This is a genomic window from Acinetobacter sp. 2JN-4, from assembly GCF_003687745.1.
Lineage (GTDB): Bacteria > Pseudomonadota > Gammaproteobacteria > Pseudomonadales > Moraxellaceae > Acinetobacter > Acinetobacter halotolerans.
In genome coordinates, this window is sequence record NZ_RDNY01000006.1 from 1 (window position 1) to 115,343 (window position 115,343).

A 115,343-nucleotide genomic window follows, 5' to 3' on the forward strand; every position below is an offset into this window, starting at 1 on the left:
ACTTTCTAAACGTTCTAAGTAAGCTTTTAATTGAGTTTTAATATTTTGATCTAACATCGATGTCTCCAAATTCTCAACAATTCAAGTCGGCTAAATTCATTCAATGAGGCTATAGTACGCAAAAGCACTAAATAGGTAAAACAGTATGTTTTTATGGGTTTGATCGGATAAATCGAACATGGTTTTACTACACATCAAGTTTATGCGTAATTCGATCACGTCGATTTTTCAAGTGTTTAGCAAGCGTATATAAGATTCCACTTAAACCAAGTACAAGTGCAATCATTCCCCACAAGATGACATTTACGATTCTTGAGAACTGTTGCGCCTGTTGAGCACGTGTATCTAATGCTTGTGTCGTCGCTGTAACGCTTCTACCATAAAGTTGCTGTTGCATCACCCATAATTGCTCTGGCTGAAAGTCATATTGATTAAATTGAATTGGATTATTTTTTTCAGCTTCAACGAGCTGATTGACATAGACATTTGCTGTCTTTCGATCTACAGATGGATGTAACAACGCCACCTGAGCCAACACGTATGCTTTTTCTGTTGGAGAGGTATTGGTTCGCTGTAAATCTTGAGCGATTTGACTCTCAATAATATTGGTTCGATAGCTCATCCATTGTTGATATGCTTGTTCAGTGTCATCACTCCAGTCATATTGCAGATAACTTAGACCTGACCAAATTAAAATAAATGCGATCAACCACGCGACAAAACGTTGCGTCCATGATTGAAAACGGCGTTGAAAAAACTTCAGTTTCTTTGCCCAATATACAAGCAAAAAAGCACCAATCAACGCGCCAAAGACTTTAATAAATAACCATCCCACCCATGACAACAGATTAAAAAAATAATCGATAGGCTCTTTAAAAGGGATTAAATCTTGTACGTGATAAGGTAAGTCTAGAACTTGAACATGTGTAGAAAGATCAAAGACCCGATAGATCATCTCTTTTTGAAAAAATAAGGAGACCCCGATGGCTATCGCCAAGGTCATACTGAGAAAAAACCATATCATGAGATGACTTTGGCGTTTTGCTAAAGTCTCTAAACGTTGCTCTATCGGTTGAACACTAAAGTCATCTATGGGTGACAATGATTTTTCCTCTTATGACATCAAGACTTTGGCGAATTTTGCCCACTATTTTCCAGTACCAAATGATTTAGATTGTCCTGCAATGCTCGTAACCGGGTGGTTGCCTCAGCACGTTTTTGCATACCTTCTTTCTGGATTTGAATCACATCATTCACTGTATTAATGAGGGTGTTTTGTACATGTTCAAGTGTTTCAACATCAATCACCGAACGTTGATTCGCTTTAGCAGTATCTACTGAGTTTTGATGCAATAATTCAGCATTTTTGCGCAATAATTCATTGGTTGTATCATCAATCGCCTTAGCGAGTTGCACACTATTTTTTTGTTCTTGCAATGAAATTGCTAAGCTAATCTGATTCTTCCATGCGGGTAAAGTGATATTTTTGATCGCATAAAACTTGTCCACCAACATTAGATTATTCGATTGAATAATACGAATCATCGGCAAGGTTTGCATGGCTGAGTGTTGCAACACCTGTAAATCACTGACTCTTTTTTCAAGATTATTCGCCAAATGATTTAAATCATAGACTTTTTGCGTTGTTTGTTGATCTTGCTCTTGTACGGTTAAGGTTGAGATATGCTGTTGGATGTCATGCTGTTTAAGCTGACCTGCTGCAATATAAACACCAAGTTGTTTATATTCTTCTTGTACTGCATCAAACATTTTATCCAGTGTGCCCACACGTGCTTTCAAGCCCGATTGAGAACTTTCGATCTCTTTGACCAACGCATCGATCTGTTCTTTTGTGGTATTAAAATGCTGATCAAAGCTTTGTTTAGCATTCTTGAACTTACTCAGTATTCCACCAAAAAAACCTGAACTTTTTGATTTATTTAAAATACTCGAAGTATTGAGTTGTTGGGCAACCTGCACGACCTCATTTAACTTTTGCCCAGTTGCGTCCAAATCTTTATTTTGTACAAGGCTCAACAACTCATCTGTATAGGTCGAGGTCTTACTGGCTATATTCTTTCCATATTCCGATACAACAGTGGTGTTGATATCAGCAAGCTCTTTATGCGCACTCATCACTTCAGCAAAATCTTGTGGTTGTAGACCCAACTCTTTTAAATTGAGTTGTTCAAATCGTTGCTCTTGGTTCATAACCAACTCGTTTGATGATGGTATTAACTCTGAATTTGACATAACGTTCCCCTCTTATTTCTTTAATGATTTCTTCAGATTTTGGATTAAATTTTCTCTACTCTTGTCCAGCTGTTCAAGCACAGCCGAAGAACTTGACTCACGACTTTGCTTTAAATGATATTGCCAAGCAGGAATTAAAACTTGCTGTGCTTCTTTGAAACGGTCTAATAGACTAAAAGACAAATGCTGAGACAATTGCATCTGTTTCATTGCAATATCATTGCTCGCCTGTAAGGTTTGTAAAGTATTAATTTTTTTTGACAGTCGCTCTACAAAATGATCAAGTGTTTGCTGCTTACTAAACGCTGGATATTCGCTTAAAAACTGTTCTGCAGCCACAATATATGCAGCCATCTGTTCTCTTAGACCCAGCGCTTGTTGCAATCGAGATTCTGATTTTTGAATTTCAATCTGTAATCTTTGGCTTAAATGATTGGCTTGCTGAATAAGTTGATCTAAATCTTTGACATATTTGACTTGACCAGCATCATATTCAATATCAATGCCGAGCCACTTCTGTAAAGCATTAAATTTTCGGCCACCTAAATATTTTTTTGATCGAGACAATTGCTGAATAATTTGATTAATCACTTCGCTGAGTTGTTGGTTGAGTTTGGGATCAACCCCATTCAACAAAACACTTTGTGCTTGAACCAGATGATCTGCGTAATAATTCAAACGATGAGGATCGTTGAACAAAGGCAATAAATCATTACGTTTAATCGCTAAAATATGTTCTTGATTTGATTCAATTTGCGATAAAGGAGTAAGGTCAAGCGGTATAGTCATATCTGTAGAAAATAGTCAGAACAAATAAGTTTAAGCATCCTTAGTTGTAGCATGTTCTGACCCTTTCGCATACTGAAATGTTGTTATGATTTGCAGTATTTGTCGTTGTTATTTTTAAAATTATTCCAAACTCTCCCACCACTGCGAAAATTCGTTTTTCTGCCCTTCGATCCAAATCGGTTGCCCAATTTTAGGGGTCATCAAAGTCAAAGGCGCATTTTTACTGGCTTGGCTGATCCGTTTAAAAGGTTCATCCCAAGCATGAGGTGAAAGAGAAAAACGCCCAATGTGCATTGGCATCATGGCTTTGGCTTTTAAATCTATCGCAGCCTGAACAGCTTCTTCAGGTGTCATGTGAATGAGAGGCCAACGAGGATCATATTGTCCGCTATCCAGCATGACCAGATCAAAGCCACCTAACTCGGATGAAATCTGCTGAAAATGTGGGCCATAACCACTATCACCACCAAAATATATTTTATGGGTCGGAGTTTCTAGCGCATAGCTTGCCCATAAAGTTTTATTACGGGTAAAGGTTCGCCCTGAGTAATGACGAGCAGGTAAAGTATGAATGTTTAGCCCAGTATCAGTTCTTAGAACATCAAACCAATCATTTTCATGGATCTTTGATAAAGGGTAGCCCCAATATTCAAAATGCGAACCGATGCCAAGCGGTACAACCACATTTTTAACCTGATTCCTGAGCTGGATCACCGTCGCATAGTCGAGATGGTCATAGTGATCGTGGGAAATCAATAAGTAGTCAATCTCAGGAATATCTTTAGCCTGATAAAGTGTTGTTCCATCAAAGGCTTTGATTAAAAAAGAAAAAGGTGCAGCATGATCACTTAGGACAGGATCAATCAAAATCCGTTTACCTGCGAGCTGCATATAATAAGCTGAATGCCCCAGCCAAATCACGACATCCTGTTGGGGATTTAGAGCGAGTAAATCGGTCTTGACACTGGGAATAGCCTGCTTAGGTACAGTCTGCTGTTTCTCTACCCAGAAATTATTCCAGAGTATTTTTAGGGTACTTTCTCCATCACGTAGCATCGGTGTTGCAATTGGATAAGCAAACTCATCATTGATATAGTGAGGAGATTGTTTGATGCGTTCAAGACGTGCCTGTTCGGGTAATTTGCCAAATTGTGGCCCCCTCAAAGTCGTACAGGCAGTAAATAATATGCCCATTCCTAATACCAGCAGAAGGAAGGTGACTTTATATTTTTTTTTCATCATGTTTGGACAATAACCTGAATTTCTAATTAAAAAAAAGCCAAGTTGACTTGAGTCCATTCAACTTGGCTAAACTAAGGATTACTTCAAGTTTTTAGTAAAGAAATCAGTTAATTTATCGAAAGGGATTAAATCAACACGGTCATAAAGATCAACGTGCCCAGCACCCTTGACGTAATACAATTCTTTACGTTCACCAGCACGTTTATAAGCATCTTCACTGAACTCTTTGGAATGTGCCTGATCACCTGTTATAAATAGCATTGGACGTGGTGAAATAGTTTCTATGTCATTAAATGGATAGAAATTCATGAACTTGACATTACTGGTTAAGGTTGGCTGAGTTGTAGCTTGTGGATTAGCGCCTTTAGGGGTGAACTCACCACGTGGAGTACGGTAAAAGTCATAAAATTCACGCTGGATGGGATCTGTATCAGCCGTCAATTGCTTGGTTGTGCCGCCTGTATATTCAATTTTTCCACCCGTAAATTCTGAATAACGTTGTTGAGCTGCATCAGCAATAATCTGTTTTCTTTGTACGAGGGTTAGTGAATGATTCAGTGCATTACGATTTGCTGCTCCCATATCGTACATACTGACAGTCGCAATAGCTTTCATACGCGGGTCGATTTTGGCAGCACTGATGACGAAGCTACCACTACCACAGACCCCTAAAGCACCAATACGGTTACGATCAATAAAATCACGGGTTCCAAGATAGTCTACAGCAGCACTAAATGCTTCAGCATAGATATCAGGAGCGACCACGTTGCGAAGCTGACCATCGCTTTCACCCCAGAATGACTGGTCGATCGCAAGTGTCACAAAACCTTGTTCCGCCAACTTTTGGGCATACAGCATGGAACTTTGTTCCTTGACCGCTCCCATAGGATGCCCAACAACAATCGCTGGAGCCTTGCTATTTTTCTTAAGATTTTTTGGAATAACTAGATTACCCACAATGTTCATATTGTATTGGTTTTTAAACGTCACCTTTTGGATGGTAATCTGACTGCTTTGATAAAAGTTGTTTGCACCATTTGACATATCTGCGGCTATTGTTGAAGTTGTAGAGAATAAACCTACTGTAGCTGCCAGAGCCGCAGTTAAGGCAATATAGCGAAATTTTTTCATAGGTGTTTGCATAATCTCAGCTCCCGATAAGGCATATAAGCTATGTGGCTTTAGGTATGGGAAAAGTTTACATTCTTTGGATGCTCAGGATTAGTCTAAAAAAACAGCATAGACTTATGAGAAAGATTCATAAATAGAATAGATATGCTTGCAAGCCTAAAACAGACCATAATATTTTTTAAGTTTTTCCACTTTGAAAAATCATAATTGTGTTGATTGATGAAATATATTCATAACTCTATTCGGTAATGCACCCTTATTCTTAGTCCGTCATATTTTTATAATTATTCAACTATACATTTTGTCGTGAGAAGTTGAATGACAACCGCTAACCAAGACATTGCATTAAACAATCAAACCGCCCATTGGGGTGGTGTGTTTGCAATGAGCTTATGCGTTTTTGCATTGATTGCTTCTGAATTTATGCCAGTGAGCTTACTTACCCCAATTGCTGTTGATCTCAAAATTACTGAGGGAATGGCTGGGCAAGGAATTGCCATTTCTGGGGCATTTGCAGTCATGACAAGTTTAACAATCTCCCGTTTGGCAGGAAGCATTAACCGGAAAACCTTGTTATTGGTTTTAACCGCCATCATGGCAGTGTCAGGGGCAATTGTTGCACTTGCACAAAACTATACGATTTACATGATTGGTCGGGCACTGCTTGGTATGGTGATTGGTGGGTTCTGGTCAATGTCGGCAGCGATGGCGATGCGTTTAGTGCCAAGTGCGCAAGTTCCTCGTGCATTGGCGATCTTTAATAGTGGTAATGCCTTGGCTATGGTTATTGCCGCACCGTTGGGTAGTTATCTAGGATCAATCATTGGCTGGCGTGGTGCATTTTTTAGTTTGGTTCCTGTTGCCATACTGGCACTGATTTGGCAGTGGATTAGCCTACCATCAATGCAGGTTACATCTGAATCAACAGAAAAACGTCCATCAATTGTAGGATTATTACGTAATCCTATGGTGATGATTGGCATGCTGGCAGTGAGCCTGTTCTTTATGGGACAGTTCTCACTGTATACCTATGTCAGACCATTTTTGGAAACCATTACTCAGGTTGAAATTTCGACCTTATCTTTGATTCTACTTGGAATTGGAGTCATGGGCTTTATTGGCACGAGTATCATTAATATCTTCCTTAAACGTGGTTTTTATACAACATTGATCACGATCCCAATCATGATGTCGGCCATTGCAATCAGCCTAATCTTTTTTGGTACATGGCCCATGGTGGTCGCTGTATTGCTAGGCATATGGGGCTTGCTTGGAACAGCCGCACCTGTGGGATGGTGGAGCTGGTTAGCTCACACCTTGCCTAACGATGCTGAAGCTGGGGGCGGTTTAATGGTCGCTGTAGTACAGCTTGCGATTGCGCTAGGTTCAACATTGGGCGGTATTTTATTTGACCAAAGCGGTTATCAGATGACTTTTATCATGAGTGCGGTATTGCTGATTATATCGGCAATTTTGACATCACGGTTGACCACCAAATAACAATTTTAATAAGGAGTTGTAAAAATGAATTGGAATCATCAGATCAGAGCGATGATCGTACTCTCCGCCATGTTTGGACTGAGCGCATGTGGAGGAGATCATACGTCCTCCAATGCACCGATCGTCACTGAACGTCCAAACAATACAGATGGTACGGGAAATAATGCAGAACAACCCAATATTGAGGGCGAGCAAATGAATATATGGATGACCGTGAATGGACACCGTTTTGGGGTGAGCTTTGAAGACAATGCAACAGCTCGTGCTTTTGCTGCACAGTTGCCATTGTCCTTAAATATGGAGGAATTGAACGGCAACGAAAAGCATACCCAATTGCCGAACGCCTTACCCACTGATGCTAGTCGTCTAGGCATTATCAACAATGGTGACTTGATGCTTTATGGTTCATCCACGTTGGTTGTATTTTATAAAACTTTTCCATCTACCTACTCTTATACTCGTATTGGTAAGGTGAACCAATCTGATGAGTTAGCTGACATCCTTGGGCGCGGAAATGTACGCATTGAATTTACTCGTGATTAAGCCACAGTCGAATGATAAGTACAGGAGTATAAAGTCATGAATATTCACTATTTACCAAACCTTGCCAAATTTACGATGATTATTGCATCGATTTTTTTGACCTTGCTACCCACATCTCCAACGTTTGCACATCATGGTTGGGCCGCATTCGAAACTGATCGTCTGGTTTATATTGCTGGAACGGTCTCATCGCGAGGTGTTTGGGGTAATCCACATTCACAATTTGATGTGACTCTGGATCGTAATCTACCTGCCAAAACGCTCAAGCTAGCGATTCCAGAAGAGTTGCAAGACCCTCAGGATAGTGTCCGAGTCAATGCTGCTCCCTCATACAAAGGTTCTCACAAAAAATTAGAAGTTATCATTGCTCCACCAGCTTGGTCAGGGAGATGGGGGTTGGGGCGTGCGCTGAAAATTGGGGAACGCTTTCAAGCAGTTGGCTACATCAATCGCAGAGATAAAAATTTGTTCCGTCCAGTTGTATTTTGGTATGGAGCGAATGCCGTGCCAGTAAACCAAGTGCTTGGCAACACACTTCCAGTTCGTGCACCATTGCCGACTGCTGGACAGAATTGAGGTGCTATGATGCCTGAGTTGCTCAATACATGGCTGATGTTATTACAGGACTCTACATTGGGTGAAACGGTACGGAATATCCAGTATCTCTATCCCGTGCTTGAATCCATTCACATCCTCGGGATAGCACTCCTTGTTGGTCCAGCTTTCATTTTTGATCTCAGACTATTGGGGGCTGGACAACGTGCTGTGCCTGTGACCACAGCAGCGCACTGTTTGCTGCCCATTTCCCACATCGGTCTAATGATTGTTGCAATCACGGGTATCGCATTGCTCAGTGCACAGGCAACCATCGTTGCCACTGCTGGAGCTGCTCCATGGAAACTTGGACTCATCGTTGTTGCTGGTATCAATGTTCTCGTATTTCATAAAGGTGTCTACCGAACAGTGGCAGATTGGGATGTACAAACCCCTGTGCCGCTTCTGGCAAAAGTTTCAGCATTGATTTCGGTTTTTGCGTGGACGGGAGTTATTATCGCAGGACGATTTTTAGCATATTGAAATATAAATATTTTATCTAAGATGATTGACTTAAATACCAAGAAATAGACTACATATATGTTCTGTAAAAACAAGAGTTTTTGTAATTATATGGGGCATAAAAGATGACATTAAGGACTTAAAAATGAAATAGAGTTATGAACAAAACTAATCAATAAGCCTTATACTGAGATTTAAAACAAGTTTTAAATGGAAATCCATAAATGGCAATGACGAAAGAGAATTATAACGACCTCTATGCTTTCCTAATGGTGACACGAGAGGGCAGTTTTACCAAAGCCGCAGGAAAATTAGGCGTATCTCAATCGGCACTCAGTCATAGTATTCGTGGATTAGAAGAACGTTTGGGCATGTTATTACTGACCCGAACCACACGTAGTGTATCTGTGACCGAAGCAGGAGAACGTTTACGACAGACCATTAGTTCCAGTTTTGATCACATTGACAATGAACTTTCCCTATTAAGCAAACTCAGGGATACCCCCGCAGGAACAGTGAGAATCAATGCCAGCAGTCATGCCATACGACAGATTTTATTACCGAAACTACAGAAGCTGACCCAGCTATATCCAGACATCAATATCGAATTGACTGCGAATAGTGGCATGGTGGATATCGTGGCGGAACGCTTTGATGCTGGAGTTCGTTTTGGCAGTCGGGTTGCAGAAGGCATGATTGCGGTACGTATTGGCAATGATGTCAAAATGGCGGTGGTGGCAACACCTGAATATTTTGCAAAACATGGTACACCACAAACCCCACAAGACTTATATAACCATCAATGTATTGGCTTTCGTTTGACTACCCAAGGCGGTATTTATACGTGGGAATTTAAGCAAGATAGCTTGGATGTTAAAATCAAAATCCAAGGACAATGGGTATTTAATGAGTCTTACCACAGTGTCGATGCCGTACGTTTAGGATTGGGAGTGGCTTATATCCCTGAAGATATGATTGAGGATGATTTAGCACAGAGGCATTTACTCAAAGTGTTAGACGAATATAGTATCCAGTTTCAAGGCTATCATCTTTATTATCCCCATCGCAGACAGCAATCTCCTGCCCTTAAACTCGTGATTGAACATTTACGTTTGTATCTACCTGAACCCATATAATTCAAGATTTTTGTGGCATCGCATAGGTTCCTATAACATGAGCCACAGCTTCTTCCTCATCTCCAGAATATAACCAAACTTCACCCGTCACTAAAGTTTTGCCCACTTTAATCAATTTACAAACTGCTCGTATATTCTGACCCGCTTTCGGCTTACGAAAAAAGTTGATGGTCATATTGGTTGTGACTGCCATGGCAACCAACCCTAAATGTCCCATGATCGCAACATACAATACAAAATCAGCCACCAACATTAAGGTCGGACCTGATACTGTCTGACCAGGACGCAAATCCTCCTGATCAACTTGATATAACAACTCTGCACCTTTAGGTGTTATCGCTTCAATACTACATTTTCTTAGTGCTTGTGGAAATTCTTGAGCAAGAAAGTCAATAATTTCATGTTTCGTAATTGTCATTTGCGACCTAATATCGATTTTCAAAAGTTTTAATTGTGTCAGTGAGGTCTTATCTGTCTTTTATATATACGCATAGCGTAGAGCATACAGACCTCACCTATTCTTAGAGCTTAAAGCAATTTCAATCTACACGATTGGAAAGTTCATTTAGCACTTGCCAATAGGTTGGCGGTTCAGAAACATGTCCACGCTCACGTAACATTTGGTGCATTTTTGGCAGTTTAAAATAAGGAACTGTCGCCATCAAATGATGTTCTTTATGAAAATTGACATGAATCGGTGCAACCAAAGCACGTGCGATAAAACCTGCTTGTGTGGTACGGGTATTGGTTAAAGCGCTGTTACTCGTTGGCATACCCGCATGTTCTGCCATAGAGCGAACACGTAAAAATAATGGAAATGGGGTTAAATAAGCCAAAATCCAAAGGACATAGAGTTTAGGATGACCTGCCGCCCATAATGCAGAAAACATAGCGGCGTTGGTTGCAATCGCCCCTGCGCTGTTTTTTAAAAATGTCTTTGGATAATCAGACCAATGTCGCCCTTCCTGAGAAATCCAGCGACGATCATTCGAAACCGTCCATTCCATTTTTTCTATATCCATCAACACTCGCCCAACCGCAAATTTAAAACCTGTCACGCCAGATAGATCACGGATAAATTTTCGCATCAATGATTTTTTCGAGGTTGGAAAACCTGCAACGAGCGACACATCAGGATCATCGACTGTTGAGGTTTTACTATGATGACGCATGTGATGCGCGCGGTACTTATGTAGATCATTCCAAATTGGGCGTGCACATAACCAATCTGTCGCGGTGTCATTCAGCCATTTAGTTTTAAATAAGCTTTGATGTGAAGCATCATGCATTAAGATTGCCAATGCCAATTGTCGACCCGCCAAAACCACCAACGCAGCGACACACATTAACAATTTCCCCCAAACAGGCAAATATTCCCAAGAGGTCGCGACAGCGGCAAACGTTCCACCAATAACTGCCCAAGTGGACAATACCACCCAGCCACCATGTAAATCTGATTTGCTTGTTAACGCGGTGATTTCTTCCCTACTGAATAAATCACTCATTGCGACACGTGTATTCATATCCCTATCCTGCCTATTATTCTACTTTTCAAAATACATATTTTATAATTTTATTTTAAATCATGTAATATTTCTGTCAATAAATTTAAAGGATATGTTTTGTAATATTAAAGTCGATACTTATACCGTACTTTCCTCATAAAACTTGGCCCATAGTGCTAACCCCGTTTGATCAAGTTGCTGAACACTGGATGCAAACTGATCACGAAGTTCGACATCAACAAAATCTTCAGGTAATAAAGGATCATTCATTAATAGTGAAATGGTCTGACGACCCAACAATAGAGATTCTCTGGTTGCATCGTCCAAGTCTAACTGGTTAACCCTGCTTAACCAGTCTTGAATCATCTGACTATATTTCTCATAATTTTGATTCAGCGTCTGTGTCGGCCACAATTTAGGAATACTGGCCAAAGTTGCTGGGTCAAAATGATTAATCTGACAAATCTTTGCACTGCTCTCTAAGCCAGTCGCTTGTAATGCCAGCACAAGATCCTCAAATGCAATAGCGAGATTATCAGGACGAATATAAATTCCCTGCTCTAATTCTTTAAAACCAAAATGTTTTAATGCTCTTTCACGGCGATTCAATGCAGTACGATCGACCCGCCCTAACTCACCAGTCAACACCGCAAGATATTGGTGATTCCAGACTTTAGTGCGTTTAATACCACGCTTACGATTCAACATGACATCTGCCCACTCATGTGATTGGGCGGTAAACTGGTACATGCCACGCTCAATAGCTTCAATCACGCCCTCACTCGATAGACGAGTTACAGCAACACGAATACTATTCTCACTAATTTCAAACAATTTAGCGGCAATAATAATCTGCTTAATCGAAATCTCACGGCCTTGCGAACCTAAAAGTAAATCAATAATTAAATCTCGGGCATTTAGTTTCACTATCGTCATATTGCTATTGAACCAATTTAAAAATATAAAAATTTAAACCATAGAATTCTTTCATAAATATCTTTTGTTTCTCCCTATAGGAGAAATGCAAAGAAAGTGCAATTAATAATGAAAGGAGTCTAAAGGGTTTAGAAATTCTAGCATTGCACACTGCAGTTTTTATACGCTACTGATGAAAGGTATGCTCAAAAGAATATGGACGCATGCAAAACTTATCTTAAATAATCATCAAACTATTTTTTTTCTGCATTTGCTCAACAACTTCTTTGGTCTCAAAGCCCAAACGCCAATATAACAACTCTAAAACATCTAGCTCGTCTTGCGTAATGATACGATCACTCCACAAACACCGCTCAGCAATGGCTAAGATATTGAGACGATCACGTAACAGCAGCCCAGACACATCATTTAAAATTTCAGCAAGATCAAGTGGCTCATCCGAAATGTCCGCATACATTTGCATTTCATCTTCAGTTAAAAGAAATCTTAAAATGCGCTCTCGTACTTCGAGTTGATTTGGACTATTAATTTGTTGTACATGCAATAAAGCATCGATCAAATGAACGATCTGAGACTTCACGTCTTCAAATGCTGCTGGTAAATGGGCTGGCATCAGATTCAACTCATGCTTCACTCTTTCTAGCAACAGCGCATCGAGCAACCCCACCTCTCCATCGGCTTGTATAATCGACGCTAATTTCGTTAAAAACTGACGTGCGATACTGGTCGGCATGTGACCAATATTTTTACATGCATCATGGAAGATCTGGACATGAATTCGACCATCTAAATTTAGCAATGCATCGACTATGGCATGACTTACTGGCGCATCTTGTGGAATAAACTCACGGTATTGCCGAATCATTAATATTGCCACCATTATCTCTCGTGAGCCTGTTGCCGTCTGCATCGCTCTTTGAATCAATTCAGGACGTTTCTTATGCTTACGCACTTCTGGATTTAGCGGCTTAATCGCATCATTCAATGCAAAACTGATCGGAGACAACCGCAGCAAAGGTAATGGTTGAGGTGAGCTCCACGGTGTCGAGACATCGGTGATTTCTTCTTCCAATGAGCGGAACAAACTAAATAAAGGGCGACTGCGCAATTTCCTAAGATTTTCTAATTGTAAATCTTGCAATAATGTTGGATTTAGCTCATAGATCCGCTCTTTAATGCTTGGATGAATATTCATCCAACTTTGCGGGCTGAGTGAGTTGGCAAAGCACATATGCGAAATCGATTCAGAATAGGCACTGTGAATTTGTGAGCCTGAATGATGCACATAGATCCGCAAGAGCGTTTGAATATTGGCATTATTATTCATCAAATGCATGGTTTTCAAATCATTGCGGAAGGTTCGACCACTCAAGGTTAGATATTTAATAAAGCGCGTAATGAGGATACCCAAACTACCGATTAGCCAAATCACACCACCAATCGCAACAAAAATCGTTTCAAACTTATTACGACGTTTAGTTGCATAAGGACTATAGCCAGCCTGTGCTAATTTGCTGCCCCACTGACTAAATGTGGTTAAGCCACTGTATAAAATTTTAAGCTTGGTGTTTTCAACCGCTTCACCTGATAAAATTTGATTAAACTCATAACTCAGCAAACCATACAGCTCTAGTTCATCTAGATTCTGCAATGCGCCCCAAGTCAAAATAATCACAATATCTTGAGATTTAAAACCTGCCGTTAGCGCATTCACACCAACTTCATCAGGCAATACATAGACGGCTGGAGTATCAATTGCAAAGCTATTTGCAACTTGTTCCACAACTTTTAATGCCGTGTTTTCTTCAGGAGTGCTTTCATCAAACACTAAACGTCGCGCTTTCAACTGTTTCGCCAGCGAATGACCGCCTTCTCGTAGCACATAGAGTTCTGCACCGACGGACCACAACATGACAAAAATCAGTAAGGCGATGAAATAGGGACTGAGCGCGTGCCACCAAATGACTTGTGTATAATCAAAGAAATGAACTACCAAACCCAAAATTACATTGAGAATAAAAACAGTCAATAACATCGCAAGCCAACAAAAACTCATTGACCATACGATGCTTTTATTTTCAATTAAATAATGGCTCATTTCTTTCAATGTAAATTTTCCTGATTACATTGTTTATATTAGGATTGCGTATAGCCATCATCATAGAATAAAAAAGCGGGAAATTCCCGCTTTTCTATCGATGAAGAACATTACTCTTCTTTTATTCCAGTTAAATCAACCGAAGCTGCATCGATGTTTACATCGATATAACCATCAGCTTGTTTTTTCGCTGTGTCATTGCGCTTTTGCTCAAGATCAGCGAGATAAGCTTTGTCGATACCACCAGCCACGTAAACACCATCAAATACTGAGCAATCAAACTCTGTCAAATCAGGCACTTTACTGGTACGAACAGCATCTTTCAAATCTTCTAAATCTTGAAAAACTAAGCGATCAGCACCAATAATTTCACGAATTTCCTCAACGGTACGTTCCGAAGCGATTAATTCTGATTTTGCTGGCATATCAATACCGTACACGTTTGGATATTTCACCATAGGCGCAGCTGAAGCAAAGAAAACTTTTTTTGCACCTGAATCGCGCGCCATCTGAATGATTTCATTACACGTTGTACCACGTACAATCGAATCATCAACCAAGAGAACATTTTTGTCTTTAAACTCAAGTTCTACAGGATTCAGTTTTTGACGAACTGATTTTTTACGTTGTTGCTGACCTGGCATAATAAAGGTACGTCCGATATAACGGTTTTTCATAAAACCTTCACGGAATTTCACACCTAAAATGTTAGCCAACTCTAATGCAGAAGTACGACTAGTATCAGGAATTGGAATCACAACATCAATATCATGTTCCTCACTCCATTCTTTTAAAATCTTATATGCAAGTTTTTCGCCCATTTTCAAACGCGCTTTATAAACAGAAATACCATCAATAATGGCATCTGGACGTGCAAAATAGACGTACTCGAAAATACATGGACGATATTCTGGATTTACTGCACATTGCTTGGTGAATAGTTCACCTTCTGAATTGATAAAGATGGCTTCGCCGGGCTCAATATCACGCTCAATTTTGAAACCAAGTGCTGTAATCGCCACCGACTCCGAAGCAATAATATATTCAGTGCCCTGTGCAGTCTCACGTGAACCATAGATCAAAGGACGAATCCCATTTGGATCACGAAAGCCGACTAAACCATGACCTGTAACCATTGCCACCACGCCATAAGCACCTTTACAACGCTCATGCACACGAGAAACCGTATGAAACATGTCCTCAGGTGTTGGGTTCAATGTGCCACATTTCTGCAACTCATGGGCAAATACGTTAAGTAAAACTTCCGAATCCGAATCCGTATTCATATGACGTAAATCTGTTTTAAACAGATCATCATGAATTTCTGCGGCATTGGTTAAATTACCATTGTGCGCAAGCGTAATACCGTACGGAGAGTTTACATAAAATGGTTGAGCTTCAGCGCTACTTGATGAACCAGCAGTTGGATAACGAACGTGTCCAATGCCATAGTTTCCTAGTAAAGCACGCATGTGACGAGTATGGAATACATCACGTACCATACCGTTATCTTTGCGGAGAAATAAACGCCCTTGATCGCAAGTTACGATTCCTGCTGCATCCTGTCCTCGATGTTGCAACATCGTCAAGGCATCAAACAACATTTGGTTTACTGGCGATTTACCGGCAATCCCAACTACTCCACACATAGCAACCTCGCAACAAGCTAGCGATTAATAAAACGGATTTTTCGTCGAATGATCAGCGCGATGATCGGCTGAAGCACGTTCTGATTCATTCATGTCAATTGAAGGGCGATGTAATAACGCACCTTCGGAAGTCATTTGGTTTAAAGCTTGATTTGCAGCATCTTTGGATAACTCTGTAGCCAAAGGCGCATAAGGTAATAGAATTTGTACAAATTTCGACTGTTTCCAGTGTGGTGAACTCTCAACCCAAGGTCCTAAGCCTTGCATGGTAACCAAGACGATTAACAGTCCTTTTAATGAACCAAAAGCACCGCCTGCTAAACGATTTAATGGGCCCAATTTTAAAGTTTTCAAGAGTCCATTCAACAAGGCTGAAACGATCCACGTACACACCACGATGATCAGTACGATAAAAGCAAACGCTGCTATTTTTTGCACAACGGGATCTTGGCTGAGACTGCTCATAGCAGGCGCCAATACAACAGCGTACTTTGCTCCGACGATCAAAGCGAATATCCATCCGACCAAGTTCGCAAAGGCTTTTATAAATCCTTGACGCAAACCGTTCAGCCCTCCAATGAGCAAGATGATCAGAATAATGATATCAAGCGTGTTCATTTCACAATGTCATCGCGTTTACACAATCTTTCACAAGCACTGGACCGGTATAAATCAGCCCGCTATAAATTTGAATTAAGCTTGCGCCTGCCTGCTGTTTGGCTACAGCTTGGTCGCCAGATAAAATACCACCGACACCAATTAACGGAATTTGTCCTTTCAAGACTGTAGAGAACTGACGCAAACATTCAGTACTTTTCTCAAATACTGGTGCACCAGACAAGCCACCTGATTCCTCTCCATGTGGTAGATTTTCTACCCCTTCACGACCTAATGTCGTATTGGTCACAATCAAACCATCGATCTTAAATTTCAACAATTGCGCTGCAATAAAGTCAATATCTTCAGGGGTTAAGTCAGGTGCAACTTTCAGTACTAAAGGAACATAATGATTATATTGTTGCGAAAGTTCAAGTTGACGATCTTTCAAAGTTTTTAACAATTCTGTAAGTGCATCACCGCTTTGTAAACTGCGTAAATTTTTAGTATTTGGTGATGAAATATTAACGGTAATATAAGAGGCGTAGTTATAAACTTTCTCTAGACAAATCAAATAATCAGAGACAGCATCCTCAACAGGTGTATCCACATTTTTTCCGATATTAATGCCTAAAACACCTTTAAAGTTTGCTGCTTTTACATTTTCAATCAGTTGATCGACCCCATCGTTATTGAATCCCATACGGTTAATAATTGCTTTTGCTTGAGGGATACGAAATAAACGAGGTTGTGGATTGCCTTCTTGTGGGCGCGGTGTGATGGTACCAATTTCGATAAAACCAAAACCCAATGCCGCTAAAGCATCAATATGCGCACCATTTTTATCTAAACCAGCAGCGAGACCAACTGGGTTTGGAAACTCGACCCCCATACAGGTCACTGGTTTTGCTGGGACTTTTTGATGCATTAAACCGAATTTTTGGGCTTTACCAAGCATGGAGAGTGTGAGTTCATGCGCACGTTCAGGTGCTAAGGTAAACAACAAAGGGCGCGCCAATGAATATAACATACCAATCACAGTCTACTGATTTTCAAGTACCCATATTATAGGCACAGGCTCAACAAAACACCATGCTTAGCATAGAGTTATTTTAGGTTCTGCTGACATTTCAACCACGCATGAGTTGTTATTGTACTGTAGCAGTCAATTTGATCTGGTTATTGTTAGATACCATTTCCATCTTTACTACACTCAGTCCCATTTGAGACAGTTGCATCAAAAAGTTTGCCAGTACCGCATAGTTTTTATGTTCAGCAACAATTTGAATCTGCTCGCCACTTGGTTGTGATGAAACTGCAAGTCCCTGTTGCTGTGCCGTGCGTTGGATCTTATCTGCGGCAGAAAGTTCAAGATCATTTGCAGGTTTCATGGTTGCAGCATTACTCTGCATCCACACCGTTAAATCTTTTAATTCATTCACCCGTTTTTGTTGCTGATCCGCCAAACTATGCATTTTCCATATAGCTGTACCAATGACCACCACAACGACAAAAATAGTCGTAAAAATCACCATGATGCGTTCACGCACTGATAAAGCTTGTAAATACTGATCCAAAGCTTCTGCTTTTTGATCGAAGAAATTTTGTATTTGCGTTAATGCTTTCATTATTTTACTTTTACCGTTCCAATCGCACCGACACTGTCCGCTTGAACATTGCCTAATTCAGCTTGAAAACCCTGTTGATTGAGTTGCTGTACCAATGTTTGCAAAGCATTGGCCGAGTTGGCTTTCAGAGCCATCGACAATACAGATGCATCAAAACTCATCTGTTGAGCCACAATCTGATTTTGCATCAAAATTGGTCCAACGCGACTCAGTAGTGAGAGTGCTTGTGCATCTCCAAGTCGACTCATACGCAACTGGCTTTCAAACTGGCTCTTGATATTTTGCTCAGTCACACGACTGTTTTCGCCAAACCAATACTTGTATTGGTCCACAGCTTGTAATGCGGTCTGATCAGCGACCTTTTTAAGCTTTGACCAACGTAATGCATCATAACCCAATTGGACAATAATCACGGCCATAAAAACGACAGCAGCAGCTTTCCAATAGCCTGACCATTGAATATCCGTATTTCTAGCTTTTGGGAAAACATTGAAAGGATGTTGCTTGGCTCTTGGGATTTGATGGAACTGATAACTAAATTCAGTACGCTGCTCGCGACTTGACACGCTCGCCAATTGATCTAACTGATTGGTATTTAAATTTGCAAACTGATACTGTGTTTCGGTTGGCTGGAATTCTAAAAACAACCCCAAATCATCGACTGAGTTACCTAACCAAGTATTTTCTCTGACCAGTAAATGATCATAAAGATTGACCAGTACCACCTGATTATTTTCAGGATTGGCTTCTGGTTCAGGCAAAATCAAGAAATCTGGTAGAAAAGCAACAATTTCAATTGGCAATAAACTTAAGGCATGCTGCCAAGTTTCAATTGTTGATTGAGCAACCCCTAAAATATTCAATTGATCCTGATGAAAATGATGCACGACCTTCATGTGATCAATCGGCAAAGTGACATACTCTTCCAATAGATACTTGACGCCTTCTGGACCTAATTGCTTGTAATGCGTCTTTGTCATCGGTTGCTGCAACATTTGAGCATTTCGGCTTGGGAAATAAATAACCGCTTCTTTTCCGCTATGCACTTGCAAATCTTGAATCAATTGTTCAAGACTATTTGCCTGCAACCAATTTTCCCCAGTCGACCAATACCATGTTCCGTTGGTTTCGGGCATCCATATATACAACATACGTGTTTAGTACTCTTATTCTATTGCGGGAATGTCCGTTATATCGTTGGAATAAAACTATTCTTTTGCGTAGATAAACCATTGGCGATAACAGCTTGATCATAAATCCGCGCTTCAGCCAATGCAAATGGTTGAAAACTTTCAAGTGTTAATTGCTCAGCAATATGCGCAATGACATTCATATGACAAACCACAGCAATTGATTCATACGGCAGTTTTGATAGCCACTCAATTGCACCTTTCGCATCATCATCTGGTTTAATCTTATCGCAAATTAAAACAGGGATTCCTGCAAAATGTGCTTTGATATGTTCCAAAGTTTCTTGTGCACGTAATAATGGACTCACCACAAAAATCTCAGGTTGAATCACATCTTTTAGGAAAAGCCCAGTCTGTTCAGCTTGTTGATGACCACGCGCTGTTAAAGGACGTTGCATATCATTTCCATTGATTGCTGGAGACGCTTCACCGTGGCGGACTAATGTAAGTTGCATAACATAACCTTATTTTTTATATCGCTATATTAACCATCATTGATGACAGTTTTTTGATTAGACTTCATGGTGTGGTAAAACAAATTCAACATCACTACGATGACCATTTTTCATTAAAGACAAAGCGATCGTCATTGGTGGGGCATTTTCAAAAATAACTTCATATAAAGCATTAGTAATCGGCATATATACATCTAGTTCGGCAGCTTTAGTACGAACTTGAACAATGGTATTAACCCCTTCTGCCGTTTGACCCAACTCTTTAGTCGCTTGATCAAGTGTTTTGCCAGAACCCAAGGCGAAACCAATTTGATAATTACGGCTTAATGGACTGTTACAGGTCGCAAATAAATCACCGACACCAGATAAGCCTAAGAAAGTGAGTGGATTTGCACCTTGCTCTACGGCGAAACGACTCATTTCGGCCAAAGCCCGCGTTAAAATCATACTCTTGGTATTTTCACCAATGTTATAAGCAGCACCCATTCCCATTGCAACCGCATAAATATTTTTGAGCGCGCCACCAAGTTCAACACCATGCACATCATCACTACCGAATACACGAAATAATGCGCTATGTAATGCATGTTGTACTGCATAGCGTACCAATTCTGATTCACTCGCAATCACCGTACCAGATGGCATACTTGCCATAATTTCTTTGGCTAAGTTTGGACCAGACAAGACACCATAAGGAACTTCAGGCAATTCTTCTCGAATGATTTCACTCATGAAACTAAAAGTTTTAGCTTCAATCCCTTTCGTCAGTGAAACAACTGCTTGCGCGCTGATAAATGGTGCGATTTGCTTAAGCACATCTCGAAATGAATGGCTTGGAATCGCCACTAAAATAATATCGCGATCACGAACAGCCAGCTCTAAATCTGCGACTGCGCGTAAAGTCGGTTCTAAGGTGTAATCAGGTAAATAGCGTTTATTGACATGCGTCTGATTGATTTCTTCAGCGACAGCCGCATCACGAATCCATATCATGGTATCGCAACCATTGCGTGCAGCTAAATTAGCCATTGCGGTACCGAAGCTACCACCACCGAGTACCGTAATTCTTAATGCCGTTTTTTGATCCACTGCAACGGGTTCAACTAAATCGCTAAATTTTAACTCTGCCATTTTTTATCCTGAAACTAATTTCTTTGTTTAATCATTCAAAAATAAGATTAGGTCGATTGCCATATTTTTACAAAATTCTGACTCTCTATTTCTGCACGTGGTGCAATGACTTTAGCAGCCGTACCAATATAAATAATACCTGAAATCAAATCTTGCGCTTGTAATCCTAATTGACGCTTAAGCCAATCAGACTCAACCACGGCACCAGAACGCCACATACTTGCAAAGCCTTGTGCCTGCAAAGACAACAACAGGTTCTGAATCGCAGCACCTGTACTGAGGATTTGCTCAAAATGTGGAACCTTAGGATGATCTTGAAGTGTTGTTAACGCTAAAACCAACATCGGTGCGCGAAACGGATGATGTTTTACACGCTCCAAATGAGTTGGATCTGTTTCACCTAAATCAGCTAAAGCCTTGGCCAAATGTTCGCCAAAAGCAGCTCGATGCTCAGCCGTGATGACCACGAACCTCGTCGGCTTTAAACGATGATGATCAGGCGCTGTTAATGCAGCTTGAATTGCTTTTTCGAGTTGCTCTGTATTCGGTGCTGGTTCAATTAACTGCCCAATAGATTGACGTTGATGAATATTTTGATGAATTGTCTCTATATTTGAGTCCGTCATTGACATGAATCTAACTAAGGCAAGGATTTTGCTAGATTAGCATAATCTGAATAATTTTCACTACGTCTAATTGAGGCTTGTTCAATATTCATGAACGAATTTCATCACCGCAAATAACATCACGAGCTAGAGATTAAGATGTGATAATTTCCCTTACCAAGTGTCACAACAAACTGTACACAAGCTGCGAAAGTAATTAAACATTATATGTTTCAATAATCAGATGATGTTCATCACTAGAGAAAAAGCAATGAAAAAAAATTTAGTTCTTAGTTTAATCGGTGGTTTAGCGCTTGGTTTAACCGCATGTGCATCTACTCCAACCAGTACATTGGCCATTCAAAAAGAAAATAATCAATATGAAGTGACAGGTATTGGCAAGACCAATCTCATTTCTAAAAACAATGCGATTAGTTCTGCACAGAAGACCTGTACTCGGAATACCTCGGCTGTTGTGGTGGATGAAAAAGTGGTTTATCAGGGCGTGTTAAAAGGTGTCGTGAATGAGCAAACTGGCAGAATGGTCGAAGCTGCCGCAGGTGTGCTTGGCTCGATGACAGGTACAAAAGCAACTTTATCTAAAGACGATGACTATCAAACCACACTGACCTTTTACTGCAAGGCGAACTAAATAATACAAAAAAGCCGATGCATAGCATCGGCTTTGGTAACTGTTAAAGCTTATTGAAGTTCACTTGCTGCAACTTGTGTATCAGCATCTTCAACAACATCAGTATTGTGCTCATCCATGATTGGTTTATCAATTGCATCGATGGCAGCTTGTTGCTCAGAGGTTGTCTGAGTTGATACAACTGAAGTTGCTTGTTCTTGGTCTTCAGCAGTTTTAGCTTCTTCTTTCTTTGCGCAAGCAGTCAATACCATTACTGGTGCGATCATTAAAGCAATAAGTGTTAGTTTAAAATTCATTGCAGCTTCCCATCATTACTGGTTAGTTTGATGACAATCATATGTCAACAATGTGACATTTTTATGACCACAATACAATAAAAAAGCAAAAGAGCCGATTTACATCGACTCTCCTCTTTCATCTTTTGTTATAAATCAAAAGATTAGAACTTTATTGAGCACGCTCAATTAATACAGCTACAGCAGGTAAAGTTTTGCCTTCTACAAATTCTAAGAATGCACCACCGCCTGTTGAAATATAACCAATTTGATCGGCAACTGCATATTTATCAATTGCAGCAAGTGTGTCACCACCACCCGCGATTGAGAAACCTGCTGACTCTGCGATTGCAAGTGAAAGTGCTTTCGTACCCTCGCCAAATTGATCAACCTCGAAGACACCCACAGGACCATTCCAAAGAATGGTTTTTGAAGATTTCAAGATTTCAGCAAAAGCTTTTGCAGTTTCAGGACCAACATCCAGAATCATGTCGGTATCAGTCACATCTTCAACTTTTTTCACGACCGCTTGAGTATTGACCAAAGAACCTAAGAAATCATCAAAGTTGATTTGACTCGCATCAGCAACTACGACATCAGTTGGCAATGGAACACTTACCTTTGCAGCAATTTGTTTCGCAGTTTCAACCAAATCAGCTTCATACAGTGATTTACCGACATTGAAACCAGCAGCAGCCAAGAATGTATTTGCAATACCGCCACCAACGATCAATTGATCACAAAGTGTTGACAAAGAATTTAATACATCAAGTTTCGTTGAGACTTTAGAACCTGCAACGATTGCCACCATTGGCTTTTCAGGTGTTTGCATAGCACGACCCAAAGCATCCAACTCAGCAGCCAATAAAGGACCAGCGGCAGCGACTTGAGCAAAACGAGCAGCGCCCTCAGTCGAAGCTTCTGCGCGATGTGCGGTACCAAATGCATCCATCACGAAAACATCACAAAGTGCAGCATATTTCTTTGCAAGTTCTTCGTTATTTTTCTTTTCGCCATGGTTGAAACGAACGTTTTCAAGTAATACAACTTGGCCCGCTTCAACTTCAACGCCATCTAAATAGTCAGTCAATAATTTAACGTCTTGACCCAAAGCTTTGCTTAAATAAGCAGCGACTGGTGCAAGCGATTGTTCAGGTTTTGGCTCACCCTCTACAGGACGACCAAGGTGAGAAAACACCATAACTGCTGCGCCTTTTTCTAAAGCAGCTTGAATGGTCGGCAACGCTGCACGTAGACGTGCATCGCTAGTAATTTTCCCACTTTTTACAGGAACGTTTAAGTCTTCACGAATAAGAACACGTTTACCTGCTAAATCAAGGTCAGTCATGCGCTGGAAATTCATGGATGGCTCTCTAATTGATTTTAAAAACGGCACAATATTAAATGATTCTCAAAAATAAAGGTGAGTTTTTTTTGTAGAAAAGCTGTCGAAAGCCTCACTTTTGATTATGATAACTCTCGTCTTTATATCTTTTTATTATTATGTCTATTCATCCAGATCCTAAAATTAATCGTTTAAACGTACTTGGTGAACCTTTAGCCAGTTGTTGTTATGACCCAATTACGGGGTACTTCCGTAATGGTTTCTGCCACACATCTACTACCGATTTAGGTCAGCACACCATGTGCGTGCAAATGACCTCTGAATTTTTAAATTTTTCCCAAAAAGTCGGCAATGATCTGATCACGCCTTTGCCAGAAATGAGTTTCCCTGGTCTCAAACCTGGGGATTTCTGGTGTATCTGTGTGACACGCTGGGTAGAAGCCTATGAAGCAGGTCAAGCGCCACCGATCAAACTGAATGCCTGCCATAATGCAGTGCTTCACTATGTACCACTCAATATCCTTGTGGAATACGCAGTGTAATGAACCAGTTTGAGCTTATTTTGGCGTCAAGCAGCCAAACACGTAAAGCACTCATGGATCGCTTAGGCTTGGCTTATCGCTGTATTTCACCTGATATCGATGAGTCGGAAAATGGTGAAATGCATGCTGATGATCTGGCCAAACGTTTGGCTTATGAAAAAGCACGTGTTATTGCTGCACAACACCCCCATGCCATTGTGATCGGTTCTGATCAAGTGGCTTGGCGCGAACATGCACCTTATGACTTTATTGGTAAACCTTTAACCGTTGAAAATGCCATTCAACAACTACAAGCCAACTCAGGTAAAACGGTCTTCTTTAGTACCGCTTTAAGTGTTCAACACGCACAATCAGGTTTTGAAACCACGCTGGTTGAACATTACCAAGTAAAATTTCGCACACTAACGCTTGCTGAAATTGAACGTTATATTGAAATAGATCAGCCTTTGCATTGTGCCGGTAGTTTTAAATGCGAATGCTTGGGAATCAGCTTATTTGAGAAAATGGTCGGTGATGACCAAACCACGTTGATGGGCTTGCCCATGATTCAACTATGTAAAATCTTGCGAGAACGTGGAATTAATTTGCCTTAAACGCCAATAAACTGCTGCTTAAGCCATTGTTGAAAAGACTGTAGCCCCTTGTAATCTACATGTCGCTTAGGCAGTATGGTGTAATAGCTGAACGGACTTTCCCAAGCAACTTGGCTTGAGTCATTTTCACATAACCAACCCTGTGCAACAGATTGCTGCACCAATATTTTACTGACCACAGCAACCCCCAACCCAGCCAAAGCAGCCTGAATGACCTGATTTTCATCCTCAAAAAAATCAGGCTTCGGATATTTTTGTCCCAATAATTGTGATAAGAAATCAGCGTGATCATGTTTTAACAAATCTGCATTTTTCCACTGAGTCATAAACAGTCTCATTTGAGATTGATCTGTGAGATTCGCCCAATATTGTTGAGTTGCAAATAAACCAAAAGTGTCTTTTACAAGTGCGACAACAAAAGAGTTTTCAAGGTCAACTACACCGTAACGAATCGCCATATCGATACCTAAATCATGATTTATATCGACCATCTGATCATCCGCTTTAATTTGTATATCAATATCGGGATGTAAATTTTTAAAGTCATTAAGTCGTGGCACCAACCACATTGCTGCAAAAGCATTTGTGGTACTAATGGTGATTTTCTTAGCACTAGCTGTTAATTCAGACAAAGTTTGTTTTAATTCTGAGATCATTTTTGTACTGACCTCTGCAAGCTTTTCACCTGCTTCGGTTAGCGTTACTGCTCTAAATCCCCGCACAAATAGCTTTATTTCTAACTCTTTTTCCAGCTCACTGATTTGATGTGAAACCGCTGTGGGCGATACATTTAATTCTTGTGCAGCAGCTTTAAAGCTTTTTAAGCGCGCAGTGGCTTCAAACACTTTTATACTATTCAATGATGGTAATCGCTTCAGCATACTGCACTTCTTACTTAAGATGAGAAAATTTCATCTTATACAAAAATAATGTCATTTGTCAGCTCTTACACAAATCATCAAACTCTAAAGTATGTTCTATAAGATTGAGTAAATTTCAAATGACTACCCTGCTACATATTGATACTAGTGCCCGTTCATTTTACGGTGAAGGTGAAAAGCATAGTTCCATTTCTAAAATGTTAGGACAACACTTTTTTGCACATTGGAAAAATCAACATCATCACGATCAAATTATTCATCGAGATCTTGGAGCACAACCACCAAACTTTGTTTCGCAAAAATGGCTTGAAGCGGTATTTACACCAGCGCCCAAACGTACTGAAGCACATAGAGTGTTACTGGCAGAATCTGATCAATATATTGATGAAGTTGCAAGAGCCGATATCATCTTGATCACCACCCCAATGTATAATTACGGCATGCCTGCTGCGCTAAAAGCATGGTTTGATCAGGTGATACGAATCAATAAAACCTTTACTTTTGACTTAGCCAGAGGTGATTTTCCGCTTGAACCGATATTTTCAAATAAGACTTTAATTTTACTCAGTTCATGCGGAGAATTTGGTTTTGGTGAAGGAGGAATCCGGGAACACATGAATCACCTTGGCACCCACATCAAAGTACTGAGTCATTATTTAGGTGTGGATCAATTCTTCGAAATTCGCTCTGAATATCAGGAATTTGGCGACAATAGACATGAAGGCTCAATACTCAGCGCAAAGCAAAAAATTGAAAAACTTGTATCCGAGCTAACAACAACGCAATCAAAGAAAATACTCCCTGCATAAATAAAGTACGAGCAACTTTGTTTTCACATACATTTCCCCTCATCCAGATGCTTGATTTGAATGAGGGGAATAAAACCTATCCTTCAACTGTGACTACTCTTTTCGGCAAAGCGAACCAAATAAATATGGTGAGTACCAAGAAAAGGAATGCAGCAACAGTCAAGACCGAGCGATGTGATTGGCTAAAAGCTTGTTTTGCCGCATGAATGACGTTTTCAGCGACCACTGGCTGTAATTGTTTACTGGCTTGAATCGCCTCGCCAATAGAACTGCTGGTTTGTTCTAGCAAATGATGAGGTAAATTGCTTGGTATCACGATCGAATTGGCATAGAACCACGAAAGCATCAACCCGAAAAATGCGATACCCAAACCAGCACCTAGCTCATACGCCATTCCTTCAATCGCACCTGCTGCTGTCGCCTTGCTTGGCGGAACAGAAGACATAATCGCTGAGGTTGAAGCAAGTAAAGCAATTTCTACACTCAGACCTAATACCACCATCCAAGCCCACGCTTGTATTTGTGCTTGTATAAAATCAGTATTTGCCAAACCCCATAAGCTCACCGCACTCATCAACATCCCAAAAGATGCAACTGATCGTAAACCATAGCGATTTACCAGTAGACTTGCGATTGGACCACCCAGACTAATCGCAACCATGAATGGTAAAATAAAAGCGCCTGCTGCGAGTGGTGAAAGTTGATAGACGAACTGAAGTTCTTGGGAGATGAGCAACTCAAACCCTACTAAAGCCATCATTGAAACAATCGCCATCACCACACCTGTGGCAATCACGGGATGCTTAAACAACTGAATATCAATCATCGGCGAAGTTGATGTTAATTGTTTACGAACGAAGCCAATCAATAAACCCAATCCGACGACAAAGATTAAAATTGCCCCAATTGAACCTCCATGCATGGCAGATTTAATCGCATAAATCATACTCAGGATTGCGACCACGAGAACAATGGCTTGTAATAAGTTCAGACTTTGCTTTGGTTGCCCTGCTTGCTTAGGCACGACATAAGCAGCCAATAGCAAAACGAACAACACAATCGGCACATTAATCAAGAATACTGCGCCCCAATGAAAGTGCTCCAGTAAAAAACCACCAACCAATGGACCAAAAGCTGCACCACCACCGCCTACAGTCGCCCAAATACCCAAGGCGAAGTTACGTTGTTTTTCATCGAGGAAAGTATTCCGAACTGCGGATAAAGTTGCAGGCAAAATCATTGCCGCGCCAACAGCCAATAAAGCACGTGAACCAATCAACGCCCATGCGGTTGAGGAAAATGCTGCTGCTAATGATGCAAGACCAAATAAAATGCCGCCGATGATCATCAAACGTTTATAACCAATGCGATCACCCAGTGCACCCATCGGTAAAATAAGTCCCGCCATGACCAATGAATAGATATCGATAATCCATAGCAGTTCATTTGCTGATAAAGAAAGCGACTCACTCAATGTAGGTGTCGCGACATGTAAAACGGTTGCATCGATCGAAACTGGGAGATAGATCAATACAACGATTGCAAGAATTAACCACTTGCGTGACATAAATGCCTCTAAATTTGGACAGGTGTTCAAGTTGATGCTATTATAATCGAAATTGAACACTTGTCCAATTTTAAAATTTAAGTTAATTTGTTGCTGGTTGTGACACAGCTCATCAGGTTTGGAAAAATGGCTTATTTAAATCGAGAACAACGTCGTGAAATGATTTTGCAGGCAGCGATGCAGGTTGCTTTGGATGAAGGATTTTCAGCAATGACGGTTCGACGTATTGCAACTGAGGCACAAACGTCTACTGGGCAAGTTCATCATCACTTTTCGTCAAATTCACATTTAAAAGCAGAAGCTTTTATCAAACTCATGCAACAACTCGATGAAATTGAAAATCAAGTCGATACAGTGAATTCTTTACAACGCTTATCGTTATTACTCGGTTGTGAAAATATCGAACAGATTCAACCTTACCTTCGGCTTTGGAATGAAGCAGAAGTATTAATTGATCAAGATCAAGAGATAAAAATTGCCTATAACATTGCGATGCAAGACTGGCATAAATCAATCGTTAAAATGATTGATCAAGGCAAAACTCAAGGCGAGTTTAAATTTGAATCAAACAGCCAAGACATTGCTTGGCGTTTGATTGCGTTTGTATGCGGACTCGAAGGGATTTATAAACTAGGACTCAATGGACTCAATGAAGCAGATTTCAAGCGTCATACTGAAGTCATAATACGTGCAGAGTTATCTGCTGAAACTTAGTGTTCATGATCATGCGCATGCAACTCATGATCTTCAACGCCTTCGTCCATACTCTGTACAACACCCTGACCATTTTTGATTTCAGCGGTATAGTTGCCTTTATCGCTGTAAATCTGAATAATCGTATATTGATCTTTTTGACTTTGAGTAATGGTAAAGAAATTTCGTTCAGGGCTTCCTTGTTGAAAACGACCATGCCAGCGCAAAATATCATCATCCACTTTTTCAATTTCAACAATTTCACCGCTACGATTTATTCCATATTCAAGCATTTGAAACTTAACAATGTCTCCGACTTTTTTGGTCTCAATAATGTTTTGGTTGTAACGAACAGCCATTCCTTTACCGCTTTTCGACAAAGGTAATGCACTACTCACTTTCAAATCATCATCTTGTATTTCATGAAATAGAACCGTTTCTTTTACAACTTTTTCCAACTCTGCTTTTGAAAGATTCAGATTTTCTCTCGGAAACGTTGAAACATCCTGAACAGATGACTTTATTTTTGTTGAGGCACCATCTTGCGTGGATGCAGCAACATGATCTGGCTTTAAAAAGAAAATTAAACCTGCAATCACGATGAACGTGATTGCAAGTAGAAAAATAATTTTTGAATGCTTCATGCTCAAGAAATCACTTAATGGTATTGTGAAATTCGGACTGCAGTAGCGTTAATCACACTGACTGCATCTTTTTTACCTTCTTCACCCAAACGTACACCATATTTAGGATTATACAAATACGGACTAGAATAAAAATTCAGATTGTTTCCACCCAATGCTGTACTACCTAATGGATGAGCAAAACCCGAACCTATATTGGTAGAGTCATTATGATATATACCCAAATTATGACCTACCTCATGACGCATAGCTGCAACCGAGCAGCCAGCAATATCATTGGCACCAATCATATTGTAGTAACTTGCATTAATCCACGCCCAACCACAACCACCAGCTCCAGGTTCATTACCCTGATAATACACGCCATCCGCTAAAACTCGTTTTCGTTCATTTTGTACAGTTGTATCAGAACGCCCCACATAAATTGCATCTAATAATGTTGAAGCTGGCATCTTATAAGTGATGTATCCAGTTTGTCTTAAATAAAACTTAGCAGATGAATTTTCAGCCGTAACATTGGTTAAATTCAATCCTTCAATCAAACGGAGTTTTGCAGCGCTTTCTCCTATGATTGCAGTTACTTCAGGACTATTAACGAATAACATATCGATGGTATGACTATCGATAGTCCAACCTTGACTAGTAAAGATAAAACGACGGTTCTCGCCATTCTTAATCGTAGTCGACAAGCCATTTGTAGCCAAAACAAAACTATCTGTATCCGCTGTTGACGATAAGATGACTTTGTCACCCACCCGTGCGCTTGTAGGCAAATTGATTGTTTGTCTCCAATTAGTATTGGAAATTCTGACTTTCAATGTTGGCTCAGTCATATTTGGTAAAACTGATGCAATACTGCCATTTGCTTCTATCACTTTGGTTGGTGCAGACATTAATACCCAATGCCCATTATCACTCACAAACATGAACTCGTATTGATCACCCTTTTTAAGTGTTAAAGTCGCATCACTACTGATGTTGGTATTATTAATTTTTGCAGACCAAGTTGCAGTTGATTTTATCCAAATGCGGTCACGATCATTCGCAGTAGTCGGCAAGGTGAAATTAGGCACCCAATTTGCATCTGCAAAGTTAATTTCTGTCACTGGAGCAATTACCGTACTTAAACTCGCACCAATGTCTTTTACATTGATTTTTACAGGTTTAATAAATTCAGGTATCCATTTCTGTAATTCAGCATTGTATTTCAACCAATATTCACTTCCTTGCGTAAGGTTGAAGCTGCTCGGAAACAGTAAATTAGTTTTAGAGATTTCTGAAGGGTACGTCGCAGTAGACGTAATTTGCACGAGAGTACCATCATTAACATTTGATGGCAGTGCGATCGTTTTCGCCCACTTACCATCAGCCAGTAAAATATGTTGCAGTTTCGTATTGTTCAGTGCAATTTCTTCAAATTGCGCGCCATTGGTTGGACTAATAGCCGCAAGCTGAGTCACCCATTTTTTTAGATTTGCATCATATACAAACTGGAAGGTATCACCACTTTGAATTTCAAGTACTTCTATTGGCAAATTGGTATTGGATGTATCCAAATAACTTTTCCAACCAGCACTTGATTGAATCGTAATCTTGTCTTGGTGATTGGCAGTGTTTGGTAAATAGATATTTTTTACCCAATTTCCATTAGATAAAACAAATTTTAAATCGGCATGACCGCTTGGGATACTGCCACTATTGTTAATCTGGTTTGGAGATAATGTCGTTGAAGCATATACAGCTGTCGTCACAAGCACACCAGCCAAACAAATCGCTTTGAGTCCAAATTTCATTTATAAATCCTTTTTTTGTGTGTTTTTTACACAAACAACTCTAACAAAACAACAGACCACCCACAAGCTTTAATTTTATAAATATTTATTAAATATCATGAGTTTATTTTTATCACAATTCCATTGATATATGATCACCAGCTCAAATTTAACCGTAATAACACCAATTAGACAAGCAATTTTGAGCTTAGTTAATACCGCGACTGAATTCTATTAATAAGTGCGTGTTTGAACACAAAACAATCTATTATTATTTAGTTTTTATAAACAATAAAGTTGTTTGATTACTTAACTTAAAATGCCAGCAGATACCTTAATTACATTATCTAATCTCAATTAACTTCAGGTTTAAGGCGCTGATTTTTTAGACATTATTTGGATTCAACTTATTTTTTTGCAACATGGAAATCTTTAGAATTGAAAAAAAGGGGGTTAAAACCACCCTTTTCGCCCTGTCAGAACAGCATCTGCACAACGTAAAGCTTCTTGGCTTAATCCCCACAACCGATAATCACCTGTGGAAGAGGTAATATTAAAATTATGTGTATATGCAAAGCTCAGCCCACGATCAGGATCGCACCAAGCACCTGAACCATTAAAACCCATATGCCCAAAACCGCGAGGTGTGCGTTTTCCCATCGTTAAAATTCGGTGATAACCTAAACGCCAATGCATTGGAATTGGCATTACCCGATCACGAGCCTTGTTTTGAACTGTACTGAGCTGCTTAAAAACGTCTGGACGAATCAATTGTTGTCCATCCCACTGCCCTTTATTGGCAAGCATGGCATACACTTTCGCAAGACTATCTGCAGTGAACACCCCATTTGCAGCAGGAATCGCCGCCTGTAACCCTAGATCGCTAAAAAAACTAAATCCACGCATGCCCTTAGGAATCATCGCATCTTTGAAATCTTGAGGATCTTGTCCAGAGAGTTCCAGTAATTTTTCCGACCAAGAGGCTTTACGAGGTTGATTGGTTTTTTGGGTTGCTGGTTTCGGTGACGTCGGCGCTTTTGGCTTTTCTAAAAGACGTGCTACACGAGTTAATTCTTGTTCTGGCACGCCAAAGTACGCACCATCCAATGACAATGGCTGAACCAAATAGCGTTGCATTAACCAACTTAGAGGTTGTTTTGCCGCTTTTTCCAATATACCGCCGACAATCCAGCCATAAGTCAGTGGTTGGTAAGCAAAGCCTTGACCTGCTGTAAAACGTGGCGATGCTGCAGCCATCACATCCAACATATGCGACCAATCCAGCATTTCCGTTGCGGTATCAATCATATTGCGAATATCAAACAAGCCGCTTTGATGAGACAAAACGTGGCGCAAGGTCATATTACCTTTGCCATTTTGAGCAAATTCAGGCCAATACTGTGCAATCGGTGTATCGTAATCGAGTAAACCCTCACTCACCAAAATATGTGCAAGTGTTGCTAATACACCCTTACCAGTTGAATAACACATCGATAGCGTGTCGGATTGCCAATCTTCTTCTTGAGATTTTTTACCTGTAAAAATATCAACAACTTTTTGACCGTAGAAATAAACAACTAAAGCAGCGCCGCCTTGCTGACTTCGAGCATCTTGAAAACGGCTAAATTGACTCGCTAAATCCACAAACCGCTCATCAACACTGCCATGATAATTTTGGGTATTGGCAAGTAATATCTCTTTAATCAATGTTCAAGTCCTTATAATATTTATGTTTTTAGAATATCCCTCTTGCGAACAAAAGGGATAATTTAGCATGCTATTTCGTATTAAAGCGCTTTCACTGTACCTGCAACATGAGGCTTTTTAGATTTCACATTACGAATCAAAAAGTCAGTTTGCTTGGCTTCAGTAGCAGTTAAAAATTCAACTTTTGAAGGCAAATACATTGGTAATTTGAACCAAACGTCAGCTTCATAAGCCTCTGGAAGCTCCATATTTGCCAAAGCTTTTGCTTTGCTCCACATCCCGTGTGCAATGGCTTGTTTAAAACCAAACGCTTTCGCAGTGATCGCATGAATATGAATCAGGTTAAAATCTCCTGAAATCTTCGCATAACGGCGACCTGTATTTTCCGAGATGTCCCATTCTGCTTGAACCTGATAAGCAGGTGCTTGAGCTTCTTTGGCTTTCTCGACCGCTTTTTTCTCAGTTTTTTGGCGAGATAAGTAAGTCGTTAAACTTTCCATCACCACTTCACCACCGACCTTAGCTGTGGTGATAAAATCAAACTGTAAGCCTTTATCATGTGGCTGAAGTTCACCGAATTTGCATGACAAGGTAATTTGTTCATTTACACCAATTTTGCGTGTCTGTTTGATTTGGTTGCGAATATGCACCAATCCCAAAATCGCAAATGGAAATGCTTCACTGGTCATCATGTGCATTTGCAAACTTTGGGATAAAACAGCTAAATAGATCGCAGGTACAAAACCATCATTTTTAAAACCACAGATTTCGTTGTAGCTTTCTAAATGCTTCGCATCAATCTGAAGTGTATCCACTACATATTCGACTTGTGGAAGTACTTTTTCGCCTTTTGGCTTTTTGAAAATTAAACCTTGAATGACTTTTGGATAAGCTAAGTAAGGTTTTGGTAATTGACTAAAATGACGTGTATTCATAATAAACCTTTCAATATTTTTTATAAAAAAGGGATGCACAAGCACCCCTCTTCAAAACCCTAATGCTTTACGCACCTAATAAGCTTTGACCACATACGCGAACAACATTACCCGTCACACCTGTTGAACCCGTAGAAGCATACCAAGCAATCGCTTCAGCCACATCTACAGGTAAACCACCTTGGTTCATCGAGTTCATACGGCGACCTGCTTCACGAATCGCGAAAGGAATCGCAGCCGTCATCTGAGTTTCAATGAAACCAGGTGCAACAGCATTGATGGTAATGCCGTTCTTTAATGTTGGCGCAGTAAATTTCACTAAGCCAATCACACCTGCTTTAGAAACAGCATAGTTAGTTTGACCCAAGTTACCTGCGATACCACTGATTGATGATACACAAACGATACGACCATTTGCATTTAAACCATCATTTGATAGTAAGTAATCGTTAACACGCTCGATCGCAGACAAGTTAATGTTGATTACAAGATCCCACAGCTCTGGCTTCATGTTTGCCAAAGTCTTGTCACGGGTAATACCTGCGTTATGAACAATAACGTCTAAACCACCTTGTTTCGCAGCAGCAGTTTTGATTTTCTCACCAGCATCAGCAGCAGTAATATCGATCGCCAAAACTGAACCACCAATTGAACCTGCAACACGCTCAAGGTCAGCTTGCTGTTGTGGAACGTCCAAGCAAATCACGTGCGCGCCATCACGTGCAAGCACATGTGCAATCGCCTCACCGATACCACGGCTTGCACCAGTAACTAGAGCAGTTTTACCTGCTAATGGTTTCGCCCAATCTAAATCAACAGTATCAGCTTTAGAAACACGGATCACTTGACCAGATACATAAGCAGAACGCGGAGAAATTAAGAAACGTAAAGTTGATTCAAGATTCGCTTCAGCGCCTTGATCGACATAAACAACTTGAGCAGTAATGCCCTTTTTAAACTCTTTGCCTGCTGACTTGACGAAACCTTCTAACGCACGTTGCGCAATCGCTTGTTTTACTGTTTTAGCAGTTTCAGGTGTTGTACCAATGACAATGACACGACCTGAACTTGAAATTTGACGCGCGATTGGATTAAAGAAGTTATACAATTCTTTAAGTTGTTCAGAATCTTGAATACCAGAAGCATCAAATACAACCGCTTTAAATTTAGATTCTTTATCATCTGCATTAAGAGGACGAAGATTTAACCCTACTTTTGCAGCAGTTTGTTGTAATTCAACATTATTACCTACATAACTATCTGCATGAATATTGCTAAGCACTTGAGCAATTGCGCCAGAAATTGTGCTTGAAGGTGCTGCGCCAAGCAAAACTGCACCATTCACAACGGGTTGAGCGCTTTCAAAACGATCTAACGAAACTGGTGATGGTAAACCTAGATTTTTTACGACAAATTTACCTAAAGGTGATTGCGTAAATGCTTGGTATTGATCAGTCATGGTTATTATCTCTCATACAAATGAATTTGTTACAAACACATGCATCATGTTAGTGAAATAACATGAAATCAATGTCTGATTGACTCACAACAAATCATACTTGAGTTCATGTTCCGATGTCTTGACCTGAATGTGGTCTAAAGCGTCATTCTAGTCAATACCGCAATATCGTAAATATGCTATTGTTATAGCAAGAATATCGCAATTATGCTTGGAAAAGCCTTATGAGCAAAACAACTCAAGAAAATCCAGCAGTCGAGAATTCTGCTCAAGAGACTGTGTCAAATACATCAAAAGCAACTCCTACCAAGAGTAAGAGTGCTGGCACGACTCCTAAAGCAGCAAGTACGGCAACTAAAACGACGCGCGTTCGTTCAGCTAGTCGTAGTACCAAAAGCACTGCATCTTCTACATCTACAAAAGCTGCTACAGCTAAAGTAACCAAACCTTCTGTTCAACAGGATAAAAAAACCATGAGCCAAAACAATGTTCGTCGTGTAGCCATTATTGGCGGTAATCGTATTCCATTTGCTCGCTCAAATGGCGCTTATTTTAAAGCCTCTAATATGGATATGCTTACGGCTGCATTAAATGGTTTGGTTGAACGTTTCAACCTACAAGGTCAACGTTTAGGTGAAGTGGTTGCTGGTGCTGTATTAAAACACAGCCGTGACTTTAATATGACACGTGAATGTGTTTTAAACACTCAACTTGCACCAGAAACGCCTGCTTTTGACATTCAACAAGCATGTGGTACTGGTTTACAAGCTGCATTCCTTGTTGCAAACAAAATTGCGCTAGGTCAAATCGAAGTCGGTATCGCAGGTGGTGTAGATACAACTTCTGATGCGCCTATCGCTTTCGGTGATGGTTTACGTAAAGCTTTACTTGAACTTAACATCGCTAAAACAGGTAAAGATCGTTTAAAAGCACTCTCTAAAATCAATCTAAAAGATTTGATGGATGCACCTAAAAATGGTGAGCCACGTACTGGTCTTGCAATGGGTGATCATGCTGCAATTACAGCATTAGAATGGAATATTGCACGTGAAGCACAAGACGAACTTGCTGCTTCTTCTCACCAAAAAATGGCAAAAGCATATGAAGAAGGTTTCTTCGATGACTTAATCACACCATTTATGGGTTTAAGCCGTGATAACAATTTACGTGCTGACTCTACTGCTGAGAAATTAGCTAAATTAAAACCAGTATTTGGTAAAGGCGAAGCTGCAACGATGACAGCTGGTAACTCTACGCCACTTACTGATGGTGCTTCTTGTGTTCTTTTAGCTTCTGAAGAGTGGGCTAAAGCGAATGGTCACGAAGTCCTTGCTTACTTAACTTTCTCTGAAACTGCTGCGGTAGATTTCGTCGGTAAGAAAGAAGGCTTATTAATGGCTCCTGCTTATGCCGTTCCACGTATGCTTGAGCGTGCTGGTCTTAAACTTCAAGATTTTGATTACTATGAAATCCACGAAGCTTTTGCATCACAAGTTCTTTCTACTTTGAAGGCTTGGGAAGATGAGAAATTCTGCAAAGAGCGTTTAGGTTTAGATGCACCTTTGGGTTCAATTGACACGAGCAAACTTAACGTTAAAGGTTCTTCTTTAGCTGCTGGTCACCCATTTGCTGCAACTGGCGGTCGTATCATCGCAACTGCTGCTAAACTATTGAATCAAAAAGGTTCAGGTCGTGTACTCGTTTCGATCTGTGCTGCTGGTGGTCAAGGTGTAACAGCAATTATTGAAAAATAATTTCTAAGCTGGTACTCAAAAAAGCTGAATCATTTGATTCAGCTTTTTTTATGCATCAATAAAAAAAGCATCTTCTAAAAGATGCCTTTTTATCGTTTATTTTATTGTCCGTACTGCTTTTTCAGATATTCAACAATCTTGGCTGATTCAAACATTTTCACGCCTGTATTTGGATCAACCAAATAAGGTACTTGAATATCTCGCCCCATCACTTCAACGGCTTTTTCACGCTTACCATTTGGCAATGGAATGTATTGCCCTGGTTTTAAACGTAATATCGCCGGCCCCATATCTTGCCAACGCTCTTTTGGCACATTACGCAAAATATAAGGCAGCTCTAATTCAGTTAAAACTTCTCGAACCAACCGTGTATATGGGCTTGCTTCAAAGCTCCATAATTCCAATAATTGCTCAGGTTCAGGACGATCAATAATCTGTTTATTAATCCAAACACCACGTGCTGCATTAGCAACAGTCGCTAGAGTCGACACATAAGGAAGCTTAGGATAATGACTAAATTTCTTCGGTGTTTGCCCTGTTTTTCCATAATGTTTGAACAAGTGATGAATAATTTCTTGTGACTCATAAAGTTGATCACCTGTATTTTCATCAATCAAAAATGGAAATTGTCTTTTTCCACCCTTTTCTTTTACGATCTTACGATATTTTTGACCACCTTTAGGACATGGATAAATTTCCACATCTAAATTCAATAAGGTAATAACTTCACGGACACGACGGCAAAATGGTGAACCTTCGAACTCGTATAGCTTAATAGAGTTTGTTGGTTGGTTCGGAAATGGAGTTCCTGATACTCCACGTCCACCCTCTATCAGAGTTGCGAGTACAGATTGTAAGACCTTAAATTGATGATTCACCATTTTAAGCATGTAATTATCCTTTTTAGCAGTCGACTAATTTTTCTTTTGCAATCACAATTCCATTATTATCCGCATAGATATAATCACCAGAATTGATCGTCACACCACCAAAATACAGCGCAACATCAACCTCACCAATGCCCTGACGGTTACTTTTTTGCGGAATTGCAGCCAATGCATGCACACCTAAATCAAGCTCTGCTATTGCATCAACATCACGTACACAGCCATAAATCACCACACCATTCCAATGGTTCTTTACAGCGGACTCAGCAATCAAGTCCCCCATCAATGCACAACGCATCGAAGCACCACCATCAACAACCAATACTTTTCCAGTACCCTCTGTTGCTAAAAGCTCTTTTACTCGTGAATTATCCTCAAAACACTTCACCGTTACGATTTGACCACCAAAAGTCTTACGTGCGCCATAACTTTTAAAAAACTTACCATCCATTGATGGCGTTACCACTTGTAAGTCTTTTTCAGGATTATCATCTAACAAATCACACGTTACAAAAGCTGCTGTTGTCACCGAAGTTCTCCATTATTGGGTCTGTTGTATACTCAAATTATCGTACAGCTTAAAAGCCGCAGTTTGGGTCAGAGCTGAAACAAGCATAGTATGCGCCAATTGCTCAGCGGTTACAGGCTTAAATTTAAACGGTTTCGTCCATTTTTTTTCAACCAATTTAAATAAAGTTTGTGCCATATCTTCTACAAAACGCATCTCACTGCGTTTACCAATTAAAAGCGAAGGTTGGAAAATAGATAACTTATAAATCGATAAGCTTTTTAAGTAATTTTCTAACTCACCTTTTACTTTATTATAGAAAACTGGTGAATTAGCATTCGCTCCTAAGGCGCTAACAATTAAAAAATGAATATTTTTATCCTGAATTAAATCAGCAAAATGAGCATTAATTTCGTAGTCTATTGCATAAAATGCCTGTTTTGATCCCGCTTGTTTTATGGTACTCCCCAGACAACTAAACGCATGAGTATAAGCATTGACATCCTCATCATTGAGTAAAAGTAAATCTTCTACAACAAGCTGTGTAACTTTAGGATAAGAGTCTAATATATCTGATTTTTTACGTACAACCACAGTGACAGAATGAAATTCATCAGACTGCTGTAACTCATTGACCAAGGCCTGACCCACCAAACCAGTTGCACCAATTACGATTGCTTTTTTATCACCGATGCTCATTTATAGTTCTTCCAATTCATCATTTAGATTAATGTAACGTTTTCTTGCACGATTATCATCTGTTAAATGCACTTAAAAACATTACAAGGCTTGACTTCGGGGCGTAGTTTCCTCAAAATATGCCACTTGTTTACGGGCTGGTGAATGTTGCCAATTATTTGGTTTTAACTTCAGCCCGCCCAGACCAACTTATTTTTAAGGAGTGCACGAGTGGCAAACTCTGCTCAAGCTAAAAAACGTGCTCGTCAAAACGTTAAAGCACGCAAACACAACGCAAGCTTGCGTTCTATGGTTCGTACTTACATCAAGCGTACAGTAAATGCGATCGCTGCTGGTGACTATACAGTTGCTTCAGAAGCTTACAAAACAGCTGTTCCAGTAATCGACCGTATGGCTGACAAAGGCATCATCCACAAAAATAAAGCAGCTCGTCATAAGAGCCGCTTAAACGCACAAGTTAAAGCTTTGGCTAACTAATTTGATGCAAGTAAAAAAGCCCGTTTTCGGGCTTTTTTATTGTCTTTAATTTTTGATATAAGGCTGTAGCCCTGTCCCCTCATCTTTTACTATTTTCATCAGCTTTTGGCTGAACCTATAACTTTCTTCCAATAATCCCAAGTCATGCGCACGTGCTTTATTCTGTGTAAGTAATACTTTATAGTTCTGATAGCACCGCTCTAATTGCGCTGTATCTTGACTCAAAGCAATCATCATCAGCTCAAAGCGAAAATCCAAATCAATCCTGATATCTGGCGGCATATCGCCATAAGCCCAAGCCTGTAGAGATTCTAGTCTTCCTTGCCCCAAATGAAAAAAGATAAAATTGATATACGCATTTAGATTTCTAAAAAAATCCTGAATATCGGCTTCACTATCCCATCGCCCAATCAAGCTAAAACACACATCGGCGCGCCCACCCGACGTTGGACACTGATAAATATCCATAGAACGTAAACGGAAAATTAAACGCTCAGGTAACTGTTCCTGTAAATGCTGAGGAATAAAATAGTCGGTAAAATCCATTGCAAAGGATAGCATTGGACTCACTGTTAGTTTTCTTAACACCATTTTCAACTGATAAAAAACACCAGCTTGCTTTTGCGTTAACAGAAAGCAGCGATAGCCCGTATCTAAAGCCAATTCAGGACGCCCTAAGTTTCCCCAATTAGCAATAAAGTCATGCGCGATATTAAAAACATCAAGTTGTAAGTCCTTGGTATAGGCTTGATGCTCAAACCAATGGGTAATGAGTTGTTCAGCCTCTGGCATCGTTTTCGGTGCTTGAAAACGTCCATCTTCCCAAGCCAATATAGGTTGAGCATCGAGCTGCTTTATTTGTTGGACCTCTAATGGCTCTAGTAGATAAGGTTGCAGCATTTGTTCAACTGCATTTTCTGGCGATTGCAATTCGCCAATTGCCCATACATTATAATTCGGTTCATAGAAACCAACCCCAGTTTCACGTACTGCCTCATAAAATACGCGGTACACTGCATCATTCTGCGCATCTTGTGCTAAAGCTTTTAATTGAATAATGGCGCAGACATTTTGTGAGAATTCTTCTTTAATGCTCTGAATCCATTGCTGGGTTTGTTCAGGGAAAAAAGATTGATTTTGTGGGTCACAAATTTTATCCGCGAACAGTGAAAGCCATGCCCGTAGTGTTTTTCCATGACTAGGAATATGGCTATATTGTTGATGTAATTCAAATGCCACTTGATGTGAGTTATCTTCTGAGGGAACTTTACCTGTGAAAATTTCAGGCTCCCACAAATAAATCGTGTTTAATGACATATTTTTATCCAGTTATGTGTCTAATTTCTCTTTTTATTTTCATATAATGACGAATAAAAATGATTTTTAAAAGCAAATTCTTTATTTTTATAAGCAAGACCTATTGAAATTTCAATAGGTCTAATCTTCTCTTTATCACCAAAAGCAATCGTAATATTTATAAAGAGCCATATATAAAACGACTAATATTCGGACAATCCCAAAAGATATTAAGGACTGACCGATAACGAGGTTACTAACGATAAGTTGTTCGCTGAAAGCCCCGTGAGCATTAAACTATGGTTAACTGCAGGAATCGTCCACTTTTGATTCGCTCCACCCGTACAAGCATAACGGATTAAACGTGCACGATGATTTATTAAACTCCCGCCCTCCAAATCAAAACATTGATTTGTTTGCTTAATCGTCTGCAATGATAAATCCATCGACCAAACCTGAGTATTCAAATCCCGACCACATGGCATAAGATTGATGACATTGCCTGCTGTCGTTGTTAAACATTGGCCCACATATTTTTTATTGTGAATTTTGCCTAGAGCATCATAAATCCACTGTTCAGCATCATCTCCAATACAGCCGCTTGCAGCACTGATAAATGCATTTAACTTGCCATTTTCTAGTGATTCAGCTTTAAGACAATACGTTCGGTTCATCAAAGTTACAGCCGAATTCAGATTGAAGTCACTCTTCAGTCCAAGCTTTTCAACAAATAAATGAAAGGCACTCACTGCCTCCGTATTGAGATTGTTTAGTTCCACATGGTAAAGATTCATCCAACGATTTAAACGATGTAAAACTGCCTGTTGTTGAATATATCGAGACATTTCATTTTGAGCATCTGTTGAAAGATGTTCTTTAAATGGGTGATACGAATCAAAAAGTAACTTTGACTCTGGAGATAAGCTCACCACAGCTTTCCCTTTATTCTCAAGTAATGCTTGCTCAAATTGCGGAAGTTCAATTGTTCTCAGCGCTGAATATCCCACTGTCTTGCCAATTTCAACATATGGTGCCAATACAGATGTATCCGTTGTGTCTATGGCTATCGTCGATAGTAAAGTGGCTGCTTGATTGGCTCTTTTACAATATAAATTTACTTTTTGTGGGGCGTCACTTTGTGCAAGATTGATATGAAATTTATTTGCATGGCTATTTGCATTCACTCGTTGAGGCGCTAATGCAATATTTTGAGTCCCCTTAGCAAACTCAACCTTGAGCCAACAATTCGCCGTCGTATTACTCGGATCTACTTGAGGCAAATTGAACACATTACCCCAGTTGCCTTTTGCCGCCGGATAAATCAATCCAACCTGATTATCTGGATCATACCCACCCAAAATCGTATAAACAGGTACCCCAAATAATCGTGGTTTTAAATAGTTCCCATCAGCATTGTTGTACCAAACATTTGATGAGCGAGGTGTTTTAGGTTGGCTAACCTCCATCATTCGAGTGGTTGAATTCCATTTTTTATAACCCGTCGGAGAGTTCTCATCCCAAACGTAACGATCTAGTGCAGGTTGAATTTTTGAATAAGTGCTATAGCCCGTATAATGTGTATATTTGGAAATACTGCTGGATGTTCCCCCACCAGACATTGCGTCCCAACCATAAGCATATTTATTTAGAAAATTTGGAACACCATTATTACCATCACCCAGATTCGTCGTAGTCCAATTTAAATTACTACGCATTTTATTTCTAAAGGCAATATACCCCCAACCACTATCGGCGTGATGGGCTGCCCAAAACATATTATCGCCAACCGAACCCGGATAATGCCCCAACCCAAAATGATGACCAATTTCATGACTAAACTCATTTCCGATAGAGTCAATCAACGTCAACATACCATTTCCACCACTTAAACCATGTGTAACATCACCATTACTATACTTACCACGAGCATAGTGAGTCACAACGCTCTGAGTAAGTTGTGGCTGCTCTTGGCTTGCCATAGATGCACTGGTCACGCCCCAGTTCGCTAAATTAATGCCGACACCAAAGGTTGATTTAGCTGTATTCTCACGCATATCACCACTATAAACATCTCCCGTGGTCACACTTGCCGTATCATAAATTACTCCACTCGCCACCATGACCTTATTTAGTTTGAGATCATCGTATTTGGTCACGATCATACGTGCAGCCGGAATCGTCTGAAAATAATCTGTTCCAGCTTTTTCAGGCGCTAGCAGCATGTGATGCCCATTTGATTTCGGTGGATCAGTCAACAAACCCAATCGAATATTCTGTACAACCAGCTCAGCAGGCGCTGCAAAGTCAATATCTTCTGCACGGAGATCACCATTTCGCTGATTGAATGGATCAATGACTCTAATACTTAAACCTGCCCGAATCTCATCCCACTTTAAAGCAGCAGTCCATGCACGTTTTGAATAAGTCACAGGTGGACGTCCATCAGAATTGGACTGATCTGATGCAGCGATTTGCGATGGCTCAATTAAACGAATCGTTCTTAAAAGTTTATTTTGATAATATATTTCAGCGTCTAGGGCCTGAATATCCCCCATTTCTGCTAATGGAGATACCAGCAACAAAGCCTCCTTCTCACTGGTCAGCCGAGGCATATAGTCTTTTTCATTGTTATTTGGATTGACTACATGGTTTTGCGCAAACTGAACCATCGCTGCGAAACTACCATTTAGATCGTTTCGTAAAGTTCGAGTTTGGCCTAATTTGTCATAGTCATAAAAGCCCAAAGTGGACTCATCAATCATATCCCGAGTCGATTCTGGATATTTATCCAATACAGAAGGAAGCGTATTTTTATCATCCCCACCTGCACTTTTTGTTTCCCCACTCCCGCCACCACAAGCCAACAACATAACTGGAAGCAGACAAGCTGTTAAATACTTAAGTCGCAATTGCATCACATTCCCCAAATTAAAATACAATGAATTATCGTTAGTGATAAATTTTGTGAAATTGTTAATTTAATAAAATCATATATTTATATATAATATCAGCTCAATTTTATCGCTGTAAATTAATTTTTAAATTTAAAAGAGATAAAAACTTCTATGCGAAATTTATCAAAATACGAATGATGCCTTATCGGCAAATATAGATTTTATTTATTTTGAAAATGCTCAATAATCAGCTCTTCTTGCTTACCTCGCCAAATCCATTTCAATTTGCTGCTCGCAAAGTTTTCACCCTCGAACCACACAAATAAGCCCTCCATCATCTCAGGCCAGTCGGTTTGTTCAATTTGATTTTTACCTGAAATGACAGCAATGATAGCTGCAAGAATGGTGTCATGGCTGACTGCCAAGCTTAGACCATTATGATGGGTTGGATGTGTGTGATATAGCAACTCCAGTACATCAAATACGCCTGTTATCGGGTGCTTCATTCCCGGCAAGGCATTATTGACAAAACTATTAATGAACCCCAATGCGCCTTGTTTACGAAAATATGGCGCGGCTTGCTGGATATCCAAAACAAAACTTCCTGGTTCTACCAACAATCGCTGTTCTACAATCTCAATAGTATGCGTATTGATTGCTTTATGCACCCCATCTGCACCTTCAATCATTAAAGCTGCGGTATCTACACAACGCTGGATCGGGCTGGAAATACAATGTTGGATGGAGCGATCTGTATTTTGAATTAAATACTCGCCCCATGCATAAGCTAAATCACGCCCAGATTCAGTCAATTGCAGATCGTACCCTGCCAAACCCTGCCCACTCAGTAACTCACGCAAAGAATGGCGAGTAAATAAAGTTACTGGTGTTGAAGCATTCGGGAGTAAATCAATTGCTTCAAACATACTTTTCGGCAATAAATGCAGGGCCATATTTAACATCAAAAAGTGAAATCTATTCCACTATAGCATGAGCTAAATAACTCTCAATCTAAAATGCCCGAATGACTCAAAGCATCATAAGCAATCGTTTTGCAATCCTGATCCCTAAATGCGATAAAACCGCCATTCAATACCGTTTCACGCTGATTATATAAAAATGGCTTTCCAGCCAAGGTCATTAATCCACCACCAATACTTTCCAAGAAGGCTTGCCCCGAACTGGTATCCCATTCAGAAGTTGGATGAAAGCGCGGATAAATATCAATTTCACCCTCTAGCATCATACAAAACTTATATGCACTTCCCGCTTCACGACGAATCACTTCATGCTGCTGTAAAATCGGTTCAATAAAGTTTTTATATTTGGGGTTTTTACTATTATGACTCAGCCCCACCTGAATCGGTGCTGCATCATCATGTGCCTCAATTTTGTATTGAGACCATTCTTGGCGGCTAAAACTGTATTTATATGGAAGTTGTGAATGATAACCAATGTACATCACTTGCTCACATGGCACTGCGATGATCGCAAATGTGGTCTGATGATTTTCAATCAAACTGAGATTGATGGTGAATTCATCACGTTCATGAATAAACTCTTTGGTACCATCTAATGGATCAAGCATCCAACAACGTGGCCATGCTTGTCGTGCTGAATAATCACTTTCTTCTGATAAAACAGGTAAATCAGGGGTAATTTCAGCTAAACGCTTCAATATAAAGTGATTTACTTTCAAATCTGCCTGTGTCACAGGAGAATCATCACTTTTTTCCTGAATATTAAACTCACCACCCGCACAATAATTTTGATATTCTTCCAGTAATATTTGACTGGCCTGCGCCATGATGGGAACAAGTTGCAAGATGATGTGATCTTGTGGGGCAAGCGTTTTAATAAACATAGATCAACCTTATGTCATATTCAGATTTACAGCGGCCAATTATCATGTTTGATATGGATGGCACATTACTTGATTTAGCTTTTGATGATTTTATTTGGAATCATTGTTTGCCTGAGCGTCATGCACAAGTCCATCAATGTAGTCTTGAGCAAAGCCAACAGACACTATTTCAATTTTACCACCAACATAAGCATACACTATCTTGGTATTCTTCGGCGTATTGGACGGCTAAAGTCGGTGTTGATGTACTACAACTACAATATGAACATCGAGATAAAATCCAAGCACGTATTGGCTGCCATCAACTGCTCGAACAACTAACTGCACAAGGTTATCGTTGCTGGTTATTGACCAATGCTGATCGGGCTGGATTACAGCTTAAACTTGAAAATGTTGAACTTAGCCCTTACTTTGAGCTAATGATCAGTAGTGAGGAGTTAGGCTACGCCAAAGAAGATGTCGAATTTTGGCAAAAGCTTCAACAACTTCACCCTTTTGATCCTGCTCGTGCGGTGTTTATTGATGATACCGTTGCAGTGCTTAAAGGTGCAGAAGATTTTGGTATTACGCAGCTATTTAGTATCTTACAGCCCTCTAGCAATAAAGCTGTAAGAATCGCAACTGAGCTTCCTTACCCTGCACTTGACCATTTAACTGAACTCTTTGATTATCTTGAAAACTCACAGGTAATAGATGCCAAAACAGCATGAACCAGCAAGCATGGAAGCCATGCGGATTGACAAATGGCTTTGGGCGGCACGTTTTTTTAAAACTCGCTCAATCGCTAAAGCTGCCATAGAAGGTGGGAAAGTACATCACAACAATGAACGCGTCAAAGTATCAAGAGATGTGCGTGTTGGAATGCAACTCACCATTCAACAAGGTTTTGAGAAAAAAACGGTACTGGTAAAAGCCCTTTCTGCCGTACGCGGTGGTGCACCAATGGCGCAGCAACTTTATGAAGAAACCACTGAAAGTATCGAAAAACGAGAGTTGCAAGCCTCACAGCGAAAATTGCATAATCTAGCCCGACCAGATCATCGACCGAGCAAAAAAGATCGTCGAGATATCAATCGATTTAAACAGGAAAATACACAATCATGGACCTTCCCTGAGGAGTAAAATTTCCGAATTATAGGTGCGTCATCTTGTGTCGCAAAGACACAGATACGATGTAGAATAAACCACTAGAATCTGCCACTATACTCAAGTCCCAACAAGTTGAGATTCAATACATCCACTTGGGTTAGTCGTTAAGAAGATAAAGTTTTGAGGTTTTGAGATGGATGATAATAAAAGCAAAGCGCTACAAGCTGCATTGAGCCAAATTGAGAAACAGTTTGGCAAAAATACAGTCATGCGCTTAGGCGATAATACGGTACTAGCAGTTGAAGCTGTTTCTACAGGTTCTCTAACGCTAGATATCGCATTAGGGATTGGCGGGTTACCTAAAGGCCGTATCATCGAAATTTACGGTCCAGAATCATCAGGTAAAACCACCATGACATTGCAAGCCATTGCACAATGTCAAAAAACTGGCGGTACATGTGCCTTTATCGATGCTGAGCATGCATTAGATCCTGAATATGCGCGCAAGCTAGGCGTAGATATTGATAACCTACTGGTTTCTCAACCAGACAATGGCGAACAAGCCTTAGAAATCGCAGACATGCTTGTTCGCTCGGGTGCGATTGACATGATCGTTGTCGACTCGGTTGCTGCCCTTACTCCAAAAGCAGAAATTGAAGGTGAAATGGGCGACTCTCACATGGGCTTACAAGCGCGTTTGATGAGTCAGGCTTTACGTAAAATCACAGGTAATGCAAAACGCTCGAACTGCATGGTGATCTTCATTAACCAAATTCGTATGAAAATTGGTGTAATGTTTGGTAGCCCTGAAACCACAACAGGTGGTAATGCGCTTAAATTCTATGCGTCTATTCGCTTAGACATTCGTCGTATCGGTGCAGTCAAAGAAGGCGATGAAATTACGGGTAATGAAACAAGAGTTAAAGTTGTTAAAAACAAAATGGCGCCGCCTTTTAGAGAAGCTGTTTTCCAGATCATGTATGGTAAAGGCACCAACCAATTGGGTGAACTCGTTGATCTAGCGGTTCAACAAGAAATTGTCCAAAAAGCAGGTGCATGGTATTCATACAAAGGCAACAAGATCGGCCAAGGTAAAAACAACGTGATTCGTCATTTTGAAGAGAATCCGCTTATTGCTCAAGAGATCGAGAAGCTTATTCGCGAACTGCTTTTAACCAAAAATAAAGAAGCAGTGCAAACTGAAGATGAAAAAGAACCAGATTTGTTAGAAAGCTAAGCCAAAACGCCCTTCGGGGCGTTTTTATTTCAGAGGAAAGAATGTTTAACAGCCATAAGTCAGAGAAGCCTAAAACACTCACAGGACAAAGACTCCGCTCCTATGCTTTTGCTCTATTGACTCGCCGTGATTATTCACAGGCTGAGCTGATTGAGCGTCTCAACCGATATGCAGCTAACCCAGAAGAAGTGAATGTTTTAGTTGCAGAATTAGCGCAGCAAAACTATCAGAGTGATCAACGTGTAGCCGAACTCACTCTTGCAAGCCAAATTCGAAAAGGAAAAGGTTTACAGCGCATTAAACAGGCGCTAAAAAGCAAACAACTCGATGCTGAACTGATTACAGATGAATTAAATGAAGTTAATTGGCTTGAGCAAGCGTATCAACTAAAGATCAAAAAATTTGGACAAGAAATTACCAAGGATCCAAAAATCAAGGCAAAGCAGATTCGTTTTTTACAGTATCGAGGTTTTGATATGGATGTGATTCTAAAAGCGATTGCTCGAACGAGCGAAGAAGAATAATTAGATATAAAATGGTGGCAACCCCACCAGCATGACTTCGGCACATCATAATTCTACTACCGTTGCTACCTTCCGGTCCTGGCGGGGTTCGTAGAGTACAATTGCGAAGCTACCAGCAGGGCTACCATTGCAAGACAAAGTATAGAGATTTTTATGTCAGTTGCAAGACTTGTCTCTGTTTTTCAGTGAGTTTTTAGTTCAACCGTCTAATTCCTCATCAATTATGATCTTGTTAACCAACCATTTTTAAAAGATGTACAAACATTGAACAACAATAAGCCGATTCCTAGCAAAAGTGCTTGAAGATTGTAAATGCTTATTGCATTTAAACGAGTTGCTGTTTTAATGACTTAATTAGAACCTATATTCGCTGTGTTACATGTAAAGAATGAAGACTTGTTCGCTCACAGCTTTATTTTTCAACTTAATGGATAAATTTTCATGCTAAAGAAGCATTCTGTACTTTTTGTTGCCTTACTCAGCAGTGCACATTTATATGCCAATGTCCCAATTGAATCTCGAGCATTAAGCCAACAGTCTGCCAATACTGGCAATACCGCAAACGTAGGTTCAAACTTAAACTGGGATCTCATCCAGAAGAATCAAAGACTCGAAGAAGAAGTTCGTAAGTTACGCGGTCAACTCGAAGAGCATGACAATGCCATTGAGCAACTAAAAAAAGAACTCGCAAATCGCTATACTGATTTAGATCAGCGTTTAGAACTACTATCTCAGAAGATTGATCCTCCTGAGGAACATGCAGACGAAGCGATAGATGCTTCACAACCCGCTTCAAATACCGTTACTGCAAGTACACCAGTTGAAGCACAGCCTCAACCAAGTACAGCAGCAGCCAATATCAATGCAAACAATCAACTAGAGTTAGAAAAAGCCGCGTATACAGTTGCACTGGATGCATACAAACAAGGTGGCGCGAAACAAGCCATTCAACCGATGCAAAATTTCATTAAAAACCATCCAAACGGAATTTATATTGGGAATGCATATTTTTGGCTGGCAGAGTTTTATCTCGCGATTACTCCAGCCAACTATACTGCCGCCAAACAAAACTATAATACCGTCGTAAATAATTATCCAAACTCTGCTAGAGCGTCTCGCGCACTATATCAACTGTATAGCATCGCAAATGAAGTAGATAAAAATACAGCGCAAGCCAATCAATACAAAACCAAGTTGTTGGCTCAATACCCGCAATCAGAAGAAGCTAAATTTATCCAAAAGAAATAATTTTCATCACTGCATAAAAAAAGCCAGTTTTCTTAAAACTGGCTTTTTTACTTCAATCAAACTTATTTGATTTCCGCTTGCGATTTTAAATACTCAGTATAGTCATCCAAAATTTGTTGTCCGCGGAACTGCTGATAAAGCTGTTTCAACTCTTTCAACTCTTCTGCTGGCAAACCACTTGCTATACTGCTATCAACTTTTGAAACCGCGACAATCACCAACTCGTTTGGTAGCTTCGTCGCCGTTGCAGACCACATCCCGTCTTTACTTGGTGCTGCAAGACTAAATGCAGCACGCTCAATCGCACGTTTCAAGCCTTGAGAGCGTGCAAATGTACCTGCATTTTCAAAAGTCACTTGTGATTTTGCAATCACTTTGGCAGCTGGTTGAGTCTTGAAGTCAGCTAAGGTTGTCGCAACTTTTGCTTGGGCTGCTTTATAAGCCTTCTCTTCAATCACTTTCGCCTTCACTTCTGCTGTTACCTGCGTCAAAGGTTTCGTACCTGCTGAATGATAATCACGAACTTTGATCCAAATACTATCTCCATTCGCCAATTGGATACTAGATGATGCATTTCGATCACCATTTTTCACATCATCACTAAACAGTTTTGCTTTAACACTTAAATCACTTAACACTGGATCTTGTGTTGCTAAAGTCACTGTTTTAGCAGATTGAATACGCGCACCCTTAACCTCTTGCGCAACCACATCTAAAGAGTCACCACCTACAACCATTTCATTTAAGTTATTGACCGTGTCACTAAACAAATTAGCGACCTTAGTTTTTTCAACTTCTGCGGTTAAACGTGCTTTTTCAGATTCAAACGATGGAATGTTTGCTTCGGGTGCATTTGTCTCAATAATATGGTAGCCATACTGCGTTTTTACAGGTTTAGAAATTTGTCCATTTTTCAAGCCATTTACAGCACTGTCAAAATCAGCTGAGAAAGCACCAGGTGCATAAGCTTCAACCAAACCACCTTGCCCTTTTGAGCTAGGATCATCAGAGAATTGTGCCGCAGCTTGTGCAAATGTCATCCCTGCTTGGATTTTGGCATAAACATCATTCGCAAGCTTTTGAGCAGCAGCATCACCGCGCTCATCAGCAGTAATCAAGATATGTTTAACTTCACGCTTTACATCTTTTTGTTGTTTTTCAACAAATGCTGCATAAGCTTGTTTTAAATCTGCCTCTGTTACTGCTAGATTTGCTTGAGGAAGCAACGCTGGACTTAGAACCACATAATCCACATCAACACTTGCAACTTGCTTAAATTCATTTTTATGCTTGTTGTAGTAATCAGTGATTTCTTGGTTTGTGGCTGTTAACCCTTTCTTGTAATCATCTAATTTGATACTTGCTAAATGCAATGTGCGCTGTTCTGTTTGCAGATTTGCTAATTGCTGCAAATCAGACTGACTGACCAATGCATACTCCATCAGCGTTGATGAAACCATCTTCAAAGCATGATCTTGGCGCAGACTCGCGATCAAGCCCTGATTGGTCATGCCAGCAGAGCGTAAATAGTTTTCATATAATTGTTGAGAAAATTTTCCATTTTCCTGAAAACCCGGCTGTTGAGCCAACATTTGTTCAAGCTGGACATCACTCAAAGAGATCCCTAACTTATCTGCTTGTTGCGACAACAAACTACGTGCAACAAGTGCATCTAATGCTTTTTCGTGAATAACAGGAAGATTCAACAGTGACTCATCGCCCTGAACCAAAGATAAATATTGATCTTTATAATTTTTGATCGCACTTTCTAATTCTTTCTTAGAAATATCCTGACCATTTACCGATTTGGCAACATCTACTCTATTGCCGCCACTAAAATATCCTTCAATACCTACAAGTGCTAAAGGGGTCAAAAACAAAACTAATAGGACTTTGCCAAGCCAACCCTTAATGACTGTACGAAATGATTCCATAAGTATTCCAATATTTTATTTCGGGGCAATTTTAACTGAAAAACCAAAGTGAATGAATGCCGAATGAGGATCAAATTAATTTTTTCATTCGATAAATAAAAAACGCACCCAAAATGGTGCGTTTATTGATTTAGAAAGATTACGCAACCGAATCTTTTAAACCCTTACCAGCTTTGAAGCTAGGTACTTTACTTGCTTTGATTTGAAGCTCTTCACCAGTTTTAGGATTACGACCAGTACGTGCAGCTCGTTCTTTTACGCTAAAAGTACCGAAACCAACTAAAGTAACCGTATCACCTTTTTTAAGTGCTTCAGTGATTGATGCGATTGTCGCGTCAAGTGCCTTACCAGCATCCGACTTAGACACTCCCCCTTTTTCAGCGATCGCATCAATTAATTCTGATTTATTCATGATAAAAAATATCCTCTTAATATCGTTTGTTAAGATCCAAGGCTATAGTTTAAAAGGCCATGCAGCCTTTATAGCAATGCTTTAGGGGAGAACGCAATACTAGAAAGACCTTTTAATTAAAATAAATACCGAAATACGACATAAACGGACGAGTTGCTCGCAATTTTTTTACTTTTTATTCAATTTAGCCTTAAGTTGATCATTTTCTTCGATTAAAGCATCGACTTTAATATGTAGTTGCACCAATAACTGTTCAATATGCTGAAGATCCTTCGGCGTCACCAATCCAATTCGATTTAAAGAGTGATTTACCCCACTATCTAAAATCTTTTCAACCTTATCTTTGGTATCCGTGACAGATTCTTTTGCTTTCTCTGTAACCTTACCAACAGTATTGTCAGCAAAATCTACTGTCTTTGACTCCAACTCTTCGCCAACTTTAACCAATGAGTCGAATAATTTATTTCCTTCTTCCTCAGCGCGAGAAAAAGCCCCTAAACCTGCTAGCCAAATTTGTTGTGTGTATTTTTTAAAATCGAGTGCCGATTTCTTGGAACTCTTTGATTTTAGCTTAGTTCCTGCCTCTGTTTCTTCACTCACATTTTCTCTACTTGCCTTATCCATGAACCATTACTCCTAAGCACTTTACAAACAACATGTCGTATTTAACCATAAAAATGTTTTTATAATATCAAAATTAGGACTTGATCGTTTTAAAAAACTGTTCTACAAAGCAATATAGTCGTGTAAATTGTTTTTAACAGTTGAGTAAGGATACTCAAGTTTACAGGCTTTGTTTTTTGGACTAACTGGTAAGGAAAAAGAGACTTATGCGTGATACGCAACAAAGACATAAACACCCACATTTGTTGCTAAACATTGTCATCATTGTTTTAGAAACTTTTTTCTCTTTCATCCTCACACATGATGCTGCACTACGCTTGCAAGCAAAAAAGTTAATTGATCAAAAGATTACGATTCGTATTAACAGCTACATTCCTTTCTTTGACTTTTATATCCAATTCACAGAAAAAGGTCTGTTGTTTGATATGAAAGCACTCGATCGAAAAGTAGATTTAGAAATTAATAGCACACTTATCGATCTGATTAAAATCTTTGTGTTTAACAATCAACGTAGTATTAACAATATGCGTATTTTAGGCGATGCAACGCTCGCTGAACAATTTACTGATTTAGTTCCTCATCTCACTTTATCGAGCATATTGGTTAACTGGAAACAATGGTTGAACACCTTTGGTGATGACGCAGATACAATTGCATCACAGCACCGTATTGCCCCATTACTCGACAAAATTGATCAACAACGTTCCGAAATCAACACATTACTTGTAGAGGTGAAGCAACATCAAAATCGTATTCTCCGTCTACAAAAACGGCAGCGTTTGATCAATATCGGCTTCGCTGTATTGAGCTTTATTTTTATTACTTTTTTTGTTTATAATGCGTGGATACAATAAATCCAAGTTAATTTACTTTTCACCTGCACAATGGCAATTAAAAAACTTGACTATTTTAGTCGGAATTCATAAAATTTAGACATCTAGTCTAACCATGTGTATCGAATCATGCGCCTTACTACTCGCGGTCGTTACGCAGTGACTGCTCTACTTGATTTAGCTTTGCAGCCAACTGAACAAACGATCACGCTTGCTGAAATAGCAAATCGTCAATCCATCTCAGTCGCTTATTTAGAACAGTTATTCGCAAAACTCAAACGACACGGCTTAGTTTCAAGCGTTCGTGGTGCAAATGGCGGATATCACCTTGCCCGAAAAGCAAGTGAAATCACAGTACTAGCAATTATTGAAGCTGTAAATGAAACTGTCGATGCGACACGTTGCGACCATAAAGGCAACTGCCAAAATGGTGCAATGTGTTTAACGCATGACTTATGGCAAGAACTCTCCCACCATATTGCCGATTATCTTGCAAAAATCACTCTTGCCGACCTAATCGCTCGTGACAACGTGCAAACCGTTGCAGTCCGCCAAAATTCAGTAAGTTTAGATTCAGCCCTTCTATCGGTTACAGGTATTTGACATGAAACGTCCAATTTATCTTGATTACGCAGCAACCACCCCCGTACTTCCTGAAGTTGCGGAACGTATGATGGAATGCTTAACCTTCGAAGGGTCTTTCGGTAACCCTGCTTCACGTTCGCATGCCTATGGTTGGCAAGCTGAAGAAAAAGCTGAATATGCACGTGAGCAAGTTGCGAATCTAATCAAAGCAGATCCACGCGAAATCGTCTGGACTTCAGGTGCAACCGAGTCAGACAACTTGGCTCTAAAAGGGATTGCCCAATTTTACGGCTCTCGAGGCAAACACATCATCACAAGTAAAATCGAACACAAAGCAGTGTTAGATCCTTGTCGTGAACTTGAAGAACAAGGTTTTGAAATCACCTATTTAGAACCAGAACCACGCACGGGTTTAATTACCCCTGAAATGGTTCAGGCTGCATTGCGCCCAGACACGATTCTTGTTTCATTAATGATGGTCAATAACGAAATTGGTACAGTAACAGACGTTGCTGCGATCGGTGAATTGACACGTGCCAACAAAACCTTTTTCCATGTTGATGCCGCTCAAGCAGCAGGTAAAGTTGAAATTGATCTTTCAACCATGAAAATCGATTTGATGAGTTTCTCAGCACACAAAATTTATGGTCCTAAAGGTATTGGCGCACTTTTCGTTCGCCGTAGTCCACGTGTTCGCCTTAAAGCACAAGTGCACGGTGGCGGTCATGAGCGCGGTATGCGTTCGGGCACTCTAGCGACACATCAAATTGTGGGTATGGGTGAAGCTTTTGAAATTGCGGGCAAAAATCTGCAAACAGAACAAACGCGTATTCGTCAGCTACGTGACAAGTTATGGAATGGCTTACAAGACCTTGAACAAGTGTTTTTAAATGGCCACCAGACTCAAAGCGTTGCAAATTATTTAAATGTCAGCTTCAACTTTGTTGAAGGTGAATCCCTAATGATGGCACTAAAAGATGCAGCAGTTTCAAGTGGTTCTGCTTGTACCTCTGCAACACTAGAACCATCATACGTTTTACGTGCTTTAGGTTTATCTGATGAGTTAGCACACAGTTCTATCCGTTTTAGTTTTGGTAAGTACACAACTGAAGCAGATATCGACCACGTGTTAACAATTACCAAAGCTGCTGTTGAGAAATTGCGTGAACTTTCTCCGCTTTGGGATATGTATAAAGAAGGTATTGACCTTTCAACAGTTGAGTGGGCTGAACACTAATTCATTGAACATACAATTGAAAAACGTGTTTTAGCCCTCATATTAATATTAGGCTGACCCCGAGGTTTGGAGAAGCAACATGGCTTATAGTGAAAAGGTAATTGATCATTACGAAAATCCTCGTAATGTTGGTGTTTTAGATAAAAATGCTGAAAATGTAGGTACAGGTATGGTTGGCGCACCAGCGTGCGGCGACGTCATGCGTCTACAAATTCAAGTCGATGACAATGGTGTTATTGAAGAAGCGCGCTTTAAGACTTATGGCTGTGGTTCTGCAATTGCATCAAGCTCCCTTGTAACCGAATGGTTAAAAGGCAAGACACTAGATCAAGCTCAAGCAATCAAAAATATTGATATTGCAACTGAGTTAGCACTTCCACCAGTAAAAGTACACTGTTCTGTATTGGCTGAAGATGCGATTAAAGCTGCGATTGAAGATTATCGCGGCAAAAAAGTTAAAGCTTAATTGATGACCGATCAAACATTGGAGTTTTCATGATCCATTTAACTGAAAATGCTGCAGCTCATATCAGCAATTACCTTCAAAATCGAGGTAAAGGTGAAGGCATTCGTGTTGGTGTGAAAACTTCAGGTTGTTCTGGCTTGGCTTATGTGCTCGAATTTGTTGATGACATAGACACACATGATCAAATTTTCGAACAATCTGGTGTTAAAGTTTTTGTCGACCCTAAAAGCTTAGTTTATCTCGATGGTCTAGAAATGGACTACGTGAAAAACGGCTTAAATGAAGGCTTTGAATTTAGCAACCCAAATCAAAAAGGTGAATGTGGCTGCGGTGAATCTTTTACTGTTTAATTCCACTCTCCTTTCTTTCTTCTCGTCAAAACAGTGTGTTCCGCACTGTTTTAACGTATTTAACAATAGCGGAATTCATCTCCCATGAATCATTTTGAGCTGTTCTTATTACCCGAAGCACTCGATATAGATTTAGCAGCTTTAAAAAAACAGTTTTTAAGTTTGCAACAGCAATATCATCCAGATAAGACGAGTGATAAAGATCAAGCTTTGATCAAGTCCAGTGACATCAATCAAGCGTATAAAGTGTTATCACATGTTGATAGCCGCGCTGCATATTTGCTTGGCTTAAAAAAACAAGATCATCATCTTGATCAATCCATCAATGATTTTGAGTTCTTGCAATCTGCACTGGAAATGCGCGAACAACTCGATGAAGCAACATCAACAGATCAACTCCACACCTTAAAAATAGATATTCAACAATGGATTGATAGCTTAGTGCGCGAGTTTAAAATCGATTACGCGGAAGAAGACTGGGCTGAAGCACGCGATACCGTACGTAAGCTACGTTTCTTCCAACGCGTTATGAATGATATTGATAAAGCTGAAGATCGCATGTTCGATGCAGAAGATAGCTTCGATTTAGACGATGATTTTTAGTCCGCTTTAACCGATTATTTTCAAGGGATAACTCACGCATGGCACTTTTGCAAATTGCTGAACCTGGTCAATCTACTGCCCCGCATCAACACCGCATTGCGATTGGCATTGACTTAGGGACAACCCACTCTTTAGTGGCGACAGTGCTATCGGGAAAACCGAAAGTTCTACAAGATGAAAAAAATAGAGTGTTATTACCCTCTATCGTTCATTATGCAAAGGATATAACAACGTTTGGTTATGAAGCCAAACCCTTTATGATGACCGATCCCAAAAACACTATCGTTTCAGTTAAACGATTTATGGGCCGTTCACAGTCCGATATTAAGTTCCAGCATCCCTACACACTTGTTGGTGCTGAAAATGAAATGCCAGCTTTTGAAACGCCAGCGGGTCGCAAAACTCCCGTTGAGATTTCTGCTGAGATTTTAAAAAATCTCAAAGAACGCGCAGAAGCAAGCCTAAATAATCCAGTCAATGGTGCAGTCATTACTGTTCCTGCTTATTTCGATGAGGCACAACGTCAAGCAACACGTGATGCAGCCCAACTTGCTGGCTTAAATGTATTACGCTTGTTGAATGAGCCAACTGCTGCTGCAGTTGCTTACGGTCTTGATCAAGAAACCAATCTGAGTACAGATCGTAACTACGTCATTTATGATTTAGGCGGTGGTACATTTGACGTATCTATTTTGCGTTTTTCGCAGGGTGTATTTGAAGTATTGGCAACTGGTGGACACACTGCACTTGGCGGTGATGACCTAGACCGTCTCATCGTGAAATGGGCCAAGAAACAGCTCAACATTGAGACACTCAATGATGAAGAATATGCCGTTTTCATTGTTGCTGCTCGCCAAGCAAAAGAATATTTAACAGAGCACGAATCTACTGAATTAAAACTATTAGATGACCGCCTGACGCTAGACCGTACAACTTTTGAATCGATCATTCAAGTTGCACTCGATAAAACCATAAGCGTATGTAAGCGCGTTTTACGTGATGCAAAACTTAAATTAGACGATATTGAAAATGTAGTCTTAGTTGGTGGTTCAACACGCTCTTATGCTGTTAAAAAAGCAGTTGCAGAATTGTTTGAACGTGAACCATTGTGCACAATTAACCCTGATGAAGTTGTTGCAATTGGTGCGTCGATTACCGCCAATCAACTGATTGGAAATAGTCAGGACGGCTCGCTACTTCTCGATGTAACACCACTTTCGCTTGGCTTAGAGACTATGGGCGGCTTAGTTGAACGCTTAATCTCACGTAATACCGCTATTCCTGTTGCGCGTCGCCAAGAGTTCACGACTTACCAAGATGGTCAAACAGCAATGTTGATTCATGTGGTTCAAGGTGAGCGTGATTTGGTAGAACACTGCCGTTCATTAGGACGTTTTGTTTTACATGGCATTCCACCGATGACTGCTGGACAAGCTCGCATTGAGGTGACTTTCCAAGTCGATGCAGATGGACTTCTCACTGTATCAGCAAAAGAAACGACTTCTGGCGTTCAAGCTAAAATTGACATCAAACCGTCTTATGGTTTGTCATCAACAGATACTGAACGTTTACTTATAGAGGGTTTCCAACATGCTGAGGAAGATAAACAGCTTCGTCATTTGCAAGAAACCAAAGTCGAAGCTCAGCGTGAGCTAGAAGCTTTAGAACAAGCTTTAAAAGCAGATACGGATTTATTAACGCAGCAACAAGCACGTGATCTGATCCTAGCTGCCGAAGCATTGAAAGTTCGCCTTGAAACCAATGAACTCGAAGCGATAGAAAATGCTGTTCAACAACTTAAGATTCATAGTGATGCATTTGCTGCACTTCGTATGAACCGACATATTGACCATGCCTTAAAGGGTACAAAACTTGAAGATTGGTCAAACTCAAACTAACGGTATAGGTGATCAATATGCCACGTATTAAAGTGCTCCCTCACGCTCTAATCTGCCCTGAAGGTGCTGAATTTGAAGTCGAACACAATGCCAATTTATGCCAGAGCTTACTCAAGCAAGGCATAAAAATTGAGCATGCTTGTGATATGTCTGCGGCATGTACGACCTGCCATGTGGTAGTTCGTAAAGGTTTTGATAGCCTTGAAGAAATGGATGATGTAGAAGCCGATTTGCTCGATCGCGCATGGGGTCTTGAACCAGATTCACGCCTATCTTGCCAAGTGGTCATCGTTGATGAAGATTTAGAAATTGAGATTCCTAAATACACCATCAACCACGCTTCGGAAAACCATTAAGTTTATTGCTTAACGATTTAAAAAAACCCTCTTTTAATCAATTTAAAAGAGGGTTTTTTATTCTGTAATGAAAAATAAAATATGATCGTTCAGTGCTTATTGCTTAACTTCATCATCTAATGTGAGCTTCGGAACACCCTGCGCATTGGTAATTTTTTGATGCGTCTGAATGCGCTCAATCATGGTTTCTAAAATCTCAACCAATTCAGGATATTCATAGTTTTGGACTTCCTCTAGGTTCAAGACCAAATGGAAACCCTTATAATCATAATCGAACCATTTTTGCGTATCAGATTTCTTACCTGTGAACTTCTCCATCACTTGCCAAGTTTTAACAGGTCCTTGAATCCCTTTTAAGTAGATCGGGACTTTAGGCACACAAAGAAATTCACTTTTGATGAGTTGATGTGTGTCATCGGCAATAAGAATCTCGTCAACTTCTGCGGCAGATTGTAATCGTGATGCCAAATTCACATCGCGCCCGACGATGGTATACGCCATACGATGCGATGCGCCATAATTGCCTACGTGACAATAGCCCGTACTAATTCCCATGCGGATATGCAGCGCTGGATAGCCCATTTTCTTCCACCGCTCACGCAACAGTTTCATTTGTTGACGCATCGCAATTGCCATTTCCACACAAGATTTTGCATCTTGCTCTGTGCCCTGCGAGTTTGGATCGCCAAAGAAAATGAGAATGGCATCTCCCATAAACTTATCGACAGTTGCTTCATATTGTTTGGCGATTTCAGTCATATGACTCAAATAGTCATTGAGTAAAAAAGCCAAATCATCTGGAATAAGCGTTTCTGATAGTTCGGTAAAACCTTGTATATCAGAGAAGAAAATGGTGAGTTTTTTACGCTTGTATTCAATTTTTGCTTCAGCTTCACCGCGCATAATCGACTGCCACAGTTGTAATGGCGCGTAGCGACTTAACTGATTTGCAAAAGCAATATAGCGCGTCATTTGATTATGATAATGCTGACGTTGCTGCCCTAAGACACTCAATCGACGATGCTGGTAATAATTTCCAATGACGATAAATACCATTAAACCCAGCAAACTAACCACGGTCAGTTCTGGATTTGTCGGCTCAAAATACTGTTCAGCACCAAATATAAAAAAGGTACTAAAATAGAATGTAATGACACCGATAAGCCCGATCAGACAAGCAATCGGTAAAGAAATTCTATTGTTCAATCCAACATATAATAAGGCAAAAATAATAACAAAGGTTGGAACTAAACTTAAATGAAGTGCAGCGAGAACAATTGAGACGATGATCGCCTCATTGGCGAAATACACATTTTTTTCAGTTTTTTTATCGTATTTATATTGCAGCCATTTTTCGAGTCGAGGACAAAATAAAAAATAAATCAATAATAAAGGGAGGATATAAAGTTGATAGTTAGCACTCGATGAGGTAAATGTATAAATTACCAAAATTAGTGACAGAATCGAATATCCCATCAAACGATGAAAGTAAGCGAACTGTCTAGGTTCTTTATCAATCAACCTGTCTAGCGACACTCTATCCTCCTTTCTTATTATAGAATACTATTTTTCTTCTATTTTTAGATCAGTCCATGCGCCAATCGAATGGCATATCGCCTTGTCCACGTAGTGCAAGCATCAATGTTTGGCGCATATGCGCGAGTACATCATTGCTATAAGGGACTGCTGGATTTCCCCAAACTGGTTTAGGCCATGCAACATCGTTTTGATAACGTACAACATGATGAAAATGCAATTGAGGTACAACATTGCCTAACGCGGCAACATTCATTTTATCCGCACGGAATACACGCGAAAGTTGGCTAGATAACCAGCTTGATTCACGCAAAAACTGTTCCTGATCTGCTTGGCTGAGTTCATATAGCTCTGTAATTCCTGGTACGCGTGGCACAAGGATCAACCAAGGAAATTGCATATCATTCATTAAACGACATGTTGAAAGCGGGAAATCGCCTACAAAAAATGTATCTTGAGCAAGTTGGGGATGCAAACTAAACATATCTTTATAAATGATGCAGAATAATGATGATCAATACTACCACATCAGTTCTGATGTGAATATTCTAAGTAGGCTATTTGATTACAAATAACAATGATTTTCCTCATTTATTGCATAAGGTTTTAATCCTAGAAATGTACTTAGCCTACAAAAAAACAAACTTGCTTAATTAATCAACAAATCATGATTTGATTCTAGCTATTCATTTCATTTAATAATTTATTCAATAAATCCATAATGAATTGAATACGCTTATCATATTCAGCAAGCTGCACCATAATTTTCAGGCGTTGACCACCTTCCATCCGATAATAAGTTGGATTTTTCTGCATCAATTGGATAATGCTGACCGCTTGTACTGGGGTATCAGGTGAAAACTCAACATACCCCCCATTGCTATTGATATCAACTTTAGTAATTCCAATTTGTTCCGCGCACAAACGGACTTGGTGAACGCTAAAGAGTTGTTTAACGGGTTGTGGTGGAATGCCAAAACGATCAATTAACTCCATGCGGATATTATCTAGCTTTTCCTGTGTATCCGTATTACTAATGCGTTTATAGAAAAGTAAGCGTTGATGTACATCCCCTAAATAATCATCAGGAATGAGCGCTGGCATATGCAGATTAATCTCAGCAGTCAAGGACAACGGTGCATCAAAGTTTGGCGTTTTACCTTTCTGAATCGCTTTGGTCGCTTTTTCTAACATTTCCATATACAAGCTATATCCAATGGCGTGCATTGAACCGCTTTGCTGTTCACCGAGAAGTTCACCCGCACCGCGGATTTCCAAATCCTCTGTCGCCAGCATAAAACCAGCACCCAAAGTTGAGGCGCGCTGAATCGCATCCAGACGTTTTTCTGCATCGCCTTTTAAGTGCTTCAGTGAAGGCACAAGCAAATAAGCATAAGCCTGATGATGCGAACGACCAACACGTCCTCGTAATTGGTGTAGCTGGGCCAAACCTAACTTATCAGCGCGCTCAATAATAATCGTATTGGCATTTGGAACATCAATCCCTGTTTCAATAATGGTCGAGCAAACTAGAACGTTATATTCTTTGTGATAAAACTGCTGCATCACTTGCTCAAGTTCACGTTCTCGCATTTGTCCATGTGCGACTGCGACACGAGCTTCAGGTACTAAGGTACGAATAGTTTCTGCTGCGCGCTCAATACTTTCTACTTCATTGTGCAGAAGATAGACCTGCCCCCCACGTAACAACTCACGTAAGATTGCTTCTTTGATTGAGTCATCGGTATGTTCTTGTACGAAGGTTTTGACCGCTAGACGGCGTGCAGGAGGCGTGGCAATAATTGATAAATCCCGCATGCCCGAAAAGGCCATGTTAAGCGTACGTGGAATCGGCGTTGCCGTTAAAGTCAGCATATCAACATCGGCACGTAAGGCTTTGATTCGCTCTTTGTCTCGAACACCAAAGCGGTGTTCTTCATCCACAATCATCAAACCTAAATTATTAAATTGAATATTTTCTTGAAGAATCTTATGTGTTCCCACCACGATATCTACTTTACCATCCGCCAAATCTTCGATGATTTTTAAGTGGGTTTTGTTACTGCCAAAACGAGATAAAACCTCAATTCTGACGGCAGTATCGGCAAAGCGATCCTTAAACGATTCAAAATGCTGTTGTGCCAATAATGTGGTCGGTACAAGTACAGCAACTTGTTTGCCATTTTGAACAGCAACAAAGGCTGCTCGCATCGCAACTTCGGTTTTACCAAAACCAACATCACCACACACCAGCCGATCCATCGGTTTAGCCAGTTGCATATCATGTAATGTGGCATCAATTGCATTGGCTTGATCCAACGTTTCTTCGTAGGCAAAACCACTGGAAAATTGCATGTACGCCATTTGATCTAGCTCAAATGCAAAGCCTGGTTTAGCTTGACGCCGAGCCTGAATATGTAACAACTCAGCAGCTACATCATGAATTTGCTCTAAAGCTTTGCGTTTGGCTTTGCTCCATGTATCTGTACCAATTTTATGTAAAGGTGCAAGATCAGGATCACCACCGCTATAACGACTGATTAAATGTAAATTGGTGACGGGAACATAAATTTTTGCACTATCAGCATAATCAAGTTGTAAGAACTCATGATCCTGTCGATCAATTTCAAGTGTAATTAATCCTGCATAGCGCCCCACACCATGATCAATGTGAACTACTGGCGCGCCAATATTTAACTCAGTCAAACTACGGACTAAGAACTCTTCAGAAACTTCTTGTTGACGTTTTCGACGGCGTTGCACGACACGATGTTCATACAACTGATTTTCTGAAATAACGGTCAATTGATCCGTTAACAATAATCCACGATCTAAAGGTGCATTGGTAATCGCAACACGTAATTTCTCTTTTTGGAATTGAGCAAAACTTTCTACAGTCGTAATCTCACCCAATGCAGAACGTAATGCATCTTTTAAGGTTTCACGACGACCCGCACTTTCAGCCACCAATAAAACGGGATGATTGCTTTGATCTACATAGCGTTTGACGGCTTCAAAGGGCTGCTCTTTTTTTGGTTCAACTGCAAGTTTAGTGGGTTGCTCAGCCGCTAAGTTGAGTACGCCAGCTTTGTTCTCAAAAGCATCAGCAGACGCGATAATGCGTGGAAGTTGATTCAATGCCTGCAACACATGATTTGGCATCAAGAATAATTCTTCAGGTGGAAGAATAGGTTGATCAATATTGTGACGGCGGTCTTCGTAACGGCGTATGACTTCTTTCCAAAAATTGATTAATTCATCTTCAATTTCATTATTTGTAATGACAATGCAATTCTTTGGTAAGTACGTCGTTAGCATACTTTGTGCTTCCATTATCTTTTTATCAAAAAATAATGGTAAGTAAAACTCCAATCCTGGTGTTGCAATCCCCTCTAATACATCTTGGTAAATGGGATTTTTCTTCGGATTGGCCGTCGGAAAACTTTCCGCATAACGATCTCTAAAAGTAGAGCGCCCTTCTTTTAAAGGAAATTCTTTTGCAGGTAAAACTGTGAAGTTTTTTAAAGATTCTGTTGTTCTTTGGGTTTCAGGATCAAAGAATTTTAGGCTTTCAATTTCATCATCAAAGAGATCTATTCGAATCGGTTGTTCTTGTCCAGACGCAAAAATATCCATGATGCTGCCTCGAACAGCAAACTCGCCATGATCATATACGGTATCGACTAAACGGTAACCCGCCTGTACCAGTTGCTTCTTTTGAACCTCTAAATCTAATTTTTGTCCCACTTTTATATCAAAGTGTTCACCGACCACCCATGAATAAGGCGCAACTCGTTGTGCTAAGGTACTGGCTGATACAAGTAAAATGCCTTTTTGTGGCATGTTGGATAAAATCGCCAATCGTTCTGAAACAATATCCTGATGCGGAGACAATCGGTCATAGGGTAAAATTTCCCAGTCTGGGAAAATGATTGGTTTTATGCCATAAAATTCGAGTTCACTTTCTAACTGCGCAAGATGCTGATTATTCCTCGTTACAATCACATATAGATTCGAACTTTGGATCGCGATTTCTTTAAATAATAGTGCTGCCGATGACCCAAGTAATGAACCAATCCAGCGTTTTTCGCCAGCTTTGAGTTGTTGTAGATTTAATTGAGAAATTTCTTGCTGAAACATAGAGAAAATCGTGCAATTTATAATGACAAGTAGCTTATTTTAGCATGATGTTTTTTATGTTGATATGAATCCAGAAAGAAGACTAACTGGATTTACCTTTTAATTTTTTCTCTAGCTGCTGATCCATCAAGCGGAATAATGGTCGGGTTAGATTCATCACAGTAGCTGGAGCAATGTTGAGTAAAACATTTGCAATTGCACCACTGGTACTGGTAATACGATATGATTTATGTTCCACTGCTTTAACGATCCATTCTGCTGCGGTAGATGTGTCTAGCATCCGCATATGTTTATAAATTTTTGTTTTAGATGACATCGGTGTTCTCACCATTGGGAAATATACAATACTCACATCAATCCCTTTCTCACCTAGTTCCATCTCCATCGAACGAGAAAATGACTCTAATGCTGATTTACTAGCCAAATAGGCTGAAAACAATGGGATAGGAACTTGAGTAGACATTGTTGAAATATTGATGACATGCCCACTCCCATTTAAAAGAAAGTGTGGCAATATGCCTAATGTCATACGTACTGCCGCAAAGTAGTTAATTTGCATGGTACGCTCAAAATCGTGCAATCGATCCAATGTCTGAATGATAGGACGACGTATAGAACGAGCAGCATTATTAATCAATACATCAATTTTCGCATGTTCTTTTAATATCTGTTCAATACAATTTTTTGAAGCATTATCCTCTGTAATATCAGCAGGATAAATCCATGCTTGACCGCCAAGTTTTTGAATAATCTGCTGAACTCGTTTTAACTCATCTTCACGGCGGGCAATCAGACACATTTTAGCGTCTAATAACGCAAGCTGAATGGCAGCCTGTTCACCAATCCCACCCGATGCACCAGTGATTACAATCGTTTTCCCTTTTAAACTCTTCATTTTTTTACCTAATTATTTTCATTACTCTTATATAACTTATCTTGCTTTTCTCAGTTTGACCTAAAGTTATTTTTTTGTTTGCCACTTTAATCAAGCACAGATAATTCTTATGATCTAACGTTATATATATTTTGATTTCGCTATTAGATCTTACGGTCTTATGATTTTTTTAAAAAAATTTGGATATTACTTAGGCTATTTACATGAAAGCATTCTTAAAGCGCTAGGCTTAAAGAATGCTTTTTTATCAATCGTTATTGCGCGGCTAACTTCGCATTTGGGAAGAAACGCCCCTCTACTGAGTCATAACACCACTGGAAGATAAAAGTATAAACCAAGATACACATGGTCAAACCAAAATCTAAGATTAATGCATCAATGAAGCTCATATGCATCATATAGGCAATAATTGGAATTGTTGCGAGCATCAAACCGCCCTCAAAGCCAATCGCATGTAAAATACGCACTGGAATCGTTCTTTCCCACTGATATTTATATTCAACCTTTTCAAAATAATGGTTAAAAACCATATTCCAAAATACGGAAATAACGGCCATGATCGTACCTAAAACACCCGTAACTTCTAACGGCATGCTAAAAATAAAACTTAACGCAATTGCGATGATGACCAATAAAATCACTTCATAGACAATCGCATGAATGAGTCTTCTTTTGGAAATCAACATTTTTAAAACACTCTATTGTTTGGATATGGCTCATTTTATTTTTATAATGTTGATTAATCCAATCAGGTTCTTTCATTTTTTTTGATAGATGAGCATCTTAGATCAATGAATATAAATCAAGAACAACTCCTCATGTTTCAAACCGTCATTGAAATAGGTTCATTCTCCGCCGCCGCCCGTAAATTAGGTAAAGTGCCTTCTGCGGTAAGTATGTCGATTGCGAACTTGGAGATAGATCTCAACCTCAACCTATTTGATCGTATTGGACGCGAGCCAACGCCAACAGCAGAAGCAATCGTCCTCTACGGAAAAACACAACAACTTTTGATTGAAATGAATCAATGGAAACAGCATGCCTATGCACTCAGTACAGGTTTAGAATCAACTCTAAATATTGTCGTCGTGTCAGAACTATTACATACCAATTGGACAGATTACATCACGCTACTTGAGCAACACTTCCCTAGCCTTGCGATTAATATCGTTTCTGCTCCGCAAGAAGATGCGCTGCAAATGTTGCTCGACCAGTCGGCGCAATTGGCTTTAATGTTTGAACGAGAACATTTAGATAGTCGGGAACAGTTTGTTGAACTAAAACAGGAAGCTTTAGTTCCTGTAATTGCTGAAAATCATCCTTTGGCGCAACTTGAGCAAGTATCATTCGAACAAATGGTACAGACACGTCAAATCGTTGTTGCGAGTCGTGATAAAAACATCAAACCTGAACTTCTCTTTTCCAAAGACTATTGGCGTACTGACAACCATCATTCCGCTTGTATGATGATTGTCCGAAATTTAGGTTGGGGTGTTCTGCCTTTAGAAATGTTTAATGAAAACCCTGAATTAAAAAAGAAGCTGAAAATTTTGAAGTTATATGATTTTAGTCCAAAATTTGAATACTACGTTGATCTCGTTTGGAGTCGTGAAAGTGAGTTAGGTGCTGCCGCACGTTTTTTGATTGAACATATTCGGAATCAACGTCAACAAATGAAATAGCTCGGTCAACAGACCCTCAACATTTCTCTAAAATGCGGTGCTTTGCTTTCCTGTGGATTGTGTTATAAATGAAGTTACCCATAATATTGTTTAAGAAAGAACGTTATATCAATGACTCAAACCGCATTAGACCAATTAAAGAATTTAACGACTGTTGTCGCAGATAGTAGTGATCTGGAAGCAATTGAAAAATTTCGTCCATTAGACGCAACAACAAATCCATCACTGATTACGGCTGCGGCTGAACAGCCAGAAAGCAAAGAACTGATTGAAGATGCTTATGCACAAGCAAAACAAGAAGGTTATCAAAGTGATGCGTTAATTGAACGTACCATTGATATTCTAACAGTCAAATTTGGCGTTGAAATCTTAAAATTAATTGATGGTCGTGTTTCAACTGAGGTTGATGCCTTACTGTCTTATGATACAGAAGCAACGATTGCTAAAGCACGTGAACTTTCCAAACTCTATAAGGAATATGGAATTGAACAATCACGTATTCTAATTAAAATTGCGTCTACATGGGAAGGCATTCAAGCTGCTAAGGTGCTTGAAGCCGAAGGGATTCCGTGTAACCTGACTTTATTGTTTGGCTTACATCAAGCACAAGCTTGTGCAGATGCAAAAGTGACTTTGATCTCTCCTTTCGTAGGTCGTATTTTAGATTGGTATAAAAAAGCCGAAGGCGTGGATCAATATCCTATCGAAAAAGACCCTGGTGTCTTATCGGTTAAGAAAATTTATAACTACTACAAACAACAAGGGATCGCAACTCAAGTCATGGGGGCGAGTTTCCGCAGTACAGCCCAAGTACTTGGCTTAGCAGGTTGTGATTTATTGACCATTGCTCCAAATCTATTAAATCAATTGGGACAAGATCAACATATTGTTGAAGCTCAACTTTCTACTACGTCAGCACAACAAGCTGAAAAAATCGAACGCTCTGCTCAAAGCAAAGAAAGTTTTAAAGCTGAACTCGAACATGATTTAATGGCATTTCAACTGCTCCAAGGTGGCATTGATGGCTTTATTAAAGCGCGAAACCAATTGAGTTTGTTACTCCGTCAATCTTTTGGTATTGATGCTGAAATCAGCCCATAATTAGCTGAATTTTCACCTATTAAAATCCGATTTTTGCTATATTAGTGAAAATCGGTTTTTTTAAGAGTTCAGTGTGTTCGGTATCACAGATTTAACCACATATATTATTGGTACAATCTTAATTATTTTATTACCCGGCCCGAACTCCGTCTATGTGATGTCTGTTGCCTCACGCTATGGAATACGTACAGGTTACGCTGCTGCTTGCGGCGTATTTACTGGCGATTTTATTTTAATTATTTGTACTGTTTTAGGTGCGGCATCTTTATTAAAAGCGTTCCCGATTCTGTTTGTTATTCTCAAAATAACAGGCGCTTGTTATCTGGCTTATTTGGGTTTCAAACTGCTACAAAGTGCTTATCAAACGTGGAAGAAACCGCCACATCACGCAGAAATGGCTGATTTACCGCAATTAGATAAAGTGCATCCCTATCGAACTGCGCTTAGCATTAGTTTATTGAACCCCAAAGCAATTCTATTTTTCCTATCGTTCTTTGTGCAATTCGTTGAGCCAAATTATCCCTATCCAATGTTGAGTTTCTTGGTACTGGCATTGATTTTACAAATCGTCAGCTTTAGTTATCTAACCGCACTTATTTTTTCAGGCATAAAGTTAGCTCGTTTTTTCAAAAATAATTATAAACTCGCGGCTGGCGGTGTATTTTTGGTCGGGATTTTATTCTTCGGCTTCGGCTTAAGGCTCGCAACTTCAACCTTGTCCTGATCTAGAATTTACGGCAAGAAAGTAGCTCATGATGTTTCATCCCCATCTGTTTTAACCGAATCATCAATTTATTCAATCATCTTTGAACTACGATTTAAGCCATATTAACGATATACTTTTCAACAAATTTTAATCAAGTATAGATGCATATAATGCAACGCCTAATTCAAGATTTTTCGATCCCTGCGGTATTTGCTGGCTTTATCACCTTTTTGATTGGCATTAGTGTTTCGGCTGTTCTCGTCATTCAAGGTGCCCAATCTTTAGGTGCGAACACGGCACAAATCAGTTCATGGTTCTGGGCACTCGGTTTAGCGATTGGACTTTCTGGTTTAATCCTCTCTTGGAAATATAAATATCCTGTTGCTACTGCATGGTCGACCCCTGGTATCGCACTCATCATTGCCTCTACAGGACATTATGATCTTTATGAAGCCATCGGTGCGTTTGTCATCTGCGGGATTGCCATTGCAATTGTTGGATTTTCAGGTGTTTTTCAAAGGTTGTTGGCACATATCCCAACCAGTCTAACCTGCGCCATGCTTGCAGGGATTCTATTAAAGTTTGGTATTCAAATCTTTAGTAGTCTAGAAAGCCATCTAGGTTTTATTCTCAGTATGTTGGCGATTTATCTTGTCTCTAAGCGCTTATTTCAACGTTATAGCATCGTTTTGACTGTGCTTTTAGGTGCAGCAATTTGCCCCCTGTTTATTGATTTTCAGCTGCAACCGATTACATGGTCTTTGACTCAACCTGTATGGATGCAACCCGCATTTTCATGGTCTGCCGTTCTTGGTTTAGCGCTTCCGTTATTTGTGATCAATATGACTTCACAAAATTTACCAGGTATAGCGATGATTAAAAGCTATGGCTATCACCCTCACGTCAATCAACTCGTGGGCTGGACAGGTGTTGCGCATACCCTGTTTGCACCTTTTGGCTGTTTTTCGGTTAATTTAGCCGCCATTAGTGCAGCAGTGAGTTTAGATGATCAAGTTCATCCCGATCCAAGCAAACGCTATATTGCTGGAATCAGTTGCGGTATATTTTATATTTTCATGGGGCTTTTTGCTGCGACTTTAGTCAGCCTACTCATGTCATTTCCACAAATCTTTATTGTAGCACTTGCTGGCATTGCATTATTTGCCACCATCAGCCATAACATTGCAGTGGCTTTTTCCAACGTAGAAGAACGTGAAGCTGCGTTACTGACCTTTTTGTGTAGTGCTTCTGGTATTCAGCTTTTGGGTATCGGCTCTGCATTTTGGGGACTTATTCTGGGCCTTTTTGTCTTAATGCTATTTAGATTTAAAAATAAGCCTTAGTCAAAACTAAGGCTTATGCTGTACAGAGGGTAAATCTTTAAGGTTATTTATCCTCTAACTCTTTTTGGGTTTCTTCATCATTTAAAATTCGCCCAACCTGCTTTGGTCGAAGCAGTGGTTCTGTAGGTCGTGGATGTGCATGGGTGTATTGTAAACCAGCCCCAGCATAAACATCATCTGCGGCTATTTCAGTTTCAAAACGCTCATCATCACGATCACGGATTTCATTGCTAATACGTTTCACTTCATCCTGATCAACACCTAACTCTTTTAAAATCACCCCACCAAACTTAATGGCTGATTCAAAGGTTTCACGGACCATATAATCGACTTTCTGTTTGACCAAATACAACGAATGTTCACGGTCATAAGATCTCACAAGTAGTTTAGCAAGTGGAAATTCATGCCCCACCAATTCGACGATTTTATTGGTTGTTGCCTTACTATCCACACACACCACAATAGCTTGTGCATTTTTAGCACCCGAGGCATGTAAAATATCTAAACGTGCACCATCGCCATAATAGATTTTAAAACCAAATTTCTCTGCGTTTTGAATCATATCAATATCATTGTCAATAATAGTGACATCAACGCCTCTGGCTAATAATAACTGACTGGCGACCTGACCAAAACGACCAAATCCAATCATCAAGACGCTACCACTTAGACCTTCTGCTATATTGACGTTTTCCAGAGAAATCGTATCTTTTTTCTCTGTAAATCGTTTGAAAATAATACCAAAAATAGGCGTGAGTACCATTGAAAGTACCACAATCGCGGTAAGGTTTGACCTAATTGTATTATCAATGACTTGAGCACTGACGGCCGCAGCAAATAGTACAAACGCAAACTCACCACCTTGAGCCATGAGTAAAGCACGATCCAAAGCATCGATATGAGAACTTTTCGTGACACGCGCAACGATATAAATCATCAATGCTTTTACAAACATCATGGCTAATACGCCACTAATGATGAGCTGCCAATTTTGTGCAACTACGGATAAATCAAGTGACATCCCTACACCGAGGAAAAAGAGCCCCAGTAACAACCCTCGGAACGGCTCAATATCTGCCTCAATTTGATGTCGAAAAGTTGATTCGGATAAAAGTACACCCGCGAGAAAAGCGCCCATCGCCATAGATAAGCCACTCACTTGCATTAACAATGCTGCGCCCAACACCACCAAAAGCGCTGCGGCTGTCATGACTTCTCTGGCTTTAGCCGCTGCTAACAATCTAAATAATGGATTGAGTAACCAATAACCTGCTGCAATAAGACCAGCTATCGCAATCAAACCAATACCAATGGTTTCTAAGCGTGCTGAAGTTGTTTCTACCACATGATTGGGCGCCATAAATGCAATTATGGCCAATAATGGAACGATGAGCAGATCTTCAAATAATAATATGGAAACAACCTTTTGCCCTCGAGGTTGAGCAATATCTCCACGATCACCCAATAACTGCATCACTATGGCGGTTGAGGTCAGCACAAAACCTGCTGCTGCAATAAAAGCAATTTGCCATGTAAATCCAAATAGAATGCCCACACCAGTTAAAGCCAAGGCACTCACTATAATTTGCAAAGTACCTAAACCAAAGATTTCCCGCCTAAGACTCCATAAATGTGAGGGCTGCATTTCCAAACCAATCACGAAGAGGTACATCACAATGCCCAATTCAGCAATATGCAGGATGGATGTGGATTCATGAAAAAATGCAAAACCAAATGGCCCAATAATCAAACCAGCAATTAGATAACCTAATACCGAACCCAGTCCGATACGTTTAAAAATGGGCACAGCTATCACTGCTGCAGCCAATAAAACGACGGGAGCAATTAAACTTATTGAATCAGCCTCTGAACTCATACTGTTCTCATTGTTATCAATTTGATTTCATTCTATTTGAAAGAATAAAAGACGGATAGCGCATTTATAGGATAATGCATCCTATTTGTTTGCATAGACATCCACCAACGTTTTTAGTCTGTTGCATTCTTATCCCAAAAAGCTTGGCGTATTTGTGGCATCGCATTCAAATGATTGATGATGTGTTGCGCCTCATCAGCCTCGATTGAGGTAGCAATCAAAGTCACTTCTATCTCCACTTCTTTTTCACCAAAGGGCGTAACATCAATGTCTTTAGCTGGGTAATTATGATGTTTAAGCGTCGAATTTAGTTCATCCATCACCACCTTACTATGACTGCGGTCGCAAACAATATAGATCACATGCAGCACTTCCGTTTCATCATCTAATGGGCGACGATCAATTGCATGCACGATGGGTCTCAATAACGTATTTGCTGCCAAAATAAATAATGTCGCCAAGATTGCTTCTATGATCAGATCTGAGCCCGCAGATGCTCCCACTGCTGCCGAACACCATAAAGTTGCGGCTGTGTTTAATCCATGGATGTTTCCTTCTTGACGCATAATCACACCTGCGCCCAAAAAGCCGATACCAGATACTACGTAAGCAATCACTCGAACTGCCCCATCTGCACCGGTTAAATTGATTGCAATATCGACAAAGATCGCAGCACCCACAGCAACCAGCACATTGGTTCTTAATCCTGCAGTTCGTTGGCGATATTGTCTTTCAAAACCAATGAGTGCGCCTAAAATGAAGGCGACGCTAAGACTAATTAACGTATCAACGGTATTGATCAAATCAATATTTTGTAGAAATTTTAATTGCATTAGATGCCTCTAATCATTATTGCCAGCCATAACGGCGGGTATACATATTTTTTGCCTATTGTGTTAGACACATATAGGCAATCCAAATAATGGGTAAATATAGAAAACTTAGATGATAAAGAAATGAATTGTTATGGTGATGCAGGGGTAAAACTTAGCCCGAATCCAAACCATCGTTGTCTTAAATCATGGAGACGATCACCCAAAGAGGCTTCTAAAGTTAAGACATTGGGAATAAGACTGTAATGCACAGCCGTTTGAAAGAGTGGCGCTTGACGATCTTGATTATAGGTTTCAACACTTAAAGCTAGGCGATCCGTTAGGGCATAATTTGTGGCAATACTCCAACGTAATAACCGTGCATGATCTTGAGCATATTGATACCCTAAGTTACTATGCAGCGCTAAACGTTGATCTAGAAAATTAAAACTTACAGGTACATTTAAAAACCAATCAAAATCAGTACGCTGTTCAGCCTGATTATCTCTGGACAGCGTCAAACTGGTTGCAATACCCCAGTCATTTTCCATCGGTTTTACGACAGTTTTTACTTGTGCTGAAAAACCGCGTACCTGATCAAGCTCTTTAGTCGCATGATAGCCAATTGAAACTTCTAAATTCTGATTTAGATTACAGGCAGGTGTGGCTTGATATGACCACGCACCGTCTTTTAAATATAAATAAGATGTTTCTAATTGACAGCGATGAGCGTCTGTAATTGAAGCGTCATCGGTATTTAATAATGGATCTGCTTTGCTCTTTTGAGTAGACAGCAATAATCCACACAGCGCCAATATACTGATAACACCGTAACATTGAATGGAAGCATGAAAAAACATAGGCTTCTCCCCATTTTAGGTGAGAAACTAAACAGGTCGTATTCAAATACAATAAATTTTTGCTGATAGGTAAAAATTTTATAGAGGGGGTAAATACAGTTTTAATCAAAGCTATCCCATTGCAAGATAGCCGACCTAAAAGGCTATATTGCTCAGTATTCGCTTTGGTTTAATTGATCACTAAACCCGAACCTCGAACAACTTCCCATTTAGGATCTCCGTTGAATAAACTCATCGGCATTATAGGGCGCGTTAACGTATAAACAAGCCCTATAATGTGATTTTTTATTAAAACCCAAAAATTGTGTCGAAAAAACTCTCTAAATTAAAGCTCTTTCACCACAACTGTTTTTGCCATTTTGTCGTGCCAACCTTGCTTTTTCGGATCGAACGCCACCCAGATTAAACCAATAAACAATACTAAAGTTGCTGGGAAATAACCGATATAGCGAATGATACCTTGACCAACAGAAACATGTTCACCCGTTTTCTCATCCAGCACTTTTAAACGTAATAAACGTTTCCCCGGTGTTCCTGCGAATTTAATCCAGCAAAATATATAAAAAACGGCTGTTAGGATTTGCCAAATCCAATCAAATGTAGACATGAATTGGAATGAAGAAAAACCATCTGATGAAACACTTGTATCACCACCACCAAAAAGCATGGTAAGTGGAATCAAAGCAACAATAATAATGATCGTATCTAGAATCGCTGCACCAAAGCGTATCCAAAAACCCGCATACTCATATTTATGAGACATTTTCCCCTCACTTTTTATTTCTATATTAAAATTAAAGACAAATACTGATAAATAATAAACTGTTGATGCAATAAATCATATTACCTTTTGTTTTAATTCACGGTCAAAAAACTCGACTGTACGCTGCCAAACCAATGCTGACTCAGGACGATCTCGACTAACTGTACGAAAACCATGTGGCATCGGATAAGTATAAGCTTCTACACGATCACCCAATTGCTCAATCAACTTATTACGCTTTTTAGCTGGGCAAAATGGATCAAATTGATCAGACCAATGACCTTGTAGTAAACGAATTTCGTCTAATGATTCTGTTTTCGGTACTCCCGCTCCTTCAATCCCCAAAGAATGATGATAGACAACTGGCGCCAACATATCATCTCGCTTCGCCATTTGAATCACATATCCGCCTGTTAAACACTGCCCTAACATGCCTAAACGACCATTTGACCTTGGATCAACTTTTAACGCATCTAACAATACATGAATTTCTTTATTGACATCACTGTCTGCTGCATTGCTACGACCTGCTTTGGCCACCATTGCTCGAATGCAATATTTGACTGCTCCGCCACTATATAAGTTCGGCACATAAACCAAATAGCCTCGATCTGCTAAATCTTGCGCATCTTCACGATAAGCATCAATGACGCCATATAATTCATGAAGTAATAAAATTGCAGGTAATTTTTCTGTGGATTGAGTCGGTGTATACACCTCAACTTCGATTTGACGAGTGGATAAAGTGATTGTTTTTATTTCCATTTTAGTGATCTATGTTATATAAATTACATCCATACTATTTGTGACAATATTAATTGTCAAATAAAAAAGGATGTCTGACCACATCCTTTTTTACCGTCAAAAATTTTCTATCTCAATATAAAGTGCAATCAAAAGTTTTAACATTCAATCGAATTGACCGCCAAACCACCTTTTGAGGTTTCTTTATATTTATCAGACATGTCTTTGCCTGTTTCTTTCATAGTTTGAATCACTTTATCCAGCGAAATATAATGCTCACCATCACCATGTAATGCCATCTGAGCAGCATTAATCGCTTTCACTGCTGCAATTGCATTCCGTTCAATACAAGGCACTTGTACCAAACCACCAACAGGGTCACAGGTCAGTCCTAAATTATGTTCCAGCCCAATTTCAGCAGCATGTTCAACCTGTTCAGGCGTACCGTCTAAAATTTCAGCCAATCCAGCCGAAGCCATCGCGCAAGCTGACCCCACCTCTCCTTGACAGCCTACCTCAGCCCCAGAAATTGAGGCATTCAATTTACATAAAATACCGACAGCTGCTGCACTCAAGAAAAATCGAACGATGGTGTCTTCAGACTCGTCGTGAGAAAAATTCACGTAATATGATAAAACTGCGGGAATAATTCCAGCTGCACCATTGGTGGGTGCAGTGACGACACGCCCACCCGCGGCATTTTCCTCATTGACTGCAAGTGCGTATAGATTCACCCATTCCATCGCATTAAATGTGGTTGCAATCAAATTTTCATTTTCTTTTTTGAGTAAGCGTTGATGAATGTTTTTAGCTCGGCGTTTCACATTTAATCCACCAGCTAAAATCCCCTCATGCTGCAATCCATTTTGGATGCAAACTTGCATGACTTGCCAAATCTGCATAATTTTGGCACGTATTTCAGCTTCACTGCGCCAACTCTTTTCATTTTCCAACATCAAATGACTGATGCTACATTGATGGGTTTTGCACAACGCCAATAATTCTTTAGCACTCTGAAATGGATAAGGAACGACCGTATGATCATCAATAAAACTTCCTTGATCTATTTGACTCTCATCGATGATGAATCCACCACCAATTGAATAATATATGTTTGAATAAAGCTCATTTCCCTCAGCATCTTCGGTCTTTATCATCATTGCATTCGGGTGATAAGGCAAAGCTTCATCAATAAAAATAATATCTTGGCGTGGATCAAAGTCGATCGCATGAATCGCATCTATTTTGAGTATTTTGGACTCAAACACATCCTCTAAAAGAACTTGGCTAAGCGGAATATCAATAGTTTCAGGATCATTTCCCATCAAGCCTAAAAGTGTGGCTTTGTCTGTGCCATGTCCTATTCCTGTAGAAGACAATGAACCGTATAAAAAAATCTGAACTTTCGCAACCTTGCTTAAAATATTTTGGGATTTTAAGCTTTGAGTAAAACGATATGCTGCTCGCATGGGTGCAACGGTATGTGAACTCGAAGGCCCAACACCGATTTTAAAAAGATCAAAGACGCTCAATGTCATATATTATTATCCTCCTGTATCCAGTTTTCACTTTATTCTAAATCATGATCAACGTGTGAAAAATATAATAAATTACGCATAAAAAAAACCACAACCGTCATCACGATTGTGGTTTTAAAACTTTCCAGTGCTTAAATGCTTAACAAGCTATTCAAAGTCTCTGAAACATTCTTCGATTTCACTTTCGGTTGCAAGGCTTTTAAAGCTTGTTGCACCTGACCTCGTTGCGGTTCAGCCAAGGTATACCAACGCGAAAGCACCTGTAATAAACGAGAACCCAAAATTGGATTTTTCTCATCTAAATATGCAGCGAGCTGAATAAAATGATCTACACCAAAACTCCATGTATTGACTGGATTATTGGCCAAACCACCGCTGACTGAACGAATACGATTCGGAGTCGTTAAATCATAATCTGCATGTTGAGTGAGATATTCAATCGTTTTCGTTGTCGCACAAGGATTGGATGCTTGAATCGTAAACCATTGATCTAAAGATAAGGCTTCATCTTTAAAGCGATTATAGAAATCGTCCAATGCTGCTTGTGCTTGTGGCGCATCATTCCATACCAGTACGCGTAATGCACCTAAACGTTCTGACATATTCCGCGTGTTTTTATATTGCGCATCCGCCAAATCAAATACCGAAGCATCCCCTTGACGTGCCAACATACTTAACATGATATTTTTCAATGCACGGACACCCATTGCCAAAGAAAATTCTTTTTGCATATCTGGGTCTAAAGCTAAATAAGTATCTTTCCAGAAAGAACCTAGTTCTTGTGCTAAACGATTCAATACCGCTTCACGTTTCTCACGGATGAGTTCAGGTTCGTAGTCTTGATCAATACGACTACCTAAATAATTTTCACTTGGCACATCAAACAAACGTGATGCGAGCAATGGATCTTTGTTTACCAATTCAGGCAATGTGTTTTTAATCGCCTGAATATAAGTATCCACCTGATGATCTTCTAACAGAATACGCTCTAATAAGGTTTGAGTCGCTTGCCATTGGTTAAAACCATTGGTTTCGTGTTGAATCAAAAATGCAAGATCATCATTTGAATAGTCAAATACCAAATTGACTGGCGCAGAGAAATTACGCAACAACGATGCAACAGGTTGTTCAGTCACCCCAGTAAATTCGATCGTTGCTTCATCTTGATCAAACAAATACACGCCATCTTTGACATCATTTACAAACAGATCAGCACTATGCAAAGTGTATTGTTCGCCTGTATGGGCATTGAACAAAGCCAAAGCCACAGGAATTGGCACTGCTTTTAAGTTCGGATATTTAGGATGTGCTTTAAGGCTTTGTTTTAAGCTCAAACTATAGGTCTGTGTCGCCGCATCATATTCACCTTTGGCATCTAACTTTGGTGTCCCCGGTTGATTATACCAAGTAAGGAAGTTAAATAAATCAACACCAGAACCCGAACTTAATGCAGCAACCCAATCTTCAACTGTCACAGCTTGACCATCATGACGGCGGAAGTATTCGTCTGTACCCTGACGGTATTTTTCTTTGCCTAATAGGGTCGCCATCATGCGGTTAATTTCCGCACCTTTTTCATAAACCGTAGCGGTATAGAAATTATTAATTTCTACAAAATGATCTGGACGTGGCGGATGTGACAATGGTCCTGCATCTTCAGGGAATTGGTGAGATTTTAATACCGCTACATCATCAATCCTTTGTACCGCTGCTGATTGTAAATCTTCAGAGAAGGATTGGTCACGGAACACCGTTAAGCCTTCTTTTAGACACAACTGGAACCAGTCACGACAGGTAATACGGTTCCCTGTCCAGTTATGGAAATATTCATGCGCAATCACAGATTGTACGCGCATGATCGCGGCATCCGTGGTGAATTCTTCGTCAGCAAGTACACATGAAGTATTAAAGATGTTTAAACCTTTATTCTCCATGGCACCCATGTTGAACTGACTCACCGCCACAATCATATAATTGTCGAGATCATAAGGACGACCGTAATGTTCTTCATCCCAACGCATCGAATGCTTTAATGCTTCCATCGCAATGTGACATTTAGGAATATCTTTTTCGATCGCGTAAATTTCTAAAGCAACATCACGACCTTCTGAAGTGGTGTAACGATCTTTTAAGACCGCTAAATCACCAATCACACATGCAAATAAGTAACTTGGTTTCTTGGTTGGATCTTGCCAAATCGCATAGTGCCGACCTTCTCCCGCCTCACCTGTTTCAAGCAAGTTGCCGTTAGCAAGCAACACAGGATATTTTTTATCGGCTTCTACACGCGTGGTAAACTCAGCCAAAACGTCTGGACGGTCTGGATAGAAGGTGATTTTACGGAATCCTTCAGGTTCATTCTGCGTAACGAATAAATCACCCGCTTTATACAGCCCTTCAAGCTGCGTATTCGATTCAGGATGAATGATCACTTGTGTTTGAAGAATGACCTCATCTGGTGCATCAGCGATCACTAATTGTTCTTCATCCAACTGATATTGATCAGAATTGAGTAATTGTCCATTCAGTTGAATCGACTTCAGCTCTAAATCTCGACCCAATAGCACCATTGCACCTGCTGCTTGACGCTTCATCACAAGTGTTGAATCCACAGTGGTCTGATCACTATAAACTTGAATATCTAAATGAATTGATTCAACCAAAAATGATGGCTTTTGATAATCTTTTAAATAAATGGTTTGATCTGTTTGAACAGGAGGTTGAGCCGCGATATTCATCAGTATTCCTTATCTTTCATGATTTCATGTACATGGTCTTGTTGACAAGACTTCTTGAAGCGTCTTTTACAAGCATAAATTATGCCGTTTGGTCTAAAAATATCGCATTCAAAACAATTGTGGTTGCGATTATCTCAGATATCTGCACAAATCATACGCCAACAAATAAAAGCTGTCTGTAAGACCTGTCATGCGTTTAAAATTTTTATTGGGTTGAGAGCAAGTATTTTCAAATAGAACTTGAAGAATCAGTCTATCGTTTAGACAAAATTACAACATCGTTTTCTACTGTTAAATAAAAATGACAAAATCCATGATATTTGCCTGCTCAACTTACATTCTTTGCTTAAGTTATACATTTTGTGCACGGTTATTGCTTATGTATTTATGCCAATCTAGGTGAATAAAATAAAAGCGAGGGCTATAACGATGGAATTAAAAGCACATTTGTATCGTCTAGAAAACATTAAAGCAATCCATGATCTTGCAACCGCAGGTGTTGATCATCATGTGATCTCTGTTTTTTTGTCCGCAGAAGGGATTGAACTTACCGCCTTAGAAGTAACCAATATTGTAAATACCTATGACGCACTTGGGAAAGAAAAAGTGCCGAGTAAAAAAGTACAAGCACTCATCGCTGCCAAGAAAATCAGTCAGGAGGATGAAAACTTACCATGCCCTGTTTAACATTTCCGTTCTGACTTAATAAAAAAACCTCAAATCAACGTCTGATTTGAGGTTTTTTTTCAAGAATAACTTATGGATTTGCGCTGTTGGTCCGAATCCAAACCACAGTACGTCCTAAAGCTGACACGCCCATATAACCACGCATACGGAGACGCTTACCTTCACCAGACACCACACCTTTGCCTTTGTATACACGGCCACTGGTTGCTTCCAATACAAGACCGTCAATATATGCATTTGGATCATTTGGATCTTGTCTAAACCCTGACAAAATTTCTAAACCTAGAAGCGGCTTATTCGTGTGAGGCGCTGGACATTTGGTACAATTGCTCAACGAGATCCCATGCGCATTTGGATAACGATACACAATCTTGCCATTAAATCGCCCATTGTCACCTTTTCGAATTTCGATAATTGAAAGCTGTTGACCCGTTCTCTCTTCGATGCTTTTCCAATAACCCTCGATAGCAGCAGCGAAAGTCGTTGTACTTGCGAAAGCAATACAAAGCCCCATGAAGACATGCTTATACATATTAACCCCGTTAAAAAGTAACCTATTTATATTTATAGATTTAATGATTAAAAAAATAGCATATTTAAAGAGAGCTTACACTGTACGCCCCAGTACTTGACTATATAAATTTTCTAATAATCAAATACGTACAGTGTAATTTTAAAATTATAATTTAAGGGTTAGCACTGTCTGTGCGAATCCAAACCTGTGTGCGTCCAAGTGCTGAAATCCCCATATATCCACGCATACGCATACGCTTACCATCTACACTTAGCTGCGCTTTGCCCTTATAAATATTGCCTGTTTTTGGTTCAAGAACTCGTCCATCAATATATTGATGTGGATTTTGCGGGTCTTGTTTCAATCCCCAAGCGATTTGTAACCCCAATATGGGTTTATTTTTAAAAGGCTCCGGACATTTAACACAGTTCGCTAGAATGGTGCCACCACCAGGGACCGGATAGCGATAGGCAATTGTGCCCGTGTAAGTTCCATCCGTTTTCTTTTTGACTTCAATAATAGAAAGTAGCTCACCACTACGGTCATCAATACTTTTCCAGAAACCTTCTGGCGTTGCAGCATGACCTATTGCGGTAAATAACATCAAAGAGATCCCCATGATTCCATTCATGAGTAATTTTTTTTGCATACATTGCTCCATTATGCGGCACAGATCCATCTGTTCTATATTTTCATGCCAATGCTTAGATTCAGTCAACCAAATATAAAAGTATTTAACGGTTTAAATCCAAGAGAAACATTAATTAATTCACACATTTATAGACAAACAACCATAGGTTTACATTCTACCATTCAATGCAAACAGCAAGGTGCCAACACTTATATCGCAATATAATCTTTGCATCACTTCTACTGTCAGCAATGTATAATCTGGTTTTTACATATTGCAAGTTGAGTATCAATGGAGTTACAGATTCTACAAAAACAGTTAGATGAAAGTAGCCATTGTCCTTTATGCCAAGCATCTATGTTTTGGATAGAGGCAGAACAATACACCCAAGAATTCCAATTTCATGAGTGTAGTCATTGTCAACATCGGGTTTTTAGCAGCGATAGTAAATTAAATTGTCACTGTGCCCAGTGCACAGCTCAGCGTAAAAAACAAACGCAACAGACCCTGCTACAAGAAAAGCGTAAATACAAAATAAAAGATGACGTTATTTATGGCCTCAATCAGCTTAGTTTTTTACAAAAGTTGTTCTTGTTGAGCTTATTGGATAATTATGCCCGTGAAGATGTTCAGCATGATGAACTCATCTACTGGAAGAAGATTAAATATCATCACTTTACGCCTAATTACTTATTTCAACATCAAATCGTTCAAGAGTTACTCAAACTCGGTGTTTTAAGACCCCAAGATTCAGATATAGAAACAGAACACTTTTACTTAAATCTTCGTTTAGATGGTTATTCAGACCCAAGCCTGTTTAGTGTGGCACAACAATTACGCTATTGGTTTTATGAAAATCTGAGCTCAGGCATCCCCTTTAAAAGCACGGATGAGGTGAAAGATGCACTCTATACGGTGCTATATCAGGAGATCATTCAGTTCATGCAGTTCTATTGCCGAACTTGGGGAATTCAGATTGCAGGCAATCGTCCTTTCCAAAGCTTCTGTTTTCGTTTGATGGAAGGTTTAGCTGTAGGACAGATTTATTATCTGATTCAAACTGCGCTGGAATATCTTCATAAGCAAAAAGTGTTACAAGCTCGGAATGATAAATTTATTAATACCAATTTATTAAAAAAAACCTTAGAGCAGTATCGAGAACGTGCTTTAACCGAGCACTGGGAAACCTCAACATTACCAAGACCACATAACATTCCATTGAGTAAAATGAGTGAAATTTTATTATTTAAATTCTTGGGTTATGATGAAAGTGTCTTTTTTCAGCCTGTTTGGAAGTCTTGGCGAAAAATAGAACCTCGTTTAAATTTCTATTCAGTAAAACGTTGCATGTATTGTGGTTCAAATGATCTGATTGTGGACTATGATGCCGAAGATTATGTTTCCCTCATCTGTCGTCAGTGTAAACATCAAGATCATTATTTTACACGTTAAAAAAATCTAGGATTTAGTATGTCACAAAAACAACAACTGATTGATCAAGTGATTCAAGCTTGGCACGCCTTACAACAACAATCACCATTGGTTCAATGTATTACCAATAGCGTAGCCAACAATTATGTGGCAAATGTGCTGTTGGCTGCAGGTGCATCACCAGCCATGATTGACAATCCCTTTGAGGCAGAAAGTTTTACCCAAATTAGTTCAGCGTTAAATATTAATGTCGGCACACCCACCACAGAACAAACCCAAGCAATGCTGATTTCAGCTAAAACAGCCCAGCAAAATCAAGTGCCATGGGTGCTTGATCCTGTCGGTTATGGTGAGATTTTAAAATGGCGTAGCGAAACCGTGGATCAACTTCTCCAGTTTCAACCGACTATTATTCGCGGTAATGCCTCAGAAATGAGTGCACTCGCAGGTAATTTAACCCAATCAAAAGGTGTAGACAGCACGCTCAATAGTCAAGATGTGTATGCTCAAGCACAAAGTTTGCTCCAACATACTGAGTGTATCGCGATCTCAGGTGAATCTGACTATATTATTTCTAAGGAACTCGACATGGTGATTCAGGTGAATGGTGGTTGCCATTTACAGCCGAAGATTACCGCAACTGGCTGTGCTTTAGGTGCATTAACGGCAGCTTACAGTGCTGTAAGTTCGCCAACTATTGCAGCACTTGCTTCACATATTCATTTCTCCATTGCTGGCAGGCTGGCCTATGATCAAGCCCAAAACGTGGGGAGTTTTAATGTGATGTTTTTGGATTATGTCCATATGTTAGATGAAAACTTAATACGCCAATACCATAGTATCCAATGTCTTGAATCCGTGTAATACGCGTAGACATTTACAGATTGATATCACTCGAATAGAGGAATTTTATATATGATGATTCATTTGATTGTTCAATATTAATATTTTTGAATTATGAAACCATTTCTCACTCGAGTTGAACTTCTCAATACCATTCCAGATGACTTTCCGTTTTTACATCTTTATCCAATAGAATTTAAGAAAAATATCACGGTCATCACGGGTGAAAATGGAAGTGGAAAATCAACGATTTTGGAGGCTTTAGCGCTAAAATTTGGTTGCGCAGCAGAAGGTGGAAGTATCAATTTTAATTATAAAACTGAAGATACACATTTTGATTATAGCCCCCACCTGCGTATCCATAAATCTGCACGCAGGATCAAAGATATCTTTTTCTATCGATCGGAAACGTACTATAACTTTCTCACGGAAATGCGCCAACTCGATGCAGCAGCCAGTTTTAGCCCACCTATACGAAATGTTTATGGTGGTAAAGATTTACACATGATGTCCCATGGCGAAGCAATGAAAGCGCTGATTGATCATCGTTTTCGAGCAGAGGGTTTATATATCTTAGATGAACCCGAAGCCGCCCTTTCGATTAGTAATCAAATCAATTTTATTGAAAAAGTGATCCAACTAAGTCAAGCAGGTGCGCAATTTATCATTGCAACACATTCACCAATCATCATGCTAATGCCAAATATTCAACTGTTACAACTTACTGAGAATAGCTTTAGAGAGGTCAATTTCAGTGATACGCATATTGCTTATATGTATAAAGAAATCCTGAACTCAAACGGCGAGTTTATTAAGCAGATCATTGATATTGATTGATTTTATATTTAAAAAACATTCGTTCTTCAAGGCTTGTTGCTGCTACAAGTGGAAGCGATCATCGCTGTTGCATAATGCAGCCTAGAATCTTCAAAACTAAGCTGTTGCCTTGAAATAATGTTCTCTTGGCATATCAATGACTTCAACGCAAAGCTGAATCGGATATCCAATCTCAGCTTTCATATAAGTTTTTTGTTCAAGAATCGCCAACAGCGTATCACCTAGAGTTTTCTTCTGTTGTTCAGTTCGACCACTTAGCAAATAGAGTTTCAAATGGATATAAGCTTCTTGAGTTTCACCCAAACCAATCAAGAAAACCTCATCTTTGAAAATTCGAGACTTGATATCATTTGCACTAAATAATGCTGTCTCAGACAAAGCTGTATTGACTTGTTTAAGTAATTTTTGCTGATCTAAACTTGTTAAATTTGCTGAATAATTTGCAATGATATGTGGCATTCTTCGATCCTACTCTACAAACAACAACGCCAAACGCACTTGATCATACGCCATTCTAGGACTCGTTGCTTCCACGATTGGGCGTAGTTTGATAGAACCATCATCGGTAAAATGCTCTGGGTTTTTTCTCTTATGCAAACGTTTATAAATCTTACGCACTTCTTCAATTACCTCTTCCCCTGGGCTCGCCACAGAAATATCTAAGCTCTGCTCTTTATGTAATCGCGCCAAATGATTGATAATCGTGGCAGGTGTTAAACCACGTTCATGTGCAATATCTTCAATCTCATAGCCTTCTTCAAATAAAGCACGTGTTTCATCTAAAGTGGCTGCGGCATAACTCTGTTTACTGCCTTTTGAAAGTTTCTTTTCATTGCGATTGATTTCGGTCGCGTTTAATGTACCGCCGCAATGCCGAATAAATGCATTGTGCTGAGTAGTCAGATCCTCATTTGCAAAGTTTGTTTCTGCTTCATCAGACAATTCCTGAAAACGGCGGTCTGCTTTGATTGCCAAGCTATCCAGTGCTAAAGCCTGCTCATTAAAACCCAGCAACCGAAGACCAGTGAGCGATTTTAGGCGAGATAATGCAACATAGCCCTGACCTTTTTCAAAGGTATTAGTGAGGTTAATTTCTGCCGCCTCTAGGGTCATCCCCTGACTTTTATGAATGGTAATCGCCCAAGCTAAACGCAAAGGGATTTGCTGAAAACTGGCAATGGCTTTACCCGCCTCATTTTCAATCGACCAAGTTTCAGGTTCAACCAACAAAGTCGTGCCATCGGTGAGTTTAACTTTAGGCAACAAGCCTTGTTTATCATCATCTTCAAAACCAATCACTTCACCTAAACTGCCATTGATATATCCCATATCAAAGTTGTTTTTTACAAACATGACTTTGGCGTGTTTTTTCAAGGTTAGTTCTTCAGGTGCACGTACAGAAGATTTTAAGGTTTCAATCAGTTTTTCATTACCATCAATAACTGCATTGAATTGGTGACTTTCGTTCTCGATACCATTTAAATGTTGATAGTTGATATTATCAACATCCATATTGTGCGTATATAAACGGGTAAAAGTGTCGCCAATATCCTGCTGGCGTGATTGTTGTAAAGCCGTAATATGATCTGGCTGAATATTTTGTGCACGAATGGCATTCAAAATCTGATTCAGAATTTCATCGTCCTGACGATGTTGTTCGGTTAAATAGCATACTCGAAACTTTGCCTCTACCCACGCATCAGACATAAAGCAAAATTTATCTCGATTTGCTTCACCATTACGTCCGACTGGAGGCAATTGAAAGAAGTCGCCCGCAACAATTACTTGTATGCCGCCAAAGGCTTCATCACTTTCTTTAAAGTATTTTAGAACCTGATTGACTAAATTAAGTTGTTTGGCGTGCAACATTGAAATTTCATCAATAATCAGCACTTGGGCATTTTCTAAATTTTCTTTTAGATATTTTCGTTCTTTCATTCGTTTGAGGTCATCATCACTCAAACGATCTTTAATACCAATTCCAGCCCAAGTATGAATGGTCATACCGTTCATATGTGTTGCAGCAATCCCCGTTGAAGCAGTGATTGCAACAGGAACTTTACGTGCTTTCAAATAATGAATGTATTGATTCAATGTATAGGTTTTACCTGCACCCGCCGAACCAGTTAAAAATACATTTTCACCTGCTTTTAAAAGTTTCAGTGCAGTCTCTTGTTTCATAATTACCTACCTTCTCGCAGCACATAGCTTAACGAGTTTCAATAAAAAGTGAAACGGCGAAGCCAAATTTTATAGAAAACATCACTCAATCCATGCAGATAAATCGGGAATATTATTTGGTAGGTCTTTGGTAGGTAGCAAATATTTAATGCAATCACAATACTGGGTTCATGGTGCAACGCATCATCTATAACAAACAATGGACTTATGGAAGAAGGATTCACTCCATGGCTTTTAAAAATATTGCAGATCAAACAAACGGTTTTTATATTCCTTGCGTATCACTCTTTGGACCAGGTTGCGCCAAAGAAATTGGAAGCAAAGCACGAGATTTAGATGCCAAAAAAGCGTTAATTGTAACCGATGAAGGTTTATTCAAATTTGGTGTCGCAGATACTATTGCACAGTATCTCACCGAGGCTGGTATAGAAAGCCACATTTTTGCTGGCGCAGAACCGAACCCAACAGATATCAATGTTCATAATGGCGTAGCGGCCTATGTAAACAACCAATGTGATTTTATTGTGTCATTGGGTGGCGGTTCATCGCATGACTGTGCAAAAGGGGTTGGTTTGGTCACCGCAGGTGGCGGACATATCCGCGATTACGAAGGTATCGACAAAAGCAAAGTACCGATGACCCCTTTAATTGCAATCAATACAACTGCTGGAACAGCATCAGAAATGACACGGTTCTGCATCATCACCAACACAGACACCCACGTGAAGATGGCGATTGTCGACTGGCGTTGTACACCGCTGATTGCCATTGATGACCCTAAGCTTATGGTGGCAAAACCTGCGGGTTTAACGGCAGCAACGGGAATGGATGCTTTGACCCATGCGATCGAAGCCTATGTATCGACAGCAGCCAATCCGATTACCGATGCCTGTGCAGAGAAAGCCATCAGTATGATTAGCCAATGGCTACAACCTGCCGTTGCAAACGGCGAAAATATTGAAGCGCGTGATGCGATGAGCTATGCCCAATATCTTGCAGGTATGGCATTCAACAACGCATCCTTAGGCTATGTACACGCTATGGCACACCAATTAGGTGGTTTCTATAACCTACCGCATGGCGTCTGTAATGCAATTTTATTACCGCATGTAAGCCAATTTAATCTGATTGCCTGCCAAGATCGTTATGCCAAGATTGCAGAATTAATGGGTGTTAATATTCAAGGTTTAACCGTTGCTGAGGCAGCATACGCCGCAATTGATGCCATTCAGGAGCTTTCAAGTTCTATTGGTATCCCCTCAGGTTTAACTGAACTTGGCGTTAAACCTGAAGATCTACCGATCATGGCTGAAAATGCCCAAAAAGATGCCTGCATGTTAACGAATCCGCGTAAAGCGACCCATGCTCAAGTCGTGGAAATCTTTAAAGCAGCGCTATAACCCCAACCAAACTCGAGTCACAAAACCACGTTATGGTAAGTCAAACCTCTCCGACCATTGACTTACTTTTTGGGGGAATGTACTTCCTAGCATCCCCCTTTTTTTACACACTTAGCTTCAACAAAACAAAATCGATTGACAATTCGCCGATTTCATTAAAGGATACTCAGCATGTCTTAATATAAAGTCTCAATAAAAATGAATACAACCCAGCTTTCTTCAAACCTTTACACTCCTGATCTTTTAGGAGATGGCTATGAACAACAAGTCCTAAATTATCCTGATGATTATGAAGGCAAAGTCGTCGCCACGCTGATCCGTAAAAAATCAAAACAACCAACCACCAAAGCAGTGCTCTACATTCACGGATTCTTAGATTATTTCTTTCAGACGGAAATGGCAGCACAGTTTAATGCACAGGGTTATGACTTTTATGCATTAGATCTAAGAAAATACGGGCGTTCTAAATTAGCGCATCAAATTTTTTATAATGTATTAGACCTACATGAATATGATGCTGAGATTAGCCAAGCCTTAGATATTATTTCCCAAGAAAAACATGACAAAGTTTTACTCGCTGGACATTCAACAGGTGGCTTAACCGCTACACTTTATGCTGCACACCACCCCAACGATCCTTTGATTAAAGGTCTATGGGCAAATAGTCCTTTTTATGATTTTAATTTAAGTCTGGTAGAAAGAAAATTTGGTATCCCGATGCTTAGTCGTATAGGAAAAAAACTACCCAAAGTAAAATTTCCAAGCCAGCTCAATCGTTGGTATACCACAAGTTTGCATAAAGATCTCAAAGGTGAATGGGATTTCAATCTGGACTGGAAACCGACCAGCGCACCAACAGTTCAACTCAGCTTTGTACATGCAATTCATACGGCACAAAAAGAGATTCATCGTGGCGTAAAACTAAATATTCCAGCATTAATTATGCACTCGCATCAAACCAAGAACCCGAAAAAATGGGGCGTAGATGCAACTCAAAGTGATGTCATTTTAGATGTTAAACACATTAAAAAGTACGCGAAGAAAATGAAAGGAGATATCTCTATTGTCTCAATTCACAATGGCTTGCATGATTTAGTCCTTTCCGCTCTACCCGTGCGTAAACAAGTTTATCAAGAACTCTTTCAATGGCTAGAGCAGAAAATCAACTAACTTCTTTTTAGTTGTTCATCGTATTTAGCAAGTAATTGGTGTGCAGGATGCTCGATGGGTAATAATTCCATTAAACGTTCTACCGCATCAATTGCTTCTGGAAAATGTGCTAAATGTTTAAGCAACAGATCTGTTTCTTGCGTCTTAAAAATTGCATCACTCAACCGAGATTCGAGGCAATCACGCCAAGCACAAAGAAATGGACTTTCTGTTTTTGCTAGGAATACCCCACTATACAATTGTAACGCTGAACTGAGATATCCAGCATCCAAGGCTTGCTCCACTTGCAAAAAGTCAGCCTCAATATGAACCAGCAAACGATATGGTCGTGAGCCTAACAAACCACCCAAAACATCTCTTAGTTGCGACATTTCTGCCTTCAACGTTCCCATACTCACCTTACGTTCGCCATAAAGCGCCTGATATAAATGTTCAAGCGTTAGCCCATGAGGACATAGGGCCAAAATCGCCAAGATTTCAATTTGGCGAGGCGTTAACAACAGACTTTTACCATTGAATTTGACTTGTGGTGTTGCAAATGCACGGATATATAAATGCTGACGTTGTTGCTCAAGTAAAGCGGACTGGATAATGGATGCACAGCGTTCAGCCGCTAAAATCCCAAACGTATTATGATTCTTCCATGTGGTAGATAAATCAACCACACCTAGTGTTTGTTTTGAATATGGGTCAATAATGGGTGCGGCATAACATACCCAATCATGCACAGATTCCATATAGTGCTCATTGGAAAAAACACAGCTCGATTGCTGTGTTTTAAGTGACAGTGCCAAAGCATTGGTACCAACTAATTCTTCACGCCATTGTCCACCCTTCACAAAATGAACCTGTTCAGCAGCACTTTGCATTTGAGGGCTGGGTGCTGTCCAAATAATAGTACTACCGATATCTCCCACAGCGATCACCATAGAAGATTGTTCTGCAATATGACGCAAATCATCAGCACATCGTTTTAATGCTAAGTCTAAAGTATTCTGTGAAGTAGATTTTTTTTCGAGTAATGGTGCTGCCATACGTTCTTTAGGAATATCAGCCGATATAGAACGTTCCCATGAACTGGCTATACTTTGACCGAGTTTGGCGGCGTTTTGAGGAGAGAGACTATTTTGCGCGCGCAGTTGATCAGTCAATGCCCTTTGCTGCACTAAATCCTTTTTTGTGAACATTTGTAAGTTCCTTATATATCCACATTGGTATTCCAACCTTTCTCCAACCTTCTTATTTATATACTAAATACACAGAGTACGAAAGTACCTACTGACAGGGTTCTTGTTAGTCTTTAGTCCTAAAATGCAAAGGAATACATATATGCGTTATATCGATCCGAACCAATCTGGTTCAAAAATTCAATTCAAATCTCAATATGAAAATTTTATTGGCGGTCAATGGGTTGCACCTGTAAAAGGTCAATATTTTGACAATATTTCTCCTGTTAATGGTCAAGCTTTTACCCGCATACCTCGCTCATCGGCGGAGGATGTAGAATTGGCCTTAGATGCAGCTCATAAAGCCAAAATCGAATGGAACAAATCATCTCCAACCACACGCTCTAACCTACTTCTTAAAATAGCAGATCGTTTAGAAGCTCACTTAGAAATGCTTGCTGTTGCAGAAACTTGGGACAATGGCAAACCTGTTCGCGAAACACTTGCTGCTGACATTCCATTAGCCATAGACCATTTCCGCTATTTCGCTGGCTGTATCCGTGCCCAAGAAGGCGGCATTTCTGAAATCGATGAAGATACCATCGCCTATCATTTCCATGAACCACTCGGTGTTGTTGGACAAATTATTCCTTGGAACTTCCCAATCTTAATGGCAGCTTGGAAACTTGCACCTGCTTTAGCTGCGGGTAACTGCGTGGTGCTCAAGCCTGCTGAACAAACTCCAGTGGGTATTTTGTTGGTGGCTGAACTTATTCAAGATATTTTACCTGCAGGTGTGCTCAATATCGTCAATGGATATGGTGCTGAAGTAGGTCGTCCACTGGCAACCAGTCCTCGTATCGCCAAAATTGCATTTACAGGTTCGACCCAAGTCGGTCAGTTGGTGATGCAATATGCAACTGAAAATATCATTCCAGTAACTTTAGAGCTTGGAGGTAAATCACCGAACCTGTTCTTTGAAGACGTAATGGATAAAGACGATGACTTTTTAGAGAAAACGCTTGAAGGTTTTGCTATGTTTGCCTTAAACCAAGGTGAAGTCTGTACATGTCCATCTCGTGCACTGGTACAAGAAAGTATCGCAGATCAGTTCCTCGAAAAAGCCATTGAGCGAGTCAAACGGATTAAAACAGGTCATCCGCTTGATACAGAAACCATGATTGGTGCTCAAGCCTCACAGGAACAACAAGAGAAAATCTTACGCTGTATCGATACTGGGCGACAAGAAGGTGCCGAGATTTTAGTGGGTGGCGGTGATCGAAAAGAAGTGGGCAATGGTTTTTATATCGAACCGACCATATTTAAAGGTCATAACAGTATGCAGATTTTCCAAGAAGAAATTTTTGGCCCTGTTCTCTCCGTGACCACCTTTAAAGATTTCGATGATGCCATCAAAATTGCGAATGACACCATGTATGGTTTAGGTGCTGGTGTATGGTCACGCTCAGCACACACCTCTTATCGTGCTGGACGTGCAATAGAGTCAGGCCGTGTTTGGACCAATTGTTATCATATTTATCCTGCACATGCCGCTTTCGGTGGATATAAAAAATCAGGTATAGGTCGAGAAAATCATCGCATGATGCTAGATCATTATCAACAAACCAAAAATCTATTGGTGAGTTATTCAACTAAACCAATGGGCTTCTTCTAATATGTTGCACTAAAATGGAACATATCAAATTAGGATAATGATCCATTCTGATTTCTCTTAGACAAAAAGCAAGCAGTCTAACCTGCTTGCTTTTCCATTTTTATGGCTATTTCATTTTTAAACCTGTAACACCTGAGTATTTTTACCATTTGGAATAAAAATAAGGCAGAAAATTAAAACCAAACACATTTCGGCATTGCTTTTGCATTGATTCATTCAAACCAACTCATTGGAGTTTTGCATGAGCCAATCAGAATCTACCGCTATAACAACCCCATCCTCAGAGGTCGCATCCACCGAATATTTTGCCCAAAGGCAGCTTAAACAAGGTTCTGTTGGTTGGTTACTTTTGATCGGACTGGGCGTTGCGTATGTAATCTCAGGAGACTTCGCTGGCTGGAATTATGGAATTGCCCAAGGTGGATGGGGCGGCATGTTTGTCGCTACGATATTGGTCGCGATTATGTACCTCTGCTTATGTCTGTCTATGTCAGAAATGGCAACCATGCTTCCTACGGCAGGAGGAGGATATAGTTTTGCGCGTGTCGCTTTTGGTTCTTTGGGTGGTTATTTAACGGGCACGGCGATTTTAATCGAATACGCAATCGCACCAGCAGCCATTGCTGTTTTTATTGGTAGTTATTGTGAATCCTTATTTGGCATGAATGGATGGCAAGTTTATCTCGCCTGTTATTTGCTTTTTATGGCGATTCATTTAAAAGGTGCAGGTGAAGCACTCAAACTCATGTTTGCGATTACTCTGATTGCAGTCATGGCGCTATTGGTTTTTATCATTGCGATGCTGCCCCATTTTCAATTGCAAAATTTATTTGATATCGCCGCAGGTACGCAAACGGGTGCAAGCTTATTTCTTCCACATGGTTATATGGGGATTTGGGCTGCCGTGCCTTTTGCGATTTGGTTTTTTCTCGCTGTTGAAGGTGTACCACTCGCAGCAGAAGAAGCTAAAGATCCTGCAAAATCACTACCTCGTGGCTTGATTGGATCAATGTTGATTTTGACTTGTTTTGCCTTGCTGGTACTTTTTCTAAGTGCGGGTGCAGTGGGTGCAAGTACCATGCAAAATGCAGCTGCACCACTAGTAGAAGGTTTGGCGATTGTCTATGGGCAAAACAGCTGGGTTACCAGTTTTGTCAATTTCGTCGGCTTAGCAGGTTTGATTGCCAGTTTCTTTTCAATTATCTATGCCTATTCGCGTCAAATGTTTGCGCTGTCTCGTGCAGGCTATTTACCAAGGGTCTTATCACTCACCAATAAGAATAAAGCCCCCTATCTGGCAATCATTGTGCCGGGCATTATCGGTTTTCTACTTTCACTTAGCAAAGAAGGCGACATGCTGATTCTAATTGCTGTGTTTGGCGCAACCATTTCGTATGTGTTGATGATGGCGGCACATCTTAAATTACGTTTAAGCAAAGCAAATTTGCATCGCCCTTATAAGACGCCTGGTGGTATTCTGACTTCGAGTATTGCATTGGTTTTTGCATTGCTTGCGGTACTGGCAGGCTTTTTAGTCAATCCTAAAGTTTGGCTGATTGCGGCTGCTATTTATGCCTTATTTATTGCATACTTCATGCTATATAGCCGACATCACTTGGTCTCAGGAACACCTGAAGAAGAGTTTGCCAAGATGCAAAGCTCACAACAAGAATTAAAATAATTGGGGATATCCGATGCGTTATAAAAATATCATCGCCAATCAACAATACGTTTTTGCAGATCTCAAAAGTGTCATGGCCAAAGCGACACCATTGAGATCAGGTGATGAGCTTGCAGGTGTCGCTGCTCACGATGCCACTGAGCGTGTGGCTGCTCAAATGACTTTGGCAGACATTCCCCTCAAAAACTTTTTAAATGAAGTTTTGGTCGATTATGATCTAGATGAAATCACCCGACTGATCATTGATGAACATGATAAAAATGCCTTTGCGCCTATTGCTCATTTTACCGTAGGTGATTTGCGTAACTGGTTATTAAGTGAAGATGCCAACACGGAAAAACTACGTTTTGTCGCCAAGGGTTTAACCCCAGAAATGGTTGCCGCGGTGAGTAAAATTATGCGGAATCAAGATCTGATTTTAGTCGCTAGCAAATGTGAGGTGGTGACTCAATTTCGCAATACCATTGGTTTGAAAGGACATCTCTCAACACGCTTGCAACCCAATCATCCTACAGATGATATTTTAGGAATATCTGCCAGTATTTTAGATGGACTGATGTATGCAAATGGTGATGCAGTGATTGGGATCAACCCAGCAACCGACAATTTGCACAATTTGGCTGAGCTGTTAAAGCTACTTGATCATGTCATTCAAGAATATCAAATTCCAACTCAGTCTTGCGTGCTTACGCATATCAGTTCTGCCATCCAGCTCGCAGAACAGAACATTCCAATTGATCTCATGTTTCAGTCAATTGCTGGAACACAAGCGGCGAATACAGGATTTGGTATTTCTTTGGCGCTTTTACAAGAAGGTCATGAAGCCACCCTCGCTTTAAAGCGAGGCACAGTAGGCCAAAATGTCATGTATTTTGAAACAGGACAAGGCAGCGCTTTATCCAGTAATGCACACCATGGTGTTGATCAACAAACGCTTGAAACTCGGGCTTATGCCGTTGCACGAAAATTCAACCCTTTACTGGTCAATACCGTCGTTGGTTTCATCGGACCTGAATATCTTTACGATGGTAAACAAATTATTCGCGCAGGGTTAGAAGATCATTTTTGTGGCAAGCTACTTGGCTTACCGATGGGATGCGATATTTGTTATACCAATCATGCTGATGCCGATCAAAATGATATGGACAATTTACTCACTCTATTTGGAACAGCCGGTATCAATTTTATTATGGGGATTCCAGGATCAGATGACATCATGCTGAATTATCAAACGACCTCCTTTCATGATGCCTTGTATTTAAGGCAACTATTGGGTTTGAAACCTGCACCTGAGTTTTCTATCTGGTTAGAACAACAAGGCATTTTACGGCAACAACAGCATCACATTCAGTGGGCAGAACATATGCCTGATCAATTTGCCAAATTACTCATGCACTAGGAGCTTTGGATGAAACTGAACAAAGATCAAACTTTTCCAGCTCAACCCCATCTTGATGTATGGCAAAAGCTCAAGCAATTTACCGATGCGAGAATCGCACTTGGACGAACAGGTTGTAGTGTTCCAACCAAAGCACTGCTTGAATTTCAACTCTCTCACGCACAAGCCAAAGATGCCGTTTATCAATCACTCAATATTGATCATATTTCAGATCAACTGAAACAGCTTGGTTTTGAAACCACACATGTTGAAAGCTGTGCCAACAACAAAGAAATATTTCTAAAACGACCTGACTTGGGCCGTCAACTCAGTGAAACGTCTCGTCAAAAATTAAAAAATATTCAACTCACCTCAAACTTTGAAGTTTGCATCGTCATTGGAGATGGTTTGTCTGCACGTGCGATTGAAGAAAACGCCATTCCTTTTGTTCATCAATTACACACCTATATGAAACAAGAGAATTGGACACTTGCCCCCATCTCAATTGCAACAGGTAGTCGTGTTGCGCTAGGCGATGAAGTAGCACAAATTTTTAACGCATCGATGCTTATTATGCTGATTGGCGAGCGCCCAGGCCTAAGCTCCCCCGACAGCATGGGCATTTATTACACTTGGCAAGCCCATGTCGGCAGCATCGATTCAGAACGTAATTGTATTTCTAATGTGCGTACAGCAGGTTTAAGTATTGAGATCGCTGCACAACGCTTATTCGCGCTGATGAAAAAGTCAAAGCAGATACAACGCTCTGGCGTTGCGTTAAAAGATGAGCATCAAATTCCAGTTGTAGAACAGCATCAAAAAAGGCAACTCTTTTTCCGTGACTCAAGCAATGATTAGTGCAGCATCGATATTCAAAAATGCGATAGATACTTTATTTCTCACACACTTTTCTTTGAGTATAGAATGTTTATACTTGCATTGATGTTAATCATGACTAGATAAAACTCGATGATAAATACTGAATCCTTACCTAAAACTATTTATGCTATCCAACATCTTGCCTTTGAAGATTTAGGCTCATTGGAAGATACCTTTTACCAACTTGGTTTCCGAGTTCGCTATTTTGAGGCGGGTGTTGATGATCTTAGCCCCGCGCTCAATTATGAGGGTCTAACCATCATTTTAGGTGGGCCGATTGGGGTGTATGAAACCGAAGACTACCCTTTTTTAGTCGATGAAATTGCAGGACTCAAACAACGTTTGACTGCAAATAAACCAACGATTGGTATTTGCTTAGGTGCTCAGTTAATTGCTCATGCGCTAGGTGCCAAAGTTTATGCTGGATATCAAAAAGAAATCGGTTGGGGTCTACTCGAAATTAAAGCTGATGAGCCTAATATTCTATCGCCACTGAAAGATACTCACGTCCTACATTGGCATGGTGATACTTTTGATTTGCCTGAGAACGCCACTTTACTTACAAGTTCTGACATTTATCCCAATCAGGCTTTTTCGATTGGGAATAATATATTAGCTTTACAATTTCACTTAGAAATTGCAGAGCAGAGTTTTGAAAAATGGCTCATTGGTCATACCTGCGAAATACGTCATGCTGGCCTATCTATTCCGCAACTCCGACAAGATAACCTATGCTATGCCGCACAGTCAGAACAACAATCTCATAAAATCATGAAAAAGTTTATAGAGAATATTCGCCTTTAAAAATCAAACCTAGCTAAAAATCACAGGTCTAAGTGATATAGGCTTAACCTGTGAAAGATTAGGTTACTGAATTTATGAAACTAATAAGAAAGTTAAAACCTTTGCCAACAAAAACTAAAAAATATTGCACCTAGAAAGCCAATGTTACAAAATGTAAACATTAAAACCATCAATAATCCACAAGATAATTTGAAAAAAATCCTAAATAAACAATAGAATATAAATATTATATGTTTTTAAATTTTGTTTTTTTAGGAGGTGGATAGCGTTATGCTCAAATTTATAAAGAGTTTCCATACGATTAATACGTACTTAATTTCTGCAACGTTTTTACTCTTATTTATTGTTATCTACTTCTATATCAATCCATGAAAAAGCACATCAAAGATTCATAAAAAGCCCAATCGTTAAATTGGGCTTTTTTTATTGCTATGGTGTTTCATCCTAAAAAGTAGTCTATATTTCAGGACGAAATAAACGCTCAAAACTAACCAAGTAGCCCTTCATCACGCATTGCGATTTGAACCGATTGACGTTCGGCGACTTTATTGCGTAAAGCGATAATGTTGATATAAGGGCTTAAGTCATGTTCGATATGATTTGACCAATTGGTCAGCACAAACAAATATGCATCTGCTGGGCCAAAATTATCATCCACTAAATAGTCGTATTCAGATTCAGCTAAATAGTGATCGATAAATTTAAGTAAACGATTCACTTCAGCATAGGCTTTGGTCTTTTCATCTTCAGTTAGTTTACCACCGAAAAATACAGCGTAAGCATCATGCAGTTCAGAGTTCAAATATCCTAACCATTCGAGGACTTTGGCACGTCCCATACCAGATGGCGGAATTAAATCTTGTTTAGGGTCATATTGAGCCAAGAAAGGTAGAATCGCCACATTTTCAGTTAAGATTAAACCTGGATTAATTTCTAAGGCTGGAACATAACCTTTTGGATTAATCTCGTAATAATCTGCACCTTTCTCAGTTTTATGAGTTTTTAAATCAACGCGTTCTAAATCAAAATCTACATTAATTTCATTTAAAATAATATGTGCTGCCAATGAGCAAGCACCAGGTGAATAATACAACTTCATGTTTGATCCTTGTTATCTAACTCTTCTGTTCTAAAACGCTTTATCAAAATTTGCAAAATCTGTTTTTACAAATTTGTCAGTAAAAGTAAAAATACCGAATAATTTGACTATTAGTGAAATTTCATTATTTTGCAAGTGCTCTTATGTCAAATTTTTATAGAGATCGTATACACCCTGTTCAAATGGATTTCTTTCAGAAAAAGAGCAGCTTAATTTCTGCTCTTTTTCTCGTTTAAATTAGAGTTTTGCTTTTCTTGAGCGTGTTGAATAGCCTGCTAAACCCAATAGTCCAAGGATAGTAAGCCAGCCAAAGCTACCCGATGAGCTTTTGCTAGTAGATGCTTTAATCTCATCGTCCCTCAAATCTAAATCCACAATCACAGGATCATGATCAGAAGAGCGATAAGGATCATCAGCGAAAAATAAAGCTTTTTGCTGATCAGTTTTATATTCTTCGTTGTAATCCAATACCGTTGGCTCGTCAGCATTGATATGCCATGCAAAGGCTTTTTTCACTTTGCTAAATAGAGTCGCGTCCGCAACGGCATGATCTAAATTACCCGCACCACCATAACCATCAGTATTGCTCGACACACCAAATACATAACTATAGGCTTGCTCACCCTGCCCTATATTTTTGTCATTGAGTAGCACTTTATAGTTGGCTTTTTCTAGTGCCAAGATTGGATCTTCTTTGGCATAACTGTTTAGATCCCCCAAAAGCAACATGTTCGGTGTTTCAACTTGCGTTGGGTTTTTCGCCATCCATTGAATCAATTGCTCAACAGCTTTAATACGTGTTGGATTCCAACAACCTTGACCATCTTTTTGATCAGCATCTAAAGACGTTGTACTCACACCTGAGCAACTTTTAGATTTAAGGTGGTTAGGAATCACAGTAAACATGTGTTTTCCTGAGAGTGGCTGGAACGTCTGTGCAATCGTAGTTCTATTTTTATCGCCCAAATCAAAGACCACTGGTTTATTGATAGGTTTCACTCGTTTACTGTTGTAAATAATCGCAACAGCAATCGCGTCACTGCCTAAACGATCTATATTTTCAGGGATCACATATTTCCAATCAGCACCTAAAGCACGAGTCAAATATGCGATAGCACTATCCTCACCATAACCATTGTTGGCGATTTCCATCAAACCATAAACATCAGCGTCGATTGCACTTAATGCGCTCACAATCTTGCGGTGCTGCTTTTCAAATTCTACTTGTGTTGTTGCACCGCGCTCAGTTGGAAAGCCATTTTTGCCATTATCGTAGTTCAACACATTAAATGCGGCTGCACGGATCAATTTTTCATCTTTGGCAACCACGCTTGGTCGTTCGGGTGTAGGCTTTACAATAGTTGGAAGATTCCGTCCCTGAATCGGTTGAATACGCCATCCATTAAAACGATATTCTAAAATCCCCTCTACATTTTGCAGTTGATCACCAACGCGTAGCGTATTGGTTGCGCTAAAGTTCTGTGGCAGCCAAGGTGTTCTATTTTGATTGCTATAGCCATCATCCAAAATGACTTTTGATAATAAATTCTTCTGTGCTAAGGCTTTTGCTTCTGTGGACAATGATGGATATAGGTTTGTTGGTATAAATAATCGTCCCAGACTAACTGATAACTCACCATATCGACCATAATTATAATTTTCACTGATCGTTAATGTTTGGGGCAATTTAACCAACATGCCTTGATACTGCACTGGCGAATGAGCAGTTCCAGTCAAAGCACTAAATGGTAAATCAATTGATTTCGGCTGAATTTGACTCAGCATATTGGTATTACAAACTTGAATATCTTGTTGTAACTGATCGATTTGGAGTTGATTTTGATAAGCTGCTAAACGACCACGTAAGATGACTTCCTCACCAACCTGACCACCTTTAACGGTGCTACTTGCTGGAATATAAACAAAGATCGCATTACTCATATTTGCTTTTGCTTTGCTGCCAGGTGTCTGCACATAGAAACCTGAAAAACCATTGCTATAGCGGTAGTCTGCCGTAATTACACCGCGTACCGTATAATTTTGATCTTGAGTGGCTGTATTTAGATCAGCGATCGCCGTATTTGAACTAGAACAACTGACAGTCTCATTTACAGGTGGTGTGGTAGTAGAACCTGATAAGTTAGAGAAGTCATTACGATCAGTCCATGCTTTCCATACACTGTCTAAATCAAAACTGGTGGTCGGATCGATTTCTGTTACTGAATTTGTGCTTTGAACTCGAGTAAAACTTTTTCCTTTACTTTGAACAGTTGTCCCCCAACCATTTACAGGTTGCTCTCCGACTCTCCCAAAACGATCAACCACTTTGCCTTTGTGCACAAGAACGATTGCATCATCACCATTGAATGACAGTGAAGTCACCTGATTGACCTGTGACCCGAGCACGGCTTGTAACTCTGTGCGCCCAACTAAAAATTTCGCTTTACTGGCCAAGTTACCCTGTAATTGGAAAGCAACCGTTTTTGTCAATGCACCATTATTAAATTGCTGTATTTCATAGTCTGCGAGATTCGCACTGGTCGCATCTGGATTGTAAATTTCCAAGCCTTTTTTATTACTACTGCCATCCACATATTGGCTAAACATCAATTGTGCGTGTGCGATAGAAAATGTCGTCGAAGCTCCGATTAAGCCCAAACAAATCGCGATAGAGTGAAATTTAAATGTTTTCATAACTTTTTTACTTAATGTTCAAATCGCCACCAGCCTATTCAATCTCTGTGACAGTGCGATGAAGAATTTCTTACAAGTTTTAGCTCATCGACCAGAAGATCCACCAAATAAAATCATTTAAAGGTTTGACTTGCCCCCATGAACACTTAAAATACGGCATTTCTATATTTATATCTCCAGAATCATGTCAAACGATCAGTTAGAAACGCAAATTACGGAACTCGAAAATTTGTCTGAGCACCGCGAAATTGTGACGTTTATGCGTCGTTCAGCTCCGCTCAACACTTCACAACGTACTGCGTTGGAAGATTATCGTGATTTAATTTTGGAATATCCTGTTGGTGATTTACGCCAGCATTTTGAACATCCTGAACGCCCATTAACCGTAGAAATCGGTTTCGGCATGGGACGTTCTTTGGTTCTTATGGCAAAAGCCAATCCTGAACGTAATTTCATCGGAATTGAAGTACACATTCCCGGTATTGCTCAATGTGTATTTGAAGCAGGCATGGCGGGTCTTAAAAATCTATTTGTGCTTGATGCTGATGCAATTCAAGTACTGCGTGAAATGCCTGACAACAGTATCGACTGCATACAACTTTACTTCCCTGATCCTTGGCAAAAGAAGCGCCATTTCAAACGTCGTTTCGTGATTCATGAGCGTATGCAATTGGTTGAACAAAAGTTAGTACTGGGTGGTACTTTCCACGCCGCGACTGACTGGGAACCGTATGCTGAATGGATGCTTGATGTTTTAGATAATCGTCCAGATTTGGAAAACCTAGGGGGTAAAGGCAATAGCTATCCTCGCCCTGAATGGCGTCCAGTGACCAAGTTTGAACGTCGTGGGATTGAATCTGGTCATAAGATCAATGATTTTATTTTTAAGAAAATAAAATCATAATCCAAACACTTCTGATCTTTTCCAATACAATCTAAAAAACAACTTAATAGCATTAAATATCATTTATTTAATGCTATTTATTTTTCCAAAAGTATCCAAGATATTCCAATAAGTACTAAACTTTTTTAGTCTCAAAATAGCCACAAGTCGAATTATTTTTGGGGCTTTAGTAGATTCACACTGTGATAATCTACTTTTAGATCCTTTTATTTTTAGGGGGATAGCCAAATAAGCATTCTAAGAATTAAAAAAATGACTGAGGGTACGGCTTCTTCATACTGCAATGTTGTACCTCAAGTCAGGTTTATGCAACAAAGTCAGCTACTAAGGATAAAAAGCCCTAACACAAAATATGGGGGCTTTTCGTATATGGTAACTAGGACCAACTCTTGCCGCCCCACACGATCCTGATGAAGTTTCGAGCTGTTTACAGAATTTCGAAAATCTTTCCACTTAAGATACTTTGAAAATACATTTCAAACCCAGGACGAATATCTTCATCATCAACTGTAATATGTTTTATATTTGAAAATGATTGCGTATTTTCAAAATTATTATTAACTGTAGCCTGAATAAAGTGCTTAACACCAAATTGATCTATTACACTGATACTTTGTTTAAGCATTAATATACCTTGATAAAATTATAAGAGATAAATAATTGATTTAATTACTCAGAATCTACAACTCTGTTTAAGCAACTCTATGGTTTAACTTAAATAATTTATTCAATGAGGTGTAAAAAGTACGACCATCTAGGTTCAAATCAACTTCAACGCCAGACTGAAGAAGAACTTTTTTGCCCACTTCAATTGTTTTTAAACCTTGACGTGTATTTTGCATCTTATTGACTGGAATTAACGATACTATAATTTCTGTACCATTAGGAGATTTTGCGATTAAATCATTTATTTTTAACAATTTACAGCCTATTATTTTAGGTTTTTCAGATCAGAAAAACAACTTTGAAATTAAATTTTGAATCATAAAAAAGTACTAATTAATAGTACTTTTTTTTATCAATGCTTGTTACTGCTTAGATAGCAATAATATTTACAGCATTCGGTCCTTTTTGACCTTGAGCTACACTAAATTCAACCATTTGGCCTTCAAGTAAGGTTTTGAAACCAGAACTAGAAATTTCGCTAAAATGAGCAAAAACATCTGGACCAGATTCTTGTTGAATGAAACCAAAGCCTTTAGTCTCGTTGAACCACTTTACAGTACCTTTAACAACATTTGAGTTTGACATAATATATCCTATTAATTTTTTAATAATTTATTGAGTTTAACTTTGAAAATAATAAATAATGAAACTTAAAATCTGAAAAAACGAAGGATTATTACTAAAACTGCGATACTTAAAGAAGATTTACCGAAACAAAACTTTTTTCTAGTTAAGTTAACTATACACTAAAAATGAAAATAATCAAGTTTTCTGATATATATATTTACTTTTCTTATAAAAGTAACGGCAATCGTAGAAAAATGGCTCGGCTTTTCCATGAATGATACCCCCCAAATAAATAGTTTAAACTTAAGCACAGGTAACGCTTTCCATCACGACAGGTGTATTGGCTTCTGTAGCAATGACAGAGGCTGCAATTGCTTCGACAACCTGACTCAGTGACTGCTTTGAAACATTGACAATATCAACAATTTTATTGCCATCCGTACGGACAGAATTGGTAAATGCCATTCGACAACTAAGCTGACGGTTAGGCACAACAGTATTCTGTACGCCTGTTGGTTGATTCAACGGTCTTGCGGGATCATCACGTTTAATAATCCAAGCCACAGCCACCTCAATATCCTGACTCATCGCGCCCATTAAAGAACGCGTGTTGGAGCGTTCAAGAATATCGAAACGGGAAAAATCTGTTGCAATACGATAGGATACTTTGCCACCCGTCATACCACTGCTATAACGATCCACAGCACCCAATTTCTGTTGTAGCCCCGCAGATAACCCATCCCGTAGTTCAGCCCCCAAAGTGGAAGTCCAGCGTTCATTGCCCAATATATGAGATTTACCATTGCTGTCCTGCAAGACCATTGGTGCCCTGTTTAAACGGTCTGGCAATCCCACAGGCAGTACTTCAATCACCCGTACATTTGAACTCACCAACGGTTTAACTGTTGGGGTCAAGCTATAGTAGTTTGGTGTAGGAGAACTGGAACATCCAGATAAACCTACAACTGTCAGTAGCAGGCCGCAACTTGCTCTACTAAACTGCGGAAAATAGGACAAAAAATGTGAGCTATTTTTTTTATTTATCATTCTTAACCTCAGGCGTTTTCCCACGAATGAGTGATTCTGGGTGTTGTTCAATATAGTCTGCCATTAACTGTAAAGATGCAGCAGCACGTGTCATTTGCTGTAAAGCACGACGTACATCCTGTTGCATAGGTGCGTCACTCGATAAAATGGTTTCAGTAGAGCGCATGGTCTGACGTACATCATCCAATGTCGCCTGTAGTCCTGGCGCAACTTTACCATCCAACTGCTTCACTAATTTATCTGTAGAGCTAATCGCTGAATTCATATTATCGAGTGTTTTACGGACATCCTGCCCAATTTCCACCAATGGGAATTTATTCAGTTTATCCGCAATTTGTGATACTTGTGCTTGTAAACCTTTCAACTCCGTTGGTGTTGTTGGCACCTCAATCACACCGTTTGATCTGATGATTAAGTTTGCTGGTTTTGCTTTAGGGAATAAATCAAAGGCGATATAGTTCTGCCCTGTCAGTAGATTTCCTGTACGCATCTGAGCACGCCACCCCCTTTCGATGAAGCGTTTAAAAATTACACCGTCAGGATCGAGTTCTTTACCATTGGCTAAACGAGATGGATAAATCACCCCCTCAGCCCGCATACGGATCTGAGTATAATTTGCATTAAACTCAGCATTAATCGACTGTATATTTCCAATTTCAATACCCATAAAGTCAATCGGCGCGCCTGCCGACAAACCACGTAGAGACTGATCAAAATACATGATGATGCGATGGGATTTTCCATCTGGCTCTTTCAATGCTTCAGTACGAGAATCCCATAAATTAAAACGACTTTGATCAGCAGCAGCGGCAGCATGTGAATTTTCAGGATAACCAAAGGCAATTCCGCCAGCGATAATACTTACCAGTGATTGTGTATCCAGCTTAAATCCTGATGCACTTAAGCTTACATCAACACCACTAGCCTGCCAGAAACGTGCATCTGTCGTCACGAACTTATCATAGGGTGCTTGAATAAAAGTTTGTAGCTCCACACTCTTACCATCTTTGGCCAACTGATAAGCGGTGATTTGCCCCACATTGATCTGACGATAATAAATAGGAGAACCAATATCCAGTGAACCTAAATTATTGGCTTTTAGAAAAAAGATTTTACCCGGTACATCAGATGAGATGACTGGCGGTACCTCCAGACCAGTAAATTCGTCCTGCTTTTGTTCTGCCTTACCACCATCAACCTCAATATAAGCACCCGACAATAAAGTATCAATTCCTGAAACACCACTCGTACCTATTCGGGGACGAACCACCCAGAATCGTGAGTCTTTTGCAGCAAAATTACTGGCATCCTTACGCAGTTCAATTTTTGCAATGACATGTGAACGATCATCTGCAAGGTCAATCTGACGAACAAGACCGATGTCTACTTGTTTAAAACGAACTGTCGTCTTCCCTGCAACCAAGCCTTCAGCAGTTCTAAAGGAAACATTAATGGTCGGACCAGTATCTAATACCGCTTTGACTGCCAACGACAGACCAATCAGAAGTGCGACAAATGGAACCAGCCAGATCAGCGATGGCCGCCATCGTCCTTTATTTTTCTCAGGCTCAGGCAAAACCTGATGCGTTTCCTGTACAGCATTAGGATCCTGATGATCTGAGCTTTCGTTGTTCGTTTTATTTTCAGACATACACACCCATCATTGTTTTATTGGCTGGAATTAGATAAATCATGATTCAAAGGAGGATGATCCACTTGAATCACGTCTGAGCCTTGCAGGGAAAGCCCATTTTTGTTGCGCGTACTCTGGGTAGCAGAATAATTATCCCAAATAATACGCGGATCAAAACTAAGTGAAGCAAACATGGTTAAAACCACAACTGCACCAAAAGCAACTGCGCCCGGCCCAGCGAGAATAGTTGCCAGTGACTGAATCTGAATAAGGGCTGTCAATAAAGCCACCACAAAAACATCAATCATCGACCATCGACCGATAAACTCAACAATTCGATAAAGCATTGAGCAATGCTCGGGTGAAAAGTGCAATCGCTCAGAAGACTGCAGTTTTACAACAATCAATAGAAAACACAAAATCAAAAGTTTTAACATGGGAATAAAAATACTGGCCATAAAAATAACAGTAGAGACCAGATAATCCCCATTCTGCCAAAAATAGATCACACCACTTATGATCGTATCTTGCTGCATCCCTAACAGAGAATCCGTTACGGTCATAGGAAGAACATTGGCTGGAATATATAAAATACTCGCAGCAATCACCAAAGCGAGGGTTCTGTCTAAACTCTTTGGTTTTCGTTGATGCAGCACACTATGACATTTCAAGCAATGTGAAGCGTGTTTTTCTTCAGCCCCTGCAACCCATTTATTGAGCGTTCCACAGCAATGACAAAGCACCAAAGACAAATCTTTGGCTCTTGGATATTGCAGCGGATTACCAGTGGCTGCTTCAGAAGAATATTCTGAAAAATTGCGCTGAGACGGATCTGTTTTCATGGAAGTGTCCTGTCGATCTCGTCCCATAGATCCTTAACTTTCACTGAAGCAATATAAACCAGTAATATACTCAGTATGGCGAACCCCCACAGTGCAACACCGGGAATCACCACGACCATACCGACCAGTTTAACTAAGGTCACCAATACGCCAATCAAAAATACTTCAACCATTCCCCATGTTCTAAATAAAAACAAGGTACGCAATGCTGCAACTAAATAACGGGGCCGAACTTTAAAAAAATGAACGGATGAAAGTACATAGAGCAGCAATAGCAGATCCAGTAAAGGCACTACAAAAGTTGTGATGAGAATCAGAACACCTACTGGCCCTTGCCCTGCATGAAACATGGCCCATGCCGCACCAAGTAAAGTCGTCTGGGAATCGTTACCCTGCAATTCCACCTTAACAATAGGAAAACTATTGGCAATCACAAATACGATCAATGCTGTTGTTACCATTGCCAGTAAAACACTAAACGGTTTGCTTTGCCGATAAAGCTCAGCACCACAGCAAAGACAATAAGCGCGTTCACCTTGTGTCAGCTGAATTCGATGATATACCGTGTCACATTCCTCACAGGCAACCAGTATTTGCGGTGAAATATCACCATTTTGAATTAACACTTGTTGATTCATAGGCGCAGAAACTGGAAGAAAGGAGGAAGGCTCGCTCATAGAACATAAACACCATTTTATAAATTTTTTTTAGACTGAAGCTCATTTTGCTATATTTTACTGAGATGTATACAGATAAATTGTGATACTTTTTTGATGATATCCTGTTGGTTTTATATAAACAATTCATCTAATGAAATATGGTCAACGTTCTCCATTAGATTATGAAAAGGCCTATCAAAAAATGGTTATGTGTCTAGAATTTTGGTGACTATTCACTTAATCAATCTATCTTAGCTCCTATTTACCTATAGGGAAAATATTGTGTTCAATAAGTTTTTATAGCAAATATAAGGAATCCCATAACTGGAAAAACTCTACCAAATATTTACCCAATTCTTATCATTACAAAAATAATTAAAACAAGTTAAGACAATACTGTATGTAAATAATCACTTGAAGTTAATGCACTCTTAATAATGTTGCCCAGTACTTTCCAAATGACTCATTATACGTTGATCCCAAACTGGTGGATCTCCTATTGCTTCTCGAAGATAGTCTACAAGAACCATAATTTTATTCGAATTACGATAACTTTGCTTATAAACTACAGATATATCACCACCTATAGGAGAGTATTGGGGTAACACAATAGATAAAGAACCAGATTCAATATACTCTGCCGCAATAAATGTGGGCAAAATTGTAATGCCCAAACCCTCTAAAGCTGCAGCTAACAATTGATGACCACTATTAGTACGCATTCGGTTTCGAATTCTAAAAGACTGCAAATGTTCATTTACTGGCAACTGTAGCATACCATTAGGTTCTCTTAGAACGTAAAGTAAACCATCATGATTCTGCAAATCATTTGGATTTTCTGGTATTCCGAATTGTTTAAGATATTTAGAATTTGCACAAAGCACATGATTATTTACAGAAATCTTTTTTGCAATCAATGAAGATTCTGATAATCGCCCTAAACGTATAGCCACATCATAATTTTCATTATTCAAATTTACAAAATTGTCTGTTGCTTCTATATCTAATTCCAATTCAGGATATTGATAGATGAATTTAGCAAGTATAGGTGCTAAATAACTCTCAGTAAAAGCCATGGGTACAGAAAGGCGTAAACGACCTTTCACATGACTTTTCACTATCATCACCTCAATCTCTGCAAGTTCTAAGTCTGCAAGAATATTAATACACCGCTCATAAAAAATACTACCGGACTGAGTAATTTTTAATTGTCGGCCACGCTCAAACAATTGAGTATTTAAACGTGTTTCTAATAGACTTATACGCTTACTCACTACTGACTTTGTGGTGCCCAATCGTTGTGCAGCTTCAGAAATACTTTGAACATCTGCAACAGTAACAAAAGTTGTCATATCAACAAACTTATTCATAAATATCAACAACCTAAAATTAAATTAGCGTAAATATGCTGCTATTTTATTAATGATAATTTAGGTCATAAATTTAAACAATAAATTAATTTATATTGTAAAAGAATCAATAACATAAAAAATCCACTGAAAACATGTCAAATACCAAATAAGCAGACAGTATGCGTTGTACACAACTATTTAAGTGAATAATCAAATAAAACCTCTCATATGCCATGTTTCAAAATTAGAAAACAAGAGTTCTCTTAATTGAAACCAATAAGAAATAAAAACATGATAAATTTAAAATGTTTATTTAGCATTCAAAAAATGCTTTCTATTAATATTACCATCGCATATATTTGTTAAATATGAAAAACTTAATAGATTATCACTCAAACATCTTATAATGAATTCATTTAAGATTTAAAAATGCAATATAAAGTTTAATTATTTATAGTGCATAAGAATTCAAAATCTTTATTTTTGCAAAAGGCTTTACCTGATGAACTCAAAAGAGTTAATACAAATCGCAAAAGACACAAAAAAACCTAAAGATGTAGTTACTGCATTTTTAGCCAATACTGGAAAAGATACTATTATTGAAGTATCTGAAGCCTTAGTTGATATTAATGCTACTTATATCTCTCTAAGTTTTGACAACCCAGAATTGAAACAAATTGAACCATGGGCAGGAACCAGTAAAGGGCGCCAAGTCTATATTGATACGTTCTCCAATGTAGGCACTTATTGGAATGTTGATGATTTTCAAATAACAGATTTAATTTCAGAGAATGAAACAGTAGCCGTATTTGGTTCATTTACCTACACCTCTGTTGAGGTAGGTCACCAATTTACATCACCGTTCTCTATTTTAGCTAAAGTACAAAATGGTCTTATTACATACTTCCAATTTATGGAAGATACGTATGCCTCAGCACGTTCATTTAGAAGCAGTGGAAAATGGACAATAAAAAATAATTCTCATGAAAGATCAGTAGGCTAAATCATCACAAGGCAAATAGTGAATAAAAACATATGCTTAAAAAATATTGTTGATTATTCATGCTTTTTAAATTCTATAAACTCAGAAACTTTCGTTATGACTACGTAAGTATAAACTCTAAAGGTGTTATTCATGGCAGCGACTAATGGAATGTTGGATCCTAATGATTCAGTTATCTTACTTATAGATCATCAAAGCGGATTGTTTAATACCGTTCGAGATGTACCAGTTCCAGACTTACGTAACTATGTTATTGCAATTGCAAAAACAGCAACGCTGTTAGATATACCAGTAATTACAACAGCATCTGTACCAGACGGTCCTAATGGCCCTTTAATACCTGAAATCCATCAGCATGCCCCTCATGCTGTTTACGTACCACGTACTGGGCAAATTAATACTTGGGATAATCCATTATTTGTAGAGGAAGTTAAAAAAACTGGCAGAAAAACACTAATTATTGCTGGAACTCTTACAAGTGTATGTATGGCATTTCCTGCAGTCAGCGCTCGTCTAGAAGGTTACACAGTGTATTGTGTTGTTGATGCGTCAGGAAACTGGAGTAAAATGGCGACAGATACAACTATTGCTCGAGTAACGCAAGCTGGGGCTATTCCAACTGATACATTTGCGATTGTTGCTGAGTTAATGCGTACTTGGAATCGTCCAGAAGGTTCACGTTTTGCTGAAATTCTTGCTGATCATGTATGTCCTGAGTATAAATGTTTGATGGAGAGTTTCGCAAAGGCGCAGGCTGTAGCTAAAGATGGTCCAGAAACAAATCTAGACAAGTATCAATAAGATCAAGACTATAATTTTTATTCAACCCAAATTCAAATATTGAATTTGGGTTTTTTAATCTAATGCCATTATCATGCTTTGAGCATTAATCAATCCGAGTGATGGCGTTTATAAATGCCATCACTCATCAATCTATATACTTCTTCCAAATCTGGCCGATGAGATTGGGCCAATAATCCTTGATGCATCTTTAAAATATTTTGATCGCCCCGCATTGCTGGCCCTGTTTGCATTTTCTTTGGGTTAGTACGGGTTGCTTTATTCGCTGTTTCCAAGATCAATGGAAATAGTAAACTGAAATCAACGTGTTCTGCATCTACAACTTGTTGTGCCATATCATAACAATAATTACTAAAATTACATGCAAACACCGCAGCCAAGTGTAAGGTTTGACGCTGTTGTGAATTATATTGATAGACTCGATTACTTAGGCTATTTGCTAAGGTGGTGAGCAAAAGTAAATCTTCATGCGTTACAGCTTCTACAAAAAGTGGGGTTTCCAACCAACCCACTTCCCGTTCAAAACTAAAGGTCTGTAATGGATAGAAAACCCCAGCACGTTGCTGCTTCTGCGCGACAACAGATAAATTTGTACTTCCCGAAGTATGCACGATAAGACATTGCGGCAAAAATATTGCAATAGCTTCTACAACATCAGGTATCACGAGATCACTAACAGCAACAACCACTAAGTCTGTTTGCGGATTGAGTTGATCTACACCATCAATCGCTTGGGCATTGACCTGTGCTGCTAATCGTTGGGCGTGATGTAAATTGCGACTAAAAACTTGAACAATTTGATGCTGTGATTGAAATGCCTTTGCTAAATGTGTGGCGACTCGTCCTGCACCGACAAATGTGATTCGCATAAACTCGATCTAAAATGATTGCCTGACCGAAGCATGCCAATAAAAAATACGTAAATCAATCCACAATCACAATGATGGCTATTTACTTATCTGATAGAGCCATAATAATGAAAAACTAGCAAATATTAAGGCAAAAAATGGAAAAGCTTTGTGCTGCTTGGTCTCTTGAGGCACAACAGGTAGGGATAAAATAGGAGGTACTAAACGAGCTTTTACCGCAGGCTGATCCAAGGATAAAACTTCATTGATCCAGTTGGGCAATAGTGCATAAATTGATTCCTTGTGCTCTCTAAGATAGTAAATAATACTCATCGTATCATTGCCTACCTCATTTGAAAGTACTGCTAGACTTTTAGGAATGGCCCTATTTAAAGTTTTTTCAACTTCACTCGCAGGAACTCTGCCTGCAGCTAATCGTAAAAGTAGTGCATTTTTTACTTGGTCATTTTTTTCAAATAGATCAAAAACTGAAGGGGTAAGTTGTTCTTTTAGTTGATCAACAAGTTCTGGCTTAAGCAAAAATCGAGACAAAAGAATTGGATAAAATCTTGATAAAACATCATTTTTTTCATTTACCAAGCAGGTTTGATCATTCACGATAACCGATGAAACTTTCTGTTTAAGTAACTCCATTGGATTTATAGGCATTGTATTAGCTCCAACAATTCAAATGATTTACATCTCTTTTTTATAATTTTATGCAAAACAAATCTCATTTCATCTGGTTACTTTAATATAGTTTTTATGTTTTTTATCTATTTTTAAAAATTTAAATACAATATATATACATCAATTCTTAGACAGCAGAGCAAGCCCACTAAAAGGCTTACCCTGCTCAGGATGACTTATGCTTATGCAAATGTAGCGACAACTTTACCTGTCAACTGCTGTCCAAGTAATGGAGTGTTTTTCCCTTGCGAGAGAATCGTATCCTTAGAAACAGTCCACTGTAACTCAGGATCGACCAACACCCATCCTGCTTCTTGCTGCCAACGGTCTGTTATATTGGCAACTTGTGCAGGAATCGAAGTGACTTTTTCTACCCATTCCAAAGGCTCAAATACACCTTCTTGAATAAGTTGCACACCCAATCCAACATAGGTATCGAAAGCAGTAATACCTGATTGAGTTTCCTCAAATGGCGCTATTTTTGCTGAGCTACTTAATGGTTCGTGATGAGTACAAATCGCATCAATCACCCCTTCTTTAACCGCTTGACGCAATAACAACTTATCTTGTTCAGAGCGCAAAGGTGGACGTACATGCGCCAGTGAGTTAAAACCATCAATCAGTTGTTCAGTTAAATGCAATTGATGCATGGCAACATCAGCCGTCACAGGTAAGCCTTTGGCTTTTGCTGCACGAATCAATTCAACAGATGCGCCACAAGACAATAGACCAAAATGTGCTTTTACACCTGTTGCTTCGATCATTAAAAGATATTTAGCGATTGCAACTGTTTCTGCGATTGCAGGAATCATTGGCAAGCCTTGACGCGATGCAATGAACCCTTCGTGAACACAACCATCTTTGGCGATTTGAGGCTCTTCAGCGTAAAAGACAACAGTTAACCCTAAACCTGCTGCATATTCTAATGTGCGAATAACCACATCATCATTTTCAAAGGCCGCATTGGCATTAGAAACAGCCGTACAACCACCCTTTTTTAACCCAGCCATATTGGCAGGTTGTTTGCCATTGAGACCTTGGGTTTGTGCGCCAATGATTTGTAAATAAATACCGCCATCGAGTTGTGCTTTTTCAATCAAGCCATGAATCAAAGCACCGTTATCTTGGACGATCGGTTTTGAATCTGGTGGTGTAATGACATGCAAAATACCATTGGCACGTGCGGCTTTCCCCTCGGACTTTAATGTTCCGTGTTGTTGTTGCCCCGGTTCACGTAGACGGGCGCATAGATCCACCATAGTTGGCATCAGCCATTTATTCTGGCCATTTATGGTTTCATCGACCTGTTCAACCGCATCAACCAATTTACCGTTTTCGATATAAACCGTTTTGACTTGATCAGTTTTTTGAATTGGATCGAGCACACGGACATTTTCAATTTTTACAATACTCATGTGATCTATCCCTTACAGTGAAATCGCTTCAATCAAACCTTGTTCTTGTAACTGCCCTTGCATCGCTAGTGCAAGCACCGCCATACGAACCGCAATACCATTGGTCACTTGTTTCAGGATCACGGATTGATCACCATCAGCAACGCTAGAATCAATTTCAACACCTCGATTCATAGGCCCCGGATGCATCACGATACAATCGGGTTTGGCCAAAGCAAGGCGTTCTTTATTTAGACCGTACATTTTGTAAAATTCAGATTGCGAAGCTAGCGCTGGTGAATCAATACGTTCATTTTGAATACGCAATGCGATGATCACATCACAATCGGTAACACCAGCATTCATTTGGTTAAATAAACGTACATGTTCACCATATTCGTTAAAAGCGACAGGCAATAATGTATTCGGTGCAATTACACGGATATCTTTACACCCTAAAGTTTGCAATGCTGCAACATTAGAACGTGCCACACGAGAATGCTTAATATCACCAATAATCGCCACACTCAACTGATCAAAAGGCTTTTTAGTCTCACGGCGAATGGTCAACATATCCAACATCGCTTGAGTCGGGTGTGCATGACGACCATCACCCGCATTGATAATAGCGACATTTGGGCAAACATCTTTGGCAATAAAATGCGCCGCACCCGAAGACGAATGACGTACCACAAAAATGTCCGCAGCCATCGCTTCTAAGTTCCAAAGCGTGTCACGAAGAGTTTCACCTTTTGAGGTGCTTGAACGTGCAATATCAATATTCAAAACATTGGCAGACAAACGTTTTGCTGCGGCTTCAAAAGTAGTACGCGTACGAGTCGAATTTTCAAAGAAAAGATTCATCACCGTCAGCCCTTCTAATAACGGACGGTTGATCAAATTATTATTGTCATCTAAAAAGCTTTGCGCTGTATCTAGAATTTTGGTCAGGCTTTCCTTGGAAAGACCCTCAATGGTTAAAAAATGCTTTAAATTTCCTTGTTGATTCAATTGAACCTGACTTGGTTGATGCAGGGCTGCAATATGCATAAAGGATTCCTATGGGTCGAATCACCAAAACTTGCATAGTGTAGCCCAATTCTTGGGTTTTAGCAGAACAACTTTTCACCCTTATGTTGCCATTAATTAGGGAGTTGCAATAAATTCTATCTATCTCAATGCACCAATATAGTGATGTGAAACCTGAGCCTGATAGATTTCCTCAGCAGTCACCTCACTAGAATAGACATTCAAAGCCTCAACCCGCTCATTTTCGAAGCTATCTCTCTGCTCTGCCACCACAACAGCTTTTGGTTCAGGATATAAATCTATAAGTGGAATTAACCGAGCAACATAGCGTTCCAATTCAGCATCTTGAGTTGCCAAAGCGATAACAACAATATGTTTGGCATACGCTTTGTTGCTGACCAGATACATCACATCTATCACGCGACTCGATACACGTCTCAAACGAACATACATTTGAGTTGCAATCGTAAAAGCTTCAGCATTGACCAACACGTCATTATTTACATTCTCTTTCATAGATCCCCCCACAAGTTCCCTATTAAACTGCTTAAATTTCATCAGCTTTCAGAAAAATAAGTCGCTGATGATCTTCAAATTAATTAGCAAAATATGTACCAACAATTAAAATATTGTATAAATATGAAATCGATCGCCTAAAGCATCCTCGTGAGGCAAAATTCAAAAAATAGCTTTTAATCGATGATAAAGCTGACAATCACACAAATATGCACCGACAGAACCGATAAAAATCAGTTAAAATATGCGATTGCTAAAATCGCTTTTGGAAATTTGAATGAATTCAACACAACGTCTTACAAGCTACTGGGTAACCTGTGCGGATGGACTTGAAACCCTACTTCAACAAGAACTGGAAAGTTTAGGTGTTCAAGACATCCAACGTTTTGCTGGACGTTTAATTTTCCAAGGTACACTCGAGCAGGCTTATCGTATTTGCATGTGGTCTCGCCTAGCCTCTCGTGTATTGTTACCGATTCATAAACATGAGCTTGA

General features: G+C 39.6%; 112 protein-coding genes and 1 other RNA gene (1 of these 113 running past the window's edge). 44 read left to right on the top strand and 69 right to left on the bottom strand.

Annotated features, from left to right (window positions below):
• Positions 1-187: 187 nt before the first annotated feature.
• The 5 genes from EAH57_RS09655 to EAH57_RS09675 all read right to left on the bottom strand — a co-directional run bounded on the left by EAH57_RS09655 (position 188) and on the right by EAH57_RS09675 (position 5,427).
• Positions 188-1,102 (bottom strand): hypothetical protein, encoded by a 915-nt coding sequence (locus EAH57_RS09655; RefSeq protein ID WP_121929871.1) that lies wholly within the window; start codon positions 1,100-1,102, stop codon positions 188-190.
• A 20-nt stretch (positions 1,103-1,122) separates the two neighbouring features.
• Positions 1,123-2,253 carry a toxic anion resistance protein gene (locus EAH57_RS09660; protein WP_121929872.1) on the bottom strand — a complete coding sequence of 377 codons (1,131 nt, stop codon included), beginning with the start codon at positions 2,251-2,253 and terminating at the stop codon, positions 1,123-1,125.
• 12 nt (positions 2,254-2,265) lie between these two features.
• Complete coding sequence (locus tag EAH57_RS09665) at positions 2,266-3,042, bottom strand: tellurium resistance protein (protein ID WP_121929873.1); 777 nt, start codon at positions 3,040-3,042, stop codon at positions 2,266-2,268.
• A 120-nt stretch (positions 3,043-3,162) separates the two neighbouring features.
• Entirely contained in the window at positions 3,163-4,284 is a 1,122-nt protein-coding gene (locus EAH57_RS09670) for an MBL fold metallo-hydrolase (protein WP_121930037.1), read from the bottom strand.
• 78 nt (positions 4,285-4,362) lie between these two features.
• Complete coding sequence (locus EAH57_RS09675; protein ID WP_121929874.1) at positions 4,363-5,427, bottom strand: alpha/beta hydrolase; 1,065 nt, start codon at positions 5,425-5,427, stop codon at positions 4,363-4,365.
• A 306-nt stretch (positions 5,428-5,733) separates the two neighbouring features.
• Here EAH57_RS09675 and EAH57_RS09680 point away from each other — a divergent pair, with 306 nt between their 5' ends.
• The 5 genes from EAH57_RS09680 to EAH57_RS09700 all read left to right on the top strand — a co-directional run bounded on the left by EAH57_RS09680 (position 5,734) and on the right by EAH57_RS09700 (position 9,650).
• Positions 5,734-6,915 carry an MFS transporter gene (locus tag EAH57_RS09680; protein WP_121929875.1) on the top strand — a complete coding sequence of 394 codons (1,182 nt, stop codon included), beginning with the start codon at positions 5,734-5,736 and terminating at the stop codon, positions 6,913-6,915.
• 24 nt (positions 6,916-6,939) lie between these two features.
• Complete coding sequence (locus EAH57_RS09685; RefSeq protein WP_121929876.1) at positions 6,940-7,458, top strand: cyclophilin-like fold protein; 519 nt, start codon at positions 6,940-6,942, stop codon at positions 7,456-7,458.
• A gap of 36 nt (positions 7,459-7,494) precedes the next feature.
• Entirely contained in the window at positions 7,495-8,034 is a 540-nt protein-coding gene (locus tag EAH57_RS09690; RefSeq protein ID WP_121929877.1) for a hypothetical protein, read from the top strand.
• A gap of 9 nt (positions 8,035-8,043) precedes the next feature.
• Positions 8,044-8,535: a DUF6644 family protein gene (locus tag EAH57_RS09695; protein ID WP_121929878.1), complete on the top strand. Its 492-nt coding sequence runs from the start codon at positions 8,044-8,046 to the stop codon at positions 8,533-8,535.
• A 209-nt stretch (positions 8,536-8,744) separates the two neighbouring features.
• Positions 8,745-9,650: a LysR family transcriptional regulator gene (locus EAH57_RS09700; RefSeq protein ID WP_121930038.1), complete on the top strand. Its 906-nt coding sequence runs from the start codon at positions 8,745-8,747 to the stop codon at positions 9,648-9,650.
• A gap of 1 nt (position 9,651) precedes the next feature.
• Here EAH57_RS09700 and EAH57_RS09705 read toward each other — a convergent pair whose 3' ends face one another.
• From EAH57_RS09705 to EAH57_RS09760, 12 genes are all read right to left on the bottom strand, one after another.
• On the bottom strand, positions 9,652-10,068 hold the full coding sequence (locus EAH57_RS09705; protein ID WP_121929879.1) for a PaaI family thioesterase: 417 nt from the start codon (positions 10,066-10,068) through the stop codon (positions 9,652-9,654).
• A gap of 121 nt (positions 10,069-10,189) precedes the next feature.
• Positions 10,190-11,173: a fatty acid desaturase family protein gene (locus EAH57_RS09710; protein WP_121929880.1), complete on the bottom strand. Its 984-nt coding sequence runs from the start codon at positions 11,171-11,173 to the stop codon at positions 10,190-10,192.
• 120 nt (positions 11,174-11,293) lie between these two features.
• Positions 11,294-12,091 (bottom strand): PaaX family transcriptional regulator C-terminal domain-containing protein, encoded by a 798-nt coding sequence (locus EAH57_RS09715; RefSeq protein WP_121929881.1) that lies wholly within the window; start codon positions 12,089-12,091, stop codon positions 11,294-11,296.
• Positions 12,092-12,308: 217 nt separating this feature from the next.
• On the bottom strand, positions 12,309-14,198 hold the full coding sequence (locus tag EAH57_RS09720; RefSeq protein WP_171407434.1) for a M48 family metalloprotease: 1,890 nt from the start codon (positions 14,196-14,198) through the stop codon (positions 12,309-12,311).
• A 101-nt stretch (positions 14,199-14,299) separates the two neighbouring features.
• On the bottom strand, positions 14,300-15,838 hold the full coding sequence (gene purF / locus EAH57_RS09725; RefSeq protein ID WP_121929883.1) for an amidophosphoribosyltransferase: 1,539 nt from the start codon (positions 15,836-15,838) through the stop codon (positions 14,300-14,302).
• Between the two features lie 24 nt (positions 15,839-15,862).
• The gene (locus EAH57_RS09730; protein ID WP_005197305.1) at positions 15,863-16,456 is read right to left on the bottom strand and encodes a CvpA family protein; all 594 of its coding nucleotides are present in this window, start codon (positions 16,454-16,456) and stop codon (positions 15,863-15,865) included.
• A 1-nt stretch (position 16,457) separates the two neighbouring features.
• On the bottom strand, positions 16,458-17,465 hold the full coding sequence (locus EAH57_RS09735; protein ID WP_121929884.1) for a quinone-dependent dihydroorotate dehydrogenase: 1,008 nt from the start codon (positions 17,463-17,465) through the stop codon (positions 16,458-16,460).
• Positions 17,466-17,583: 118 nt separating this feature from the next.
• Positions 17,584-18,063, bottom strand: coding sequence for a type II secretion system protein GspM (gene gspM, locus EAH57_RS09740; RefSeq protein ID WP_121929885.1), 480 nt, complete (start codon positions 18,061-18,063; stop codon positions 17,584-17,586).
• Positions 18,063-19,214 (bottom strand): type II secretion system protein GspL, encoded by a 1,152-nt coding sequence (gene gspL, locus EAH57_RS09745; RefSeq protein WP_121929886.1) that lies wholly within the window; start codon positions 19,212-19,214, stop codon positions 18,063-18,065. The genes gspM and gspL overlap by 1 nt, the downstream gene beginning before the upstream one ends.
• Positions 19,215-19,252: 38 nt before the next feature.
• Complete coding sequence (locus EAH57_RS09750; RefSeq protein ID WP_121929887.1) at positions 19,253-19,708, bottom strand: SixA phosphatase family protein; 456 nt, start codon at positions 19,706-19,708, stop codon at positions 19,253-19,255.
• A gap of 57 nt (positions 19,709-19,765) precedes the next feature.
• Entirely contained in the window at positions 19,766-20,839 is a 1,074-nt protein-coding gene (locus EAH57_RS09755; protein ID WP_121929888.1) for an NAD(P)H-dependent glycerol-3-phosphate dehydrogenase, read from the bottom strand.
• Between the two features lie 47 nt (positions 20,840-20,886).
• Entirely contained in the window at positions 20,887-21,465 is a 579-nt protein-coding gene (locus EAH57_RS09760; RefSeq protein WP_171407435.1) for a nitroreductase, read from the bottom strand.
• A gap of 250 nt (positions 21,466-21,715) precedes the next feature.
• Between EAH57_RS09760 and EAH57_RS09765 the strand changes: the two genes are divergently transcribed.
• Positions 21,716-22,096 carry a hypothetical protein gene (locus EAH57_RS09765; RefSeq protein ID WP_121929890.1) on the top strand — a complete coding sequence of 127 codons (381 nt, stop codon included), beginning with the start codon at positions 21,716-21,718 and terminating at the stop codon, positions 22,094-22,096.
• A gap of 50 nt (positions 22,097-22,146) precedes the next feature.
• On the opposite strand, the gene EAH57_RS09770 is transcribed toward EAH57_RS09765, so the two are convergent.
• Both EAH57_RS09770 and EAH57_RS09775 read right to left on the bottom strand, forming a co-directional pair.
• Positions 22,147-22,392 (bottom strand): hypothetical protein, encoded by a 246-nt coding sequence (locus tag EAH57_RS09770; protein ID WP_121929891.1) that lies wholly within the window; start codon positions 22,390-22,392, stop codon positions 22,147-22,149.
• Positions 22,393-22,543: 151 nt separating this feature from the next.
• Positions 22,544-23,734 carry a phosphoglycerate kinase gene (locus EAH57_RS09775; protein ID WP_121929892.1) on the bottom strand — a complete coding sequence of 397 codons (1,191 nt, stop codon included), beginning with the start codon at positions 23,732-23,734 and terminating at the stop codon, positions 22,544-22,546.
• Between the two features lie 140 nt (positions 23,735-23,874).
• Here EAH57_RS09775 and EAH57_RS09780 point away from each other — a divergent pair, with 140 nt between their 5' ends.
• Both EAH57_RS09780 and EAH57_RS09785 read left to right on the top strand, forming a co-directional pair.
• A complete protein-coding gene (locus EAH57_RS09780) occupies positions 23,875-24,258 on the top strand; it encodes a DUF2237 family protein (protein WP_004671539.1) in 384 nt (127 codons plus the stop codon).
• On the top strand, positions 24,258-24,851 hold the full coding sequence (locus EAH57_RS09785) for a Maf family protein (RefSeq protein WP_121929893.1): 594 nt from the start codon (positions 24,258-24,260) through the stop codon (positions 24,849-24,851). Before EAH57_RS09780 ends, EAH57_RS09785 begins: the two co-directional genes overlap by 1 nt.
• Here EAH57_RS09785 and EAH57_RS09790 read toward each other — a convergent pair.
• Positions 24,848-25,732: a LysR family transcriptional regulator gene (locus tag EAH57_RS09790; RefSeq protein ID WP_121929894.1), complete on the bottom strand. Its 885-nt coding sequence runs from the start codon at positions 25,730-25,732 to the stop codon at positions 24,848-24,850. The two genes, EAH57_RS09785 and EAH57_RS09790, sit on opposite strands and share 4 nt — an antisense overlap.
• Positions 25,733-25,851: 119 nt before the next feature.
• Here EAH57_RS09790 and EAH57_RS09795 point away from each other — a divergent pair, with 119 nt between their 5' ends.
• Complete coding sequence (locus EAH57_RS09795) at positions 25,852-26,541, top strand: FMN-dependent NADH-azoreductase (RefSeq protein WP_121929895.1); 690 nt, start codon at positions 25,852-25,854, stop codon at positions 26,539-26,541.
• A 76-nt stretch (positions 26,542-26,617) separates the two neighbouring features.
• On the opposite strand, the gene EAH57_RS09800 is transcribed toward EAH57_RS09795, so the two are convergent.
• A complete protein-coding gene (locus EAH57_RS09800) occupies positions 26,618-28,108 on the bottom strand; it encodes an MFS transporter (protein WP_121929896.1) in 1,491 nt (496 codons plus the stop codon).
• Between the two features lie 126 nt (positions 28,109-28,234).
• On the opposite strand from EAH57_RS09800, the gene EAH57_RS09805 reads away from it, so the two are divergent.
• Positions 28,235-28,822 carry a TetR family transcriptional regulator gene (locus EAH57_RS09805; protein ID WP_121929897.1) on the top strand — a complete coding sequence of 196 codons (588 nt, stop codon included), beginning with the start codon at positions 28,235-28,237 and terminating at the stop codon, positions 28,820-28,822.
• On the opposite strand, the gene cpaB is transcribed toward EAH57_RS09805, so the two are convergent.
• The 5 genes from cpaB to EAH57_RS09830 all read right to left on the bottom strand — a co-directional run bounded on the left by cpaB (position 28,819) and on the right by EAH57_RS09830 (position 35,318).
• Complete coding sequence (cpaB, locus tag EAH57_RS09810) at positions 28,819-29,445, bottom strand: metalloprotease secretion chaperone CpaB (protein WP_121929898.1); 627 nt, start codon at positions 29,443-29,445, stop codon at positions 28,819-28,821. The two genes, EAH57_RS09805 and cpaB, sit on opposite strands and share 4 nt — an antisense overlap.
• Positions 29,446-29,459: 14 nt before the next feature.
• Complete coding sequence (gene cpaA / locus EAH57_RS09815; protein ID WP_121929899.1) at positions 29,460-31,238, bottom strand: metalloendopeptidase CpaA; 1,779 nt, start codon at positions 31,236-31,238, stop codon at positions 29,460-29,462.
• Between the two features lie 432 nt (positions 31,239-31,670).
• Positions 31,671-32,924: a serine hydrolase domain-containing protein gene (locus EAH57_RS09820; RefSeq protein ID WP_121929900.1), complete on the bottom strand. Its 1,254-nt coding sequence runs from the start codon at positions 32,922-32,924 to the stop codon at positions 31,671-31,673.
• An 80-nt stretch (positions 32,925-33,004) separates the two neighbouring features.
• On the bottom strand, positions 33,005-33,859 hold the full coding sequence (locus tag EAH57_RS09825) for a MaoC family dehydratase (RefSeq protein WP_121929901.1): 855 nt from the start codon (positions 33,857-33,859) through the stop codon (positions 33,005-33,007).
• A 67-nt stretch (positions 33,860-33,926) separates the two neighbouring features.
• Positions 33,927-35,318 carry a 3-oxoacyl-ACP reductase gene (locus EAH57_RS09830; RefSeq protein WP_004671554.1) on the bottom strand — a complete coding sequence of 464 codons (1,392 nt, stop codon included), beginning with the start codon at positions 35,316-35,318 and terminating at the stop codon, positions 33,927-33,929.
• Positions 35,319-35,542: 224 nt separating this feature from the next.
• Here EAH57_RS09830 and EAH57_RS09835 point away from each other — a divergent pair, with 224 nt between their 5' ends.
• The gene (locus EAH57_RS09835) at positions 35,543-37,072 is read left to right on the top strand and encodes an acetyl-CoA C-acetyltransferase (protein ID WP_121929902.1); all 1,530 of its coding nucleotides are present in this window, start codon (positions 35,543-35,545) and stop codon (positions 37,070-37,072) included.
• 101 nt (positions 37,073-37,173) lie between these two features.
• Here the strand turns inward: EAH57_RS09835 and EAH57_RS09840 are convergent, their stop codons facing one another.
• Genes EAH57_RS09840 through EAH57_RS09850 form a run of 3 tightly spaced genes read right to left on the bottom strand, consistent with a single transcriptional unit; the run spans position 37,174 to position 39,166 of the window.
• Positions 37,174-37,962, bottom strand: coding sequence for a glutathione S-transferase N-terminal domain-containing protein (locus tag EAH57_RS09840; RefSeq protein ID WP_121929903.1), 789 nt, complete (start codon positions 37,960-37,962; stop codon positions 37,174-37,176).
• Positions 37,963-37,975: 13 nt separating this feature from the next.
• Positions 37,976-38,488: a ribonuclease E activity regulator RraA gene (gene rraA / locus EAH57_RS09845; protein WP_121929904.1), complete on the bottom strand. Its 513-nt coding sequence runs from the start codon at positions 38,486-38,488 to the stop codon at positions 37,976-37,978.
• Positions 38,489-38,500: 12 nt separating this feature from the next.
• The gene (locus tag EAH57_RS09850; RefSeq protein WP_121929905.1) at positions 38,501-39,166 is read right to left on the bottom strand and encodes an NAD(P)H-binding protein; all 666 of its coding nucleotides are present in this window, start codon (positions 39,164-39,166) and stop codon (positions 38,501-38,503) included.
• Positions 39,167-39,376: 210 nt separating this feature from the next.
• Here EAH57_RS09850 and rpsT point away from each other — a divergent pair, with 210 nt between their 5' ends.
• Positions 39,377-39,643 (top strand): 30S ribosomal protein S20, encoded by a 267-nt coding sequence (gene rpsT, locus EAH57_RS09855; RefSeq protein ID WP_004671564.1) that lies wholly within the window; start codon positions 39,377-39,379, stop codon positions 39,641-39,643.
• A 45-nt stretch (positions 39,644-39,688) separates the two neighbouring features.
• On the opposite strand, the gene EAH57_RS09860 is transcribed toward rpsT, so the two are convergent.
• The 4 genes from EAH57_RS09860 to EAH57_RS09875 all read right to left on the bottom strand — a co-directional run bounded on the left by EAH57_RS09860 (position 39,689) and on the right by EAH57_RS09875 (position 45,697).
• Complete coding sequence (locus tag EAH57_RS09860) at positions 39,689-40,960, bottom strand: hypothetical protein (protein ID WP_121929906.1); 1,272 nt, start codon at positions 40,958-40,960, stop codon at positions 39,689-39,691.
• 209 nt (positions 40,961-41,169) lie between these two features.
• Positions 41,170-43,854 carry a M66 family metalloprotease gene (locus tag EAH57_RS09865; RefSeq protein WP_121929907.1) on the bottom strand — a complete coding sequence of 895 codons (2,685 nt, stop codon included), beginning with the start codon at positions 43,852-43,854 and terminating at the stop codon, positions 41,170-41,172.
• A 200-nt stretch (positions 43,855-44,054) separates the two neighbouring features.
• Positions 44,055-44,786 carry a histidine phosphatase family protein gene (locus EAH57_RS09870; RefSeq protein WP_121929908.1) on the bottom strand — a complete coding sequence of 244 codons (732 nt, stop codon included), beginning with the start codon at positions 44,784-44,786 and terminating at the stop codon, positions 44,055-44,057.
• A 53-nt stretch (positions 44,787-44,839) separates the two neighbouring features.
• Positions 44,840-45,697: a 3'(2'),5'-bisphosphate nucleotidase CysQ family protein gene (locus EAH57_RS09875; RefSeq protein ID WP_121929909.1), complete on the bottom strand. Its 858-nt coding sequence runs from the start codon at positions 45,695-45,697 to the stop codon at positions 44,840-44,842.
• 11 nt (positions 45,698-45,708) lie between these two features.
• On the opposite strand from EAH57_RS09875, the gene EAH57_RS09880 reads away from it, so the two are divergent.
• The 4 genes from EAH57_RS09880 (at position 45,709) to EAH57_RS09895 (ending at position 48,547) form a co-directional block, all read left to right on the top strand.
• Positions 45,709-46,407: an HAD-IA family hydrolase gene (locus tag EAH57_RS09880; protein WP_121929910.1), complete on the top strand. Its 699-nt coding sequence runs from the start codon at positions 45,709-45,711 to the stop codon at positions 46,405-46,407.
• On the top strand, positions 46,391-46,819 hold the full coding sequence (locus EAH57_RS09885; protein ID WP_121929911.1) for an RNA-binding S4 domain-containing protein: 429 nt from the start codon (positions 46,391-46,393) through the stop codon (positions 46,817-46,819). Before EAH57_RS09880 ends, EAH57_RS09885 begins: the two co-directional genes overlap by 17 nt.
• Positions 46,820-46,979: 160 nt before the next feature.
• Positions 46,980-48,023: a recombinase RecA gene (recA, locus tag EAH57_RS09890; protein WP_121929912.1), complete on the top strand. Its 1,044-nt coding sequence runs from the start codon at positions 46,980-46,982 to the stop codon at positions 48,021-48,023.
• Between the two features lie 41 nt (positions 48,024-48,064).
• Positions 48,065-48,547 (top strand): regulatory protein RecX, encoded by a 483-nt coding sequence (locus tag EAH57_RS09895; protein WP_121929913.1) that lies wholly within the window; start codon positions 48,065-48,067, stop codon positions 48,545-48,547.
• Positions 48,548-48,568: 21 nt separating this feature from the next.
• Here the strand turns inward: EAH57_RS09895 and ffs are convergent.
• Positions 48,569-48,665, bottom strand: an RNA gene (gene ffs / locus EAH57_RS09900) — signal recognition particle sRNA small type.
• Positions 48,666-48,988: 323 nt separating this feature from the next.
• On the opposite strand from ffs, the gene EAH57_RS09905 reads away from it, so the two are divergent.
• Positions 48,989-49,795 carry a YbgF trimerization domain-containing protein gene (locus EAH57_RS09905; protein ID WP_121929914.1) on the top strand — a complete coding sequence of 269 codons (807 nt, stop codon included), beginning with the start codon at positions 48,989-48,991 and terminating at the stop codon, positions 49,793-49,795.
• Positions 49,796-49,857: 62 nt separating this feature from the next.
• Here EAH57_RS09905 and EAH57_RS09910 read toward each other — a convergent pair whose 3' ends face one another.
• The 3 genes from EAH57_RS09910 to EAH57_RS09920 form a co-directional block, all read right to left on the bottom strand.
• On the bottom strand, positions 49,858-51,729 hold the full coding sequence (locus EAH57_RS09910) for a SurA N-terminal domain-containing protein (RefSeq protein ID WP_121929915.1): 1,872 nt from the start codon (positions 51,727-51,729) through the stop codon (positions 49,858-49,860).
• Between the two features lie 139 nt (positions 51,730-51,868).
• A complete protein-coding gene (locus EAH57_RS09915; protein ID WP_004639426.1) occupies positions 51,869-52,141 on the bottom strand; it encodes an HU family DNA-binding protein in 273 nt (90 codons plus the stop codon).
• A 168-nt stretch (positions 52,142-52,309) separates the two neighbouring features.
• A complete protein-coding gene (locus tag EAH57_RS09920; protein WP_004671587.1) occupies positions 52,310-52,765 on the bottom strand; it encodes a phasin family protein in 456 nt (151 codons plus the stop codon).
• A 206-nt stretch (positions 52,766-52,971) separates the two neighbouring features.
• Between EAH57_RS09920 and EAH57_RS09925 the strand changes: the two genes are divergently transcribed.
• The 8 genes from EAH57_RS09925 to fdx all read left to right on the top strand — a co-directional run bounded on the left by EAH57_RS09925 (position 52,972) and on the right by fdx (position 59,093).
• Positions 52,972-53,619, top strand: a complete 648-nt coding sequence (locus tag EAH57_RS09925) for a hypothetical protein (protein ID WP_121929916.1) — start codon at positions 52,972-52,974, stop codon at positions 53,617-53,619.
• 108 nt (positions 53,620-53,727) lie between these two features.
• Positions 53,728-54,201 (top strand): Rrf2 family transcriptional regulator, encoded by a 474-nt coding sequence (locus EAH57_RS09930; RefSeq protein ID WP_004671589.1) that lies wholly within the window; start codon positions 53,728-53,730, stop codon positions 54,199-54,201.
• Position 54,202: 1 nt separating this feature from the next.
• Positions 54,203-55,420 carry an IscS subfamily cysteine desulfurase gene (locus EAH57_RS09935; protein WP_121929917.1) on the top strand — a complete coding sequence of 406 codons (1,218 nt, stop codon included), beginning with the start codon at positions 54,203-54,205 and terminating at the stop codon, positions 55,418-55,420.
• A gap of 79 nt (positions 55,421-55,499) precedes the next feature.
• A complete protein-coding gene (gene iscU / locus EAH57_RS09940) occupies positions 55,500-55,886 on the top strand; it encodes a Fe-S cluster assembly scaffold IscU (protein WP_004671591.1) in 387 nt (128 codons plus the stop codon).
• Between the two features lie 29 nt (positions 55,887-55,915).
• Positions 55,916-56,236 carry an iron-sulfur cluster assembly protein IscA gene (iscA, locus tag EAH57_RS09945; RefSeq protein ID WP_004671592.1) on the top strand — a complete coding sequence of 107 codons (321 nt, stop codon included), beginning with the start codon at positions 55,916-55,918 and terminating at the stop codon, positions 56,234-56,236.
• Between the two features lie 84 nt (positions 56,237-56,320).
• Positions 56,321-56,839 carry a Fe-S protein assembly co-chaperone HscB gene (gene hscB / locus EAH57_RS09950; protein ID WP_004671593.1) on the top strand — a complete coding sequence of 173 codons (519 nt, stop codon included), beginning with the start codon at positions 56,321-56,323 and terminating at the stop codon, positions 56,837-56,839.
• Between the two features lie 38 nt (positions 56,840-56,877).
• Entirely contained in the window at positions 56,878-58,737 is a 1,860-nt protein-coding gene (hscA, locus tag EAH57_RS09955; protein WP_121929918.1) for a Fe-S protein assembly chaperone HscA, read from the top strand.
• 17 nt (positions 58,738-58,754) lie between these two features.
• A complete protein-coding gene (gene fdx / locus EAH57_RS09960) occupies positions 58,755-59,093 on the top strand; it encodes an ISC system 2Fe-2S type ferredoxin (RefSeq protein ID WP_121929919.1) in 339 nt (112 codons plus the stop codon).
• Positions 59,094-59,189: 96 nt separating this feature from the next.
• On the opposite strand, the gene EAH57_RS09965 is transcribed toward fdx, so the two are convergent.
• The 5 genes from EAH57_RS09965 to aceI form a co-directional block, all read right to left on the bottom strand.
• A complete protein-coding gene (locus EAH57_RS09965) occupies positions 59,190-60,629 on the bottom strand; it encodes an adenylate/guanylate cyclase domain-containing protein (RefSeq protein ID WP_005197351.1) in 1,440 nt (479 codons plus the stop codon).
• Between the two features lie 49 nt (positions 60,630-60,678).
• The gene (locus tag EAH57_RS09970; RefSeq protein ID WP_004671603.1) at positions 60,679-61,113 is read right to left on the bottom strand and encodes an HIT domain-containing protein; all 435 of its coding nucleotides are present in this window, start codon (positions 61,111-61,113) and stop codon (positions 60,679-60,681) included.
• A 194-nt stretch (positions 61,114-61,307) separates the two neighbouring features.
• The gene (gene mfd / locus EAH57_RS09975) at positions 61,308-64,769 is read right to left on the bottom strand and encodes a transcription-repair coupling factor (RefSeq protein ID WP_121929920.1); all 3,462 of its coding nucleotides are present in this window, start codon (positions 64,767-64,769) and stop codon (positions 61,308-61,310) included.
• A gap of 82 nt (positions 64,770-64,851) precedes the next feature.
• The gene (locus tag EAH57_RS09980) at positions 64,852-65,664 is read right to left on the bottom strand and encodes an SDR family NAD(P)-dependent oxidoreductase (RefSeq protein ID WP_121929921.1); all 813 of its coding nucleotides are present in this window, start codon (positions 65,662-65,664) and stop codon (positions 64,852-64,854) included.
• A 254-nt stretch (positions 65,665-65,918) separates the two neighbouring features.
• Positions 65,919-66,350: a chlorhexidine efflux PACE transporter AceI gene (gene aceI, locus EAH57_RS09985; protein WP_005196664.1), complete on the bottom strand. Its 432-nt coding sequence runs from the start codon at positions 66,348-66,350 to the stop codon at positions 65,919-65,921.
• 105 nt (positions 66,351-66,455) lie between these two features.
• Here aceI and EAH57_RS09990 point away from each other — a divergent pair, with 105 nt between their 5' ends.
• The 4 genes from EAH57_RS09990 (at position 66,456) to EAH57_RS10005 (ending at position 70,496) form a co-directional block, all read left to right on the top strand.
• On the top strand, positions 66,456-67,346 hold the full coding sequence (locus EAH57_RS09990; RefSeq protein WP_121929922.1) for a LysR family transcriptional regulator: 891 nt from the start codon (positions 66,456-66,458) through the stop codon (positions 67,344-67,346).
• Positions 67,347-67,457: 111 nt separating this feature from the next.
• Positions 67,458-68,447, top strand: a complete 990-nt coding sequence (gene tal, locus EAH57_RS09995; RefSeq protein WP_121929923.1) for a transaldolase — start codon at positions 67,458-67,460, stop codon at positions 68,445-68,447.
• Positions 68,448-68,520: 73 nt separating this feature from the next.
• A complete protein-coding gene (gene leuE / locus EAH57_RS10000) occupies positions 68,521-69,171 on the top strand; it encodes a leucine efflux protein LeuE (protein ID WP_121929924.1) in 651 nt (216 codons plus the stop codon).
• Positions 69,172-69,323: 152 nt separating this feature from the next.
• Entirely contained in the window at positions 69,324-70,496 is a 1,173-nt protein-coding gene (locus tag EAH57_RS10005) for a benzoate/H(+) symporter BenE family transporter (protein WP_121929925.1), read from the top strand.
• Positions 70,497-70,539: 43 nt separating this feature from the next.
• Here EAH57_RS10005 and EAH57_RS10010 read toward each other — a convergent pair whose 3' ends face one another.
• From EAH57_RS10010 to pepN, 7 genes are all read right to left on the bottom strand, one after another.
• Complete coding sequence (locus EAH57_RS10010; RefSeq protein ID WP_121929926.1) at positions 70,540-72,372, bottom strand: monovalent cation:proton antiporter-2 (CPA2) family protein; 1,833 nt, start codon at positions 72,370-72,372, stop codon at positions 70,540-70,542.
• Positions 72,373-72,485: 113 nt separating this feature from the next.
• A complete protein-coding gene (locus tag EAH57_RS10015) occupies positions 72,486-73,205 on the bottom strand; it encodes an MgtC/SapB family protein (RefSeq protein ID WP_121929927.1) in 720 nt (239 codons plus the stop codon).
• Between the two features lie 131 nt (positions 73,206-73,336).
• Positions 73,337-74,044, bottom strand: coding sequence for a hypothetical protein (locus EAH57_RS10020; RefSeq protein ID WP_121929928.1), 708 nt, complete (start codon positions 74,042-74,044; stop codon positions 73,337-73,339).
• Positions 74,045-74,369: 325 nt separating this feature from the next.
• On the bottom strand, positions 74,370-74,807 hold the full coding sequence (locus EAH57_RS10025; RefSeq protein WP_121929929.1) for an RDD family protein: 438 nt from the start codon (positions 74,805-74,807) through the stop codon (positions 74,370-74,372).
• Positions 74,808-74,882: 75 nt separating this feature from the next.
• Positions 74,883-75,572, bottom strand: a complete 690-nt coding sequence (locus tag EAH57_RS10030; protein ID WP_121929930.1) for a dienelactone hydrolase family protein — start codon at positions 75,570-75,572, stop codon at positions 74,883-74,885.
• 137 nt (positions 75,573-75,709) lie between these two features.
• A complete protein-coding gene (locus tag EAH57_RS10035) occupies positions 75,710-77,089 on the bottom strand; it encodes an L-serine ammonia-lyase (RefSeq protein WP_121929931.1) in 1,380 nt (459 codons plus the stop codon).
• Positions 77,090-77,220: 131 nt separating this feature from the next.
• On the bottom strand, positions 77,221-79,827 hold the full coding sequence (gene pepN / locus EAH57_RS10040; protein WP_121929932.1) for an aminopeptidase N: 2,607 nt from the start codon (positions 79,825-79,827) through the stop codon (positions 77,221-77,223).
• A gap of 429 nt (positions 79,828-80,256) precedes the next feature.
• Between pepN and EAH57_RS10045 the strand changes: the two genes are divergently transcribed.
• Entirely contained in the window at positions 80,257-80,514 is a 258-nt protein-coding gene (locus tag EAH57_RS10045) for a hypothetical protein (protein WP_121929933.1), read from the top strand.
• A 70-nt stretch (positions 80,515-80,584) separates the two neighbouring features.
• Here the strand turns inward: EAH57_RS10045 and EAH57_RS10050 are convergent, their stop codons facing one another.
• On the bottom strand, positions 80,585-81,046 hold the full coding sequence (locus EAH57_RS10050; protein ID WP_121929934.1) for a DUF2147 domain-containing protein: 462 nt from the start codon (positions 81,044-81,046) through the stop codon (positions 80,585-80,587).
• Positions 81,047-81,200: 154 nt separating this feature from the next.
• Positions 81,201-81,677, bottom strand: a complete 477-nt coding sequence (locus EAH57_RS10055; RefSeq protein WP_121929935.1) for a DUF2147 domain-containing protein — start codon at positions 81,675-81,677, stop codon at positions 81,201-81,203.
• Positions 81,678-81,950: 273 nt separating this feature from the next.
• Between EAH57_RS10055 and EAH57_RS10060 the strand changes: the two genes are divergently transcribed.
• The 3 genes from EAH57_RS10060 to EAH57_RS10070 all read left to right on the top strand — a co-directional run bounded on the left by EAH57_RS10060 (position 81,951) and on the right by EAH57_RS10070 (position 84,770).
• The gene (locus EAH57_RS10060) at positions 81,951-83,111 is read left to right on the top strand and encodes a hypothetical protein (protein ID WP_121929936.1); all 1,161 of its coding nucleotides are present in this window, start codon (positions 81,951-81,953) and stop codon (positions 83,109-83,111) included.
• Between the two features lie 18 nt (positions 83,112-83,129).
• Complete coding sequence (thiM, locus tag EAH57_RS10065; RefSeq protein ID WP_121929937.1) at positions 83,130-83,954, top strand: hydroxyethylthiazole kinase; 825 nt, start codon at positions 83,130-83,132, stop codon at positions 83,952-83,954.
• A 93-nt stretch (positions 83,955-84,047) separates the two neighbouring features.
• Positions 84,048-84,770 carry an AAA family ATPase gene (locus EAH57_RS10070; protein WP_121929938.1) on the top strand — a complete coding sequence of 241 codons (723 nt, stop codon included), beginning with the start codon at positions 84,048-84,050 and terminating at the stop codon, positions 84,768-84,770.
• Between the two features lie 96 nt (positions 84,771-84,866).
• Here the strand turns inward: EAH57_RS10070 and EAH57_RS10075 are convergent, their stop codons facing one another.
• Together EAH57_RS10075 and EAH57_RS10080 are read right to left on the bottom strand one after the other, a co-directional pair.
• Positions 84,867-85,229 carry a 5-carboxymethyl-2-hydroxymuconate Delta-isomerase gene (locus EAH57_RS10075; RefSeq protein ID WP_121929939.1) on the bottom strand — a complete coding sequence of 121 codons (363 nt, stop codon included), beginning with the start codon at positions 85,227-85,229 and terminating at the stop codon, positions 84,867-84,869.
• A gap of 9 nt (positions 85,230-85,238) precedes the next feature.
• On the bottom strand, positions 85,239-86,951 hold the full coding sequence (locus EAH57_RS10080) for an AAA family ATPase (protein ID WP_121929940.1): 1,713 nt from the start codon (positions 86,949-86,951) through the stop codon (positions 85,239-85,241).
• A 227-nt stretch (positions 86,952-87,178) separates the two neighbouring features.
• On the opposite strand from EAH57_RS10080, the gene mdh reads away from it, so the two are divergent.
• Together mdh and EAH57_RS10090 are read left to right on the top strand one after the other, a co-directional pair.
• Positions 87,179-88,351, top strand: coding sequence for an iron-dependent methanol dehydrogenase (mdh, locus tag EAH57_RS10085; protein WP_121929941.1), 1,173 nt, complete (start codon positions 87,179-87,181; stop codon positions 88,349-88,351).
• A gap of 198 nt (positions 88,352-88,549) precedes the next feature.
• On the top strand, positions 88,550-89,521 hold the full coding sequence (locus EAH57_RS10090) for an alpha/beta hydrolase (protein WP_121929942.1): 972 nt from the start codon (positions 88,550-88,552) through the stop codon (positions 89,519-89,521).
• On the opposite strand, the gene EAH57_RS10095 is transcribed toward EAH57_RS10090, so the two are convergent.
• Positions 89,518-90,708 (bottom strand): helix-turn-helix domain-containing protein, encoded by a 1,191-nt coding sequence (locus tag EAH57_RS10095; protein ID WP_121929943.1) that lies wholly within the window; start codon positions 90,706-90,708, stop codon positions 89,518-89,520. The genes EAH57_RS10090 and EAH57_RS10095 overlap by 4 nt on opposite strands.
• A gap of 142 nt (positions 90,709-90,850) precedes the next feature.
• On the opposite strand from EAH57_RS10095, the gene EAH57_RS10100 reads away from it, so the two are divergent.
• From EAH57_RS10100 to EAH57_RS10120, 5 genes are all read left to right on the top strand, one after another.
• Positions 90,851-92,362, top strand: coding sequence for an aldehyde dehydrogenase family protein (locus EAH57_RS10100; protein ID WP_121929944.1), 1,512 nt, complete (start codon positions 90,851-90,853; stop codon positions 92,360-92,362).
• 241 nt (positions 92,363-92,603) lie between these two features.
• A complete protein-coding gene (gene eat, locus EAH57_RS10105; protein WP_121929945.1) occupies positions 92,604-94,043 on the top strand; it encodes an ethanolamine permease in 1,440 nt (479 codons plus the stop codon).
• A 13-nt stretch (positions 94,044-94,056) separates the two neighbouring features.
• Positions 94,057-95,442, top strand: coding sequence for an ethanolamine ammonia-lyase subunit EutB (locus tag EAH57_RS10110; RefSeq protein WP_121929946.1), 1,386 nt, complete (start codon positions 94,057-94,059; stop codon positions 95,440-95,442).
• A gap of 9 nt (positions 95,443-95,451) precedes the next feature.
• Entirely contained in the window at positions 95,452-96,279 is an 828-nt protein-coding gene (gene eutC, locus EAH57_RS10115) for an ethanolamine ammonia-lyase subunit EutC (protein WP_121929947.1), read from the top strand.
• A 111-nt stretch (positions 96,280-96,390) separates the two neighbouring features.
• Complete coding sequence (locus EAH57_RS10120) at positions 96,391-97,104, top strand: glutamine amidotransferase (RefSeq protein ID WP_121929948.1); 714 nt, start codon at positions 96,391-96,393, stop codon at positions 97,102-97,104.
• Positions 97,105-97,591: 487 nt separating this feature from the next.
• On the opposite strand, the gene EAH57_RS10125 is transcribed toward EAH57_RS10120, so the two are convergent.
• Positions 97,592-98,203, bottom strand: a complete 612-nt coding sequence (locus EAH57_RS10125; RefSeq protein WP_004671656.1) for a glutathione binding-like protein — start codon at positions 98,201-98,203, stop codon at positions 97,592-97,594.
• Between the two features lie 237 nt (positions 98,204-98,440).
• Positions 98,441-100,897, bottom strand: coding sequence for an ExeM/NucH family extracellular endonuclease (locus EAH57_RS10130; RefSeq protein ID WP_121929949.1), 2,457 nt, complete (start codon positions 100,895-100,897; stop codon positions 98,441-98,443).
• 184 nt (positions 100,898-101,081) lie between these two features.
• Here EAH57_RS10130 and trmB point away from each other — a divergent pair, with 184 nt between their 5' ends.
• A complete protein-coding gene (trmB, locus tag EAH57_RS10135; protein ID WP_121929950.1) occupies positions 101,082-101,801 on the top strand; it encodes a tRNA (guanosine(46)-N7)-methyltransferase TrmB in 720 nt (239 codons plus the stop codon).
• 427 nt (positions 101,802-102,228) lie between these two features.
• Here trmB and EAH57_RS10140 read toward each other — a convergent pair whose 3' ends face one another.
• From EAH57_RS10140 to EAH57_RS10175, 8 genes are all read right to left on the bottom strand, one after another.
• Positions 102,229-102,426, bottom strand: coding sequence for a hypothetical protein (locus EAH57_RS10140; RefSeq protein WP_121929951.1), 198 nt, complete (start codon positions 102,424-102,426; stop codon positions 102,229-102,231).
• Positions 102,427-102,493: 67 nt separating this feature from the next.
• Positions 102,494-102,721, bottom strand: a complete 228-nt coding sequence (locus EAH57_RS10145; RefSeq protein ID WP_121929952.1) for a hypothetical protein — start codon at positions 102,719-102,721, stop codon at positions 102,494-102,496.
• A 115-nt stretch (positions 102,722-102,836) separates the two neighbouring features.
• Entirely contained in the window at positions 102,837-103,052 is a 216-nt protein-coding gene (locus EAH57_RS10150) for a cold-shock protein (RefSeq protein ID WP_004671664.1), read from the bottom strand.
• Positions 103,053-103,337: 285 nt separating this feature from the next.
• Positions 103,338-104,081, bottom strand: coding sequence for a PqiC family protein (locus tag EAH57_RS10155; protein WP_121929953.1), 744 nt, complete (start codon positions 104,079-104,081; stop codon positions 103,338-103,340).
• On the bottom strand, positions 104,071-105,738 hold the full coding sequence (locus EAH57_RS10160) for an intermembrane transport protein PqiB (RefSeq protein ID WP_171407436.1): 1,668 nt from the start codon (positions 105,736-105,738) through the stop codon (positions 104,071-104,073). The genes EAH57_RS10155 and EAH57_RS10160 overlap by 11 nt, the downstream gene beginning before the upstream one ends.
• Positions 105,739-105,749: 11 nt before the next feature.
• Positions 105,750-106,556, bottom strand: coding sequence for a paraquat-inducible protein A (locus EAH57_RS10165; protein ID WP_121929955.1), 807 nt, complete (start codon positions 106,554-106,556; stop codon positions 105,750-105,752).
• Positions 106,553-107,194, bottom strand: coding sequence for a paraquat-inducible protein A (locus tag EAH57_RS10170; protein WP_228200046.1), 642 nt, complete (start codon positions 107,192-107,194; stop codon positions 106,553-106,555). Before EAH57_RS10170 ends, EAH57_RS10165 begins: the two co-directional genes overlap by 4 nt.
• A 452-nt stretch (positions 107,195-107,646) precedes the next feature.
• Entirely contained in the window at positions 107,647-108,585 is a 939-nt protein-coding gene (locus EAH57_RS10175) for a LysR family transcriptional regulator (protein ID WP_121929957.1), read from the bottom strand.
• A 484-nt stretch (positions 108,586-109,069) separates the two neighbouring features.
• Between EAH57_RS10175 and EAH57_RS16145 the strand changes: the two genes are divergently transcribed.
• Positions 109,070-109,570, top strand: a complete 501-nt coding sequence (locus tag EAH57_RS16145; protein WP_228200044.1) for a nuclear transport factor 2 family protein — start codon at positions 109,070-109,072, stop codon at positions 109,568-109,570.
• A 132-nt stretch (positions 109,571-109,702) separates the two neighbouring features.
• Positions 109,703-110,371, top strand: a complete 669-nt coding sequence (locus EAH57_RS10185; protein WP_121929959.1) for an isochorismatase family protein — start codon at positions 109,703-109,705, stop codon at positions 110,369-110,371.
• A gap of 89 nt (positions 110,372-110,460) precedes the next feature.
• On the opposite strand, the gene EAH57_RS10190 is transcribed toward EAH57_RS10185, so the two are convergent.
• The 5 genes from EAH57_RS10190 to EAH57_RS10210 all read right to left on the bottom strand — a co-directional run bounded on the left by EAH57_RS10190 (position 110,461) and on the right by EAH57_RS10210 (position 114,848).
• On the bottom strand, positions 110,461-111,240 hold the full coding sequence (locus tag EAH57_RS10190; protein WP_121929960.1) for a Rossmann-like and DUF2520 domain-containing protein: 780 nt from the start codon (positions 111,238-111,240) through the stop codon (positions 110,461-110,463).
• Positions 111,241-111,318: 78 nt separating this feature from the next.
• Complete coding sequence (locus tag EAH57_RS10195) at positions 111,319-111,888, bottom strand: hypothetical protein (RefSeq protein WP_121929961.1); 570 nt, start codon at positions 111,886-111,888, stop codon at positions 111,319-111,321.
• Between the two features lie 203 nt (positions 111,889-112,091).
• Entirely contained in the window at positions 112,092-113,324 is a 1,233-nt protein-coding gene (locus EAH57_RS10200) for a dihydroorotase (protein WP_121929962.1), read from the bottom strand.
• A 12-nt stretch (positions 113,325-113,336) separates the two neighbouring features.
• Complete coding sequence (locus EAH57_RS10205; protein ID WP_004671676.1) at positions 113,337-114,353, bottom strand: aspartate carbamoyltransferase catalytic subunit; 1,017 nt, start codon at positions 114,351-114,353, stop codon at positions 113,337-113,339.
• Positions 114,354-114,473: 120 nt separating this feature from the next.
• Positions 114,474-114,848 (bottom strand): hypothetical protein, encoded by a 375-nt coding sequence (locus EAH57_RS10210; protein ID WP_121929963.1) that lies wholly within the window; start codon positions 114,846-114,848, stop codon positions 114,474-114,476.
• A 277-nt stretch (positions 114,849-115,125) separates the two neighbouring features.
• Here EAH57_RS10210 and rlmKL point away from each other — a divergent pair, with 277 nt between their 5' ends.
• On the top strand, positions 115,126-115,343 hold the 5' portion of the coding sequence (rlmKL, locus tag EAH57_RS10215; RefSeq protein ID WP_121929964.1) for a bifunctional 23S rRNA (guanine(2069)-N(7))-methyltransferase RlmK/23S rRNA (guanine(2445)-N(2))-methyltransferase RlmL. The gene runs 1,987 nt beyond the window's last position; 218 of the gene's 2,205 nt are visible here — the first part of the coding sequence; it begins with the start codon at positions 115,126-115,128; its stop codon lies off the right edge, out of view.

Bases quoted from the DNA above. Each gene is read 5' to 3' on its own strand.
- EAH57_RS09660 (WP_121929872.1), bottom strand. From the start codon at position 2,253: ATGTCAAATTCAGAGTTAATACCATCATCAAACGAGTTGGTTATGAAC.
- EAH57_RS09665 (WP_121929873.1), bottom strand. From the start codon at position 3,042: ATGACTATACCGCTTGACCTTACTCCTTTATCGCAAATTGAATCAAAT.
- EAH57_RS09670 (WP_121930037.1), bottom strand. From the start codon at position 4,284: ATGATGAAAAAAAAATATAAAGTCACCTTCCTTCTGCTGGTATTAGGA.
- EAH57_RS09675 (WP_121929874.1), bottom strand. From the start codon at position 5,427: ATGCAAACACCTATGAAAAAATTTCGCTATATTGCCTTAACTGCGGCT.
- EAH57_RS09680 (WP_121929875.1), top strand. From the start codon at position 5,734: ATGACAACCGCTAACCAAGACATTGCATTAAACAATCAAACCGCCCAT.
- EAH57_RS09685 (WP_121929876.1), top strand. From the start codon at position 6,940: ATGAATTGGAATCATCAGATCAGAGCGATGATCGTACTCTCCGCCATG.
- EAH57_RS09690 (WP_121929877.1), top strand. From the start codon at position 7,495: ATGAATATTCACTATTTACCAAACCTTGCCAAATTTACGATGATTATT.
- EAH57_RS09695 (WP_121929878.1), top strand. From the start codon at position 8,044: ATGCCTGAGTTGCTCAATACATGGCTGATGTTATTACAGGACTCTACA.
- EAH57_RS09700 (WP_121930038.1), top strand. From the start codon at position 8,745: ATGACGAAAGAGAATTATAACGACCTCTATGCTTTCCTAATGGTGACA.
- EAH57_RS09705 (WP_121929879.1), bottom strand. From the start codon at position 10,068: ATGACAATTACGAAACATGAAATTATTGACTTTCTTGCTCAAGAATTT.
- EAH57_RS09710 (WP_121929880.1), bottom strand. From the start codon at position 11,173: ATGAATACACGTGTCGCAATGAGTGATTTATTCAGTAGGGAAGAAATC.
- EAH57_RS09715 (WP_121929881.1), bottom strand. From the start codon at position 12,091: ATGACGATAGTGAAACTAAATGCCCGAGATTTAATTATTGATTTACTT.
- purF (WP_121929883.1), bottom strand. From the start codon at position 15,838: ATGTGTGGAGTAGTTGGGATTGCCGGTAAATCGCCAGTAAACCAAATG.
- EAH57_RS09730 (WP_005197305.1), bottom strand. From the start codon at position 16,456: ATGAACACGCTTGATATCATTATTCTGATCATCTTGCTCATTGGAGGG.
- EAH57_RS09735 (WP_121929884.1), bottom strand. From the start codon at position 17,465: ATGTTATATTCATTGGCGCGCCCTTTGTTGTTTACCTTAGCACCTGAA.
- gspM (WP_121929885.1), bottom strand. From the start codon at position 18,063: ATGAAAGCATTAACGCAAATACAAAATTTCTTCGATCAAAAAGCAGAA.
- gspL (WP_121929886.1), bottom strand. From the start codon at position 19,214: ATGTTGTATATATGGATGCCCGAAACCAACGGAACATGGTATTGGTCG.
- EAH57_RS09750 (WP_121929887.1), bottom strand. From the start codon at position 19,708: ATGCAACTTACATTAGTCCGCCACGGTGAAGCGTCTCCAGCAATCAAT.
- EAH57_RS09755 (WP_121929888.1), bottom strand. From the start codon at position 20,839: ATGGCAGAGTTAAAATTTAGCGATTTAGTTGAACCCGTTGCAGTGGAT.
- EAH57_RS09760 (WP_171407435.1), bottom strand. From the start codon at position 21,465: ATGACGGACTCAAATATAGAGACAATTCATCAAAATATTCATCAACGT.
- EAH57_RS09765 (WP_121929890.1), top strand. From the start codon at position 21,716: ATGAAAAAAAATTTAGTTCTTAGTTTAATCGGTGGTTTAGCGCTTGGT.
- EAH57_RS09770 (WP_121929891.1), bottom strand. From the start codon at position 22,392: ATGAATTTTAAACTAACACTTATTGCTTTAATGATCGCACCAGTAATG.
- EAH57_RS09775 (WP_121929892.1), bottom strand. From the start codon at position 23,734: ATGAATTTCCAGCGCATGACTGACCTTGATTTAGCAGGTAAACGTGTT.
- EAH57_RS09780 (WP_004671539.1), top strand. From the start codon at position 23,875: ATGTCTATTCATCCAGATCCTAAAATTAATCGTTTAAACGTACTTGGT.
- EAH57_RS09785 (WP_121929893.1), top strand. From the start codon at position 24,258: ATGAACCAGTTTGAGCTTATTTTGGCGTCAAGCAGCCAAACACGTAAA.
- EAH57_RS09790 (WP_121929894.1), bottom strand. From the start codon at position 25,732: ATGCTGAAGCGATTACCATCATTGAATAGTATAAAAGTGTTTGAAGCC.
- EAH57_RS09795 (WP_121929895.1), top strand. From the start codon at position 25,852: ATGACTACCCTGCTACATATTGATACTAGTGCCCGTTCATTTTACGGT.
- EAH57_RS09800 (WP_121929896.1), bottom strand. From the start codon at position 28,108: ATGTCACGCAAGTGGTTAATTCTTGCAATCGTTGTATTGATCTATCTC.
- EAH57_RS09805 (WP_121929897.1), top strand. From the start codon at position 28,235: ATGGCTTATTTAAATCGAGAACAACGTCGTGAAATGATTTTGCAGGCA.
- cpaB (WP_121929898.1), bottom strand. From the start codon at position 29,445: ATGAAGCATTCAAAAATTATTTTTCTACTTGCAATCACGTTCATCGTG.
- cpaA (WP_121929899.1), bottom strand. From the start codon at position 31,238: ATGAAATTTGGACTCAAAGCGATTTGTTTGGCTGGTGTGCTTGTGACG.
- EAH57_RS09825 (WP_121929901.1), bottom strand. From the start codon at position 33,859: ATGAATACACGTCATTTTAGTCAATTACCAAAACCTTACTTAGCTTAT.
- EAH57_RS09830 (WP_004671554.1), bottom strand. From the start codon at position 35,318: ATGACTGATCAATACCAAGCATTTACGCAATCACCTTTAGGTAAATTT.
- EAH57_RS09835 (WP_121929902.1), top strand. From the start codon at position 35,543: ATGAGCAAAACAACTCAAGAAAATCCAGCAGTCGAGAATTCTGCTCAA.
- EAH57_RS09840 (WP_121929903.1), bottom strand. From the start codon at position 37,962: ATGCTTAAAATGGTGAATCATCAATTTAAGGTCTTACAATCTGTACTC.
- EAH57_RS09850 (WP_121929905.1), bottom strand. From the start codon at position 39,166: ATGAGCATCGGTGATAAAAAAGCAATCGTAATTGGTGCAACTGGTTTG.
- EAH57_RS09860 (WP_121929906.1), bottom strand. From the start codon at position 40,960: ATGTCATTAAACACGATTTATTTGTGGGAGCCTGAAATTTTCACAGGT.
- EAH57_RS09865 (WP_121929907.1), bottom strand. From the start codon at position 43,854: ATGCAATTGCGACTTAAGTATTTAACAGCTTGTCTGCTTCCAGTTATG.
- EAH57_RS09870 (WP_121929908.1), bottom strand. From the start codon at position 44,786: ATGGCCCTGCATTTATTGCCGAAAAGTATGTTTGAAGCAATTGATTTA.
- EAH57_RS09875 (WP_121929909.1), bottom strand. From the start codon at position 45,697: ATGTTTATTAAAACGCTTGCCCCACAAGATCACATCATCTTGCAACTT.
- EAH57_RS09880 (WP_121929910.1), top strand. From the start codon at position 45,709: ATGTCATATTCAGATTTACAGCGGCCAATTATCATGTTTGATATGGAT.
- EAH57_RS09885 (WP_121929911.1), top strand. From the start codon at position 46,391: ATGCCAAAACAGCATGAACCAGCAAGCATGGAAGCCATGCGGATTGAC.
- recA (WP_121929912.1), top strand. From the start codon at position 46,980: ATGGATGATAATAAAAGCAAAGCGCTACAAGCTGCATTGAGCCAAATT.
- EAH57_RS09895 (WP_121929913.1), top strand. From the start codon at position 48,065: ATGTTTAACAGCCATAAGTCAGAGAAGCCTAAAACACTCACAGGACAA.
- EAH57_RS09905 (WP_121929914.1), top strand. From the start codon at position 48,989: ATGCTAAAGAAGCATTCTGTACTTTTTGTTGCCTTACTCAGCAGTGCA.
- EAH57_RS09910 (WP_121929915.1), bottom strand. From the start codon at position 51,729: ATGGAATCATTTCGTACAGTCATTAAGGGTTGGCTTGGCAAAGTCCTA.
- EAH57_RS09915 (WP_004639426.1), bottom strand. From the start codon at position 52,141: ATGAATAAATCAGAATTAATTGATGCGATCGCTGAAAAAGGGGGAGTG.
- EAH57_RS09920 (WP_004671587.1), bottom strand. From the start codon at position 52,765: ATGGATAAGGCAAGTAGAGAAAATGTGAGTGAAGAAACAGAGGCAGGA.
- EAH57_RS09925 (WP_121929916.1), top strand. From the start codon at position 52,972: ATGCGTGATACGCAACAAAGACATAAACACCCACATTTGTTGCTAAAC.
- EAH57_RS09930 (WP_004671589.1), top strand. From the start codon at position 53,728: ATGCGCCTTACTACTCGCGGTCGTTACGCAGTGACTGCTCTACTTGAT.
- EAH57_RS09935 (WP_121929917.1), top strand. From the start codon at position 54,203: ATGAAACGTCCAATTTATCTTGATTACGCAGCAACCACCCCCGTACTT.
- iscU (WP_004671591.1), top strand. From the start codon at position 55,500: ATGGCTTATAGTGAAAAGGTAATTGATCATTACGAAAATCCTCGTAAT.
- iscA (WP_004671592.1), top strand. From the start codon at position 55,916: ATGATCCATTTAACTGAAAATGCTGCAGCTCATATCAGCAATTACCTT.
- hscB (WP_004671593.1), top strand. From the start codon at position 56,321: ATGAATCATTTTGAGCTGTTCTTATTACCCGAAGCACTCGATATAGAT.
- hscA (WP_121929918.1), top strand. From the start codon at position 56,878: ATGGCACTTTTGCAAATTGCTGAACCTGGTCAATCTACTGCCCCGCAT.
- fdx (WP_121929919.1), top strand. From the start codon at position 58,755: ATGCCACGTATTAAAGTGCTCCCTCACGCTCTAATCTGCCCTGAAGGT.
- EAH57_RS09970 (WP_004671603.1), bottom strand. From the start codon at position 61,113: ATGTTTAGTTTGCATCCCCAACTTGCTCAAGATACATTTTTTGTAGGC.
- mfd (WP_121929920.1), bottom strand. From the start codon at position 64,769: ATGTTTCAGCAAGAAATTTCTCAATTAAATCTACAACAACTCAAAGCT.
- EAH57_RS09980 (WP_121929921.1), bottom strand. From the start codon at position 65,664: ATGAAGAGTTTAAAAGGGAAAACGATTGTAATCACTGGTGCATCGGGT.
- aceI (WP_005196664.1), bottom strand. From the start codon at position 66,350: ATGTTGATTTCCAAAAGAAGACTCATTCATGCGATTGTCTATGAAGTG.
- EAH57_RS09990 (WP_121929922.1), top strand. From the start codon at position 66,456: ATGAATATAAATCAAGAACAACTCCTCATGTTTCAAACCGTCATTGAA.
- tal (WP_121929923.1), top strand. From the start codon at position 67,458: ATGACTCAAACCGCATTAGACCAATTAAAGAATTTAACGACTGTTGTC.
- EAH57_RS10005 (WP_121929925.1), top strand. From the start codon at position 69,324: ATGCAACGCCTAATTCAAGATTTTTCGATCCCTGCGGTATTTGCTGGC.
- EAH57_RS10010 (WP_121929926.1), bottom strand. From the start codon at position 72,372: ATGAGTTCAGAGGCTGATTCAATAAGTTTAATTGCTCCCGTCGTTTTA.
- EAH57_RS10015 (WP_121929927.1), bottom strand. From the start codon at position 73,205: ATGCAATTAAAATTTCTACAAAATATTGATTTGATCAATACCGTTGAT.
- EAH57_RS10020 (WP_121929928.1), bottom strand. From the start codon at position 74,044: ATGTTTTTTCATGCTTCCATTCAATGTTACGGTGTTATCAGTATATTG.
- EAH57_RS10025 (WP_121929929.1), bottom strand. From the start codon at position 74,807: ATGTCTCATAAATATGAGTATGCGGGTTTTTGGATACGCTTTGGTGCA.
- EAH57_RS10030 (WP_121929930.1), bottom strand. From the start codon at position 75,572: ATGGAAATAAAAACAATCACTTTATCCACTCGTCAAATCGAAGTTGAG.
- EAH57_RS10035 (WP_121929931.1), bottom strand. From the start codon at position 77,089: ATGACATTGAGCGTCTTTGATCTTTTTAAAATCGGTGTTGGGCCTTCG.
- pepN (WP_121929932.1), bottom strand. From the start codon at position 79,827: ATGAATATCGCGGCTCAACCTCCTGTTCAAACAGATCAAACCATTTAT.
- EAH57_RS10045 (WP_121929933.1), top strand. From the start codon at position 80,257: ATGGAATTAAAAGCACATTTGTATCGTCTAGAAAACATTAAAGCAATC.
- EAH57_RS10050 (WP_121929934.1), bottom strand. From the start codon at position 81,046: ATGTATAAGCATGTCTTCATGGGGCTTTGTATTGCTTTCGCAAGTACA.
- EAH57_RS10055 (WP_121929935.1), bottom strand. From the start codon at position 81,677: ATGCAAAAAAAATTACTCATGAATGGAATCATGGGGATCTCTTTGATG.
- EAH57_RS10060 (WP_121929936.1), top strand. From the start codon at position 81,951: ATGGAGTTACAGATTCTACAAAAACAGTTAGATGAAAGTAGCCATTGT.
- thiM (WP_121929937.1), top strand. From the start codon at position 83,130: ATGTCACAAAAACAACAACTGATTGATCAAGTGATTCAAGCTTGGCAC.
- EAH57_RS10070 (WP_121929938.1), top strand. From the start codon at position 84,048: ATGAAACCATTTCTCACTCGAGTTGAACTTCTCAATACCATTCCAGAT.
- EAH57_RS10075 (WP_121929939.1), bottom strand. From the start codon at position 85,229: ATGCCACATATCATTGCAAATTATTCAGCAAATTTAACAAGTTTAGAT.
- EAH57_RS10080 (WP_121929940.1), bottom strand. From the start codon at position 86,951: ATGAAACAAGAGACTGCACTGAAACTTTTAAAAGCAGGTGAAAATGTA.
- mdh (WP_121929941.1), top strand. From the start codon at position 87,179: ATGGCTTTTAAAAATATTGCAGATCAAACAAACGGTTTTTATATTCCT.
- EAH57_RS10090 (WP_121929942.1), top strand. From the start codon at position 88,550: ATGAATACAACCCAGCTTTCTTCAAACCTTTACACTCCTGATCTTTTA.
- EAH57_RS10095 (WP_121929943.1), bottom strand. From the start codon at position 90,708: ATGTTCACAAAAAAGGATTTAGTGCAGCAAAGGGCATTGACTGATCAA.
- EAH57_RS10100 (WP_121929944.1), top strand. From the start codon at position 90,851: ATGCGTTATATCGATCCGAACCAATCTGGTTCAAAAATTCAATTCAAA.
- eat (WP_121929945.1), top strand. From the start codon at position 92,604: ATGAGCCAATCAGAATCTACCGCTATAACAACCCCATCCTCAGAGGTC.
- EAH57_RS10110 (WP_121929946.1), top strand. From the start codon at position 94,057: ATGCGTTATAAAAATATCATCGCCAATCAACAATACGTTTTTGCAGAT.
- eutC (WP_121929947.1), top strand. From the start codon at position 95,452: ATGAAACTGAACAAAGATCAAACTTTTCCAGCTCAACCCCATCTTGAT.
- EAH57_RS10120 (WP_121929948.1), top strand. From the start codon at position 96,391: ATGATAAATACTGAATCCTTACCTAAAACTATTTATGCTATCCAACAT.
- EAH57_RS10125 (WP_004671656.1), bottom strand. From the start codon at position 98,203: ATGAAGTTGTATTATTCACCTGGTGCTTGCTCATTGGCAGCACATATT.
- EAH57_RS10130 (WP_121929949.1), bottom strand. From the start codon at position 100,897: ATGAAAACATTTAAATTTCACTCTATCGCGATTTGTTTGGGCTTAATC.
- trmB (WP_121929950.1), top strand. From the start codon at position 101,082: ATGTCAAACGATCAGTTAGAAACGCAAATTACGGAACTCGAAAATTTG.
- EAH57_RS10140 (WP_121929951.1), bottom strand. From the start codon at position 102,426: ATGCTTAAACAAAGTATCAGTGTAATAGATCAATTTGGTGTTAAGCAC.
- EAH57_RS10150 (WP_004671664.1), bottom strand. From the start codon at position 103,052: ATGTCAAACTCAAATGTTGTTAAAGGTACTGTAAAGTGGTTCAACGAG.
- EAH57_RS10155 (WP_121929953.1), bottom strand. From the start codon at position 104,081: ATGATAAATAAAAAAAATAGCTCACATTTTTTGTCCTATTTTCCGCAG.
- EAH57_RS10165 (WP_121929955.1), bottom strand. From the start codon at position 106,556: ATGAAAACAGATCCGTCTCAGCGCAATTTTTCAGAATATTCTTCTGAA.
- EAH57_RS10170 (WP_228200046.1), bottom strand. From the start codon at position 107,194: ATGAATCAACAAGTGTTAATTCAAAATGGTGATATTTCACCGCAAATA.
- EAH57_RS10175 (WP_121929957.1), bottom strand. From the start codon at position 108,585: ATGAATAAGTTTGTTGATATGACAACTTTTGTTACTGTTGCAGATGTT.
- EAH57_RS16145 (WP_228200044.1), top strand. From the start codon at position 109,070: ATGAACTCAAAAGAGTTAATACAAATCGCAAAAGACACAAAAAAACCT.
- EAH57_RS10185 (WP_121929959.1), top strand. From the start codon at position 109,703: ATGGCAGCGACTAATGGAATGTTGGATCCTAATGATTCAGTTATCTTA.
- EAH57_RS10190 (WP_121929960.1), bottom strand. From the start codon at position 111,240: ATGCGAATCACATTTGTCGGTGCAGGACGAGTCGCCACACATTTAGCA.
- EAH57_RS10195 (WP_121929961.1), bottom strand. From the start codon at position 111,888: ATGCCTATAAATCCAATGGAGTTACTTAAACAGAAAGTTTCATCGGTT.
- EAH57_RS10200 (WP_121929962.1), bottom strand. From the start codon at position 113,324: ATGAGTATTGTAAAAATTGAAAATGTCCGTGTGCTCGATCCAATTCAA.
- EAH57_RS10205 (WP_004671676.1), bottom strand. From the start codon at position 114,353: ATGCATATTGCAGCCCTGCATCAACCAAGTCAGGTTCAATTGAATCAA.
- EAH57_RS10210 (WP_121929963.1), bottom strand. From the start codon at position 114,848: ATGAAAGAGAATGTAAATAATGACGTGTTGGTCAATGCTGAAGCTTTT.